We start from the raw sequence: 115,343 nt of genomic DNA on the forward strand, positions 1-115,343 counted from the left end.
CCGCGTCGTGCGCACGCCGTCCGGGCCGGAAACCGTAGCTGTGCTCGCTGAAGGTCGGGTCCAGAACGGGCTGCAACACCTGCAGTAGTGCCTGCTGGATCAGCCGGTCCGTTACCGTCGGGATGCCCAGCTCGCGCTCGCCTCCATCCGGTTTCGGAATCGTCACCCGCCTTACCGGACTGGGCCGGTACGTCCCCTTGAGTAGTTGTTCGCGGATCGCAGGCCACGCCGTCACCAGATGGCGCGACGTCTGGTCAATGTCCAGACCGTCCACGCCAGCGGCTCCCTTGTTAGCCCGTACCCGTCTGAACGCCTGCTTCAGGTTCTCTCTCGTCAGCGCCGCTTCCAGCAGCGCCGACCCTGTGTCCCCGGATTCATGCCGCGGGCAGCAGGCTTCGTCACTAGTAGGTGCACGCGCGGCTTCACCGCGCGCTACTCCCGCTCGCCCCGTTTGCACGGGCATCTGACGCATGGCCTGTCGCATCGACATGACGCTGGACACTCCTTCCCGTTTGGCCCTTCGTCACCAGCCTCTGCCTCACCGGCTTATCCTGTGACTACTTCGGCCTCTGCTGACTTCTCGCTCCGGCTCGACGCCGTTGCCCTTTCAGGCATGAGGCGAGATCTCCCCAGGTAAGAACGCACTCCGTCACTGCACAACCGCCGGATCTACATCGCCTGACCCTTGATCACGAGAGCTTCGCGGTTTCGTGCCCGCTCGCCCTGGTCGGCAACGCCTTCTATCCGGTTCTTGTCCATCGGCTCGCAGTTTCGCTCCACGCTTCCTCCCCACACTCGGTCACCCTCGTGCAGTTGCGCTTCGCTTCGCTCGCTGTGATCAACTCGCGGCGGGACTTGCACCCACAAGAGTGCGCCCATGCTGGGCGCACACGAAAAAAGGCGGAGTGAAATGCACTCCGCCTCTTACTTCGGTTACCGAATCAAATTCCGGATCGCGCTAGCGAGACGGTTTGCATTCCTGCTGGCACGCCCGGCGTTCAACTCCCTTGCAAGCGAATATCACGCGACGACGCGCCGACATAAACCGTCCCGCCCGGCACATACCGCCAGCCGTTGCGCGACGTGTCCCACACGCTCTGCATACGCGGCGTGACGGTGATGCGCACGTGGCGCGCTTCGCCAGGATTCATGCCGATCTTCTCCCAGCCGACCAGACGCCGCGGCGGTTCGCCGCTATAAGGCACGCCGAGATACACCTGCGGCACTTCCGCACCCGCGACGCGCCCGTCGTTACGCACGGTGAACGACACGTCGATCGAACCATCAGGGCGATGCGCAACCGAGAGGCCCGAGTACGAGAAGTGCGTGTACGACAGCCCGTAGCCGAACTCGAACATCGGCGTGATGTTCTTCGCGTCGTACCAGCGGTAGCCCATGTCCAGCTTCTCCGCGTAGACCGGATTGGGATCGAACGCGCCGTTCTGCCCCCACGTCGGCGTATCCTGATCGCGTACCGGGAAGGTGACGGGCAGCTTGCCGGACGGATTGACCTTGCCGAACAGCACGTTGGCGATCGCCTGGCCGCCGCCTTCGCCCGGATACCACGCTTCGACGATCGCGGCCACGCGGTCCTTCCACGGCATCAGCACCGGGTTGCCGCTTTCCACCACGACGATCGTGCGCGGATTGGCGCTCGCCACCGCCTCGACGAGCGCGTCCTGGTTCGACGGATTCGCGAGGCTCAGACTTTGCAGATCGCCGAAGTCCTCACCAGCGGGCTGCGCGACAACGACGATGGCGACATCGGAATGGCTCGCGAGCGCCGCCGCCTGGTCGATCTCCGTTTGCGTGTACATGCGGAACGGCGTCTGCTGATCGCTATTGCCGGCAAAACTCACCTGCGCCGACGGGGCGAGCGAGCGGATCGCCGCGACAATAGGCGTATTGAGCTTCAGCCACGGATTGGTCCACCAGCTGCAACCCGTCGATGTGCCGAACGTCAGCCCGCCGCAACCCGCAAACGCGCCGGTGACCGGATCGCGCGTATTGCCCGAGCCGCCGCCCGTCAGCACGGCCGCATCGGCGTGACCGCCGATCACTGCGATGCGGGTCAGCGACGCGGCGGAAAGCGGCAGCTGATTGTTGTCGTTCTTGAGCAGCACCATCGACTGCTCGGCGGTCGCCTGGACGAATGCGTTCGCGCGGCCAAAGTCGATGGTCGCGCCGCCCTTCGCCGGGTCGTCCATCACGCCGGTGCGGATCATCACGTACAGCTTGCGGCGCACCATGTCATCGAGGCGCGCGGTCGACACCGAGCCGTTCGCGATCGCCTGGCGAACCAGGTCCGGCGTCAGATAGACGGTCGAGCCGACATCCTCTTCCTCGTCGAGTCCGGCGTTGATCGCTTTTGCGGTGCTATGCGTCGCGCCCCAGTCCGACTGGACCTGCCCTTCGAAGTGCCAGTCGTTCTTCAGCACGTCGTTCAGCAGATGCGAGTTCTCGCATGCATAGTCGCCGTTGAGCCGGTTGTAGCTGCACATCACGCTGCCGGGTTGGGCGCGCCTTGCGGCGATTTCGAATGGCAGCAGATACAGCTCGCGCAGCGTGCGTTCGTCGATCTGGCTGTTGCCCCCGCCCCGGTTGTGCTCCTGCTCGTTGCCCGCATAGTGCTTGATGGTAGCGATGACCTTCTGACTCTGCGTGCCGTCGGTACGCTCGGCGAGCATCTCGCCGGCGAGCAACGGGTCTTCGCCGAGATACTCGAACAGCCGGCCGCCGCGCGGCTCGCGTGCGAGGTTGGTGCCGCCGCCGAGTCCCATGCCGAAGCCTTGCGCACGCAGTTCCACCGCGACCTGTTTGCCGAACTCGGACGACAGCCGGCGATCCCAGCTTGCCGCGAGCGCGATCGTCGCGGGGAAGGTCGTGCTTGCCTGCGACGTGCTGCCGGAGCCCGTCGCGGAGTCGACCATGTTCAGATCAGGAATGCCCAGACGCGGCACGCCTTGAATGTAGCCCGCGCCGCCGCCCGGCACGGCGGACATCGCGTACTGCGAGTGAATGAACTGCAGCTTTTCGTCGAGCGTCATTTTACCGACGAGGGAGTCGGCGCGCCGGTGCGCGACCGCCGATTCGAACGCACTGAGCACGGCCGAAGTCGGCGCGAAATCGAGTGGAAAATTGGGCACTTCCGCGCGGGCAGCGACGCACACGGTCGCCGCTAACGCGACGGCCGGCCATAGTTTCATCTGCATATCTGTGTCTCCGAAATTCTGCTTGGATGGGGCGATGTGACAGCGGAACGCGTCGAATGGGTTGACAGCGGACGCGAGGGCCGGCGATGCAGGGTGACTGCGAAGACGGGTGCCTGCCAGCAGGAGAATCGGGCCAGCCTGATTGGCTGTTAGCGATCCTCCGTGTGAGGTAATGTAAGAATGTAGTCTGACTACAGCATCGGTATTTTTACTAATAGCCTATGCTTTTATGCTGAATGGCGTCTGTTAATTAAAGCGAATGGCGGTTCAAAGCCTTTGACGCCATGCCGTCAATGCATTTAGTATTTTAATCACTGGAATCATCGCCAGATTTCATGACTTACGAATGCATTACCGCTGTTGCTTTTTATTACGAATATCACATTGATTTTTTGAATAATTCAGCGTAATTGCAATGCACTCGTTGAATGGATAATTTATTGATTCGGGATGCCCGTATTCGGGCTTCTTCATGCGCTGGCTTTCGTTGTCGGCGCGGCCCGGCCCGTGTGTTACAACCGGTAGCCCACGCCAGCGAGGATCACGTCCGTGTCGCGGCTATAACGCGTCATCACGCGATTCCACGTCAGACGCGCCGACCAGTGCTGCGTGACCCGATACGACGCCGACATCGACACGAGTCCCGACAGAATGCCGTCGCCCGAGCCGTTGTTGTCGTCCGCATTGCCGTGATGGATCGCCGCATAGGCGCCCGCGCCGATGCCCAGCGTCAGACGCTCGTCAGGAAAGCCCGCGTCAGCCAAAGCTGCGCAGTCGCGCCGTCGCGCCGTGCGGACAGGCCACTGCCTTCGTGCAGATAGCCGAGCGTCGCGTCGAGATAGTTCGTCAGCCCGCGCCGGTATTCGATCGCCTGCGCCGCCGCGCTCTGCGAATCGAGGCTGTTCAGGATCGTCGCACCGACCATCAACGTGATCTCGTTGTTCGTGACCTTGCTCGCGCGCGGCAGTGCGAAGTCGCGCGGACCGGGCGCGTCCGGTGCGTCGAGCTGATAGCCGACGCCTAGCGCGATGACGAAGCGCCGCTCGAACAGCGGCAGCCGCCCCACAACTGAACCGTCGGGCCATCGCGGTGATGATCGGGGATATGTCCTTCGTTGAGCCACGTGATGCTGCCCGCGAGGTAACGGCCGAATCCTTCGGTATAGTCGAGCGCCCATGCATAGGAATGGCTATGCTCCCCCCTCAACGGACCGGCGTACAGCGCAAGCTCCTGGGCGAACGTTCGGGCCGGTGCCGCGCACAATGCCGCGGCGGCCATGAGAGCGTGCAGGTAGTCTTCATCGTCACGTTGCAGGCCCGTGGTAACGGAAAACGCACTGCCTCACGACCCGCGACTCTGGTCGTAGCTCACTTGTATTCTGGCATGAGTTTTCGCCAATCCCCCTTCAAAAACAAAGCGGATCTGTCGTCATTCTGTTTGCGACGCAGGGTGTCTGCCAGCCTACGCTCAACGCGAACTTCCCTGCGCATGGCACTTCTTCGGCGGCATGTTTTAACCGGATTTATTCAGGCATGGCGAATCTGAATAGCTCATTTAGAATGGGGTTTTTCCCGGCGTATTGAATGTCCGGCAATAGGCGATTACATGCGGCTTACCAGATTTCCGACGCCCGTTATTCGATCCAATTTGCATAATTGACGGCCGTTTCGTTGGCCTTTATTACACCTGTACATGCATGTCCCATTGCAGCCCTATCCGGAATTTGCTCATTTACCGTGACATTAACGGCACCGTCGGTCAGAATTTGCGTGCATGCCGCGTTAAGGGCCATCACGTAATGGCCGAATCGCGCAATGCCGCCGCATGCGTTGCTGTCTCAAGCGCAGCGTGCGAACGGGGAGCGATCGTCGGGACAAGAGCCGCTCTGGACATTCCAGGTAGATTGCTGACTCCGGACAAATGAGTACAACCAGATTACCGCCCTGGGGCATTCGCAGACTGGGGTCGATCCGTCCGCTGCTAGCTCAGGCATTCGTCCCTGCCGCACGCAACCTGCAATACATGCATCGCAGGATGCGCCCCTTCGCCATCGTTGCGATCGTCGGCTTCCCGCTTTATTTCTTCATCTGGCACCAGCTCTTTCCGCAGCCTTACGAGAACTTGCCGCTGCGGCTCGTCGGCTCCGCGCTGTTCATCCCCATTCTGTTTTCCGAGCGCTGGCCGGCACGGGCCAAAAAGTTTTTGCCCTACTACTGGTATGCGACGATCTTCTATTCGTTGCCGTTCTTCTTCACATTCATGCTGCTGAAGAACAACGGCTCCAACGTATGGATCGAAAGCGCGTTGATCGCGGCCTTCGTGATGGTGCTGCTGCTGGACTGGTTCATGCTGCTGCTCAATTTCGTGATCGGCATCGGTGTGGCGTTCCTCGCATACTGGCTGACCACGGACCCCGTCGTCCTCCATGCGGCCTATTCCGCTCACCTGGCGATTTTCTCGTTCGCGGTCGCAATCGGCGTCGTGGCGAACTACGACATGGACCGCATCCGGATCGAACAGGAGCGCGCGATGCTCGCCACCGCCGGCAGCATCGCGCACGAACTGCGCACGCCGCTTCTTGCGATTCGTTCCGGCGCGTCGGGTCTTGGCCGCTATCTGCCGTCGCTGCTCGAAACGTACTCCATCGCGCAACAGGGCGAATTGCCGGTGCCGAAGATCCGCCTCGTGCATCTTCAGTCGATGGATGGCGTGCTCTCGCGTATCGAACAGGAGGCCATTCATTCGAACGCGATCATCGACATGCTGCTCGCGAACGCGCGCTTCACTGGCGGTTACTCGCATGGTGCCGCTACGTGCTCGATTGCGCAGTCGGTCAAAAGCGCGCTCGAACGCTACCCGTTTCGCGACGGCGAGCGCGAACGGGTGCTCACCGATCTCGCCACGGACTTCACCTTCCACGGTTCGGAAATGCTGATGGTCCACGTGCTGTTCAATCTGCTGAAAAACGCGTTGCGCGGGATTGCGAGCGTCGATAGCGCGCTGATCTCGATCCGACTCGTGAGCGGCCCGCGCACCAGCCAGCTGTTGTTCCGCGATACCGGCCCCGGCATCGCGCCCGATGTTCTGCCGCACATCTTCACCCGCTTCTATACGTCGTCGGCGGGTATCGACGACGCCTCGATCGGTACCGGCATCGGCCTCGCTTTCTGTCGCGACGTGATGCGCGCGGTGGGCGGCGCCATCGACTGCAGGTCTGTCGAAGGGATGTTTACCGAGTTTGCATTGACCTTTCCCCGGCCCTGACGATGCACACGATCAAACCATTCTATTTTCCGACCACGGTCACCTTCGTCGACGACAGCGCGACGTTCCTGTCGAATCTGTGCCTTCAGCTCGAACCGCAGCTCGCGTTCCGCCTGTTCAGTTCGCCGGGCGAAGCGCTCGAGTTCGTGAACAGCCGCCCGCGGCCGGGCCCCTCGGACGAGCCGCTGTTCGCACCGTTTCGTGACCGCACCGACGAGGATGTCGCGCATCAGGTGATCGCGCTGAGCGTGAACACCGTCCGCAAGCAGGTTCACAACGCGCAGCGGTTTCTGGCGACGTCGGTGGTGGTAGTCGACTACGACATGCCCGGCATGAACGGGCTGGAGTTCTGCCGGCGCATGACCGATCCGGCGGTGCGCAAGATCATGCTGACCGGCAAGGCGGACGAACACATCGCGGTGCAGAGTTTCAACGAGGGCATCATTCACCGCTTCATCCGCAAGCAGGATGCGTCGGCGGTCGCGACGCTCAATCGCGCGGTGCGCGACCTGCAGAATGCCTATTTCGACAATGTGTGCCAGTCGATCCTCGACACCCTCGCGGACTCGGAGTACGCGTTTCTGCGCGATGAGGCTCTGGCGGAACGGGTGGCCGAGCTGTCCAGTTCGCTGGGTATCGTCGAGCACTATCTGTCGTACTGCCCGAGCGGGCTGCTCATGCTCGACAGCGCGGGCAGCGCGTATCTGCTGATCGTCCATACGAACGAAACGTTGCGGGGTCTGCGCGAAATCGCCGTCGAACAAGGCGCGCCGGCAGGCTTTCTGAACGCGCTGGATAGCCGCCGGAGTCTGCCGTACTTCTGGCAAACCGACGGCCACTACCCCCCGGAGTGCGTCGCGTGGGAAAGCTACATGCATCCGGCGACGCAGTTCAGCGGCCACCAGGACTACGTGTACGCAATCGTGCCGAACCCGCCGGGGCTGGATCTGAGCCAGGTGCTCAGCTACGACAGGTACCTCGAACGGCTCGACGGCACCAAGTAAGGCGCAAGAAAAAGACATGGAGTCCGCGCAAGCGGACTCCATGTCAACCTGCCTATCAGGCGGTCACAGCAGTCCTCTCTTCATGGCTCTCGCGTTTGCGTCTGCGCGACGACAATTCGTCACCGAGACGCCGTGTGGACGCCCACTTGTCGAGTTCGACCTCATTGCGTATGTCGCGGCACACGCTCGCGATCTTTTCGACCTGGGCATCGGTCAGCGCCGCATGGATCGACAGGCGGATCAGCGCACGGTTGCGCGCCGTCGCGGGCGCACAGAATACCGAGCCGAAAATGCCGCGCGACTCCAGCGCGTCGCGCAACACGATCGTGCGCTGCTCGGTGCCCGCTTCGAGCGCGATGATCTGACTCTGGCTGCCGTTCAGGTTGTATCCCAGTTCCGTCAGCCGCTGCCTCAACCACGCGGCACTCGAAGCGAGTCTCGCGCGGCGTTCGTCAGCGCGTTCGATCACCGACAGGGTTGCGTCGAGTCCGCTGATTTCATGCGGCAAGAGCGTCGAGCTGAAGATCGCGGGATTCGACTCGAACTTGAAGTACTCCTGGAACTCCAGCGGGCAGGTGATGAAGCCTGCGCGCCCGGCGAACGCCTTCGCGAGACTGGCCGTGCGAAACGCGACGCGCGACTCCAGGCCGAGTTCGACCACGAGCCCAGCGCCGCGCGGACCGTGCGTGCCGAGCGAATGCGATTCGTCGACGACGAACACGCAGCGGTACCGCTCGCAGATATCGGCGATGTCCGCGAGCCGGCAAACGCCGCCGGTCGTGCTGTACACGGAGTCGACCAGCACCACGCCCTGCCCATACCGCCCGATCTGCTGCTCCAGATGCGCGACGTCGTTATGCCGGAACGCGACCGGCACCGCGCCCGCACTTCGAATGCCTTCCCACAACGACATGTGCGCCATCATGTCGACATAGACCGGCGTCTGCGCCGACGCGATCGACTGGATCAGCCCTGTGTTCGCGGCATAGCCGGACTGGCACAGGACGCCTGCCTCCGCGTGCATGAACGTGGCCAGCCGGTTTTCGAACTGCAACTGCGGGCAGTCGCCGTGCAGGAAGATGCCCGACATCAACAGGCCGTTGCCGCTTTCCAGCAACGTGTCAGCCATGCTGCCGATGATGTCCGGGTGCCGGGCGATCGCGAGATAGTCATTGCTCGACAGATGCAGCGCATCGGCCCCCGCCGTGCGGCCGCGCATGATATGCCCTCCGCCCCATGTCTCCTGCACGCGCTCACGGTAATAGCGTTCGACACGCGTCGCGACGAAAGCCGGCAACGCCGTCCGGTGATGCCCCTGTGCAGTCAGATCATGTACGTTTTTCATTTTTGGCTCCATATGGTTAGCTGCCGTAGCGGACAGCGGGTCCATAGTGAGCCCGTCATTTATGGCTTGTGTGGAATCTCAGGCAAGTTATGCGTTATGGGTCATTCGGTCGTTCCAATGCGACGTTGGGAAACCTGCGCGAGTGCACGTGTCGGGAATTCCAGCCGCGCGATGCGCTATTTCCTGGTCACCGTCCTCACTCGCACCGCAGTCTTTCTGCACTCGGCACACAGACCGAACACCACCAGTTGTCGTCCGGACACCTCGAACTCGAAGCTGTCCGCGACCGCCTGCTGACGCTTCTCGATCTCCGCGTCGAAAAACTCGCGGATCGCGCCGCACGCCGTGCACACCAGATGATCGTGCTGCTTGCCGTCGTTCAGTTCGTAGACCATGCGTCCGTCGCCGAAAGCTACGCCGTGCAGCAATTTCGCGTCCACCAGCAGACCAAGCGCCCGGTAGAGGGTGCCCAGACTCAAATTGCGCACGTCCTCGTTCAGACGTTTGTAGAGATGTTCGGCGGTGAAGTGCTCATGCGCGTGCTGCTGAAAGAATTCCAGCAGGAGGACGCGTGGAAACGTAGGCCGCAGACCGGCGTGCTCCAGAATTCGGTGAGTGTTCATGGACGTTATGGCAACGCAAAACAGACGGTCGGACGTACCAGGGCCGCCTGTCAATGCGAAGAAGTGTCGGGAAAGGTGTCGCCCCGCGTGGCGGGGCGATCTGCGAGTGGCAAAACTATGGGAGCGGCGTGCTTAAGAGAACCTTAAGCCAAAGGTCGAATCACAACGAATCAGTTCGAACAAGGGTTCCGAGCAAACCCTTGATTTTCCTAGGGATAAATGGTTCACGTGGGATCACGACGGATCAGTACATTAAGCCGCCAGATGGTAGCTAGACTGGTAGCTGGAGGGCTCACATAATCCGCGTGCCGACACTCCGGAATCAATCGAAATGGCACGCAAGCATCACGCTCTGGACGAACTCCAACTGCGCCGCTGGATCGCCGCCGGTGAACCTGTTGCCAAAGCCGATGGTGACGGACTTACCTTTACACTCTCGGACACGCGTGCAGCGACGTGGATATTGCGGTATAGCCGCGGCCGTCGCCGGCGTGAAATCACCCTTGGCAGCTATCCCGAACTGACGCTCTCCGAGGCGCGAAAGAAAACCCGCTTCTATCGCGCGCGCATCGACGCGGGCGAGGACCCCGCCACCGATCGCAAGGTCGAAAAGGCGCGTGTGCGTGCGGCAATGACGGTCAGCAAACTGTGCGACGATTTCGAGAAGAAGCGCTATTCCGACCTTTCCGTAGCAACCGTGGATCTGTACCGCTGGCTCATAGCAACCCTTCTGAAGCCGGCCATTGGCTCACTGGACGTTCCGGTCGTACGTGCTTCCGATGTCGTCTATATGGTCGAGAACTGCGGCCGGCCGTGGTCGGTGTGCCAGCAACTGCTGGGGATCACGCGCCAGATCTTCGCGCATGCAATCGGCAAGCGCCTTATTGACGCTAATCCTGTCATCGGCATCGACCTAACGGCGGTCAAAGGAAAGCAGCCGGCCAAACGTGTCCGCGTCATGCTAATGAAGAATGAACTGTCCGATGTATTGACTGGCCTCGATGACAAGCTCGGTCGACAGGATGCGTTGATGTTCCGCATCCTGTTGGCAACCTGTGTGCGCCAATCCGAACTCATAAGAACAAAAAAGGCGTGGATCGATCTGGTACGCGGCAGCTGGTATGTCGAGGCCGAAGCGATCAAGACGAGAGATGCCTTCCTCGTGCCGCTAGCTCCGCTCGTCGTCGAATGGATGCGGGAACTGATCGGCATGGCGGGCGATTCCGAATGGCTCTGTCCGGCCCGCAGTACTCGCAGCAAGACAGGTCACGTGGGACGTAGCGTTTTACAAACGGCCCTACGCGACGCGTTCAATCGCAACGACTTTGACGTGCGCCGCTTTACGCCGCACGACACGCGCAGCACGGCCAAAGGCCACCTACGCAATCTGGGATTCTCGCGCGACATCAGCGAGATCGCGCTTAATCACAAGCTGCCAGGCATCGAGGGTATTTACGACGTCCGCGAGGAAATCCCGGAGCGTCGCGCCGCAATGGAGGCATGGGCTCGCTTCATAGAGGATTGCTGCGAGAGCAAAGAACCTGATGCAGGCCATAGCGTAAGTGGCTCACGACGCTTGCAATTACCCACACCCATTAGCCTCCCTATTCGGCGCTAGCAGAATCATTGATCACGGCCAGCGTCAATTGTGAACACCAACAGTGCGCACCGAATTTCTGTGTCTGAATATACGATCTGACCGCCCGGCGCCGGCACCGGTGCTCGGCAATCCGCAACTCGCGGCTTCACGCGATCTTTTCGTGTTCGCGGCCGCCGACAGCCAAACGCTCGACCGCTGCATGCCGCTTCCCGAATGGCTCTGCCGGCGCGTCGTCGTGATCGGCGAGCGCGCCGAACAGGCCAATCGGTTCCAGCTCGTCACCGATCACCTTCCTGCAGGTGCCGCGTAGCCGGCACGCTTTCATGGTTTCCGGATCAGCAAGGCATCCTTTCGGGGAGGAGAAGAAATTTTTCAGCCTGATTTTCAAGAGTAGAGGGCATGATCTTATGGACACCTACGCATGGATGATCGTCAGGACCGGGATAACTTCCGTGTATCCGGCCGATGAGTTGGGGTTAAGTTCGGCCCAATGCAAAGCCTCTGCCTGCGTCTCGACATTGATCACCACAAAGCCGCCAAACAGTGCGTGCGCGTCCGGGGATGGGCCATCCTGGCCCTGGCGCTGGCCGTCCCGCACCCGCACCGTGCTGGCGTTACGCGGATCGAGTTGCCTGCCTGCCCGCATGACGCCGGCGGCCGCCAAGGCGCCCATGTACTGTTTCCACGCGAGCGAGACTTGCTGCCCTTTGAGCAGATCGGCGTAGGTTTCGTAGACGTTTGGTGGCTGTTGAAAAGCGAGAACGAATTCCATCGTTGTTTCCTTTTGAGAAGGATCAGGCGGGCGTGAACGCGGCCGCGTGGCGGCGAGCGAATTCGGCGGCGGAAATCGGCGCGCGGCCGACTAACTGGCCGGCTCTCATACGAGATACAGGCCTGTTTCAGGACGCCGGGCGGACCGGCTGAATTCCTACTTGCCCGATTGCGCCGTGCTGCTGGTATCGGCGCCGTAAGCAGTGTTGTTGCTGTTCTGTTGCGCGACGATGGCTTCAGCGCGCTGAATGTTTGCCGGGTAGTTCAGCCAGTCGTTCGGGTTGTAGCCAGCTTTTTCAAGCTGGGCGAGTTCTTCGCGGACTTGCGCGCGCGTCACGGGCTGGCTCGACTGCGCAAAGGAAGCGAGCGGAGCGGCGATGAGGGCGGCGATGGCAAAGGCCTTGATGATCGACTTCATGATGACCACCTGCAGAGATTATTTTGATATGAGTGGATCGGCGTAGATTTCATAGGCGTTCGGTGGCTGTTGAAAAGCGAGAACGAATTCCATCATTGTTTCCTTTTAATAGGGAGGATCAGGCGGGGGTGAACGCGGCCGCGTGGCGGCGAGCGAATTCGGCAGCGGAAATCGGCGCACGGCCGACCAACTGCTCGAAGCTGTTGGTCATGCGGTCGTAGCGGTTCTCGCGATGCAACTGGGCCATGACGACCAGGTGTGCGGTCAGATGCGCCGGCTGCTGGAGCTCCTGAAGCCTGGCTTCCCAGATCTGCGGCGGCACGTTGACGTATTGGATGGTGCGGCCCAGAGCGCCGCTAAACTCCTGTGCGAGCTCGGCCATCGTCAGAGACTGGGGACCAGTCAGTTCGTAGACCTTGCCAATATGGGGCTCTGGGTTGGTCAGCACAGCAGCGGCGGCAACCCCCACGTCGGCGGCGGCGATCGGCGACGTCTTGCCGTCGGCGAACGGCAGGCGGATGGCGTTGTCGTCGCGGATGCCCTTGGCCGCCGGCAGGAACAAGCCTTCGAAGAAGGCGGTTGGACGCAGGTAGACCACCGGCAGGCCGGACCAACGCAGCATCTGCTCTGCGAGCCAGTGCTGCTTCTGTTGCGGGCTGCCGGTGGTCTCTGTCTCGCTCATCTGCGACAGCGTCATCTGCGACAGATTGACGAAGGCCTTCACACCCAAGCTTTTGGCTGTGACCGCGACGGTGGCGGCTGCTTCCAGGTATTCGGGCGAAACCGACATCGTGAAATACACTACTGCGCAGCCTTGCATGGCTGCGCGCACTGCGACGATATCGAGCATGTCGGCGACTACGACTTCGGCGCCCAGGTCACGCAGCCTGTCGGCGCGGGCATCCAGTTTGCGCACCATCGCGCGTACGCGATGGCCTTGTTCCAGCAGCTTGGCGATGGCCGTGCGCGCGGTCGAACCGACGCTGCCGGCGGCGCCGGTGACGAGAATAGTTTCTTGGGACATGGCCTTCCTGATAACATTGAGTATGTAGGAAAATACATAGTGACACGTCGTTTAGACTATGTCAAAAAAAACATAGTCATTCCGTGTGCGCGTTGACGCAATCCAGGAGCAATGCGAGTGAGTGATCTGAAGGAAGCCGCGGCAGGCAAGGAAAAGCCGCTGAAATACGTTCTTCTTGCCGGTATCTACAACGAGCCGCGTTCCGGCTATGAACTGACCAAATGGCTGCAGATGGTGGGCCAGCATTGCTGGTCGGTTGAGCACAGCTCGGTTTACCCCGCTTTGCGCGAACTGGAAAAGGATGAACTCATCCAGTCGGAGCGCCTGCCGGGAACGCGCGGGCCGGACCGCTCGATCTACAGCATGACCGCTGCTGGGCTCGACAAGCTGAGGGCGTGGGTGGCTAACGGTTCGCCGCGCCCCGCCATCAAGGACGAACAGATACTGCGGGTGTTGTGCTTCGATTTGCTGCCGCGCGAGACAGCGTTGCAGCAAATCCGGGAGGTGCGTGCGGACCACCAGGTCCAACTTGAATTCTTTCTCGCAAGACAGGCCATGCTGACCGAGCGTCAGCTTGGACCGCTGCTGGTGGCGCGCCGCGGGGTGCTGGCGGAACAGGCCTATATCGCGTGGTGTGACGAGGTAGCGGACATGATTGCTCGCAGGCCAGCCTGATGCACGGCCAAATTCGGGCCGGGCGCGCGGCTTGAATTTATCCAATAGAGGTACCGAGCGGATTAGGCACCACAATCACCAACGCCGAGATGACTGCTGCGTAACCGGTCTGCAACTTCAAAGCGCCTCCGGCGTACCTATCTTCGGTTAGCTACCTTCGGTCATCTTGCGCAGTAAGACGCTCGACAGTCAACCAAAGGACTGATTGGTAGAGTCGAGATGTGGCGCGGTAGCGGTAGGTTCGATTTGTCTGTTGCCGCCCCGCTCGTCTGGCGGTGTCCGAGGAACCTCACCCTAACCCCGTTTCCACATCCCGCTCATCGGTAGGGTCGAGAACTGGCGCGCGCACCGGTAGGCGCCGGTGGTGATTCCACCGCTGTCGCGATGGCCCGCAATCCGGCAACCGTAGTCACGTTTCCAGCTCCCGCCACGTCGAACGCAGCGGGCCGATTTCCGGCACTACGCTCTCCTGTTTGCTTCATGCCAAGATTTATGCGACCTATCATGCTGGGCGCGCTTTCGGTGCGGCAGCACGACGAACACGATAGCCGTTGAACAGCTTCAGTTCCTCATACAGCCAGCGCCTACCCCACCGCTTCCAGCCGAAGCCCCGTCGATTCCGGGAGCGCCCCATATGGCGCCTGATCTTCTTCTCTACCCAGTCTTTGATGAAGCTGAAGCACTCGCTGGAATGTCCAACAGCGAAGTAATTCACCCAACCGCGTAACACCGGATTGATCAGCTCTACCACCCGATCTACCGGCTGCGACTGGTATCGCCGGAACACCTCTTTGAGCTTGCGCAATAACGCCGTGCGCTTTTTCAGCTTTGGCGTATAGTGCGCCCGCCGCACCTGCCTCTGTACGCTGCGGAGTCGACGGAAGTCGAATCCCAGGAAGCCGAAGCTCTCTGCGCGGTCCAGATTAACGGTGCGGCTCTTCTCTTCATTGACCTCGACCTGCAGTTTGGCAAACTCTTCCCGAAGTCGCCGGGTCACCGCCCCCAGCAACCAACCATGGCGCGGATGGGCATCGATCAGCACGACCAGATCGTCAGCGAATCGGACATACTCGACGTAGGTGTACTTCCCGTTGCGCGTGGCTTCTTTCGCCCGCTCCAGCATCCGGTCTACCTCGGTGAGATAGATGTTACTGAGCAGCCGGTCTGCAAATGCGCCGGTACTGGAGCAGTGCCTGTTCTCAATGCGCAATAAAGTCACAGTGCACGCCGAGCGTCCAACGACGAACAAGTCGGTGGGAACATGAGTCGGTGCTGGAAGCAGTCCAGCTTCGGCTCGACAGGGCATCGGACGCAATGACGATACGCAGACGGACCGTCGAACATGTCTTCGGAACGTTCAAGCATTGGATGGGCTACACGCATTTCCTGACACGGAGGCTGTCCAACCTGGGCACCGAAATGAGTCTTAACGTACTGGCCTACAATCTCACTCGAGTGCTGCGAATCCTGGGGTTCAAGAAAACAATGAAGGCGATGCGGCTGGTGGGTGCGTGAGCACCCCGTAGGTCCTAAAATAAAGCCTGTAAACCAGTCTGGAACGCGTCAGAGACGTTGACCTTCTCGTCGTCGCCGTGAAAACCGCAAAGGCAGTCAAACGCGCCGCTGGGGTCAAGGTCACGCGTCGCATTGCGATTCCATCGGGTTTCCACACGGCCTTGGTCGGCAAGCGCCGGTCACGAAAATCACAAACTGGACCCGTAACCTGATCGGCGGGAACTTCTCAAAACAGATTTGTGATCTGCTGGCGATCGGCAGGGAAGGCGCGCCGGTGAGCTTTCAGCGGGTATCCGCCAGAACTTCCTGGCGCAGATAAGGCGCGCCGTTCGCGGTGAACGGCCGTTTGCACAATATCGACATGCGGAAGGGGCCGTTTGTTGTTTTTGCAACAGGCGACGCCAAAAAATTATTTAACACACGCCTTCGCCGGATTTTGATAGCCTTAGTTGCGGCAGAGGAAGAGCATCCAACGACGGGAGGACTTGGCCATGCTGAGGTGGATCGCAAACTGGGCTGTGCACAATGCACTCACTCCGGAGAAGCAAGCCGAAAGAGCGTTGCGAGAACTGCGTCTGGAGCTTTTCCAGGCGGAGCAACGAATCCTCGATGCGCAGTTGCATGCGGATTACTACCGTGCACGTCTGGCTTTTTGCGAGGAGGTCATAAAAAACGGTATCGAGCAGGTTGCCGACCAGCGCAAAGGTCAACAAGAATCCTCACAGGTTTTGCGGCCGGGACTCAAGCTCACGGCGGCTCAATAGAGAGCCGGTCTGAGACATCTTGTTCCGTACACCGTTTGCTGGACGCGCAATCGGTCCCGCGTGGGAGGCTACGTTACCGCGATGTGCAGCACGCCTTCGCCGTGGCGACCGCGCAGAATACGCCACCGATACCCGTATTGTCACCGCGACGGCACGAACCGGGTAGAAGGCCACACGGGACGCAGACGTCGGCGCATCAAGCCACTTCAGGCCTTCGATGCCGCTGGCGTCGTCACCTGGCAGAATGCGGTCTTTGATGCCACCAGCCCTGTCTTCACCGAGCGCCCTGGTCAGCACCGAGCGGATGTAATCCTTCGAGTCAAGCAATAGCGTCGTGTGCGTTTCTGCTTCCTTGCTGAAGTCTTGCAATACAGTGTCAACGGCACCACGCGTGAGGTTTTCCAGCGCGGACATCGAGGTGCTGATCTTCTGCACCTCACGTGTGCCGAGGAACCGGAAGGCTTGCGCCGGATCGTTTTCGCCGAGTGACATCAGCAGCAACGCAGCCTTGTTGATTCCTTCCGCGTTCAATGAACGCTCCACGGTTTAATGGTTGCGACGACCTTCTGATCGTTGTTTGCCGGTATCGGTGCGCAGTTCCGTCCTTGTTCGGGCGTTTGGAGCGCTGCTCCATCCGTCCGTGATCTGTGTCTCGAAGAGGCTGGAACGCTGCGGACCTTGGGGTGGCCCGAGCGTGGCGACGATACCGGTCCGAGGCGTTGCGCGAGCTAAGCCGGTTCGAGCCCGGCCCAGTGCGCCGACATGATTAGCGGCTGACTCATGCGTCGGCGCCTCGCCGGCGGGGGGCGGTCAGGTTGACGCACTCGTATGCGTCGCGCCCGAGCCTGTCCACTTCACGCCATACCGCGAAGGGAATCTCCTGTCGGGCCGCGTGACGATCAACCAGACCCTGGCATACCTTTGTCATCTGTCGAAGCACCACAATCGGATGCGTTTCAGTTCTCGCTCCGTGGTGGTCGAGTGCCGTCTTCGCTTCTTGAGCCCGTTGAGCCATTGTCCGCCATTGGGCGTCGCGGATTTCCTGAGCGTTAGCGCCGCGCTGCGCGAGAGCGCTCGAGACTATGTAGAGGGCTTTGAGGGCCGTGATGACCTCTGGTGGCGGCACGACGCAACCGTCGCTGCAGTCTGATTGCGCGTGCGTCATCAGGATGCCCGGGACAGGTCCGCCAGAGGCGCGATCGCGGAGCCCGTTCTCGACGAAGTCATGCGACCCGCCGAGGAATGGGCGGAGAGGTAGCGGTTAGCAGAGCGGTGTAAATTTGACATCGGGGGCGGTGCTTGCGGGATGCCGGTCGAGTTGGCGCACATGCGGACGCGGCTACTGTCGTGAGTCAGGAATTCGTCGAATCGTTCAGGTCGGTTCCTGCCATTCGTACAGGTATGCCTGTCGGACAATAACGCAATCATCCGGTTGCTTCAGTGCTTGTGACCGAAGCATGCCTGGGCAGCTTCGGTGGGCGACAGGCCGGCGTTGAAATACCCCCGAACACGCATTATGGTCACAGGGTCGGGATGATAGTGGGGGCGGATAAATCCCGCTTCAACGGCTTCGCCGTACCAAGCACGCGTCCACTGGTCCAGGCCCTGTTCGTACATTAGCGATACGTATTTCGACTCGTTAAACATGGTGATTTCCGAAAGCTCAATAGACGCGTTCGCCGTACATGATCGCGCCGACACCGTAGGCAATTAGGCAACGCGACGACGCCTGGTGGCGCACAACGTTGTCCGCGAATTTTTGACGTGTGACGCCAGCAGCAATGGATGCAACCGCGGCAGGCGTGTTCAGGGAATCAGCGCGCTTGTCGTGACCGTACTCAAAGACTCTGCGGCGCCTGTCACTGCTGTAGTGAGACACTACATTCCGCGACGGGCGTGCCGAGCAGGTTGAGCAGCGCGCGTAGTCGTTGCCGGTCCTGCGCTGACAGCCCGGGGCGTGCCAGCAGGCACTCGATCTGCGATATCCAGTAGTCGCGACGGATAAGTCGTGGGCGACAAACCAGAGCATTCAGTGCCTTCTCCAGTTGTCCAATCTCGGTCTTCACCATGTTCACGTTCATCTCCTTCCGTCTGAAATCCGGAATGTCGCACCGGCCGTCGCGGACCGCAGCAGACACCTCATTCGCAAGAGATCAGTGGCTGTTTCCATCACCCTGCTTGACGTCGACGGCGCTCAGGCATGCGCGGGGACGCGACACACGCTACATGTGACACAACATCCGTCACAGGTAATTTAGCCATATCACCATCAGGAGGTAGGCGAGGGCGAAGAGCCAACTCAGAGTGCGATTAGGCCATGTCGACATCGGCTTTCTCCATCGATACCGGGTGGTGAGTACGCGCGCTCATTTCGCGCTTTCACACCGGCTCAGCAGCAGTTCGCCGCGTCCAGCCGCTTTGTCCGTCTGCGCCGGTGACGCGCAAGGCACGGGAGCCGTCGGTGAACGTCAGGCATTCAACGCGAAGACGCCGGTCTGCGTCAGTACCATGTGAGTGGACATCGCCGCCTTCATGCCTGAAATGCAGCTTGCCTTCCTGCAAGAGGTCCAGCGATGACTGATCTCCTGGGTATGCGCGTTCACGGTCCCACCGGTTCAGTAGCGTCGCGGCAATTTCGGCGTCGAGCATGTTGAACTTTCCCCAGCGGGCAGATAAGGATGTCAGCCCGAAGCATCTTGAAGTGTGTGTCTGGGCCGCCTTCAAACGCGCGATCGCGCCCGGGTATCGACGCTCTGTTCGTTCGATGCGCCTGGTGCAACAGCCATACGTCGAATCCCTTGATGGCGGTCAAACAGACGAGGTTTGAGAGCAATGGCAGCCACAGTTTTTGGGCAAACGTTTGCATTTTCATGTCCGACCCGCCGTCACGGCATCGTTCAGGTATGCATGTATTACGACGTCCCTTCCCGAAATTTTGATTGGGACGAACCCTGATAGACCCGCCGTCGATCGATTGACGACGGGGATCCAGTCCGGCGGGAAACGGAATCTGCAGTTTCTGGGCGAGCGCTTGCGCAGCCGTTCCAGCGACACGTAGCGGCGTATTGTCGAAATCGCGAGGCCCCATGCCATCTGACAGTAGCTGCCGCGCCAACTCCTTCCTGTACTGCAGTTCGTCCTACGTCACATTCTCCCGTGTAGCGGTTGCCATCAGGATGTCACGTCGTCACGGCGCCGAGAATTACCAGGGCGAAGGTCTGTGGCCCCTCAGGAACGTTCGAACCCACCACCTGTACCTTGTATTTGCCCACCTGCGCTTTCGGCACGATCACCATTTCCACGTTATTGGTGCTATCGAATGTCGCGGGTGCTCGTGAATTACCGACGTACGCCGATCCACCCGGCTCCCTGACGATCAGATTGAGATTATTGACGAGCTTCGGTCCGGGGTAATCCGAGTAGACGAGGACGATCTTGAGAATGGAGCCGGCTTTCCTGACGTTCACGGTGCGTTCGTCAAGGTCACCCGTATTGAGTCCGCGCCCTTCGATAAACACAACCTTCGTAGGTGCCGGCGGTTTCAGAATTGCATCGAGATTCAAACGGCCAAATCCTTCGTTGCAGTCCGGCACAGCGAGCCGCGGCCGGGTCGTCACCGCGCCGGCGATCAATGCGGCCTTGAGTAACGCCGCTGTCGGAGAAACAATTCGAACTGTCTTGCGCAAATATTCGCGTACCACACCGACCGCACCCGCCGTGAGCGGCGTCGCCATGCTCGTGCCGCTGTCGAACATGTAGAGCTTGCTGTTGCGATAGCGTCCGTAGCCGAAATTGTTCTCGGCAAGCATCCGAGAACGCGTCGACAGAATGTAAGTGCCCGGCGCGACGATGTCGGGCTTTATGCGCCCATCGCCTGTCGGTCCGCGACTGCTGAAGGCTGCGATGTCATTGGCATTGTTGGCGATCCGGTCGGATTTGAGCGGCTCCGCCGGATAATCCCTCGGCCAGCTTCCACCGTAAGTCATCGTCATGGTGGGGCGCAGGTTCTCGCTTGCGCCCACGGTAAAGCAGTTCTTAGCGGTGCCCGGCGGCGTGACGCTGCCTTGATCCACCAGGCCGTCGGCATTGGCATCCGTCCCATCGTTGCCGGCCGCAAACAGAATGCAGAAATCCTGCTTCGTCCAGATGAACCTGTCGACCTGTTCACACTGTTCGTCGTAGGCGCCGGCATCGCCACCGCCCCACGAATTGGAATGGATCCGCGCGCCTTTTTTGTACGCGTACGAGAACAACGTTTCGAGGTCGTCCGGCAGACCCGCCAGCACAAAGCGGCCGTAGCGGTTAGCGTCCTCAGGGTCATTCCATGCAACCTCCTGTTCGATCGCCTGGAGCACTAGCTTCGCCCGATACGACATGCCACGTATCGGGCCTGCAAGACCTTCAAGACCCGCGCTCGCAGTTCCGTCACCGAGCACCGATCCGCATACATGCGTGCCGTGACCACTTGAAAGATCTGCCGATCCGTCGTCGTGTCCGACATTACTGGCCACCTGGCTGAAAGCCGCTCCAACCGGATAGCTTTTTATCGCAGCCACCCTCCCCGCGAAATCAGGATGAATGGTCTTTGGGTCTCCGTTGTCGAGCCCGGTGTCGCACACGCCGATGATCTCTCCGGCACCGCTCAGGCCTAACCCAGGCGAGTTGCCGAACATTGCAGCCGTTGCCACGATTGCAACGGCCCGGTCGTTGGAGGTCCGTCGAATGGGACGGTTTGCAACGCGCCGTACTCCATGAATGCGCGCAAGCGCCTCCAGCGAGCGGTGCACCTCGTCGGGTTTCTTCTCGGACAGATGCACAATTATGGCCTGCGCCCCTTCCACGTATTCGACGATGTCGAAGCCAAGCCGTTTGACGGCACCACGCGCCTTTTCGGCGAGATCGCTTCGAAAGAATTGCACCGTATAGGTTCCAGGCAGCACACGCGTGCGAGGCGGCGCCGACTCTTTCGCAAGCTCCAGATCCCGCATTTGCTGACGGATGTGCTTCGAGAGTCGCGTGGCGTACGGAAGATGGTGGAGTGCTTTTAATACTGGCAGTTTGGCGACGGCCTTTACCGCGCGTGGCGACAGGCGCGCGATCACTGCGAAGCCCCCGTATGGAGCGACGACTTCGCCTCCTGCCTTGCGTACCATACTCAGCCAGCTCTGTTTTACCGGGCCGATAAACTGCAACACATAATGGTGCGGCCCAGGCTTCAGAACGGTATCCTGGAGCTGAGCAGCACCTTTGGTATCTGCGGCAATGCCCGTTGACCGACGTCGCGGCCCCCCCCCATCTGCCCCCGCCTCATTCAGATCGAGCTGGTATTGTTCGGTGATGTCCTCGGTCAGACCCTTTCGGGCCAGTTCACGCGCGGCGATATCGGTTGCTTCCACCAGCACGAAAGCCGGGTAACTCTCTACTACTCTCGCGCCTGGGATTTGAGCAACCTTTTCTGCATCTCCGTCGTACACCTTCAGCATGCGAGTCATGCTTGTCTCCGGTCGCCGACACACACGACTCACCTGTCGGCTCTAACGATTAGCCGTGATCGGACGCTACAAATATAGGCGAACCGATCCAGCATGGGCCCCGGCCGCATCGGGTTGCCGGACACTACTGGACGTCGTCTCCGGGGGCAACAATACGTCGAGTCCGACGCTGGTGCCTCACGAGCGATGCGCTATCTGAACGGATCGGTACGGGTGGGCGTGAACACCCGATTGGACCCGGCGGAATTGGTATGGAGAAGGTGCCGGGGTCGATGCAAAGTATAGGAAGGCGTAATCTTTCGCCAAGGTGCATTAATGTATTTTTATGTGCCTTTTCGCACAGACACAAAGGCGTCCCTAACTGCGCGGCCCTCTCGCGCCGCCTGAGTGACTCGCGAACCTCTCATTTTGTTCACACGCGGATCGACATCGAAAGACGGATGTTAAGTTGCTTAGTAAGAAACATCCGCCAGTGCGCGCTTATCAGCATCGATCAATGTTTGAGAATGACGCTCTCCTGTATGAGAGCCGGAGAGCGCGTCGAAAGATCTTTGGCAGGGTCGATACGACCTACGATCGTCGAGCGGCTGCTTACAAACTTCTTCGAAAGCATAGCTTTTAGCGCGCTGCTCTGACTCAGTGCCGCATCTACAGACCCAGACATAACTTTCGGGTACCCCGACGTGATGACACGCCGGCAAACCCACCTGGCCGGCTATTTTTGCCCCAATCCGATCAGCCGCGCGTGATACTTGGGGTGCCCAAGAAACGGACTTTTACGTACTACAAGGACAAGGGCTCCCCGAAATCGACACAATGAAACCGGCTCCCCCCTGTGGGCACCGTCGGCCGGATAACTCGGACATTGCGCGTCTCCGGTTGGAATGCAAGGCCGTACTCAAGGGTCGGGGGCGCGCGATGCGGTTAATCAGGCAAATGCTGGCGAGACTGGTGTGCGCGGATGTGGTCGACCGCGAGGGATTTTGCGGCTTCTTCCGCTTCTCCCTCCGTGGCGAACACGCCCTCCGTGAGGTGGACAGCATGCCACCCGGGCTCATCGTGCTGGTCACCGAAAATCCTGAACCTGGCGGTGAAGCCGTGCGGCGCCATCGGAACCACTTCAATGTCTACCGACACGCCCTCAATCTGATGCGTAATAAAACCGTCCATCACCGGCTCCTTCATGGCTTTTGGGCTCTTCCAGTATGCAACATCGAGTGACAACACGGAACTACCGATGCAGCTCGGTGCCAGTATCAGCAACCGCAGGCAATACAGGTACTGCCTATGGCGCGAGCGGGATCGGATACGTCCCACGATTGCGTTTCTGATGCTCAATCCGAGCACGGCCGATCATCTGACAAAACTGGGGCGAATCGCCACCATTTATTCAACAGTCCTACACCATCAGATGCCGTGGAGGGTTTGGGCCTTCACGAAGCGTCGCTGTTGCCGCACGGCAATGCGCCCGATCAACTGCCGGTGTTCGAAGAGACGATGCAGCAGTTGTCGGACACGGCGATGGCCTCCTATCGCGCGCTGGTCTACGAAACGCCAGCCTTCAAGGAATATTTCTTCGAGTCGACGCCGATCTCGGAGATCGCCGAGCTGAACCACGATGCCGTAGTCGACGGTTGGCGCGGCGTACATGCCGTTATCCTGGCGCTACCGAATCAGGGTTTACCTATATTCAAGAACAATCTCTTCCTGGCATCGGCCTTAATAAGACGCGCCTGCTTACCTAGAGTGTAGTTACTGGTTACGAACAGGGCCGTTCGTAGAAGGACAAAACAAAGTCTGAAGGTAAGTCATCGTGAAGTACCTCATCCAAGCAGTTGTTGTTGGACGCTTTTTCTTTCATTCATCAATGGTGGCTTCGTGGCGCGTTAAGTGGTCGTTGGTATCGACCGCGTATCGGCGCATCTGTAATCGGATTACAGATATGTGTGGTCGTCAGTGAAGACCGCATCTGCTGCGCGTTGAGTGCCGCCGGCGCGAATAAGGATGGTGAAGTGGGGCCGCTTCACCTATCTTGCGCGGTGCTTGCGCGCCGCGAAATCGACCAAGGCCGTAGGAACGACTGGGAGTCGGCGCGCGAATAGCCCATCGGGGTCCGTTGCCTCACAGAGGCGGAGTTGTACGAGACTGATGGTATGGACCCCGCCCCCTCCGGGGCGCACACTTCTGGAGCCACTTTCGGGAGATTCGAGATGCCTACGCTCACCATCGGTCTTGATATTGCGAAGCACGTGTTCCAGGTTCATGGCGTCGATCGTGGCGGCAGGCCAGTGATACAGCGGAAGCTGCGTCGAGCTGAGGTGTAGAACTTCTTTTCGAAATTGGATTCGAGCCTGATAGGTATCGAAGCATGTCAGGGTTCGCACTATTGGTCTCGTGAACTGATCTCACAAGGGCATACGGTGCGCGTGCTGCCAACGCAATACGTAAAGCCTTTTCTGGTCGGTGGGAAGAACGATGCGAATGATGCTTCGGCCATCTGCGCCGCAGTCTCACCACCTGGCATTCATCCCGTACCGATCAAAAGCGCTGAACAGCAATTATTGCAGTCGGTTCATCGTATGCGTGAGCGATTGGTTCACGAGCGAACCGCGGTGTCAAACCAGATACGGAGCATGTTCGCCGAGGAAGCATTCATCTTTCCAATAGGAATTATCCAGTTAAGGCAAGGTATCGTAGCGTTGGTTGCAGATGCCGACGCCCAGACTACAATTCTGCTTCGCCGGCTTGGTTCGATGTACCTCGAACAGCTGGCAGCCTTACAGCGATGGATCCACGAGCTTGCTTCTGAAATTGCCGGCATATTCAAACGCAACGAAGGCTGCCAGCGTCTCGCTACGGTACCCGGGATCGGACCGCTCGTGGCGACCGCATTGTTCAGCGGGGTCGGAGGTCCGCGGCAGTTCAAGAACGGGTGGCAGGTCGCAGCGTGGTTGGGCCTGACACCGAGGCAGCAATCAAGCGGCGGCAAGTCAAAGCTAGGTGGCATCACGAAACACGGCGATACCTATCTCCGCACTCTGCTGGTCCAGTGTGCGCGGGCGGTGATGCGCTTCGTCGGGCGTCGTGACGACCGGCACAGTCGCTGGATCAAAGCCTTGATGCAACGCCGCCACGTGAGCGTCGCTGCAATTGCTCTTGCGAACAAGACGGCGCGAATAGCGTGGGGCAGTGATGGCCAGTAACGACAGCTTCAAGTTGGCATCGTCATTCTTCGACGCACCTGGATTCCTTCACTCCAACCACGATTGCGCAAGAGGTGGCAAGCATGGCGAACCGGTCGGACCGGCGCTTGCAGATCCTGATATATCCGGCGGCTGCGTACGAAGCCAGGAGGCCGATGAGGGGCAAGCGCGCAAACTTCCATGATGGCTTGTGCTGATGGCAGGCACATCAAAAGCCGAATGTACGGACGCAGTCGAGACCTTCAAAATGCACACCGATCTTGCTCATAGGCGGGAGTCCACGTACGGATATACGTGAGCGATCGACACTGAGGCTTAACAGGCGACATGTTTGCAAACGAGGAGGAGTCCATATACGGTCTTGCTCGATGACAACGTCGATGGCCGCTTTTCGAAGCTTAATGGGCGCTAGCGTGACAATCGGCGTCGACATGGCAAGACTTGCCCGGATACGGCCCGGGCAGTCCTCGGGGATCCAACTCAGATGTCGGCGTAGTCGATCCCGGTCAGCACACCCAGATGAGCAACGGTGGTGAAATGCGACTCGTGCTTCGTATCGATGTTCAGCTCGCGCACGTTGCCGCCCAGATCGGTCACAAATGCGCGGCGCCCCCGTGAGTCCAGAGACACGCCAATCCCCTCTTTCAGCTCGCGGGCGAGCACCTGGCGATCAACCAGTCCGGACGCTGTGATTCTTGCGCGATTCAGTGTATTTCCGTCATGCGTGTCGTCGCCACGATCCGTCCAGTAGAGCATGGTGTCGCGGTGATCGATATCGAGATCGATCGGCTCCGGGAGATCGGCCAGCAAACATTCGACATCCGGGCGCCGATCGGGTGTCGCACCAGGCGGCAGCTCAATGCCCGCCCTGAAGATGCGGCCCTCTCCGGCATCCGGCGGTCCCTTTTGCGTCCAGTAGACACGCCCGTTTGCCTTATCCAATACGATGCCTACGCAATGGCGGGTCGCGTCGCCCGTATCCTCGGGGAAATTCCCGGTGCGGACGAGTTCCGTCACCTCCGTGCCGTCCAGCCGCGCGCGCATGACTCGCATGCCTTCGCGATCGCACCAATACAGGTGACCGCCCTCCTTGTCCAGCACGAGTTCCTTGGGCGTTCCGGCCATAGGTGCAGCTTTCATGGTTCGCGAATGTCGGCTTACGGCGAAGTCGACGAGGTGGGCCAAGGTCCCGTTACTGCCCTTCGGTGAGTTTCTCCGAATGTCCCAGCTTCGCAAAAAAGCGGCCGCTCCCCATCCCGACCGCGCATGCCCAGGGAGCCTGAACGACCCGTTGTATAACGTTCAGCTCTATCTCGAGGAGCGGTCGTGCCAGCGAACAGCCGATGAATCTCTACCTCGGTTTATCGAAACGTGCCGGCAACAAGCCGAGGCCAGATCGAAATGTCGGCATGCGTGTCGTTGCGCCAAAAACAGATGTATGTAGATGGGCGCCGTTATCTGTTATGTCAAGCATCAGGATGCCGGCTGTTGGGATGCCGGCTAACCCGATGCCGTCGCTTCAACGCAACGAAGATGCGTCCCCGATGCGTCCCGGATGGGATTGAAGTACAGCCCCACGCCTTTCTGGCAGGGATTTCAACAGAATAATTTCGATTTTGTGACGAATTAACTCAGTAAAACGTAACGGTGTAATCCAGCCCGGAAATGACAGTATGCGATTACCCGCCTTTTATACTCGCGCCGCTGTGTTCTGCCTGCATCCCAATCTGCTGGAGTTAATTCATGAAAAGAATCCCTGTAGCCCTCGCCGTATCCGCTGCACTTGCCGCATCGGCCGCCCATGCACAGAGTTCGGTCACGCTGTACGGCCTGATCGATGCCGGCCTGATGTATACCAACAACGTCAAGACCTCCGCCACTGCGCACGGCAGCCTTTTTCAGGCAACCAGCGGCACCATTAACGGCAGCCGGTTCGGTCTGCGCGGCGCCGAGGACCTCGGTGGTGGCCTGAAAGCCATTTTCGTGCTGGAAAACGGCTTCAACGTGCAAAACGGCAAGCTCGGCCAGAACAGCCGGTTGTTTGGTCGTCAGGCGTTTGTCGGCCTGAGCAGCAGCGATTTCGGTACGGTGACGCTGGGCCGCCAGTATGACTCGCTGGTGGACTTCGTGGCACCGCTGTCCGGTACAGCCGGTACGTTCGGCGACACGGGCTTCGCGCACCCGTTCGACAACGACAATCTGAACCACACGCTGCGGATGAGCAACGCGGTCAAGTACATGAGCAGCAACTATGCAGGCCTGAAATTCGGCGGCCTCTACGCGTTCTCGAACAACACTGACTTCACGCTGAATCGTGCTTACAGCGCGGGCGCAAGCTACGAGTTTGGCCCATTCAAGATGGCCGCCGGCTACCTGCAGATCAACGGCAACGGCGCGGTCCCCCAGGTGAACACCAGCGGCGCAGTTGACCTCGGCGAAGCGCCTGCCCAGACGGCTGGCTTCAGGTTCGGGGCGAACGTTCAGCGCACGATCGGCGCGGGTCTCAACTACACCTTCGGCCCGGCAGTGGTCGGCTTCGTGTATACGAACAGCTTTTATCAGGGTACCCAATCGTTCAACCTCAACAACGGTTCGCAGCGATTCAACAACTATGAACTGAACGCCAAGTACGCGCTGACACCGGCGATTACGCTGGGCATCACTGACACGTACACCGATGCCCATCTGTCAGGCGCGTTCAATGCCACCGGTACGCAGTACGGCACGGATCCGAAGTGGAATCAGGTCAACTTGCAAGCTGTCTACGCGTTCTCCAAACGCACGGATGTTTACGCCGAAGCCATGTATCAGCACGCAATCGGCCAAAACGTTGTCGCCTTCATCAATACGTCGGGTGGCGCGTCGTCGACGGCGAACCAGGTGGTCGGCACGGTCGGGTTGCGCACGCGCTTCTAGGGAAGCCTGAAACCGAACCGGGTTAGCCCTTTCCCAGGGCGCAACGGCAGTGTGCGCCGGCAAAAGATGTGTCGGGACTCTCGTCGCTGGTCCAGACCAAACGGCGGTCACGGCGCAGTGAATGCGGAGCGAGAGACCGTGGACACTTGCGCTGAAGCGACTTTCTCCGAGCAATATTTGGCCCTTCCATCTGGACGGGCCTTTTTTCGACCGGGCACAGGTGGCGCGCGCCATCGATCCCATACCTAGTTGTCCTGGCATTGCCTAAAGGCAGTTTGGCCCACGAAATCGGACCTTCACGAGCGAACGATAATGGACCGTTCCTGGCCGGCCGGCTGCGGGCGGGCCATTGAACGCAAGCATCCTGGACGCGCGCCCGCAGCGGGACGGTTGCGTCGTCGTGAATTTGAATATATCCGTCATGGCACACAGGCGCTGATTGCCGCGCGGCTGTGCTTCAGCATGAACGACAGCTCGCGTTCGCGGAAGATATGCATCAGCGGATTCAGCACCGCGCCGATCCGCGAGCACGCGAGATACGTCAGCGTGAACTGCCACCAGTTCGGCAATTGCAGGGACACCACGTCGTTGCACCTCACCCCGAGACGGCTGAGGCCGATGGCGATGCGCTCCGCCATCGTCGCCATTTCACGGTACGTGAAACGCGTGTGCGCCCCGTCTTCCACACGCACCGCACTGAGCGCGATCCGGTCCGGACACTCGGCGACACATGCGTCGAGTTCGTCCGTCGTTGATGGTGCGCTCGCGCCACCAACCGTTGGCGATGCTCGCCGCCCGGCGCGGCGCAATCGGAACGGCGTCGAACTCCATTCGCGTGTCTCCGGTGTTGTTATCGATGCGTGTGCGTGCCTGTGTTCATGCCGGGACCGCTTCGCGCCCCGCGCGTGTGCGGGCGATGATCGTCTTCATGATCTGGGCGGTTCCATCGCCGATCTGGAAACCCAACACGTCGCGCAGACGCTGTTCCATCGGACCTCGATCGTAGCCGCCATGACCGAACGACAACAGGCATTGATGCACCACGTCATAGGCCAGCTTCGGGCCCCACCACTTGCACATCGCTGCCTCGGCGGTATGCGGCAGTCCGCGGTCCTTCAGCCACAGCGTTTGCAAACACAACAGCCGCGCGGCTTCGACCTGGGTTTCGAAATCAGCCAGCGGATGCGACACGCCCTGAAACGCCGACAGTGGCTTGCCAAACGCCTCACGCTGGGCAACGTATTCCCACGTTTCTTCGAGACTGACTTTCGCCACTGCGAGCACCTGCAAGCCAATCAGCGCGCGCGAAAAATCGAAGCCCTGCATCACCTGCACGAAGCCTTGTCCTTCATTGCCGAGCAGATGGTCGACGGGCACGCGCACGTTCTCGAAGAACAACGAGCCACGGCCGATCGCGCGCTGGCCGTGGCAATCGAAGCGGTTGCGGGTAATGCCCGGCAGATCCATCGGCACCAGCAGCGCCGACACGCCGCGCGCGCCGGACTCCACCGAGCCGGATCGGGCGAACACCACCGCGGCATCGGCCTGGTCGGCTGCGGAGATCGAGGTCTTCTCGCCATTGAGCACATAGTGGCCGCCGACGCGCTCCATGCGCAGCCGCAGATTCGCGGCGTCCGATCCGCCGCGCGGCTCGGTCAGTGCGATGGCGAAGAGCGCCTCGCCTTGCGTGAGCTTCTCCAGCCAGGGCCGGGCGATTTCGGGCAACGCATGATGCGCGAGAATCTGCCCATTGAGCGACGCCAGCAGATTGATGTACGACAGGCTCAGGTCGGCGCGCGCGATCTCTTCATGAATCACACCGGCCGCGAGGCAGCCGAGTCCCTGGCCGCCGTATTGCTCGGGCAGCTCCGGCGCGATGAACCCCATCTGCCCCATCTCGGCCATGAGCTTGCGGTCGAGTGTGCGGGTCTTGTCGCGTTCAAGGAAGCCCGGTGCCACGCGTCCCTGCGCAAAACGCCTGGCGTGTCCGCCAAGCGCGACGAGATCTTCATCGAGGTAGGGGTTCATGACGTCTCCTGGATATGACGGCTCCGGCTCGCCATGACGGCGCGCCAAGGGTCTCTGCTGCTAGGCGGTTGAGCTACTTCGCGTACTTGCGGAACTCGGGCTTGCGCTTCTCCTGAAAGGCCTTCACGCCTTCACGCGACTCCTCGGTGTCGTAGTACAGCTTCAGCGCGTACATACCCATCCCCGCGATACCGGCCTGGTGTGCGGTGTCCATGTTGAACGAGCGCTTGGCGATCGCGATCGCCGTCGGGCTCATCTCCATGATCTCGTCGCACCACTTCTGCACTTCGGCGTCGAGTTGCTCGTGCGGCACGACCGCGTTGACCAGCCCCATCGCAAGCGCTTCGGAAGCCGGATAGCGGCGGCACAGATACCAGATCTCGCGCGCCTTCTTCTCGCCGACGACCCGCGCGAGAAAGGCCGTGCCGTACCCCGGATCGACCGAGCCGACCTTCGGCCCCGCCTGCGCGAACACGGCCTTTTCGGAAGCGATCGTGAAGTCGCAGATCGTGCACAGCACGTTGCCGCCGCCGACCGCGAAACCCTGCACGCGCGCGATCACCGGCTTGGGCACGTCGCGAATCGCGTTGTGCAGTTCTTCCATCGGCAAGCCGATGGTGCCTCGGCCGTCGTACTGCCCTTCGTGCGCGGACTGATCGCCGCCCGTGCAGAACGCGCGCTCGCCGGCGCCCGCCAGCACGATCACGCCCACCTCGCGTGAATAGCCGGCACGATTGATCGCGTGGATCAGTTCGTCACAGGTGCGGCCGCGAAACGCGTTCATCCGTTCTGGCCGGTTGATCGTGATCCATGCGGCGCCGTTGCGCACTTCGTAAAGAATGTCTTCGTAGTTCACGGTGATTTCCTCGCAGGTCGCAGATGAATGGGTTCAGCCGGCCATCGTCAGGCCGCCCGACACGCTCAACACCTGACCGGTGATGAAGCCCGCGTCGTCGCTGGCGAAGAACACGATCGCGCCAGGCAGGTCGTTAGGCTGGCCGATCCGGCCCAGTGGAATGGAGCGCTGGAACGCTTCCATCAGCTTCTCGGGATTGGCCGCGCCTTCCTTGTATTCGGCGAACAGCGCCGTATCGGTCGGCCCGGGACACACGACGTTCACCGTGATGCCGTGCCGCGCATGCTCGCGCGCGATGGTCTTGGAGAACGACACCAGTCCACCTTTGCAGGCCGCGTACACGGCTTCGCCCGACGAGCCGACCCGCGCCGCGTCCGACGCGATGTTGACGATGCGCCCCGCCTTGCGCTGCACCATGCCCGGCAGCACCGCGTGATGCATGTGCAAGGCGCCGGTCAGGTTGATCGCAATCAGACGCTCCCATTGAGCCGGCTCGGTCTTCGTGAACGGCCTGAACACATCCCAGCCCGCGTTGTTGACCAGTATGTCAACGGGGCCGAGCTTCGCCTCGGTTGCCGCAACGGCCGCGTCGACATCCGCGCGGCTGGTGATGTCGCAACGGATCGCCTGCGCCGTGCCGCCTGCCGCGCAAATCGCATCGGCTACGGTTGCGGCGGCGTCCGCCGACAGGTCCAGCACCGCAACGCGCGCGCCTTCAGCCGCAAAGCGCCGGCAGGTCGCCCCGCCGATGCCGCCGCCACCACCGGTCACGATGACCGTCTTGCCTTCGAGTCCTTGCACAATCGTCTCCTTCAGTTACCAGGGTTACCATTGGCGCTGGATAAACATCGTCTGCACCGCATATATACGTAAATATATTGACGTATACTAGGGCGGCACTATGATGAGCACAAGAACGGAAACACCAGGAGAATCCCTTGGTCAAAGCGCAAGAAAATGTCACATCCGCGAAACTGGAACTGGCTAACCGGTTGTTTTTCCGCCTATATCAATGTGCCAACATGTTGCATAAAACAGGCACTCGGGCCGTCGAGGCCGAAGGATTGACGACACAGCAGTGGGCCGTGCTCGGCGCGCTGTCGCGGCCGGAGGCGGAGAAGGGAATGAGCGTCGGAGACCTGGCGCGTTATCTGATGGTGAGCCGGCAGAATCTGTCCGGCCTGATTAGCCGGATGGAGCGTGACGGCCATCTGACCGGCACCGCGGACGGCCGGGATCGACGCTCGCGTCTGATCACCATGACCGCGTCAGGCCGCAAGCTGTGGCTGCATCAGGCCACGCCGAAGATTCACGGCTATTACGAGCAGGTGCTGGAGAACTTCTCGACCGATGACGTCACCCACACGCTGCATTACCTGCTCAAGCTGCTAGACAATATGAAGCGTCTCGACGATGCGTCGAGAGAAGCGCATGAAGGTGAGGAAGGGTGAAGCGACGCAGCATGCAGCTGCGCCTTTCTGAAGATGAAGACGAGCGCGTTGCGCGTCAGGCCGCGTTCAACAATGCGCGCAGGTTTTGCTGCGGATCGCGCCAGACATCGGCCGCAAGACGCGCCCGCTTGTCGACGAGCATTTTCGCGCTGCGCATCTCGCGCGCCTGGTTGACGGTAATCGCGGCCACCAGTTCGCCATCGTTCAAGCCGAACAACATGAAGCGCGACTCGTCCATCTGCCCGCGGACAATCCATTCCGGGGCCGCCATATCGCCGGCAAACTGGATGTTCATTCCGCACTGATCAGTCCAGAACCACGGCACGCCGGCTTCGGCCGGTTCGATTCCCATCATCGCCCGCGCAGCCGTGATCGCCTGGTTCTTCGCGTTCTCCCAGGTTTCCCGCCGGTAAAACCTGCGCGTGAGCCGGTCCCACTGGCTCGTGGCGTCGCCTGCGGCATAGATCGCCGGATGCGATGTGCGACAGTTTTCGTCGATCAGAATGCCGTTCTCGACGTCCAGACCGGCAGCGCTCGCGAGGCGTGTGTCCGGCTCGACGCCAATGCCGTAGATGACGGCGTCGCCCGTCACTTGCGCGCCGTCCGACAGCGTCAGGACGATCTCTCCATTTTCACGGCGCGCGTGCGTAAGCGCGGCGCCCAGGTGCAGCACGACGCCCCGCTCACGATGCACGTTGCACAGGTACTCGTTCAGCACGCCGGGCGAACAGCGGCCCATTACCATCGGCGCCTGTTCGATCACAGTGACGTGCGCACCGAGATCGATCGCACTCGAAGCGAGTTCGAGGCCGATGACGCCGCCGCCCACCAGCACCACGCGTCGTCCGGGCGTTAGAACGGGCCGGAGCTTGCGCGCGTCGTCGAGCGTGCGCAACGTGTAGACATCGTTGCCGAGTCGGTCCAGCAACGGCAGGCGCCGAACCCGCGCGCCGGTCGCGAGCAGCAGCTTGTCGAACGGCAGTGTCTCGCCGTCGGCCAGCGAAACATGTCTGGCCTCGACGTCGATCGCGCTCACGCGCGCGCCGAGCCGCAGCTCGATGTTCCGCTCTTCATAGAACCCGTCCGCAAACAGCTGGCAGCGCGCAGTCTCGGGCTGCAGCAACACGTCCTTCGAAAGCGGCGGCCGTTCGTAGGGCAAATGCGACTCGTCGCCGATCAGCACAACCCGGCCATCGAAGCCGCTCTGGCGCAACTCGGCCGCCGCCATCGCGCCGGCCTGGCCCGCGCCGACAATCACGATACTCGGCTTGTTCATGGTTCAGTCTCCTGTCCTGTCGCCGGGATCGCACGATAAGGCAACCCGGCGATTCATCTTTGATCGGCGCATGCCGCCGCCCGCGCAACCCTGACTAGAGTTGCAGCCCGCCAGCGGCATGGCGAATGCCGCGAATGCCGAGCCCGGCATCGGCATTGATCATCACGCCGCTGAGCGTGCGGTTGTTGGCCCGTGACGCGAGCAGCACGAAGGGCCCGGTGAAATCCGCGGTTTGCGGAAAGAACTGCAACGGCAAAATGCTGGCGATGCCTTCCGGCGTGCGCGAATCCATGATGCGCAAGCCGTCCTGGCCCAACGATGCCGGCCCCCGCAGATCGCTCGCCATGCCGCACGGGCCGACGCCGTTCACCCGTACCTTCGGCGCCAGTTCGTAAGCCAGTTCGCGGATCAGCCCGGTTGCGGCGTGCTTGCTGGCCGTATACAACGGGCCGCCGCCGCCCGGATAGAACGACGAATTGGACAGCGTAAAAATGATGCTGCCTTGCGAAGCGATCAGCGCCGGCGCGGCAGCCTTCGCACCCAGCAGATAACCTTTGACGTTGATCGAGAACAGCTCGTCGAAACCGTTGTCCAGTTGCTCAGGCGTCAGGTCCATCAAACTTGCGGCGTGGTCCCAGACCGCGGCGTTGCCGACGAAACAGTCGAGCTTGCCGAACCGTTCGACTGCCGCCGCCACGGCACGCGCATTGTCGTCATAGCGGCGCACGTCGCCTTGAACCGCGACCACGGCAGCGCCGAAGCGCGAGCGCAACGCGTCTACTTTCTCCGCTGACCGTTCGAGCACGGCGACCTGTGCGCCCTCTTCCAGAAAGCGTTCGACCAACGCCAGCCCCAGCCCCGAACCGGCGCCGGTAATCAGTGCGACTTCGTTTTCGAGCCAGTTCACAGCACGGCCTCCGGAAGATCCACATAGATCGCATCGCCATCCACGACGACGGGGTACGTGGCAAGCGGTTCGGTGGCCGGCTGGCACAGGGCCGTACCGGTCTTCAAACAGAAGCGCGCCGCGTGCAGCGGACATTCGACCGTGCCGTCATCCTCGATATATCCGTCGGACATCGAAGCATTGCCATGACTACACCGGTCGCTGACGGCATAGAGGCTGCCACCGGAGTTCACCACGGCGATGGCAAGCGACGCCTGCTCGAGCTTGATGGCTTCGCCTTCACCCAACGAGCCGTTCTGACATACAAAAATGCGAGCCATGATTAGAAAAACACACTGAGGTTATGGGAGGTCAGCACGACCTGATCGAGCACGATCTCGCGTCGGCAGAGTTGCCAGCCGCGGGCGTCGCCGCTCCGGCGCACGCGGTCGTGCCGTACGCCTGCGTAGAAGGTCTCGTCGCGTTCTTTCTGCGCGCGATACAGGATGTAGTTCAGGCGCACGTCGAACTCGTCGTCGCGTTCGCCTTGCAGCACCTGAACATTGGTCACGAGGTGACGGGTGCGTGAGGGCGGCTCTTCCGCCCATGCCATGCCTGTTTCGAGACGCGCCACGCGGCGTTCGAGTTGCTGCCAGGTATCGTTGAAGATCCATGTCGAGGGTGGCTGCACGCTGCGGCGACGGTCACGCGTTTGCGCGTTGGTCACGGTCCGCATGGTGTAGCTGATGTCTTCCGACAGCAGCGCCAGCCAGTCGCGAAAGCGCCAGTCGTCGAGCAAGGCCGCCTCGTGATACAGGAACTGCGTGATCTCGTGATGCAGCGCGAGCGGCACGTCGTCGCGACGGATATCGGTGTCGAGACTCACTTCATCACCTCCTGCTGAAACTGGCGCGTGCGTTGCTGCACCTCTTCCCACGTATCCGAAATCAGCAGGTCCGCCCAGCGCCGGTACATGCCGCGCGCCGCGGTCTCGGAGAAGATGTAGTTGGTGATGCCGGGAATACCGTCGTCGCGTATGCGCTCGTTGTTCAGCCCCATCTCCACGCACAGCGCGGTTTTGCGCGCGCGCTGGCCGCGCAGCACCTTCTGGATTTCCACCCAGTTCTCGGAGTCGTCCTGTTCGAGAAAGCCGGCTGGCCCGAACGCGCGAGTCGCGCTTCGTTCGAACGCCGCCTTCACTTCGTCCGATGCGTCCTTGTCCGCGATACAGAACGCCCACACCTCGACCTGGTTCGGCCCGCGCGGATGCCATACCCGCAGTGTCGCGGTACCGTTCAGCCAGGACAGCGTCGGAAACATGTTGTTGTGCCCCGCGAGACGCAGCGCGCGCACCTTGCCCAGACGCTGCTCGACTTCCGCATAGGTGTCGCGGAAGTATTGCGACACCTCGCCGTCGACCCAGACGTTCGCGTCGGGCTGCTCGGTGAAGAAGAAGCCGCTACCGTGTCCGTCCTGACCGTACTGGAGCGCATCTTTTGCGGTCTCCCACACCGGCCGCGCGGTCTGGCCGGCGCCGAGCGCCTTGCCTGCGTTATCGCCCTGCGCGCCCAGCACCTGGACTGCCGACGCATGCGAAAACAGCGCGTGATACTGGTCGCCGGCGAACTGCTCGGCGGGAAACTTCCAGTTGCAATCGATCACCCACTTGTGCACGCCACCGATGATCTCCGTGCCGCCCTCGCGGCGATCGAGCACGCCGTCCAGGTACCACGCGATATCGCCCATGTACTCTTCGAGGCTCGGCGCGGTGGTGTCCCAGTTGCCGAATATCAGCCCCTTGTAGATGGCTACGCGAGAGACTTCCTGGAGCCCGAATTTTTCCTTGCACAGACCGTGTGGATACGCGCGCGGCTCGAGCGGCACCTCGACCAGCGCACCGTCCACGCCATACGACCAGCCGTGATACGGGCACGTGAAGGCGCGCGTGTTGCCGGAGTCCGCGAAGCTGACCCGCATCGAACGATGGCGGCATTGATTGAGGAACGCCTTGATCGAGCCGTCCTTCTGCCGCACGACGACGATCGGGTCTTCACCCATGTACGTGTTGAAGAAGTCGCCGGCTTTCGGAATCTGGCTGACGTGCGCGAGAAACAGCCAGCAGCGGCCAAACACGCGCTCCAGTTCGAGTTCGTAGATGGCGGGGTCGGTATAGATCGACGGGCTGATGCGGCCGTTCTGCGCATCGACCAGAGCGTCGACATCCACTTTTGCGGTCATTTGTCTCATCTCCTCCAGAAGATCCGCCTCACGTAGAGGCGGCGGAGCAAATGATCACAGCCGCGAATCAGTCTGTACAATATTTAGTTTGTCTCATGCAAGTCGTTCGAACGATTATTCCCCGGCATGGAACTCCGACATCTGCGTTACTTCATCACGGTGGCCGACGAGTTGAATTTCACCCGTGCCGCCGCGCTGCTTCATACAGCGCAACCTTCGCTTAGCCAGCAGATCCGCGATCTCGAGAACGAAGTCGGCGTGCAATTGCTCGAGCGGTCGAACCGCAAGGTGGCTTTGACGGAAGCCGGCAAGGTATTTCTCGCCGAGGCGCGCGTGACGCTCGCGCAAGCCGACCGCGCGGTCGCGCGAGCGCGCCATGTCGCCCAGCAGCAGAACGAGACGGTGACGATAGGCTTCGTGCCCGCTGCAGAAGTTAGAGTATTTCCCACCATACTGCCGCGCCTGCGCATGCACTTCCCGGACGTGCGCGTCGAATTGCGCAGCCTGCCGACGATGACGCAGGAAGACGCGCTGCTCGCGAACGATATCGATGTCGCGTTCATGCGCGCGCCCGTGCATTCCGCGGAACTGGTCAGCGAGGTGGTCTTGACGGAGCCGTTGATCGCGCTGCTTCCGGCAACACATCCGCTCGCGCAGCTGGAACGCATTCCTCTACAGGCGCTCGACGGCGAAGCGTATATCAGTAGCGACCCGCAGTTTTCCGGGAAACTCTATGACGTGGTCGAGGACTACTACGCGAAGCACGGCTTGCGGCGCAACGTCGTGCAGGTTGCGTCGAATATTCTTCTCAATCTGAATCTGGTGGGCATGGGCCTCGGCTTTGCATTGTTGCCCGAGTATGTCGCCGCGCTGGCGGGCGAGTCGATCCGCTGCCGGCCGCTGGATGGCGATCCGCCGCGTATCGATCTTCTGATGGTATGGCGCGCCGATAACCATTCGCCCGCGCTAGCCAAGCTGCTTGAACTGGTGCGCGGGGTTGCCGGGCGCGGGTAACGGAAAGAACGCCGGACCTTGCGTACGTTGCTTGCTTCGCGGATACGGCGCGCGGTTCGCTCAGATCACGATGGTGCCGGTTATCAGACCGACGAGCGCGGCAAGGGCGCCGCACACCGCCACCGCAAAGATGATCCACTCGGCGCGGACAAAGACCGGCAAGCCGCGCTCGCGTCTGGCGAGGATGAACAGCACGGTGCCCGGCGCATAGAGCAGCGCCGACATCATCAGGAATTTGGCGCCGCCCGCGAATAGCAGGAACGCTGTATAGAGCGTCGCGAATGCCGCGATGAAGTAGTCGCGGCGCAATGCATTGCGCTGCGCCCCCCCCTCTTCGATGTCATGACGTGCCGCCTTGATGCCGTAGGCGGCGACAAGAAAATACGGAATCAGCGCCATCGAACTGGTCAGGTTGAGCATCAGCGCAAACGCGTCATTCGACCAATACGTGCTGATCACGAATAGCTGCACCACGCTGCTGGTCAGCCAGATCGCGGCGACTGCCAGCTTGCGCTCGTTTTGCTGGGCGAATATGCGCGGCATCGTGCCGGTGCGCGCGGCGGCGAACAGAACTTCGGCACAAATGAGCGACCACGCGAGGTACGCACCGAGGATCGAAACGATCAACCCCGCGCCGATGAATACCGAGCCCAACGGCCCAAGCAAAGCGCCGAGCACGGCCGCCATCGACGGCTGGCGCATCACCGCGATATCCGCGCGCGGCAACGCCGCGTAGGGCAGCAGCGTCACCAGAACCAGCAGACACAACACGGCGACGAATCCGGAGAGTGTGGCGGCGCCCACATCAGAGCGCCGCTTTGCATAGCGCGAATAGACGCTCGCGCCCTCGATGCCGACGAACACGAACACGGTGACCAGCATCGTGGACCGCACCTGCGAAAACAGGCCCGCATACAGCGCATCGCTGCCTTCCCACACGTTTGCGCGCAACATGTCGGCGCGAAACAGCACGATCAGGATGCCGATGAACAGCACGATCGGAATGACCTTGGCCACCGTGACGATGGTGTTGATCATCGTGGCTTGCTGCACGCCTCGCAGCATCACGAAATGAAACAGCCAGATGCCGACTGACGACACAGCGATCGCCGTCAGCGTATTGCCGTTGCCGAACGCCGGAATGAATGCGCCGAGCGTCGACTTGATCAGCACCCAGTAAGAGACGTTGCCGAAACAGCCCGCCATCCAGTAGCCGAACGCGGAGAGAAAGCCCGCATAGTCGCCGAAGCCCGCTCTCGCATACGCGAACACGCCCGCGTCGAGTTCAGGGCGCCGTTCGGCCAGCGCCTGGAAAACACGCGCCAATGCATACATGCCGATACCGGCCACACACCACGCGATGATCGCGCCGAGCGGCCCCGTCGCTCGCGCGAAGTTACGCGGCAGCGAGAAGATGCCCGCGCCCACCATTGATCCGACGACCATCGCGGTCAACGCGGGCAGCGACAGTTTTGTCTCGACCTGGGACGCCATTGCTCACCATTCAGAAAGGAGAGTTCTTCCGGTAAGAGACGAATGCGAAAGAGCACCGCGACTTGCCGCCGCGCTGGGCGATGGCGCGCCGCGCACGCGGCACGCTCCGATTCGCCCGTTACTGCGAAACCGGTGCGCCCGCCGTTGCGGGTCCCGCGGGAGGCTGCCGTGTACTCGCCGTCGGCTGGCCCGCCGTCCAACCGCCGCCCATTGCCCTGAACAGAGCAAACTGGGCTTGCAACTCGCCCACCTGCTCGCGCACTTGCGACGACTGGCTTTCGAGCAGCGACACACGCACCTGGTCGATATCCAGGCGACCCGTATCACCCACTTCGAAGCGACGCTGCACCTGAGTCAACTGGGTGCCCCGCTGTGTGACTTCCTCGTTGCGCGCGGCAAAGAGTTCGTCCTGCCGGTTCAAGCGTGCGAGCGCGCGCTCCACGTCGTACAGTGCGCCCAGTGCCGTCTTTTCATAATTGAGCATGGCCTGCTGCGCCTGGGCATCCATCGACTCCACCTGCGCGCGCCGGGCACCGAAATCAATCAGCGGCATCGCCATCGCTGCGCCGAACAGCCAGAAGGTGCTGGGGCCAAGACTCTGGCCGGCCAGTTCCCAGCCATTGCGCGCGAGCAGCCCGCTCAGCGAGATGGTCGGCCAATAGTTGAGGCGTGCGACATCCGTCTGCTTGACCGCGGCATTCACACGAGCCTGCGCCGCAATCAGATCGGGCCGCCGCATCAGCAGATCGACAGGCTGGCCTGGCGCGATCATGCCAAGTGCGGGCATCAGCGTATCGCTCTCGTCGAGGATTCCCGCGAAATCTTCCGGTTGCACGCCGCAAAGATTCTGCAAGTTCAGGCGAGCCTGGGCGATACCGTTCTGAACTTCCACCAGACGTGCGTCGACCTGTGCAAGGCCGGCGCGAGCCGCCTGAACGTCGGTGCTGAGCACCACCCCGGCCGTAAAACTTTTCTCAGCGATGCTGACGAAATCGGTGGCGATCGAATGGCTCTGTTGAAGCAGCGTGCGCTGGCGCAGCAGTCCGCGATAAGTCACGTAAAGATCGGCGACGCTCGACACCACGCTCAGGCGCACCGCTTCGGCGTCGCCGGCGGCCGCGCGCGCCTGTTCGCGCGTCGCCGAGAGGCGCGCGCGTCCCTGCCCGAACAGGTCGATTTCCCATTGGGCCTGTAGCCCGACTCGCCAGAAATTCGCGTCGGTGTTCTGGATACCCAGCACTTCCTGGAATTCGAGCTGTGTCTCACCGCCGCGGTATTTGGCGCCGCTGACTGAGGCGCCAATGGACGGAAGCAGCTGCGAGCGAGCCGCCCGAATTCCGGCTTGCGCCTGATCGACGCGGGCATACGCAATGGAGATATCGAAGTTGTGCGCGAGCGCAAGCTCCACCAGACGCGTCAGCGTGGGGTCGTTGTATTGGGTCCACCACGTCGCCAGTTCTTGCGGGGACATGGGTGCCGCCGCCGCGCTCTGCGTCTCCGAGTACTGCGCGGGGAGCGTGGCCGGCTTATCGAGTTGCAACGAGCCCGTGCATCCCGCCTCCAGTAGCAGGGCCGCGACCGCAAGAACGTAGTAGTGCCGCGCGCGCATCATGTCGCGTCCGGGCGTTGACCCGGCTCCCATTCCGTTTCCTTGATCGAAAACAGCAGCGCGTACAGTGCGGGCACGGCGACCATCGTAAGGATGGTGGCAAAGGCCAGGCCCGACATGATCGTGATCGCCATGTCCTTGAAGAACGGGTCCCACAGCAAAGGCACCATGCCGAGCGCCGTCGTCCCTGCCGAGAGCGCCACCGGCCGCAGCCGGCTCATCGAACCCAGCGTCACCGCCTGCATGCGAGGCACACCGCCGGCGATCTGCTCGTCGATCTCCTGCACCAGCACGACGCCGTTCTTGATGAGCATGCCGATCAGGCTAAGCAGCCCCAGCAAGGCCATGAAGCCGAACGCGCCGCGGAACAGCAACAGACCGAGGGTCACGCCGCAGATCGACATCGGCACCACGAGCAAAACGACGAGCGCGGGTTTGAGCCGCCCGAACATCATCAGAACCAGTAGCGCCATGCCGACGAAACCCAGCGGCAGCTGCCGGAACAGGCTTTCCTGCGCACGGGTCGACGATTCATGCTCACCGCCCCATTCGAAGCGATAACCGGAAGGCAGCTTGATGTTCTCGACCCCGGATCGTATGCGCCGGAACGCGTCGACACTGTTCTGGCCGTAGATCGGATTGGCGGAGACCGTCAGCGTACGGATGCGGTCTTCCCGCGCGATCGCGCCTTCCTCGGTGGCGATCTCGAAGCCATCGACCACGTCTCCCAGCGGCACATAGCGGCGCAAACCCGCGCTGAACACCTGCATGTCCTGCAGACCGGCAACGCCTTGCGCGAAATCGGGCGAGCGCAGCACGATCGGCAGCAACTGGTCGTTCTCGCGATAGATGCCGGCGGTCAGCCCTTCAGTCGCGTAGGCCAGCATGTCGCTGACCTGCCGCCGCGTAACGCCTGCCGAGCGCGCACGCGACTCGTCAAAGCGCGGCCGCACGACGCTGATCGGATTCTCCCAGTCGTCACGGATCGCGATGATGCGGCCATCGGCCTTCAGCACGTCCTTCGCCTCTTGCGACAAGCGGCGCAGCACCGCCGGGTCCGGACCGGAAAAACGCGCCTGAATCGCAGCGCCGCCGCCTGGACCGAAGTTCGGACGCGTGATGGTCCAGTGCTGTTCAGGGAAGCGCTTCTTCAGGTCCGCCTCGATCTCGGGGATCATGTCGTCGATGAGATTCGAGTCCGTCACGCCGACGATGAACTGCGCATACGACGTATCCCGCGTCTCCGGATCGTACACAAGGAAAAAACGCGTGGCCCCACCGCCTATATAGGTGCCGACCTGGGTGACGTCTTTATGCTTCAGCAGAATCTTTTCCACCTGCTGACTCTTCTCGGTCACCGCGCGAATATCCGCGCCGCGTTGCAAACGCATGTCGACATAGAAGATCGGCGTGGTCGACGCCGGGAAGAAGCTCTGCTCAACGAAACGAAACGCCCATCCCGCCAGCACGGTCAGCACGACGAGCACGACGATCACGCCCACTCGCCGTCTCGTGACCCATGAAAGCAGGCCGCCATAACGCTGGTACATCTTCCCCTTGAACGGGTCTTCCTGCGGGCCGCTTGCGGGCTTGAAAAGATAGGTGCCAAAGAGCGGCGTCAGGCCGATCGCGATCACCCAGCTAAACAGCAGCGAAATCGCCGCCACCGCGAACAGCGATGCGCAGAACTCGCCGACCGCATCCGGCGACAGGCCGATGCCCGAGAAAGCGAGAATCCCCACCACCGTGGACGCGAGCAGGATCCATTGGCTCTGCTTGAGCACCTCGGTTGCGGCATCGAGATGCGACATGCCTCGCTGCACGCGGACCAGCATGCCTTCGCAAACCACGATGGTGTTGTCGGTCAACATGCCCATCACGATGATCAGCGCACCGAGTGAGATGCGCTGCAACTCGATGCCCGCGGCGTACATCACTGCAAGCGTGCCGAGAATCGACAGGAACAGTTCCACACCGAGGATCACGCCTGCGCGCCAGCCGAGCCCGATTCCCAGCGCCACGCCGACAATCGCCACGGACAGCAGCACGTCGAAAATGAAGCCACGCACGCTTTCATCGACCACCTGAGGTTGATCGTAAAGCGAGTTCAGCTTCATGCCGATCGGACGATCGCGCTCCAGTTCGACCATCTTCGCCTTGATCTCCTCGCCGACTCTCACCACATTGACGTTTGCGCGCGCGCTGATGCCGATGGTCACGGCCGGTTGACCGTTGTAGTGAATCACGTGCGTGGGGATGGCCGCATAGCCGTGGCTCACGCGCGCGATGTCGCCGAGCAGCAGCGGCCCCGGCGCATTGCCGACCGGCAGCGAACGAATCGCCTGCAATGAATCGAGCGAACCGGTCGGCGCGATGCGCAGCGACAGATCGCCCACGCGCTCGCGGCCCGCAGGACGGATCTCGTTCTGCACGAACAGCGTTTGCGCGAGATCGTCGGTGGAAAGATTGTTGGAGATCAGTTGCGCCTGGTCGACTTCGACGGCGATCTGCTCCTGCTGCTCGCCGGCAATCACGATGTCGGACACATCGTCGAGCGTCAGCAACTGCTTACGCAACTCCCGCGCATACGCATACAGTTGCGCCTGGGTATAGCCTTCGCCGGTCAGCGCGTAGAACATCCCGTAGACGTCGCCGAAACGGTCCAGCACGATCGTCGGCGCGGCGCCGGGCGGCAGCCTGATTTGCGCGTCGGCGGCCGACTTGCGCAACTCGTCCCATACCTGAGGCAGTTGCGCCGACGTATAGGCGTCGCGAATCTGCACACGGATTTCCGAATAGCCCGGCAACGAGCGCGATTGCAGTGACTCGACCTGCGGCATCTGCTGGATCGTGCTCTCCATCCGGTCGGTGACTTCCTGCTCCACCTCGCGTGCGCTCGCACCCGGATACAGCGTCACGACGACCGCGGTCTTGATCGTGAACTTCGGGTCCTCCAGCCGGCCAATGTTGACATACGCGATCAGGCCACCCACCAGCGAAATGACGGTGATGACCCACGCAATGAGCGGCTTCTCGATCAGGGGGCGCGCGAGATTCATTGCGGGGCTTCCATGGGCCGGACCGCCATTCCCTCCTTCATGAACTGCGAGCCGCCTGCCACCACGCGGTCGCCGTCCGCCACTGCTCCCGACACCACCGCGTCATCGTTGCGGACTTCGCGGACGTTGACAGGTACAGCGTGCACACGGCCTGACGCGGCGTCGTAGCGCCACAAACTGCGCTGACCATCCGCGCCGATCGCCACGGCGGCCATCGGTATCGCGAAGTAGTTATTGTCACGCTGCACGACTTGGCGAGCGGTGTCCGAGATCTGCACGCGCACCGCCATCCCGGGGAACAGCATGGCCGCGGTGGTGCCTTGCACGGAGAACACGAGCCGGTAGCCGCTCGAGGTCGGCGTGGTCTGCGTGGTCCGTTCGCGGAACAGAAGCGGGAAGCGCGAGTCCGGGCGTTCAGGCAGCCACGCCTCGGCCCTGAGCGTTTTGTCGACCAGCAGCCGCTCCGCGATGCTTTGCGGAAGATCGACCCCGATATCGACGCGGCCGACGTTTTCAAAATTGAACGCCGGCATGCCCGCCTGCACGACTTGCTGGATCTCCACATTGCGACGCGAGAGCCGGCCGTCGAAGGGCGCGACGAGCCGCGTATTGCGCAGATCGCGGTTCGCCATGTCGCGTTGCGCGCGGGCGGCCTCCGTTGCCGCCGCCAACTGGTCGTAGCCGGCCTGCGAAAGGATGCCGTCTTTGCGCAGCACACCCTTGCGCTTCAGGTCGTCGCTGAGTTGCTGATATTGGGCGTTGGCGCGTTGCAGTTGCAGCTTGTACGGTTCTTCATCGATCCGCGCGATCAGTTGCCCGCGTTTCACCGACGCGCCTTCCAGCACCGCGATCTGCACGATCCGCCCCGCCACTTCGAACGCGAGCGGCGAAATGCTGGTCTGTTCGACACGGCCCGTGAAGATGCGGATGGCGGAGGCATCCGCCGGTGCGACCTTGGTGAGTTGCACGGCCGGCCTGTCATCGCCGCTCACCGTTTCAGCCCGTCTTTGACAGGCCGTGAGCGAGAGCGCAAGCACACAGCATGTCAATGCGACGCCGGCCCATCGAGGGGCACGCAGTGCATCGATTCGGTAAGCAATCATGGCGTTCTCGGCTGGCTTCTCACGCAACCCGTGTCGTTCACGAGGTGGCAATGCACCCCGAGCCTCGACGATATACGGGGCTTTATGTACCGATCAGAAATCCGCGGTGTTCCGTATCAGTAGACATGTCATACGGAATGTGCCGCACCGTCGACGGCCGCCTGCGGCCCCGGCAAGCGAAGCACCGCAGGGCATTCCTTTCGAAGTAGTGTGTTGGTGTGAGTTGTGCCTCCACCATCGAGGCCTGTTCCCGCGTGCGTGAATTCGTCCATGTTGACTCCCCACGCTCCAAGTTGATCCTGCCCGTCACTACACCGGAAAGTCAGTCGGCAAAGCGCCGACCAGGATGATCGAGCAGATCATCCATTTGGATCGAGAGACGATGACTGGCACACCATTGGCAAAAGCATCCTGACTCCGGGTTTCAGACATCTGGTCGAAATGCCAAACTGTAATACTGGTGCAAACTGAAGAAGATGAAGCGGGCTCGTCCAAGGCGTTGTATAAACGTCATTGCGCCAGAACTTCACAACGACAGCTTTTGCGTGTCGTCTGCTGCTGCGCGCGGCCGGCCGATTCCGTGCGACAAGCCTTCCTGAAAAAGTATTTAAGTTCCCAAACAAATCGTTGTCAAGAATTTCGCTGCTACCGTGCGGTTGAGGCGAGAGAAACCTTGATGCGGAGCACGTTCATCCAGATTGTTTTGCTTTTGTCAGTAAACATGTCAAAGATTACGACACACAGAAAACAGAAGTGCTTGTATCAGGCGGCACGCGAAGTTGTCATGAGCATGTCATCGTCTCCCGCGAAGTGCCTCGTTGTCGAAAGCGTGTTCAGACTGCGGGCTGCGCTGCATGCGCATTGGCATGATGGCTGATCGAAGCGGTCGCCGTCAATGACTTCCAGGCCGGCGTCGGGTGGTGTAGTTGTCTAGTGAAGACATTCTGCAAACCATGTAGGACAACGCAATGTGCGCCACCAAGGTTTCAATCATTCGAAGAAACCAGCGGCTAATGAGAATTCAATCTATGCCCGCATCCTCATATTCACTCAGTATTGCGCCCCTCCTCTGACGGCAGCTTGTTGCGTAAGCAATCTGCCAAGCGTACAGTACTCTGCGATGAATAATATGCGTGTGACTTTGCAAGTGCCGCGCATAAAACCGCATTTTATGAAACAAACCTGGTGCCGAATAAATGGCCCGAAGGGGCGATACCGCAGAGAGCTGATAGACCCTCCATCATTTTTCCGGTTTCCGTGGCCACGCATGCCATGGCCTGTGAACCCGGAAAGTCCCTGTCGGCAATGCGGCCATGGCAACAGTCCACTGCAAGACTACTGATTGCGCGGCACTACGGAAGGATGGCCCATGTTCACGTGGCCGCGTGGACCTTCCTGTTAGCGGATATGCGGAAGTCGGCCTGTTGGCAGTGCGGCCGCTGCGCCACTTGTCATCCTGGTGCGGCAGCCGATGACCCGGTGCGAAAGCTCCACTGCGGCGTCGGTCTTGCGTTCGGCGATCCGCGTGCCGAATCGTTCCCTTGAAGCAGAGCGTCAGCGGACTGAAGACACACGAACGCCTCGCATGGGCGCACGCATCGTCACGCACTGTTTCTCGGCATTGAAGTCGCGTTGGTCTACGTTCGCCCTGCTAGTCTGTCTTTTATCCGGCTGCGCGATGGTGCGCGTCAGTTCGCTCGGCCCGCAGCAGTACATCGCCATGCGCCGTGGCGATATTCTGTCGACCGGCCGACTCAGCGCGGCAACGCGAGACACACTGCGCGTCGCCGCGCTCGACGAGGTCCCTTGTCAAAGCACCCCGCAGGTCTGCATAGATACGATCACGACCGTACCGGGCATCAATGTCGACCGCCGCCTCGCCAGTCTGGCGGAGCTCTCGCTGCAAATGGCGATCGCCCAGACGCCCAACAACGGCCCCCCGTGGAGTGACGCGCAATTCGATTTGTGGCTGAGGACGGCCCGGTATGCGTACGCGTTTCTCTTTCTTGGTCAACGCACAGCGGGAGAACGAGCGTTCGAGGACCGGCAGACGCAAGTTCGCGACTACTACAACTACGCGGTCCAGGAACTTGCCGGCGCGCTGTTCCGGCGAGCCACGCTCGAAGCGAATTCCGGCAACGGTGATCCCGGGGTCCAGTCGATAGCGGGCTGGACCATTCATATCGACCTGAGCCGGCTTCGGCTGCCTGAAGGCGTGCGAGAGCTGCGCGAGGTCATTCCGGCCTCGAGGCTCTCGTTCGCGGGACTGCGCAGCATCTACCGACGCGACGGTTTGGGCGCGGAACTCGTCGCGGTTACCGGGGTGCCGGCTTCGGCTTCGGCTTCGGCGCAGGCTTCGGCTTCGGACGCAGCGGACGTGTCAGACGTATCAGATGTATCAGACGCAGTGGAAGCAACGAAAGGCAAGGCAGACACCAGCCGGAGTGCGACAAGCTGGTCGACACTACCGGCTCGTCCCTTCAGTGAAATGCCTTCCCCGAACGTCACCGTACTTCTTGCGTTCAACGCCGAGAACCTCGAGCAGTTGCGCAGCGCACATGACGTGGTCTTGACCGTCTACGATCCCTACCGCGAAAAGAGCGTTGAACGGCACGGCCAATCTGTGCCGCTGGCCGCCAATTTCAGCGCGGGCTACGGCATCTGGCTGGCCCGCTCCGGCTTTGCCGGACAATCTTTGCGCAACCTGTTTGGCCGGGCGCGTGCCATTGATAGTCCGCGCATCTATTTGATGCAGCCATTCGATCCCGACCGACGCATCATTCTGATGCTGCACGGCCTGGCCAGCAGCCCCGAAGCGTGGGTCAATGTCGCCAACGACATTCAGGGCGACGAGATTCTCCGGCAACACTTTCAGGTCTGGCAGGTCTACTACCCGACCAACGTGCCAATCCTCGTCAGCCTCGCGCGAATTCGCCGAGCGGCGCGCATCACGCTCGCGCATTTCGATCCGGCGGGCACGTTGCCGGCCTCTCAAGGGATGGTGTTGATCGGACATAGCATGGGCGGGGTGCTGGCGAGGCTGCTCGTCTCGACCTCAGACGAGGAGCTATGGACGACAGTCCAGGACAAGTACCTGCCCGACGGCACGGAGCTCGATCGCAACGACGAGCGGCTCAATCGTCTGCTGAGCTTCACGCCGATGCCCCAAGTCGAGCGGGCGATTTTCATCGCGGCACCGCACCGCGGCACACCGTTCGCCAGCAATCGCATTGCTCGCTGGGCGTCGAACCTGGTGCGCTTGCCCCTCGCGCTGCTGCATGAATTCGAAGACGTGATGCAGACGGCCACCAACAACGATGGTGGACAGAATGAAGGCCAAACTTTCCACGTTCCCAACAGCATCGAGCAGTTGCGCGAAACCGATCCGCTTATTCGCGCCACCGCGCAGTTGCCGATCAGCCCGGCCGTCTGTTTTCACTCGATCATCGCAAGACGCCGCCCGACTGGCCCTCTCGAGGATTCCGACGATGGCGTCGTCCCTTATCGCAGTGCCCATCTGGCGGGCGCGGTCTCTGAAAAGGTGATCGTCGCAGGACACAGCGTGCAGGAGACGCCTCAGGCCATTCTTGAAATCCGCCGCATCCTGCATGAGGATATCGAGCAAACAGCTCAAACAGGCGAGTCCGGATTTTTTGTGGGCTGCGAGCGCGCGTCGGCGATCCAATAGATGGTGATGGCGCTTCGACTTTTGGCTGCACACCCGCCGCGTGACTTGCACCGTCGAACCCGGTTCAGTTCCCCTTGCTCCCGGTGCTCGGAGTCCCTCGTACCGAGCTTCAATCATACGAGTTCAGAGTTCGGCGCTCCGCACCGCGATTTAGCAATTTTCTCTATCGATATCTGCGGTGGCTCGGTATAGATCTTCCGGACGGCGTGAACTTGAATGCATTGTCGATCGGATTGTTGACTATCTGCGAAACTTTGAGCGGGCCGAGTTGCAGGGAACTCGGAATTTCGGGCTCCATCACTTGCGTGGAGTTGGACCTTCTGCCGAATGGAACGCGCAGCGTGCGCTAGAACGATGCGCTCCAACGTGTCCGTCATCGATGCCCACTCCTCGTTAAGGCACATTTCATCCACGTCGATTTTCGAAAAGTCCATTGTGTCGTTGACGACCTGCAACAGGCCCGTAGCCGACACCTGCATGGCTACAACGCGCGCATACTGCGCCGGCGCCATTGGACCGGGCGCGATGAGTTCGATGCTCCCCGTGAATGAATCGAGAGGAGTGCGAATTTCGTGGGTCATGGGCATGGGCGATTCGAGCAGCAATCGCGCCGTGGTATGCACACTCTGCCGCTCGATCAATAGCTATTGAAACCGTCTTCCCAGATCTGGACCGCTTGCGATTCACCTGTAGCGAGGCGGCAAGGCGCAGCATATGCGCAACTACTGTTGCGCATATGACGGCGACAATCAGCAGCATGACGGCCATGGACGACACGTGGCACTCACGCTTCAGATGGCGCCCCAAAGCCATCAGCGTGCTAAGGAAAGTCCTTAGCGGACGGAGAATGTCGCTCCGTCTGGAAACGCCATTTAGCCAGCATGTTGTCCGGCGTCGACGCTTGCTTCAGGCGACGCAACGGGAACCGAAACTTGGGTTGGTCCATATCGTGGTTCGGCGCAATGCTGGCCGAATGAAAATCATGACGGCGCTGAATGCGGAAAAAGCAGGATAGCCGGTAGTCACGAGTGTGGTTGGCGGCCGTTCATAATCAAACGGACAGGGGGGCATGCTCACTTTATCCATCTGGTCAGATGTGGGCGGGGAAGAGAAGGCAAAAGCTGAAGTAACGAGGTCCCAAGCGTTGACTACGATAATCCCAAAGCAACAGCGAGCCCTACAAGATCTGCGGTTGTATCTGCGTGAAGTTTGCGCATGGTAGAACGCTTTTTTGCATAGCAATTGTCGGAACCGAATGGTTCAGACGTCGTGCAATGTTCGTCACCGAAAGCCCGAGCGCATACAGTCGCACGATCGCCAACTCTTTGAGCGACAGCGGCCGCGCCTGACGGAGAGGTTCGATTGTGGTTTCCTCTTGAGCCGACCGTGCCGCAACGCCTGCCGACAAACTCAATTCCTTCTTCGAGTCCGCGCGCAAGCAGGTCTGTACCTTTGCCGACGATGCCCGCAATACCCGTTTGTGTCATCCGATAAACAATGTCGCCATTAGTGAGCATCGTAAAGGCGACTTGATGCGACTCCGTATTCAGATGTTTGACCCCATTCTTCCGGAGTCCGTATTCGTCGGTCGGATTTTTGCTGCATGGCGAAGCCCTTAACGACGGAGGCGCGCGTCACTTCCTGGAGGACGGTAGGCAACTCGGTACCGGATTGAGCGGTTTCGACGACCCGGGATGGTGCCACCTCCTTCTCGAATGCATCCGGGACTGTAGTCCCGCCCCTACGTGCACAACAGCGGAGTCTGGGGCGAGGCGACGTAGTGCCGTTCGTATCCGCATGAGGGTAATGGTTCGAGGCGAGCGCAGTTTGTTCGTTGCTTGTTCGTTTTATCCGCTTAGGCACCGGAGTTAGGCAACGGGTTTTTTGGTAGCACTCGTAAGGCCGAAGGGAATATGTGCTGTGACGCAGCCGGGTCGCGTGGCGCGAGGGGCGTTCATAACTTGGCGCGAGCGAGTCGGTTCTGCGCTCTGCGGGGAATGATTGGACTTTTAGCGTCCCGATGCTCTAAAACACTAAGCGGGCAAGCTGTAAAAAGTGACGACGTTTTTTGTTTAGAAATGAAATACTGCAAACGGTGACATTATTCGCCCTCCCCTCTGTGAGCCAGCGAAGACCTTTATCTTCGGACCGGTCGGCTACTCGGCAAACGGCTGCAAAGTTGGCAGCCGATCGCAACACTACACATTACGTATCAACTGCTACATCCACTTGGTCTCGCCAATTAATTCCGAATATAGAGCGAAAAAACTGAGGATAGTCTCGGAGAGCAGCCTGAAATGTCGCCATTTCGTGAAACATATGCCGTCGTGCGATAAAAACCACATAGAAAACATTAAGTTACTGACCTGACGCGATTTTCTGAAATGTTTCACGGGGCGTTTTCTACAAGGTGGCCGATTAATGAAGAGGCGACGCGGTATTTAGCCTGCGTCAGGTTCGACTTCGAGCATCAGCGCTCTTCTCCCGATGGTTCATTTCTCGAAAGAGGAACATGCCTGGTAGTCTATCGCAGTTCACGAGCATTACTTCCTGCGAAACCGTATGATCGGGCCCCAATTATTGCTCTCAGTGACTAGCTAGTTTCGTACCCCATCGTACCGTACCGATCCAATCGGTAACCGGCCAACGGCTTTCTAACCCGTGCCGGTCAAGGCGCTTCTCTTTGTATATTGCGATTCGCAGCGATCGAATATCGTAAAGTTCGTGGTCCACTTCAAGGCTGTGGCGATGCGCAAGCTAACCCGGGCTTCCGTTGCAGCTGCGCACCGAATTCGCTTGTGAAAACGTTGCCTTGGTTTCTGCCAGGTTTGCGATATTCGTCGTCAGGCCGCAGCGTCCTGTTGACTGGAAATTTTTCGCAACCTCGAAAATGATCTGGGCATTGCGGGCACGAGCGTGGGCTATGAGTTCTGTCTACAGCATCGACATATGTCTGATGGCGGTCAAGCCGAGAGGTGCGAGCAGAGCCGCCCGCAACACCGCAAGTTACGCAGGCGGTAAGACATCCGAGTTGTTGTCCCAACCAGCACGGAATCGGGTCCGCAATGCTCGCATGGACCATAGCGGCGCTTGAGTGGCGCAACGCTTTGGCCAAGTTGCCCTGCCCCTAAGGTGGTCACTATCGCGTGACGGATATTTCTAGGTGGCGGTAGGCTGGCAAACGCCTCAACACACACAACGTGAAATAGTCTGGCACGCGGTTCACCTCAAGTCAGGGGGCCCCCGCGCGTAACCGATCACGCGAAGAGCGGCAACGCACAGACGCGCAAGATGCGGGCTCAGCTCTGAGAAGCATCCGGGCCCCCTCGCCAACTCTCTCGCAAATCTACGTGCCCCCTTCCGGACCGTAAGAGGGAGTCGGCACGCGCGAGTCACTTTCCACCACCTTTTAGGATTCATTAAACGACGTGCTTTGACATTCGCAGGCTTTGACTTTGTGTAAGAGCGGTAAGAGCGCCGGTTCCGCGCGATCTACTCCAATAGGACCTCAAAGGTTCAGCGTCACCGCTATGAACGAGCTGCGTCACCGATTACAGATACATGACTCGCAAAACCAAACTTTGTGGAGCGTGGACCCTGAGCATAAGAACAGCGACCATCGTATCTGCTCTCCTGCTGCCGAACGGCTCGGGATGTTCTCCCAATTACCTCTTAGGCTCACCGGGTATTTTTAGGGGCAGGCCGGAAGAGGAACGATTTTGGCGCATGAAGATTTTCTACGATGACCCTGCAGGCTTCCGTTCAACCGGCACTCATTCCCTTCCCGTGGTCAGGTGCCCCTCGACCAGAAGGCGAACTAGCTGTCTATCGGAGCGAGATAGGAAGCGCGGGTCGCCTCGAGAATCAGCACCTTGTTGCGGCAAGTCGAGGTCCGACGCGGCGTGCCGGACGTAGAGAGAATTGCTGCGGACCAGAAGTTGGGGCGAGTAGACCCGTTGGGGGTATCAGCGGCGTTGGTGAGCGCTCCACCCGCCAGCATTCCCATTGAGATAGCAAACGTGGGCAGGACAGCGTTCAGGAGACAAATCCTCCGGGGAGGGCCGTTGAAATACAGCTACGTTCTGCGGGGCCTAATTCCGTCAGTCACACGCCACAGAGAAAGATAGCGCAAGCCCGTGGACGGATTGAAGTCGACTCGTTCTAAACCTGCACTTACCGACAAAGGGCGTGCATTTGCTCATCATGCGAGCGATCACGACTTTCCGCTGTCGTCATTCGCATAGCGTCTTGGGACGAGATCTAAATCGTCGTTGGTTTTCAGACCGGCTATGTATTGCTACCTGACTCGGCTATCCGCCTAAAGAATTCGGATTGAATCGATCAACTGATTTGGTTATCGTTCGTGTCCAGATCGAACGCGCTCCGATTCAAATGCAAGTGGAAGCCTGGCTTTTCACTACTGCTGGAATTCAACGGCGTTTCTGCTTCACTCCATCTCCGCAGCTCCCCCTATCCAGTTTGGCGGCAGTGTCTAGACTCTAGACACTGCCGCCAAACGTCTGCCAGCGTCGCTCACGAAATAAAAAAGCCCGCAATAAGCGGGCTTTCTCTCCTGAGCCAGCGCTCGATCAGTTCCCCTTCGGTTGAGGCTGGAACATCCGACCGATCAGATCCCTTATCTGCGCCTCTTGCGCTTCCGTGATCACGCCGGTCTTGATTTTGACAGTGAAGTTGCTGATGTCCTTGGTGATACTCCCCGCATGTTCCTTGCCGGAGAAAAATTTGTCGATGCTGCGTCCGCTCGTCCCGGTCGAGGTGGTTTGACGAGTCGCTAGCGCGCTAATCGCCGCGGCCGCCTTGCCTTGGTCGATCTCGCCCTTCAGGACAAGCGGCCAAATTTCCATTGCGGCTTTCTGTCCGTCGTCACCATGTTTTTTGATAGCTGCGGCAATAGCCTGAGCAGCAGTCCCACCGAGCAGGCGAGGCTGGATATCGAGATCCTTCTTGATAAAGTCCGGCAAATTCTCAAATGCAAGAAACTGATAGAGGCCTGCACGCGACAGACCCATGGCTTCGGCCAGCCGCTTCCGGTTCGGAAATTCCGCTTCGGAGCGTCGAATCGCAACACCGATTTCATAGTCAGCCAGATCGTCGCGGCTGATGTTCTCGACCATGGCCAATACCGCCATGTCCGAATCGGAACAATCAGCGACGACGGCCTTGATCGTGTCGATTCCCAACATCTTGTGTGCGCGCCACCGGCGTTCACCCGCCACGATCTGATAATCGTTTTCCACGCGACGAACGACGATGGGCTGCATCAGCCCAACTTCACGAATCGACTCGGCGAGTTCCGTGAGCTTTGCTTCGTTGAACACCCGGCGCGGTTGCCAGGGATTCGGCAGGATTCCGGCAACCTGCAATTGCGACGCGACACCGGTCGCCTCCAACTCCTGTACCCTGAGCTGAGCAACCGCCAAAGCTCCCGCGAGCCCAGGCGCCGTCTGCGTCCGCGTGCTGCGCTTAACTTCGTCTTCGTTGATCGACGAAGTCTTCCGGATGCCAGACGTCTTGGCCAGCAGTTGTTCCCGCATGTTGCTCATTGCGCGTTCCTCCATTTTTCCGAATAGATTTCGTCGACCCATCGGCAGTAATCGACCAGAGGTTGACGTACACGTTGCAACGACTTGGACGCACTATGTGTACTGCTGATGTCGAAGACCGTCGAGAAAGCCAAGGCCCCCGTGCTCATCACGGAACTAGCCGGCACTTCGATCGAATGCAGCCAATTCTCATAGGCGCTTTGTGCCCATGCGCGCACGATCGGCGCAGACGAATTGCGGCCATAGTCCACCCTCGACAACATCAGTGAAACGAAATCGTATTTCTTGTCTTTCTCGTACTTGATAAAGCTCTTGGATACATCCGAAAAGAGCCGCCAAAACGATAGCGAACTAATGAAGTCCAGATTCTCCGGCACCATCGGCATGACCATCGCATCCGCTGCCATCAACGCATTCAAATTGAGATAGGACAGCGACGGCGAGGTGTCCATGAGAATGTAGTCATACTTCTTCCGCAGCGGCTCGAGGCCTTGACGAAGCACGGTCCAAAACCGGAAGCCCGGTCTCATTTTCTGCATCGCGGGCAGATGGAATTCGGCGCCGATCAGTTCGGTATGCGCGGGAATCACGTCGATCCCGTCCCAGTATGTTGACTGGACTCGCGCCTCGAGGCCGCCCTCGATCTCCTGATCGTAGACATACGGCAGCACCGTGTCTTCGGGCGTAACATCTTTCTCTGCGTAGAGTCCGCAGAGTTCCGAAAGGGACGCTTGCGGATCAAGGTCAATCACCAGCACTTTGCGCCCGCGCAGCGAAAGCCCTTGCGCGAGACACATCGTCGTGGTGGTTTTTGCAGAGCCGCCTTTGAGCTGCGCCGTGATGATGATTCTTCCGTCCGGTTCCTTTAGCCGCGTGACGAGCGGCGTCTGGTAAATGTCGGACACTTTCTGCACCCAGATACGTGCTTCTTCCAACGTGAACGTGCGCGTGCGGCCGCTGCCAGCCGCGGTGCCGGGTGGCAACTCACCGTCGCCTTTGGTCGCGAGGTATTGAACCTGAGAGTGGGAGATATTGCACATCTCGGCAATCTCCCCTGTTTTAAAAACAGGAGCCGTCTTGCGCGGACGGGGAGCCAGAATCGTGTCACGCAGTTCGTTCGTGAAAATCGTGACCTTTTCCGCAAACTGGCTGATCTGCTCAAAGTGAACGGTTCGGTCTACGGCAGGGAGTTGGCTCGTTCTGACCATTCTGAGGTTTTTCCATAAAAGTCTAGAAACCTCAGAATACAGGAAATGCTTGAAGTTAGCTTCTTAAATCGCTGTTTTAACGCAGATTTTATACAAAAATATGGAATACCGCCCCTTTTTTGGGATTGAAAATGGCCCAGATTGACTGCAAGCGCGCTACCAAGCTCTCGCCAGATCGCAGGGGCACCTGTCTCAAGAACTGTAATTGGCACAAATGACCTCACCTTCCTTCCGCGAAAGGCCTCTCCCGGCCCATCCGATGCTCGAAAATTCAGCGGAGGGTGAGGTCAATTGTGCATTTTTCTATTTCCGCGATCTCGGTGCAGACCATTCCGCACAACCAACCTCACCTTCCTCACCGCACCCACGCATTGGAAGCCCCTCGACAGAGCCTGTTCACAGGAACGCACAATCAACCTCACCTACATTCCCCTCACCAGCACGGCGGACTCGCCGCATTCCTCAGCGCGATCGCACGTCCGAGATGCTGATCGACACAATCAACCTCACCATCGAATGCGAGCTCGGACCGATACGACCATCTGCACAATCAACCTCACCATAATTTCCTACGCTGAATACTGTGGATCTGACTGCTGGTTTGTTTGTTTTTTTTAGAAAACACAACAAGCCAACAAACCAACAGCAATCTTCGATGCTGATTTAATTCAATCACTTAACATCGAAAAGGTGAGAAGCATTGTGTCAAAGGTGAGGTTAGATGTGCACGTAGGTGCTGTCTGTTGTGCAGCAAGGTGACACTGCTTCCACACCAAGGTGAGGTTTGATGTGCTCGAAGGAATACGGCAATCCAGAAGGTGAGGTAGGTTGTGTACACACCAGCCGGATCTGTCACCAGCGCCGTGGGATAAGGCTTTCGGGGAAAATACGGCGCCGCAGTGGTGAGGTTCGTTGTGCGGATGGTGAGGTTCTATGTGCGCAACAGGACGAGCCAGGCGAACAATCGCCGCCGCCTCCAATGATGGTGAGGTTCTGTGTGTTGACAGCTCACCACCGTGTGCTTACAGTCCCGGGAGCGAAAAAGAGCGGACGAAAAAATGGCGGCGGACAATCCGGAAGAGGGTAAGTCGAAGGCGACGTCGCGCCAGATGGCACTCGCCTTGTTCGAGGACATGTTCGACCTCGGATTGCGGATCAACGAAGCCAATCGTGAGATTGGCTATCAGCGCAATGACTTCTTCACGGAAATCGTCAACATGGGGTTGCCGGCGCGCCGGTTCCTCGATGCGGCGTATTTCATCGTTGCCCAGGAGCCCGAACAGCGGGACCAGTACGATGTCGAGCTGAACTACTTCAAGTGGTTGATGCGCTACGACAGCCGCAACCTCAAACACTTGCGTACCATCGCGGACGAAGCGCAGAACGCGAAAGTCCGTGTCACCAATACGCCGATGGACCGCGACCCCAACGAGAACGACCTCTGGGTCCAGGTCCAGTTGATCGGGATGGTGGGCTTCCATCGCGGGCGGATGCGTTTCGACGTCCATCCGCGCCTCGTTCCTCACATTCGCGACCCCCAAAAATCGCACTGGCTGAGTCTGCGCATTTCCACCGCGTTCACGCGCAGCCTCGCGCGCGCGATTTACGACAAAGTCCTGCCGCACGTCCCGGCCGGCCGAACGGACTGGATCCAGCTCGACGAGATGCGCAACTGGCCTGGCAGAATGGGTGCCAACGCAGCCATTTTCAAATACTTCAAGCGAGACTGGCTCGAGCCGGCCGTGCGTGAAATCAACGACGTGTCGGACATCGAGCTGTCGTACGAGACCAGGACCGCGTCCACCTCGTCGAAGAAAATCGACCGCATCAGGTTCCTGCTCAAACGCAAGGACACTGCGGACGCCGTGCTGGCCAGTCTCGCGGACGCCAGTCACCTTTACAAGATTCTCACGGACGAATTCGCGCTGTCGACCAAGCAGTTCAGCGAGATTTCCGAGAACCGCGATGTGTGGACCGACGAGCGCATTCAGCAAGCGGTCGAATACACGCGCTTCAGGATCCAACGCGGGCAGGTCAAGAAGAGCCCCGCCGGCTATCTGATGCGAGCGTTGCGCGACAACTGGAAGATGTCCGATGCCGAGCGCACGATGGTCGACGTTCAGGCCAAGCTGATCGCCGACGAAACGCAGGAACAGGTGGCCAAATCCGAGACGAGAAATTCGGTGGCGCGCAGCGTTGCGTCGCGTGAAGAGGAAGTCCGCGCGCGCATGAACGAGGATTCGCGCAAGGGCCGCGACCACTTCACCGCGGCCGATGCGAAAACGCGCAAAGACCTGATGCACGCATGGACGACCTCGCGGGAAGGCAAGCTGATGCTGCGACGAATGAAGCTCGAGCCGTCGACGGTAACGGAGGACCTTATCCTCGCGAACACGGAGTTGGTCTGGTATCTGGGCCAGTTTGTGTTTGGGCGAATGAATTCGTCACGCGTGCCAGCCTGAAGCGATCTGGCTTCAGGCGAGCATCACTACCACCGCCACTGGCGGCAGACACGCATGCGAGCCGAGCGCTACGCGCTGCCGCTCCTCACTGCAATCTAAAACGACCCGACGATCGACCCCAGCACGATCACGACCACCAGCGCCAGCAACGCGCCGAGAATGCCGACGATCACAATATCCCGGTAGCTCTCCCGATGCGTCGAACCACACACCGCCAGCAACGTCACGACCGCGCCATTGTGCGGCAGGCTATCGAGCGTGCCCGATGAAATCACTGCGACCCGATGCAGCAACGCAGGGTCGATGCCATGTTGCGCGGCCAGTTGCAGATAGGTACTGCCGAGCGCATCGAGCGCGATGGTCAGGCCGCCGGACGCGGAGCCGGTGAGCGCCGCGAGCAGATTCGTCGCAACCGCGAGCGACACGAGCGGGCCGCCGCCCACGCTGAGCACCCATTCGCGCACCAGCGCGAATGCAGGCAACGCGGCGATCACCGCGCCATAGCCGACCAGACTGCCGACGCTCAACACCGGCAGCACCGACGCGTTCGCGCCGGCATCGATCGTGTCGCGCAGAGCAGGGAGGCGCCGGCGGTTCAGCACGATGAGCGCGACGATCGCGACCGCCAGCGCCACGCACACCCCCCACACGCCACCAACCGCCGACAGCGAAGTCTCGCCCCAACGCACGTCCGCGAGGTAGTCGGCGTCGATGCGCGGCAGCACGATCACGCTCATCACGAAGTTCACGCACACCACCAGCACGAGCGGCGTCATCGCGACACCGAACGACGGCAGAACGCTGCTGATATGGCCGTGCTCGATTTCCTCCGGGTCGAAACTCTGCGAGACGGTCGCGCGTTCACGCACGAGGTTCGCATTGACCGCGGGTTTCGATGCGGGCACAGCGGCCGCGGCGCCGGCGACCGCACTCAGGCCTTCGAAACCTTCGTTCGCCGCCTTCGCGCGCGACTGTTGCAGCGACAGCCACCATAGTCCGAAGGCCACCATCACGATGCTCGCAATCACGCCGAGCCCCGGGGCGGCGAACGGTGTCGTGCCGAAGAACGGCATCGGAATCGCATTCTGGATCGCGGGCGTGCCGGGCAGCGCGGACATCGTGAAGGTCGACGTGCCAAGCGCAATCGCAGCCGGCATCAAGCGGCGCGGAATGTTGGCGGCCTGGAACAGTGCGGTCGCCATCGGCGCGATCACGAAGAATGCGACGAAGAGGCTGACGCCGCCATATGTTACCAACGCGCCACCGATCACGACGGCAAGAATCGCCCGATGCGCACCGAGCTTTTCAGTCATGAAGCTGGCAATCGCCTTCACTGATCCGCTGTCTTCCATCAGCTTGCCGAACATCGCGCCCAGCAGGAACAGCGGAAAGAACTGCGCGAGAAAGCGCGCGGCGCTGTTCATGAAGGTTTGGGTCCAATGCGCGAGAACCGGTTCGCCGGAAATCGCGGCGGCGAGCATCGCGGCAAACGGTGCGAGCAGCAACACGCTCCAGCCCCGATACGCGAAGCCGATCAGCAGCGCAAGGCTCGCGAGCATGCCGAACAACCCCAAGCCGAGCGCGAGCGGGGACAGGATAGTGACGTCCATGGTCAAACTCCGTCGAGCAACACGTCCAGGTCGAGCGAAGAGCGCACGCCGATGGAGTCGGCGTGTTCGGTGAGAAATGCTTCGGTGGCTCGCCGGCCTTCGTCGCGCAGCATCGTCAGAAATGCCCATTCGGCATTCAGCTTGGACGAGTAGCCGAGCTTCGTCATCTCTTCGCTCGCGATCCGGTGAATGCGCATCTCGGCCCAGTGACGCCCTTCGTCGCTGCCGGCGTCCGCCGCGCGACGCAGCAGCGCGATCATCCGCAGTTCTTTCAACAGTGGCGCGTTGAACGCGACTTCATTGAGTCGGCTGATGATGTCGCGCGCGGAGCGCGGCGTTTCATCCCGCACGACCGGATTGACCTGGACCAGCAGCGTATCGCTCGACGTGCATTCGCGAACCAGCGGCGTGATGGTCGGATTGCCCGCGTAGCCGCCGTCCCAGTAGTCTTCGCCATCGATCTCGACGGCCTGGAACAGCGTCGGCAGACAGCCCGACGCGAGCAATACGTCGGGCGACAGATCGGCGTTGCGGAACACGCGCGCCTGGCCGGTGCGCACGCGGGTCGCGGTGATGAAGAGCTTGATCGGCGCGTCGCGCAAATGGGCGAAGTCGATCGATTCATGCAGGATCTTTTGCAGCGGGTTGACGCCGCGCGGATTCATGTCGTAAGGCGAGAACATGCGCGCTGCGAGATCCATCGCGATGAACAACGGCGAATGATCGAGTGTCCAGCGTCCCATCAGCGCGTCGAAGGGGCTGCGCCGGAACGGACTGAACACCGCGGCGTCGGAGACGCGTCGCCAGAAAGCTTCGAGCGCGGCTCGCGCGCCGGCCGGCCCATCTATCTGATAGCCGCTCACGAGCACGGCTGCGTTCATTGCACCCGCGGATGTGCCCGAGATGCCCTCGATCTGCAGCCACGGCTCTTCCAGAATCCGGTCGAGGACGCCCCATGTAAAGGCGCCATGGGAGCCGCCGCCTTGCAAGGCGAGGTCGATGCGAGCGGGCGCGTGACGCACTGGTTGATCTTTCGAAGCAGCCAAGACATCTCCTTTGTGAGGAGTGCTCCATGTGGCGAGCTGAAGCCGAAATGCACGGCGGACAAAGAAAACCGGTGGGACAGAAACGACAGCAACAAAGCCGGAAGCGGCGGACGGCTATTCGATACAAGCGGCGAAAGAACGAACCCCGCTGTTAAGAACGTATGAAATTCTGAATGGACGTGCGGAATGTTTTAAAAGGCGAAACGCGATCCCGCATGATTCGTATTGAAAGGGGCTGCTGCTTAAAAGTCAAGGGTAATCGCCAGGGCGCGCCCGCATCGCATGTCGCCTGTGTGACGCGAGATTTGTACACTTGCGACAGTAGCACTGATGCTCAGTGACGTGGGACGGCGTGAGCGGTCATGCACGAGCCCGGTCACGGGGCGGTCAAAAAACAGGTGTAGGGAATTCGTGTGGAACGAGGCGCGGCCTACCTATTCATTGAGAGTGTCATGTGTCTTCGTAATGAGATCGTGACATGAAAAGCACACGGCTAAGGCGCGCGAGTCGACAGACTCGTGAAGCCGTAACGGTTGTCTGTCGTTCGTCGCTGATTCACTATCGCGCGTGGCATCGACGTGCCTACAACCACGCATGACGATCACGGATCGTCTCCGATTCAGATCGTCCCGAACAGCGCACGCGGACGGTCCTTGAGCGTCCCTGTCAACAACCGCAACGCACTGACCAGCTGATCACGGCTCGTCGCGCACGCAAGATTGATCCGCACGCCGTGCTCGATCTCCGAGCGGTCCACCGCAAACGCCGACGATGGCATGACCACCACGCCACGCGCCTTCGCATTCGCTGCGAAATCATCGGCACGCCACGGCGGCGGCAGCTTGAGCCATACAAACATGCAGGCCGGATCCGTCTGCAGCAGCTCCGGCGGCAGCAGCTCCCGCGCAAGATCCTGCCGCGCGCGGATTTCGGCGAGTTGCGCGTCCATGATGTGGCGCGCGGTGCCGTCCTCGATCCAGATCGACGCAATCAGCATCGACATCGGCGCGGGCATCCACGCGGTGGTGCGCACGGCTTCGGCGCACAGCGCCGAACTCTCCCGCGGACTCAACAGATAGCCGAGCCGCAGCCCGGGCGCAAGGATCTTCGAGGTCGCCGCGATATGGAACGTCAATTCGGGACACAGGCTCGCGATCGTCGGCAGGCGCTGCGAGACGAGCGGACCATAGACATCGTCCTCGATGATCGCCACCCGGTGCCGCCGTGCAATGTCGACGAGCGCCATGCGCCGTTCGAGGCTCATGGTGATGACGGTCGGGTTCTGCAGATTGGGCACCGTAAAGATCGCCTTCACCGGCCGGCGTCGGCACACGGCTTCAACCTCGTCGGTCAGCAGGCCGTCGCGATCGCTAGGAATGCCAACGATTTCGAACTGGAAGACCGGCGCGAGCGCCTTGAGGCCGTAGTAGGTGAGTTGATCGGCGAGGATCACGCCGTCGGTGCCGATCAAACTGTTGAGCACCGCATATAGACCGTGCTGCGCGCCGCTCGTCACGACCACGTGATCGGCCGACGGCGTGAAACCTGGCGCAGTTATCCAGCGCGCGCCGGCGGCACGCGCCCACAACGGCCCTTGCGGCGGCTGGTACTCCTGCAATTGCGGATAACGCGGATCGCGCGGCAAGTCGGCGAGCGTGCGCGCGAGACAGGTGAGGAATTCGCCGGTCGCCGGCCGGTTCACGGTCAGGTCGATCGCCGCATTGGTCGCCGGCCGCACGGGTTCGACGCTCGGCATCGCCCCGCCGGTGACCAGCGAGCCGCGCCGTTTGCTGCCGATCACGAGGCCGCGCAACTGCAATTCCTTGTATGCACGCGACACCGTCGAGACATTGATGCCCAGTTCAGTCGCCAACTGCCGCTGCGGCGGCAGCCGACTGCCTGGCGGATAGACGCCGCTGCGGATTTCGCCCTCGATCGAACTGGACACCTCGATATACGTGGAACGCTTCGCCTGCTCCGGCGCGCCTTTGGCGATGCGGGCGGCGTCTTTTGCAGAAGCCATATTTTCGCGTGTCTCCATACAAAACCAGCTTTGTCCGCAATTGTGCGGAGGTTTGCCGATTCTATACCACACCTGCCCAAGTGCAAGCCCTGCACAGCGCCGCGCAGCGTCCACGACGGTTGACAAGAAACGCACCCGGGCGCGCCAGGGAAAATGCCAGGGCCACACAATAAGCGTTTTAATTGCACACAAAAAAATATTGTGTGATTCTAGGTATCAGAGTTTGTCTGGTGGCGTGGCTCGACACGGCGCTGCCGGCAATGCCCAGCCATCCATCAGCAGGAGTTCTTTGATGAGCGTTCCGCAGTTCTCTTCCTCCGAACCCACACCAAAACTCGGCGCGGCGCTGCGTCAGCGCCACGTCACGATGATTGCGCTGGGCGGCATCATCGGCGCGGGGCTTTTTGTCGGCAGCAGCGCGACGCTGGCTACCGTCGGGCCCGCCGCATGCGTGTCATATCTCGTGGCCGGCATTGTCGTGCTGATGGTGATGCGCATGCTCGGCGAAATGGCGCTCGCCGTGCCGGGCGTCGGCTCGTTCACCGAATATGCGCGCATCGGCCTCGGCAACTGGGCCGGTTTTACCAATGGCTGGCTCTACTGGTATTTCTGGGTGATCGTCGTCGCGGTCGAGGCGGTGGCCGGCGCGGCGATCCTGCAACGCTGGATTCCCGCGCCGGTCTGGATGATCGGCCTCGTCCTGCTGTCGCTGATGACGCTGATCAACCTGCTGTCAGTCAAGTCATACGGCGAATTCGAGTTCTGGTTCGCGTCCATCAAGGTCGCGGCGATCATCGTCTTCATCGCGATCGGCGCCGCGTATCTGTTCGGCTTCAGCCCGACCGGCAGCGCGGCGGCGAACCTGATCGACCATCATGGTTTCATGCCGTTCGGCGCGATGTCGATCTTCGCGGCGGTGCCGACTGTGATCTTCGCGGTGGGCGGTGCGGAAATCGCGACGATCGCTGCGGCGGAATCGGACGATCCGGCCAAAAGCGTCGCGGCGATGACGCGTTCGGTGATCCTTCGGGTCATCACGTTCTACGTCGGTTCGATGTTCCTGATCGCGTGCATCGTGCCGTGGAGCAGCATCGTCACCGGACACTCGCCGTTCGTCGCCGCACTGGAAACGATGCGGATTCCCGGCGCCGCTGACATCATGAACGCGATCGTCCTCGTCGCCGTGCTCTCCGCGCTGAACTCCGGTTTGTATGTGTCGTCGCGGATTCTCTTTCGACTGGCCGAGCGCGGCGATGCGCCGAAGTCGTTGCTGAAGCTGACGCAGAACAAAGTGCCGCGGCTCGCGGTGTTGCTGAGCAGTGTGGTCGGGTATGTGGCGATCGTCGCGGCGATCGTGTCGCCGCAGGGTGTGTTTCTGTTTCTCGTGAACGCGTCCGGCGCGGTAATGCTGTTCGTTTATCTGGTGACCGCGCTGGCGCAAATCCGCATCCGCCGGCGCATCGAGGCGAGCGATCCGCAAAAACTGACGCTCAGGATGTGGATGTTCCCATGGCTGTCGTACGCGGTCGTTGCGGCCATTGTTGGCGTGCTCGCCGCAATGGGTGCCGATCCCGCGCTGCGTCCGCAATTGATGGCGAGCGCGGCGAGCCTCGCGCTCGCATCGATCGCGTATCTGCTGACGGCCAAACGGCAGGCGCTGCCGCAGACGGGCTACAGCAGCGCCACCGGTTATCTGTCGCCGATCGGGCAACAGGCCGTTGAAGGACGCAAGTGATGCCGGACATCGCCATCGTCGGAGCGGGATTCATCGGCCTCGCGAGCGCGGCGGCGCTGATGCGCGACGGTCATCGTGTCACGCTGTTCGACCCGTCCGGCGTCGGGCAAGGCGCATCATTCGGCAATGCTGGAACGTTCGCGCACTACGCGTGTATCCCGGTGAACAATCCATCGGTGTTCCGCGATCTGCCGCGTTTCCTCTTGTCGAACGACAGCCCGTTCAGGCTGCGTTGGCGCTATCTGCCGCAGCTCGCGCCGTGGCTCGCGCGCTTCCTGATGAGTTCGCTGCCGCGCCGTTACGAAGCGAGCGCCGGCGCGCTCGCCGCGTTGCTAGGACGCGCGCAGGACGGCTACGCGCCGCTGCTCGCGAACGAGGAACTGGGCCGCTTCGTCCGGCCGCGCGAGTGCCTCTATCTGTATTCGAACGCAGCCTCGTTCGACGCCGCGCGTCCCGCGCTCGATTTGCGCCGCAAGCACGGTGTCGCCTTCGATTTGCTTGCCGGCGACGACATCCGTGCGCTGGAACCGTCGCTTGCGCCGATTTTCGAGCGAGGCGTGCTGTTTAGCGACAGCTGGCATTTCTCCAACCCACTGGGCTTCCTGGAGACGCTGTACGAGCAGCTCGCGGCGCAAGGCCTGAAGCTGGAGCGAGCGACCGTCAGCGCAGTGCAGCCTTACGCTGACGGCGCGAGCGTGACGGCCGACGGCAGCGAGCGGCGATTTAGTCACGTGGTGATCGCCACTGGCGCGCGCTCCGCGCAATTCGCCAGACAATGCGGCGACACCGTGCCGCTCGATACCGAACGCGGCTATCACGTGCGCTATCCAGGCGCGCAGCAACTGATTTCCCGGCCAGTCGGCTGGGCCGAGCGCGGCTTTTACATGACGCCGATGAGCGACGGCATTCGCGTTGCGGGCACCGTCGAACTGGGCGGCTTTAGCGATACGCGCAATCGCTCGCTGATCGATTTGCTGACGTTTTCGTCGAAGCGCGCGCTGCCCGCACTCGGTACGCCCGACAACGACTGGTTAGGATTTCGCCCGACCTTGCCCGATGGCGTCCCGGTACTCGGCCGCTCACGCGCAAGCGAGCGCGTGATCTATGCATTCGGCCATCAGCATCTCGGCTTGACGCTGGCCGGCGTGAGCGGACGCATCGTCGCCGATCTGATCGCGCGGCGCGCACCGCCGCTCGATCTGGCGCCTTACGCGGCCACGCGCTTCTAGCATCGTGCGGCGGCCGCAGCAGTGGACAGTTTTTTGCAGCAGGTATCTCAGGACAATCTCGACGCGTCGCGCATCGGATCGGTCGACCCACAACGCGCGACGCGACATCTCGCAAGGAGTACATCATGAATCGCCGCTATTGGCTTTTGAGTCTGGCCGTTTGCGCCTTCGGCGCGCATGTGCCACTGTCCTGGGCCGCCGATCCGCAAACCGTCAAGATTGGCTTTGTCGGACCATTGACCGGGCCTGTGGCGCGCGTCGGCAAAGATCTGCAGTACGGCGCGCAACTGGCGCTCGATGAGGAAAACGCCCGGCATCCGATGGTGGGCGGCAAACCGGTCAAGTTCGTGCTCGACGTGCAGGACGATCAGGCAGACCCGCGCGTGGCGATTCAGGTCGCCCAGAAGCTGGTCGACGATGGCGTGGTCGGCGTGATCGGCCACTACAACTCGGGCTGCAGCATTCCCGCGTCAACGGTCTACCATCAGGCGAATGTCGCGATGATTACGCCCGGATCGACCAATCCGCAACTGACCAAACAGGGCTACAAGAACGTGTTTCGCACCATGGGGCATGACGGCATCGGCGGCGTGGTCGCCGGGCACTTCGTGGTCGATCAGATGAAGGCCAAACGGATCGGCATTATCGACGACCGCACGGCATTCGGGCAGGGGCTCGCGGACGCTTTCGAAAAGGGCGTGAAAGAAGCGAACGGCAATATCGTCGATCGCGAATTCACCAATGACAAGGCCGTCGATTTCCGCGCCATTTTGACGACGCTCAAGAGCAAGAACGTCGACCTGATCTTCTTCGGTGGGCTGGATGAGCAGGGTGCGATGCTGATCAAACAGATGCGCTCGCTTGGCATGCCCGCGCAACTGTTCGGTGCGGGCGCGCTGAAGAGCAATGCGTTTCTGCAGATTGCCGGCGCGGCCGGTAACGGCACGCAGGACCTGGAGCCCGGTCCGGCGCTCGACACACTTCCCGCCGCGCAGGATTTCGGCAAGCGTTACAAGGCGCGCTTCAATCAGGACGTTGAACTGTACGCGCCGTTCGCCTACGACGCCGCGCTAGCGCTGATCAAGGCGATTCACGACGCCGATTCGCTCGATCGCGCGAAGATCGTCGACAGTCTTGGGAAAGTCTCCGTCAACGGTGTGACCGGCAAGATTACGTTCGATCCGTATGGTGATCTGATCAAGCCGCCTTACACGCTGTTCCAGGTCCAGCAGGGACAGTGGAAGAGCGTGAAGACGGTCGGCGGCGCCTGATGACGCCTATTAATCGCCATGCATTCAAACGTGGGACACCCGCCGCGAAGAATTGCCCAGCACTTTCGACGGTAGCCGCTATGCACTGTTGAAGCTGCTTTCGTCGCGCTGAGAACCGGCATCCCTTTGCCGCGGATTGCGATTCCTCAACGGCTGGCTATTCACAGAATCCAGTAGCGACAGCGGCTGCAATCCCATTGCGCGGATTGCATGCCGCAGTCGCTGCTTCCGTCGAAAATCGCATTCCGCCGCCTTTCGCGTGAAGCCCGAAAGGGCAGCCGAATCGCATCCAGAACATCGTCTATTGCAATGTTGTGTATCGGTTCGGGCAGCAGATACATTGCGACACAATCGGCGTCGCAAACCAGGCTATAAAGCAGTCGTTGCCAATCACGGAGAGCACCATGAGCGCCGACTTGCTACAAGGGTCCTGCCATTGCGGGGCCGTCAAATTCGAGGTTCGTACCGCGATCGTTCCCGCCGGTCGTTGCAATTGCAGTCTGTGCCGTCGCAAGGGAGCACTGATGACGCCGCTGTTCCCCGCGAGCCAACTGAAGATGCTGAGCGGCGAGGATGCGCTGACGCTCTATCAGTTCAACACGAAGGTCGCCAAACACTACTTCTGCAAGCATTGCGGCATCTATCCGTTTCATCAGACGCGCAAGGACCCGCTGCAGTGGCGCGTCAATATCGGTTGTCTCGAAGGCGTCGATCCGTATGCGCTGGAAGCCGGCGTCGCCGATGGCGCCAGCCTCTCCGTACTGGAGGACGCATGAAGCGGCTACTGGCGATTGTCGTCTTCCTGACCGGCGGACTCGCGGCCGAGCTGGCGCATCCGCTGCAATGCTCCCTGATCCAGGCGAGCGGGGCGCAGCTGAAACGACGCAAGCGATAGGGCCGCGATCGTCCTGATGTTGAGCCGCGCGCGTGAGCGATCAGCGCTGTTGCGATCGCGCGCGCGAACCGCATTCCCGTTTGTGCTCGGGCGCGGCCATTGATAGTGCGAAGCTTGCAATCCTATTGGCAGAACCCGGAACATTGCGCATTTGCGAACCGCGCTGCGAGCGCAGCAAGATTCGGAAATTGGCACTCCTTCTGCATCAACCCGAAACCGCACGCCACGCGTTGTAGCCATTTTTCATTTCAGGCAGAAATGGCGCGGATGCCTCATCAATGGCATAGCGATTGCTGCGGATCTGGAACGCCTCGTCGAACGACGGCAATTGATAATTTGCGTCACCGAATAAAAACAGTAAGACTTCGGTAAAGTCGTTCTGCATAAAGATGATTAATCGAAATCAACAGCACATTGCCCGCTGCCTGGGACAGCTTTGATGAACGATATATTATTGCACCGCGTCACAATTAAATAGCCGCCGTTCGGGATCACCCGCTGGATTTGAAAGTTCCAGTTGCTCGCGGCTTGCTACTTTCCACCTTTGGTTGATTGCAACCGAATCGAACTGGTCAATTCAGCTAACAATCTGCTCAGCCAGATTTTTAGGACTGGCAAAAAATGACCAATCACGGCTGCTGACCTGCATTCGCCGATGCCGGGGCAGACACCGGGCAAGGTGATGTCACTCCCCGAGGTGGTTATTTATCAGCTGCCGATTATTTGACAAAACCCTACGGACGTACCATTCTTTTTCAGGCGTGTTGAAGAGTTATACGACCCGGCCGGTCGCGATGAGCTGTGAGGAAACGTTACGTTCGTTCTAAATTCGACCCTAGTTAAAAAGGTAACTAAAAAGGAATCCGAATGGCGTCCCCAGCACAAAAAATGTCGAAGATGCAGCTCACCGGGATGGTGGTGGGCGGGATGGTCGGAGCGGGGATTTTTTCCTTGCCTCGAACTTTTGCAAACGCCACCGGGCCTTTCGGCGCCGTGATTGCATGGCTGATTGCCGGCACCGGGATGTATATGCTCGCGCGTGTCTTCCAGTCTCTCGCCGAACGCAAACCGGAACTGGACGCAGGTGTGTTTGCGTACGCCAAGGCGGGCTTCGGCGACTACCCCGGTTTTCTCTCCGCCTTCGGCTACTGGATTGGCAGCTGCATCGGCAACGTTTCTTACTGGGTGCTGATCAAGTCGACGCTCGGCGCATTTTTCCCTGTATTTGGCGACGGCAACACGGTCGTGGCGATCGTGGTCGCGTCGATCGGCATATGGCTATTTCACTTCATGATTCTCAAGGGCGTGCAGCAGGCGGCCTTCATTAATAGCATCGTCACGGTGGCCAAGGTCATCCCGATCCTGGTGTTCATCGTCATCCTGATCTTCGGCTTCAAAATGGATCTGTTCCACGCCAACTTCTACGGCGGAGGGCTCGAAGGCAATCTCTTCGAGCAGGTGCGTGCGACCATGCTGGTCACTGTATTCGTGTTTATCGGCATCGAGGGGGCGAGTGTCTATTCGCGCTATGCCAAGGAGCGTACCGACGTCGGTAAGGCGACGATCATGGGCTTCATCATCGTGACTTCGCTGATGGTTCTCGTGACGATGCTGCCCTATGCGGTGCTGCAACGCGCGGATGTAGCTGCCATGCGCCAGCCGTCGATGGCGGCGGTGCTCGAAGCCGTGGTCGGTCACTGGGGCGCGATCTTCGTCAGCGTGGGTCTGCTCATTTCGGTGCTGGGCGCTTATCTGGCCTGGTCGCTGATCTGCGCCGAAGTGCTATTTACCGCCGCGAAGACCGAAGACATGCCTGGAGTCTTCGCGCGGGAAAACGCCAACAAGGTGCCCGCCAACGCGCTCTGGCTGACCAACATCGTCGTGCAGCTCCTCGTCATCAGCACCTACTTCTCGCGAGACGCGTTCGCGCTGATGCTCAATCTCACGAGCGCGATGTCGTTGATTCCGTATCTGTTCGTGGCGGCTTACGGATTCATGCTTTCAAAACGCGGTGAAAGCTACGAGATACGCCCGAACGAACGCGGGCGCGACCTGACCATGACCAGCATCGCCGTGATTTATACGGTCTTCATGATCTTTGCGGGGGGCCTGAAATTCATTCTGCTTTCCGCCGTGCTGTATGCGCCGGGAACTGCGCTTTATATCTGGGCGCGGCGCGAACGCAGCAAGACTGTCTTCATTGCGTCGGACTGGATCATCTTTATCGTTACCGTCATTGGCGCGCTCGTCGGCATCTATGGACTCGCGACAGGAATGATCGCGCTCTAATGACACCGGGTTGAACAGAGCCGGCAAGCGCCGGCATTCAGGAGATCATCATGGCGAGTACAGATGCGAAAGCGGACGCGTTTGGCGTCTATTCCGAGGTCGGGCAGCTGCGCAAAGTGATGGTGTGCGCGCCAGGGCTGGCGCATTCGCGGCTGACCCCGAGCAATTGCGATGAACTGCTGTTCGACGACGTGCTATGGGTCGAGAACGCCAAGCGCGATCACTTCGACTTCGTCACGAAGATGCGCGACCGTGGCGTGGAAGTGCTGGAAATGCACAATTTGCTGGCGGAAACCGTGGCGGTGCCCGAAGGCAAGAAATGGATTCTCGATAACCAGGTGGTGCCCAATCAGGTCGGGCTGGGCTTTATCGACGAACTGAGGAGCTATCTGGAAGGACTGGAGAATCGCAAGCTGGCCGAGACGCTGCTCGGCGGACTGTCCACTCACGATTTTCCGGAAGCGCATGGCGGCAAGGCACTGGAGATCGCGCGGGAAGCTGCGGGGACTACCGAGTACCTGCTGCCGCCGCTGCCGAACACGCTCTACACGCGTGACACGACGTGCTGGATCTACGGCGGTGTGACGCTGAACCCGCTGTACTGGCCGGCGCGGCATGAAGAGACGATTCTCACCACGGCGATCTACAAGTTCCACCCGGACTTTGCGGGCAAGGTCAACGTGTGGTGGGGCGATCCGACCCAGGATCACGGCATGGCGACGCTCGAAGGCGGCGACGTGATGCCGATCGGCAAAGGCGTGGTGCTGATCGGTATGAGCGAACGGACCTCGCGCCAGGCGATCAGCCAACTGGCGGCGACGCTGTTCAGGAAGGGCGCCGCCGAGCGTGTGATCGTGGCGGCCATGCCGAAGATCCGCGCGGCGATGCACCTCGACACGGTGTTTACTTTCGCCGACCGCGACTGCGTATTGCTCGCACCGGACTTCATGAACAAGACGCGCACCTTCTCGTACCGGCCGAGCAGCCATCCGAGCGGCGTCGAACTGCACCGGGAGGACAAGCCGTTCGTCGACGTGGTGGCCGATGCGCTGGGGCTGAAGAAACTGCGCGTCGTCGAAGCGGGCGGCAGCGATTACCAGCGCGAGCGCACGCAGTGGGACAGCGGCGCGAACCTGGTGTGTGCGGCGCCGGGCGTGGTTTATGCATACGACCGCAACACCTATACGAATACGCTGCTGCGCAAGGAAGGCATCGAGGTGATTACGATCGTCGGCGCGGAGCTCGGTCGTGGGCGCGGCGGCGGTCACTGCATGACGTGTCCGATCATGCGCGATCCCGTGGATTACTGATCCGGCGAGCGACTCGCGCGCGTTGCGTGTCCGCCGGAAACACCGCGAACCCGCAACGCGTTTGCAAAGCCGAACTTCGCCGAAGCGGTAGCGGACGAGTTGCGGGCGGTGCCGTAACGGGGACAAGCTCAAATGAAGAGACCCGACTCACCTCAACCGGTCACGTTGACCGAGGCGATCATCCCTGTTGCCAGCCTGGTCGTGCTGGTGGGTCTTTCGTACTATCTGTTTGGTGATGGCGGCGCCGAGGGCCCGAACCAGGTGGGCCTCGTCGTCGCCACGATGATCGCGGTATTCGTCGGCTGGCGCCGCGGGCATTCGCTGGCGTCGCTCGGCGAAGCCGCGGTCGCGAGTGTCAGTACGGGCATCGGCGCGATTTTCATTCTGTTTGCCGTCGGTGCGCTCATCGGTACATGGGCGCTCAGCGGCACGCTCGTTGCGATGGTCTATTACGGCCTCAAGCTTCTCAGCCCCAATTACTTTTATGTGACGGCCGCCGCCATTTGCGCCGTCGTGTCGATCAGTATCGGTAGCTCGTGGACGGTGGCCGGCACGATCGGCATCGGCCTCATGGGTATCGCGCAGGGCATGGGTCTGAATCCGGCCATCGCGGCCGGCGCGATCATCTCGGGCGCGTATTTCGGCGACAAGTCTTCGCCGCTCTCCGACTCCGCCAATCTCGCCGCCGCGGCGTCCGGCGCCTCACTGTACCCGCACCTGCGGGAAACGTTTCTGACGTCGGCTGTGTCGATAGTGATCACGCTCGGTGTGTTCTTCGCGCTCGGCCGGCCGGGCGATTTCGACGCCACCGCTGAGCTGTACGCCATGCGTGGCGCGTTTCATATCTCGTTGTGGCTGTTTCTGCCGCTCGTCCTCGTCATTCTGCTGGCGGCCTTCAAGATACCGCCGTTCACCGCGATCTTTCTCGGCGCGCTGGCGGGCGGCGCGCTCGCCGTTTGCGTGGCCCCCGAGCGCGTGATCGCGTTTGCTTCGGCGAAGCAGGGCGTGCCCGACTGGCTTGCGGCTTTCAAAGGCGTCTGGCTCGCATTGGCGAGCGGCTACAAAGCGTCGACCGGTAACGCCACGCTCGACATACTCGTGACGCGCGGCGGCATGGATAGCATGTTGAACACGATCTGGCTCGTCATCACGGCGCTGGCGTTCGGCGGTGTGGTCGAAAAGTGCGGGGTGCTGGAGCGCCTGATCGCGCCGGTGATCGAAAGGGCAAAGACGGCGGGCGCGCTGGTCGCTTCGCTCGTCGCGTCGATCGTCGCGACCAATATCGTCACCGCCGACCAGTACATTGCGGTCGTCCTGCCTGCGCGAATGTTCAAGTCCGCGTTTGCGAAGCGCGGATTCGAGCCGGTAGTGCTGTCGCGAGCCGTTGGCGATGCGGCCACGCCGACCGGCGCGTTGATTCCGTGGAATAGTTGCGGCGCTTATATGGCGGCGACGCTGGGTGTGGCCACGCTGAGGTATGCGCCGTTTGCCGTTTTCTGTTTCGTGAGTCCGCTTCTGACCATTGCCGTCGCGTATGCGGGCATCCGTATGCTACGGCTTCCGGCCGCGCAGGCACATGCCGCGACCGAGCCCGTTTCGCCACTTCGGGACGAGTGAGCGTGTGCCGTGATTAGCGCTTGGGATTGGCGACTTCATCCGGATGAGCTTTTGCCCAACATTGGTGAACCGCTGGCAATTGCGGATTTTGTCGCATGTATGCCGCTAGCGCGGAGCCGGCTTGAAGTCGAACGTTCATTTACTATAATCTGAACGTCATCAGGTACCACCCTGAAACTATTATTCCTTCCGCACTGCTTTAGAAATTGCATTCGGTCCATCTACCGCCGGGTGCAATGAACATCGAGTCAATCCAGTTGCCGATTTTTGGCATTGCGAATCATGTAGCCGATCCACTGCATGAATGTGGGTGTCGCAACGACGCATGGCCATTCTCATATGAGCCACCTAGGTCGTGCGGACGAGTTGTCATCGTATTGTCAAAAAGACATTGCGCGCCGTGACACCGTGAGCTTTCTTTCACCGTAGGGAGGTTTGATCATGAACAAGCAGATTATCGTGCAGCTTGTTGCTCTTTCCTTTTCCGGCGTCTCTCTGATTGCAATCGCGGCAGGTCCGCCGCCGGATCAGGGCGACGCGCCCATGGCGGGCTCGATGGGCCGCCAGCAGGTCATGCCGTCGATTCCACATCGTGACTGGCACAAGGGCCAACGCGTTCCCGCTGAATATCGTAACTACAACTTCATGATGGATGACTGGCGCGGCCATGGACTCAAAGCGCCGCCGCGGGGACAAAAATGGTTAGGGGTCAACGGAGACTACGTGCTGGTATCCACCAACAACTGGACGATCTCCAACATCGTCGCTGGAACAGAGTGACTCCATTCAGACGGCGAATGCGGACAACGTAACTGTTCCATTCGCCGTAGCCGGCGTTTCAAAGTCCGGCGGCGCGCGCCACGATCCTTACGTCGATTGCGCGAGCTTGGTGTTCAGCCGACGCATGCCGCCAAAGACCGCATCGGCCACATCCATCGGAAAACCCTCGGGCAATTGCGCCGACACTGCTTCGATCACCGCATCGGTTCGCGCGGTCAACTCGTCGATCATTGTCTCCACACTCGCAGCGGACAATCCCACTCGTTGCCCTTCGGCAATCCAGTGCCGCCTTTGGATCTGATTGAGCAGATAGTGGACGTTTTTGCTACGAACCGCCATCGCCAGTTTGACCTTTTGCGCAGGTAAGCGGCCGGCGCCCGCGCCGATGATCGGATGCGCCGAAAGCACATCGTAAAGCGGAGTGGATTCGTAGCGGTTGCCCGGCAAGTGCGCGATGCTGAAGTTCTTCGCATGACCGTCGGTCGCGGCGAGCAGCCAGAAGATCATCTGCGTCGTGAAGAAGTTGCGCCGGTCTGTCGCCGCGCGCGCGGAGCCGGACAGCACTTCCATGATCGTCTCGATGCCTGGCCCACCGTCGGATTCATACTTGTGAAGCGCCGAGGTGGCCGTCGCCTGGCACATGTCCTCCTGAGGAAGCCGCACGATCCATGTTGCGTCGCTGGACGGCCGGCGGTCGAATCGCTCGACGATCAACACCTTCTGATCTTCGAATCCCGCGATTTCGCAACGCGCGACAGGTAGCCCATAAGCCGCGACGATCTGCGAGCAGAGCCATTCGTTTTCCACCGACGTGCGCATGTCCGCACGCATGTTGCCGACCAGTCCGAGCGGCAACTTGAAGATATGCGTGGTCGGCGTGCTGCCTTCGGGCAGCAGCCAGCGGCCTCGATGGCGGAGCAGGGCTGTCTTTTCCTGCGCGCCCGCGATCGACAGGCGCAGATCTTCCAGCGGATCGTGCTGTCCGAGCGGGGACGTCGATGTCGTGCCGCGCAGCAGGCCCGCGATCTCGCGGTCGCGTAGTTCGCGCCCGCTGATGGTCGTGAGGTCGGCAGGCGTCTCGTCCGGCGGCAGCATCTGCAGCGCGCCGACGCAGTCGCGACCGAGCGCGGCAAGCAGTGCGAATGGCGCGGTGCTGCCGGTCCTGTGGCGCGTGGCGATACGGCGGCGGATCGGTTCGCTGTCGGGCAGCAGGTTGTCGAAATAGTCCGCGACGACCTGGCCGCGATACGGCTGGTTGCCCGGCGTGAAAGGAAGCGATAGCGACAGCGGGCGCCCCTGCGGATCGTCGATCCAGTCGTCGCGATACACGAGGCGTTCGCCGTGGCGGGTCGTTTCCCAATGGCCGACTGGCAAGCCGTTCATCCAAAGATTCAGGCGGGTGGGTTGCGTGCTGCGCGCCATGCTTACCAGTCCTCCCGTTTCTTGCCGGCGCTGCGGGATTTCGCGGCGCCGCGAGGGGCTTTAGAGGCGGTGGCGCCGCGGGCTTTGCGCGTGGTTTTGCTGGCGGTTTGTTTCGCGGGGCGTGCGGCGCGCGCCTGCGTTGCGGAGGAAGCTTCCTGCTTGCGCGACGCCGGCGTTTTGCGCTTGACGTTGCCGGCCGCTGCCGTCGACGCGTTTTTCGCGGGACGGCCGGCCGCCGCTGTGTCCGCCGGTTGCGGGGCGCCTGGGGACGATGTGACATTTCTCCCGACGACGCTGCTTGCCGCTGACCCGTCTGCGGTTTGGGTCAGCTTCAGATCGACCTGTAGCACCCGCAAGACCTTGAGGAGCCGCTCCACGCTGACTGTGGCCGGATTGGCCTCGAGTTGCGCGTAAGTCTGCTGCGCCACGCCGAGATGGCTGGCCATCGCAGCCTGGGTGAGCCCGGCGGCCTTCCTGAAGCCCTGCAGAATCGGCTTCAACTGGCTCAGTGTCTTGATGGGGTAGTCCACGGTTCATCTCCGGCAGGTGCTTCGGCACCTTGACAGGTTAAAGCCTGTAAATTTCATATACAGTCTATACGCTGTATTTTGCAAATACAAGCCAAAGACTGTTAATGCCGAATGCGCGGCAAGCGGGCATCCGCGCGGGCAATACCGGGTCCAAAGCGTCTGTGCGCAAGTTGGACGCGGCGTCGCGGGCATGAGGTGTGGCTGGAGCCGGTGACTATAATGCAACTAACGGTCAAGCCCGCTTACGCCCGCCCAGCTGCTCCGCAGCCAGTCATGCGTCATCAGCAGGAAGTGGCCGCGATCGAGCCTATGGCATGTCCCGCCATAGCGGTGCAAGCCGCTCGATGAGGTTCCCGTCGATTGTCATGCTTCATTGCAATCGACACATGGCCGCATTGAGAAAGGCACGAACACATCTCACAATTCCACGCGCTGATGAACACCGACTCGGTGGAGCGCCGAGGGTTTCGACATCGAGATCAGGACGTGGCAGGAAATGTCGAGTTGTTACACCCAGGTGAACGGCCTGTTCGACATGATCTTCTCGTTCATGGCGAGCATCGTGCTAGTCATCTCCGCGATGAGTGCGTCACGCTCGTCGCCGCGTGCGCGATCAACGCATTCGGGATCGGATAAACGCCGCCCACTCGTCCTGTCGTGTGCTGCTGCAGGTCGATCTTGACTGGCTACGCATGGGCGCGATCGCGCTCGCGGCAAGTTTATTCGCCGTGCTGTGTGCGTCTTATCCCGCTTATCGCGCGACCCGTATCGAAGTCGTCGACGCATTGAGCATCGTGTGATGCGTGCGTCATATAAAGACCGTTGTTCTGCTGGCTTCATTGCATCTGGAAACAGCTACCTTTGTTTGCATTCGGACAATGGAATGTCGGCAACCCCCAATCGGCGTTCTTACAGTCTTATCGGCTTTCTGTCATCAGCGGTTTGCACTACTACTGGAACTGAATCCAACGCGGTATGAGTGAGACTTTCTTCTACTCCCGATCGACCAGCGCCGTTTCCATTCGGGTTCAAACTGCTTTGCATTGTGCTGCGAGGCAAACGCGCTCTTCTGTGGATTGCGCGGAATTGAGCTTGGAAATTATAGAAAACGCCCTAGACTCTATATCGTGCCGCATCGTCGATGCCGGACCGGCCGCGCCGCTCGACGCGTCGTATCCGCAATCAATTCCAGTTCTTCATGTTGACTCCGCCATTCAGTGCGACGGCGGAATAACAGAACAGTCCGGTACGGCAGGCGGCTGCAGGTCGCTATTCCCGGCGAGGCCGGAGCGGATGACTTCACTGCGTCAGTTGAGACCGAGAAAAGGAGGCCCGATCAGACACAGAGACCATTCCTCTACATAACACGACCGACGCCACCGGATGCGGTCGGCGCAGGCTGCTGGAGAACATAACTTCCATGGAGTACGTGATGGCAACCAGACCACAATGGCGAACGCTGTTATCTCTGACTTTCCTGACGTTCGCAATGATGAGCAATGTCGCCCGCGCAGAAAGCATTCCGATTGTCACGGGCGAGCAATGGATCCACTCGTCGGATGAAGCCAAGAAGGCGTATCTCGTCGGCGTCGCCAATGTGCTTGAAATCGAGCGGGCGTATTACGCGGGCAATAAATCCGCCGACAAGGATATCGCGCCGCGCTTCGCGAAAGGCATGCAAGGTCAAACCCTCGACAGCGTGCGCCAGGGGCTCGACAGTTGGTACGCCGCCAATCCCACGAGAATCCAGCACCCGGTGATCGAGACCTTGTGGTTCGAAATGGTCGTGCCAGGCCTGAAGAAGAACCCATAAAGGAGACGATCATGAAACGACTTGGATGGATCGCGGGCATTGGCGCTTTTGTGGTCGTGGTCGGCTGCACCGACATGAGCGCGCGGCAGCAGGGCACGATGAGCGGCGCGGCGATCGGCGCGGCGGGCGGCGCAGGCATTGCGGCGATCTCGGGGGGCGACGCGTGGACCGGTGCGCTCATCGGCGGTGCTGCCGGTGGTGTGGCGGGCAATATCAGGGGTGGTCGGCAGTAGGTATGCCGGCCGGAGCGTCGGGGCTATGCAACACGCCCCGCGTTCCGGTCTGGGTCGCAGGGTTCCTCAGAAGCGCGCTGCGCCGAGCCTCGCCCCGCAGCGGCGTCGTCCGTTGTCGCTCGCATGACTGGCTGTCGGACGATGCTGCGCGCCGCAAGGACCTTGCGGCGAGTGGATGCCACTCAACACGTTCTCTTTGCCACCTTCACGCCGCATCTCGCGTCAAACAGTGAAACGCGGCAATCAGCCGCTTCTCCGCTCGACCGCACCTTACGGCCGGCATACTGCCCGGCAACTCAGGCATGCATACGTTCAACCCCGCAGCCCAACTCATCAAACAGCGTGGGATTGCAAGCAAGCATCAAGACTCCGGCGCATACAACGCAGCCATTCATCGAATTGCAGCAGAGTTTGAACGGACGGATAAAAGACCTTAGGATATCCAGGCGGGATCTTTCAAACGACGCATGCGATGACAACGGCCGAACGGGAAAGCGATCATCATATGGGTCGATTGCGTCGGCCAACGGCACGATGTATCGGTCCGAGCGACGCTCATGCCGGCACCGAGAGCGCCGATGCCTGCCTTCATGTTGCAGACGCCGACGCGGCGTAGCGGCGTAGACTGATCCTGCTGTGTTCCGGATGTGGCGCATCATCGTCTTGCAGGTCGTTGCAACCCTCACCAAGAGGCACGAATGCTACGCACGTCGCTGAAGGTAATAAAGATAAGTGCATTGATTCTGGTCCTGCTGATGGTAGCCGCGCTGGGGTTGCGCGCGTGGTACTCGCAGCGCGCTCCGGAACTCGCGGTCTGGCACACCTATGTGCCGCGCGAAATGACGATCGAGGAAATGGACGCGGGCGACTGGAACGCCTACCTCAAGTCGGAGTCGCGGATTTTCGACGACGTGCGCACCAACGTCGTCGAAAAATTGCGCCCCGCCGAGCGCGTGCCCGCGAACCGCTACTACGAAGGCTCGCCTATCTTTCCGGCGCACTTCGCGCAAGACTGGAACCGCTCGTACATACTCGAACCGTCGGGACCACCCGTGGGCGCCGTGGTGTTGCTGCATGGTCTGACGGATTCGCCGTTCAGTTTGCGGCACATCGCGCGCCGCTACCGGGACCGGGGCTTTGTCGCGATCGGCATCCGTCTGCCGGGGCACGGCACGGTGCCCGCTGGTCTTACGCGTGTCGAATGGCGTGAATGGGCCGCCGCAACGCGGCTCGCGGTGCGCGAGGCGCGCCGGCGCATCGGTCCCGACAAGCCGCTGGAACTGGTCGGCTTCTCGAACGGCGGCGCGCTCGCGCTGCAATACGCGCTGGATTCCATCGAGAACCCCGCGCTTTCGCGCCCGACCCGCGTCATCCTTGTCTCGCCGATGATCGGCGTGACCCGTTATGCCCGCTTTGCCGGTCTCGCCGGACTGCCGGCGGTGCTCCCGGCGTTCGAACGGGCCGCGTGGCTCGGCATCGTGCCCGAGTTCAATCCGTTCAAATACAACTCGTTTCCGGTCAACGGCGCGCGCCAGTCGCACCTGCTCACGAGTACGATCCAGGAGCAGATCATCAGGCTGCATCGTGAGAACCGGCTGGTTGCATTGCCGCCCGTGCTGACGTTCCAGTCCGTGACCGATTTCACCGTCAGCACGCCGGCGGTAATGTCGTCGCTATACGACCAGCTTCCGCAGAATGGCAGTGAAGTCGTGCTGTTCGACGTGAATCGCAGCGTGCGATTCCGAACCTTTCTGCGCGTGGCGTCGTACACCGCGCTCTCGCGGCTGCTGCGCACGGGTCCGCAGAACTTTCGCACCACGGTCATCGCCAACGCGTCGCCGGACTCGAGCCAGACCGTTGAGCGCAACGTCGATGCGGGCCAGGTCGAAACGCGCGTCAAGCCGTTGGGCATCGAATATCCGCAAGATATTTTCTCGTTATCGCACGTGGCTATTCCGTTCCCGGTGACGGACGCGCTCTATGGCATCGCACCGAGCGACGAGGAGAATTTCAACGAGAACCTAGGCACGCTCGCGCCGCGCGGCGAACGCGGCACGTTGATTCTCACGCTCGACTCGATGTTCCGCATCGCGTCGAATCCGTTTTTCCCGTATGTCCTGCAGCGCATCGACGAGGGCATCGGCAAAATGCCGCCGCCGGTCGTGCAGTCGCCCGAGCGTTCTCATGAAACCGCCGCCGGGCAGCCGGACCAGGCGGCGGACGAGTTGCCGGAACTCAACGAGGTTGGCACTGATGAGCCGTGAGATAGCGATGCGTCACGGCTGGTAAGACGGGTCGACGATCGTCCAGAAGGCCTCTTTGGGTTGCAGGTTGGCTTCGAACAGCAGCGGCAGATTCGTGCGCGGCACCGGCGTCGAGGTCAGCCATGTGTGCTTGTCCGAGTAACCCCAGAACGTGACGGCCTTGATGCTCGGCTCGTGCTCGAACAGATCGAACACGGCGCGATAGCGCTGTGCCTGGGCGCGCATCACGTCGTTCGGCACCGCGTGGCCGAGGTCGGGCAGGCACGCATGCGGGTTACTCCAGCATGCGCCGGAATCGGTGTAGAGACTCATGTCGAGTTCCGTCACCTGATTCTCGAGTCCGAGCGCGGCGACATCGTCGAAAGCCTGTTTGATGTTCGGCAGTGGCGGCCAGTTCACGCTGATGTGCATCTGATGTCCCACGCCGTCGATCGGCACGCCCCCGGCGCGCAACTCGCGGACCACGGAGAGCAGCTTCGCGCGCTTGCCTGCATCGTCTGTGTTGTAGTCGTTGATATAGAGCTTCACGTTCGGATCAGCCGCACGCGCCGCACGGAATGCGATCGCAATGTAGTCCTTGCCGAGCGCGCGATACCACGGGCTGTCCTCGCGATAGACCTGATGCGGATCATCGCTGATGACTTCGTTGACCACGTCCCACGCATAGACCTTGCCGCGAAAGTGTGTGACAACGTCGGTTACATATCGCTGCAGGCGCGCTGCCACGATGTCGTGATAGTGAGGATCTTTGGGATCGCCGGCAAAGAACCAGGCGGGCGCTTCCGACCAGTCGCCGCTTTTGAAATGCCACACCAGCGTGTGGCCACGCACCGCGATCCCGTGCGCCTGGGCGAACGCGACAATTTCGTCGGCAGGCGCGAAGTTGTATTTGCCCTCGGCGACGCCGATCGTGCCCGGCTTCATCTTGTTCTCGGCGGTCAGGCTGGAAAACTGGGCGGCGAGCAATGCGGCGTCGGCAGGGCTTTCGATCGAGTCTGGCTCGATCGCCGCGCCGACCTTGAAATGCGCGGCCATGACGTTTCGCAACTGAGGCGGCGTCTCTTTAGGTGTCGCTGCAAGCGGCGGCCCGTCGTGCGCGGCTGTCGCCTGGGTGTTCGCGCAGCCACCGGCCCAGACAACCGAGCACAGCGCCGTGGCAAGGGTGAGAAGGCGTATCGAAGTCCGTCGGGCGCGCATTCACTGTCTCCTGGTAGTGTGATTTCTCATTCGAGGTTTTTCTAACTCTTCTTAACGTTACCGGTAACAGCGGCGATCTTAAGCAGCGACTGCAAGCCTCGCTATGCGGGGTTAACCTGACTGAACCGGCGAGGCGATGCACTTCGCGGCAAGACGGCGATGATTTGTCGGGATGTCGAAATGCCGGCGCATAGAAGCTTGGCCGAACCGACAAACTCATACAGCAACAGCCCGCCAGTTTGATAAGCTTGGCCGGATTACGTCCTTGGCCAGACCAGCGCATGGGTATCCGACAACTCGCGAGCGAACTCAATCTTTCCGTTTCGACCATTTCCCGTGCACTGAACGACAGCGACGAGGTCAGCGCCGAAACCCGCGAACGCGTGCGCGCTGCCGCGCTTCGGCATGGCTACGCGCCGAGCAAGTCGGCCGAGAGCTTGCGCAAGGGTCGGCTCGACATCATCGGGCTGATGCTGCCGATGCGGCGCGAAGAGGAGAAGTACACGCTCGGTGTGTTCATGACGCTGGCCGACGGGCTGCAATCTGTGCTGACGCAGCATGGCATGGACCTCGTGATGTATGCGAGCGAGTCATGGGACGACGAGTTTGCCCGCTTGCGGCGCATTGTCGAGCGGCGCCAAGCCTGCCGCTGTACGTGCGGCCCAATACGCTACTGGCGCTTGGCACCGAGGATCAGCGTCCCGATTACGACTATGCGAAACGCAGCGAACTGCACCTATTCGAACTGGGCGATGGCGAGACGGCCGCTGTGACGCTGCGTGATCTGGGCGGCGCCGAGGTGACGCATGTAAGCGTGGCTCGCCACGGCGACCTGTTGCGGATTCGGCGTGACGGCGTGCAAAGTCCGTTGCCGCTGGTGCTGCGCCAGTGGCATAGCTTGCGGGATGCGGCTGGCTTGCCGATGCGGGTTGGTGAGTCTGGGGTAAGCGTCACTTTGCCGGCGGGCGAGGGGCAGGTGACGTTACGCGTTTGACGGCTGTGCTGTGCTGTGTTGTGCTGTGCCGAGCCTGGTGTTGCGCACCAGGAACTGATGTAGTCGCTGACATGACCTCGCTGTTGTTCAAACGTTCAAGCGCAGGCCCATTCCCCAGACGATCAAAGCTGCCGAGGCAGACCGATGTTTAGCGCGCGGACGGTTTGACTGTCGTCCGCGCAGCGGTGTCGTTTGATTTCAACGTCAATTCAACCTTCCCCCCGACCGCGAGAGCAGGTTGTTCACCGAGGTGACGCCGTCCACCGTGTGGGCGGTCTGTTCAGCCAGCGCGACCTGCGTGCGCTCGGGCACCCATCCGATCAGCGTGACCTCTCCCGATCGCGCAAAGACGAATACGTGCGACAGGCTGACGCCGCTATGCGCGAAGCTGACACGGACGTTATGGGCGAGTTGCCGGTCGGCGGCCGACGAATCGCTGTCGGCATGGACCGCGGGTGCGATGGCGCTGGAAATCAACAATGCGAGAGTGGAAGCAATAGCTATTTTCACGATACCTCCTTGCAGATAAGCAGGTGTGCCGGCGAACTCCGGCAGCAAGTCTTCCGGTCCGACTCCAGGAGGGGCCGCGGAAGTGGATGACAAAAGCCCTGTGCAATGCGCAGTGCCATCGATGTCGATGGGAGCGCGCAGGGTTTTGTCTGTCGGGACGTTTGGCGGATTTGTTGTCGCCCGGCGAAAAGCTTGCGCGTTCATCGTCGGAACGCGGCGTTGGATTGACTGCGTGGCGCGGACCGTTCAAGCGGATCAAGGCAAGGCCTGAACGGTGAATTCCGCGAAAAGCGAATAAGTCTCGTGAATGCGCTTGCAGACTCGCACTCAATCTTCTCTGTCGAGCTGGGCACGGCTCGTTGACCGGCGTTGTCGGCGTCCTATCTGTTGATCATAGTCCCGAATGCCAACGCTTGCTGGAAGGCGGCGAGATGCGCTGTGGGGATGTCCATCGGACACTTGCTCGTCGTTGAATTCGACAGAGGCGCAAGCTCAGGCCGGAAAAATCCGGCCAACACGCACGTCAATCCCCAATGCGGTTCACAGTTCGTCGTTGCATTCGCACAACATCAAAATCGGCTTGCGCGCGCGTTCGAACGACTCGAAGCCCCCTGCGAGCCCGCGCGACGCCAAAACGCGGGCTTCGCGCGATTTTTCAGTGTACGGATTCAAACGGATTTGCCAGGCAGATGACCACGACGTGATGGTCACGAAGAGCGTGCTACTTCTTCATTGGATCATGCGCAACAGCTATATACGACAGCGTTTTCCCTGACACGGAAGATTGATACGCAGCGCAATTGGCGTCCCTATAATCGCCTCGAAATGTGAAGCGGACATTTCAGCAAAGCGGGGAGTGTACCCACTGAGGACACATCCTGAGCGGCTTGGAGACGCCAAAATGTATATAGGATATCTAATGAAAAAAGAGGTTCTTGCTTTGTCCATGATGGCAGCTGCGACGGTGGCCCACGCGCAGAGCAGCGTCACACTATATGGACGTATCGACAACGGCATCCAGTACGAAACCGGTATTCCGGGCGGCCACGCGTGGGCTGCCCAGAGCGGCGACTGGGGTTGCTCGTGGTTCGGCCTGGAAGGTGCGGAAGATCTGGGCGGCGGCACGAAGGCGGTCTTCCAGTTGGAAGGGCAGCTGAATACGATGACCGGCGCTTCGGCGGGCAATCTGTTCGGCCGCCACGCCACGGTCGGCTTCACCAATGACCATTTCGGTCTGTTCAAGATGGGTAATCTCGGCGCCGGCGAACTGTCGCAGGACAGCTGGGGCACCGACCCGCAGCTGATGCAGCGTTACGCAATCTCGACCCTGGTGCGCGGCCGCAACTGGGCGAGCACCAGCAACGGCGCAGAGTACAACTCGCCCGTGCTGCTCGGCGGCCTGGTCCTGAAGGGTCAATATTCGCTGACCAACAATACGAGCTGGAACTCGGCGCCGGTCAACGCCCAAGGCGTTCCGACGGGCCAGGGCCGTACCAATGCGGTCGAAGGTATCTACACGTTCGGCAGCGGCGACTTCCGCGTGATTTACGACGAAGTCCGCGGCGCGAACGGTTCGTTCAACAACGTCTACTCGGCTTCGCGTTCGATTCTCGCCGGCGGCACGTATGTGATCGGTCCCGTGAAGCTGTACGCCGGCTACCAGCACCTGAGTGCGCCGGATGCGACCAACGCGAGCGTGGGCGTGACCGACGCATCGCAGCCGATCGGCGTGAGCGCGCCGACCGGGGTGAACCACGAATGGTTCGGCGCGGCATGGCAGGTGACCAACGCCACGGCGCTGACCGGCGCGGTGTTCCATGCGAACGCGAACAACGGCAACGGCAATGCGACGCTGTTCACGCTGGCTGCGACGTACGCGCTGTCCAAGCGCACCTTCGTCTACACGGAAGCCGGCTACGTCCACAACAGCTCGACGTCGAACCTGAACCTCGGCAACGGCCCGTACGGCAACAACAACTTCAATCCGGCAACCGGCACGTCGTCCAACAGCAACCCGGACTACGGCCACAGCCAGACGGGTGTGTTCGCCGGCATCATGACGACGTTCTAAGTAGGGCTTGCCTTGACCGGCAATCGTAGTGATCTCTGAGTTTCAGGTACTGCTTATTTCTCTTTCGTAGAGAGGCCGGTGCGACGCTTCCTCCACCCTCGTCGCACTGGCTGTTTTTTGCTGACAGCCTTGCATTTCACGCGCAACCAGACTAGGGTTTACTCACGTTTGAAAGCGCTTTCAAAAATCGTATTCTGTTGCTCATGATCGACGACGACGCCACCCCACCCAATGTGACACTCGAGGAAATCGCGCGGGCAGCCGGCGTTTCTCCGAGCACCGTGTCGCGCATCCTGAACGGCACGGCGCGTGTGCTGCCGGCCAAGCAGAAAGCGGTGGAGCAGGCTATCGCGCGGTTCAACTATCGGCCAAACGTGTTGGCGCGCGGCCTCGCAAGCGGCAAGACCGACACCATCGGCGTACTCACACAAACCGTGTCCAGCCCGTTCTACGCGGAGTGGCTGCGCGGTATCGAAGACGGTCTGTCGGAGACGGGCTACACCGCGCTCTTCGTCAGCAGCCGCTGGAGCATCAAGGACGAGATGGCGCGCCTCGAACAGTTCATCGCGCGCCGTGTCGACGGCATGATTCTGTTGCATGCCCAACTCGACGAGGCGTCCCTGATCGATTACTCGCGGCACGCGCCCTTGCTCGTGCTTGGACGTTCCGTGCAAAACAGCGCGTCCCTCGCGAGCTTGCCGCTCGACAACCTGCAAGGGGCTCGCGACGCGACCCGGCATCTGATCGACCAGGGTCACCGCAGGATCGCGTTCATCGCCGGGCCGCCCAATCATGAGGATGCCATCGAGCGCCTCGACGGTTACCGGATGGCGCTCGAAGAAGCGGGTATCGCGTTCGACGCCGAACTGGTCGAGCAGGGCGACTATCTGGAGACCGGCGGCGTGGCGGCGATGGAGCGGCTGTTCGCGCGCGGCTCGTCGTTTAGCGCCGTGTTCTGCTCGAACGATCAGAGCGCTTATGGCGCGCGTCTGACGATTTTCCACCGTGGCTTGCGGGTGCCGGAAGACATCTCGCTGGTCGGCTTCGACGATTTGCCGACCTCGTCGTATATGACTCCGCCGCTGACCACGGTCCGCCAGCCCACCTACGAAATCGGGCGGCTCGCGGCGCAGGGGATCGTGCAGATGATCCGCAAGCAACCCATCGCACTGAAAACGATTCCGCTCACGCTGGTGATTCGCGAAACGACGCGCCGATGGGCGCCGGCGTCCACCGCAAAGGCTCGCCGAACTAGCCGTTGAGCGGCTCTGAGCACTGCAAAACCCCTCGGGGCGTTTTTTTTGTGAGGTCTTGAAAGCGCTTTCAAACGCCAGGAAAGTTTAAGAGAGTCGTAAGCACGTCGCAAGAAAGCACAAGAAGCAACTGGAAATAACCGAACGCAATCTACAAACGGTTCAACAGGAGACAAGTAATGAACTTTCGCATTTCGGGTGCTGCCGCCGCAGTCCTGCTCAGCCTGGCAGCAGCCGGCGCGCAAGCCAACACCACGCTGACGGTGGCGGTCTTTCCGAAGCTGGATCAGGAAATCAAGGATGCGCTGCCCGCGTGGAAGAAGCTGCATCCCGATGTCGACATCAAGGTGTCGTCGCTCGCGATCGCCGATCACCACAACGCGATGACCACCGCGCTCGCAACCAGCTCCGATCTGCCCGACGTGATGGCGGTCGAAGTTGGCTTCATCGGCCGGTTCGCTTCGGGCGGCGGCCTGGAGGACTTGTCGAAGGCGCCGTACAACGCGGGCCAGTACAAGAGCCAGTTCATTCGCTATACGTTCGCGCAGGCCACCACCCAGGACGGCGTGATCGTCGGCATGCCGGCGGACATCGGCCCGGGCACGCTGTTCTACCGCAAGGACATCCTCGACAAGGCGGGCGTCACCGAAGCCGACCTGAACAAGTCGTGGGATTCGTATCTCGCCGCGGGCCAGAAGATCAAGAAGGCCACCGGTGCTTATCTGATGGCTTCGTCGCGCGATATTGAGGATATCTACATTCGTGCCGACCTGAAGGAAGGCGACGGCGTGTACTTCGACAAGGCCGGCAACCCGGTGGTCACGTCGGCGCGCTTCGTCAACGCATTCAAGCTCGCGAAGAAGGCGCGCGACCTCGGCCTCGACGCGAAAATCACGCCGTGGTCGAACGAATGGGCCGAGAGCTTCAAGCGCGGCACCGTCTCCACCCAGATGATGGGCGCGTGGCTCGGCGGCCATCTGTCGTCGTGGATTGCGCCGGACACGAAGGGCCTGTGGCGCGCGGCCAATTTGCCGAACAACGCGTACGCCTCGTTCGGCGGCACGTTCTACGCGATTCCGGCGAAGGCGACCCAGAAGCCGATGTCGTGGGAATTCATCAAGTTCCTGACGACGCGCCAGGACACGCAACTCGCGTCGTTCCGCTCGATTGATGCGTTCCCCGCGCTGGTCGCAGCCCAGAACGATTCGTTCTTTGCCGAGCCGGTTTCGTTCCTTGGCGATGAGAAGGCCCGTCTGATCTGGCGCGACGCCGCGGCTCACATTCCGTCGATCCAGCGCAGCAAGTACGACCAGGTGGCCGAGGAAGCGGTCCACTCGGCGCTCGACAAGGTGGTCGACGACAACGTGGACATCCAGACGGCACTGCAGGAAGCGCAGGACCAGATCGCGCATCGCGTCCGCCGTTGAGGAAACAGCGCGGCGCCGTGTGCGCCGTGTTGAAGTTTTGCAATAGCGCGGCCGGCTCCGTTCGCCGGCCGCGCCAGACTGGACGGAACCCCTGATGAGCCTTTCGCTGCCCACCCCCGAACCGGCCGCCCATGACGGGCGCCTCGGCGACATGCACGCGCCGCTGACGGCGCCGCGCAGGAAGTCGCTGGTCAACCCGGTGAAGATCGCGCCTTACCTGTTTGTTGCTCCGTTTTTTCTGTTGTTCGGTTTGTTCATTGCCTTTCCGCTGCTGTTCTCGCTGTACCTGTCGTTCCAGAGCTGGGATGCGACTGCGGGACTCGCCAGCATGAAGTGGGTGGGCCTGTCGAACTTCATCTTCACGCTCACCGACCCGTGGTACTGGAAATCCCTCTACAACACGGCGTCGATGGCGATCATGTCCGGCCTGCCGCAACACCTGATTGCGCTGCCGCTCGCGTTTTTCCTGCAGACCGCGTTTCGCCGCTGGCGCAATTTCGTCGTCGGTCTGTACTTCCTGCCGTTCATCACGTCGAGCGTGGCGATCGCGTTGATCTTTTCGTCGCTGTATTCGACCGACTTCGGCATGATCAATCTCGCCATTGCGGCGATCGGCAAGTTGCCGGGCCTGCACTGGATCGTCCCCGCTCATCCGATCGAATGGCTGTACAGCCCGCCCAGCGTCAAGCCGGCGGTGTCGCTGGTGATCTTCTGGCGTTATGTCGGCTGGAATACGGTGCTTTATCTCTCCGCGCTGCAAACCATTCCGAAGGATCTGTACGAGGCGGCGAAGATCGACGGCGCTAACGGCTGGCAGCAGTTCACGCGCATCACGATTCCGCTCATCAAGCCGATGATCTTCTTCGCGGTGACGCTGTCCATCATCGGCGGTCTGCAACTGTTCGAAGAGCCGTTCATCCTGCTGCCGAACGAGGGCATGGGCACGAGCCAGTCGGGCCTGACCACGGCGGTCTACATGTACCGCACGGCGTTCCACGACGGCGATTTCGGTACCGCGAGTTCGATCGCGTGGCTGCTGTTCATCACGATTGCCGCGCTGATGTGGCTGAACACACGCATCTTTCACCGCAGCGGCATGAACGAGGAGAACCAGCGATGACACTGTCGAACAACAAGGCCCGCTATACCGGCTATGCGATCGTGATGGCGGGCGCGCTGCTGATGTTCTCGCCGTTCTACTTCATGTTCGTGTTCGCGACGCACACCAGCTCCGAGATTTTCTCGATGCCGCCGCCGCTGTGGTGCGGCAGCGCGTTTCTGGACAACATGGCGTCGCTGATGCGGCACATTCCGTTCTGGCGCAACCTCGGCTGGAGCTTCTACACGGCGACGCTCCAGACATTGCTGACGCTGCTGGTCACGTCGATGGCGGGCTACGCGTTCGCAATGTACGAGTTCCGCTTCAAGAAGACACTGTTCGCGGTCGCGTTGACCGCGATGCTGGTGCCGCCGTTCCTCGGCATGATCCCGACCTTCATGACGATGAACCTGCTGGGCTGGATCAACCAGCCGCGTGCTCTGTACGTGCCCGGCGCGGCCGCCGCGCTCGGCGTGTTCCTGATGCGCCAGTACGTTGCGTCGGCGATACCGTCGGATCTCATCGAGGCGGCGCGCATCGACGGTTGCGGCGAATTCCGCATTTACTGGAGTGTGGTGCTGCCGCTGCTGGGACCGGCGCTGGGCACGCTCGGGCTCATCAGCTTCATCCAGGCGTGGAACAACTTTCTGTCGGCGCTCGTCGTGCTGCGCTCGCCGTCCATGTACACGCTGCCGCTTGCGCTGCGCATCTTGCAGAGCCCGACCAATTCGGATTGGGGGGCGGTGATGGCGGGCTCGGCGGTCGCAGTGCTGCCGCTGCTCGTGCTGTTCGCGTTCACCTCACGCCGGCTGATCGACGGTCTGACGACCGGCGCGGTCAAGGCCTGAAGCTGTTGCAAACGACTTACTTCGAGCCCTCACGGGCATGACAATCAGGACAACATCATTCATGTCGACATATCGTTTCAAAGAAGACTTCGTATGGGGCGTCGCCACCAGCTCCTATCAGATTGAAGGCGCAGCGCATGAAGACGGCCGCGGCCCTTCGATCTGGGACGCGTTCTGCAAAGTGCCGGGCAAGGTCGTGAACGGCGAGAACGGAGATGTCGCCTGCGATCACTACCATCGTCTCGAACAGGACCTCGACATGATGGCCGACCTGGGCGTTCAGGCCTACCGCTTCTCGATCGCATGGCCCCGCGTTCAACCCGACGGCCGCGGCGCGTTCAACGAAAAAGGCCTGGCGTTCTACGAACGTCTCATCGACGGGCTGCTCAAGCGCGGCATCCAGCCGTTCGCGACGCTGTATCACTGGGACTTGCCGCTCGCGTTGCAGGAGACGCAAAACGGCTGGGAAAACCGCGACACCGCTTATCGTTTCGCGGACTACGCGCGCAAGATTGGCAGCGTGCTCGGCGACCGTGTGGCGTCGATCGCCACGCATAACGAGCCGTGGTGCACCGCGTGGCTAGGCAATGCGACCGGCTACTTCGCGCCGGGCAACGCGAGCCTGAAGCAGGCCGCGCACGTGTCGCACCATCTGCTGCTGTCGCATGGTCTTGCGTTGCAGGCTCTGCGCGCCGATGGCGTGAAGGCGCCGCTGGGCGTCGTGCTCAACCAGTCGCCCGCGCATGGCGCGACCGATTCACCCGAAGACCAGGCTGCCGCGTCGCTCGAATATGCGAAGTTCGTGAGCTGGTACATGGACCCGCTCTTCAAGGGCGAATATCCGGCCGAGGCGTTGCAGTGGTACGGCGCGAACGGCCCGCAAGAGGTGATTCGCGAGGGTGACTTCGGCATCATCGGCACGCCGATGGACTTCCTCGGCGTCAACTACTACACGCGGATTTTCGCCAGCGCATCCGGTGACAAACGGCCGCCGGGCGTGCTCGGCTTCACGGACATGGACTGGGAAGTTTATCCGCAAGGCCTGACCGAATTGCTGACGCAACTGAACGCGAATTACAAGCTGCCGCCCATCTACATCACCGAGAACGGCTGTGCGGCGAAGGACGTGCTGGAGAACGGCCGCGTGCGTGACATCGAACGCGTCCGCTTTTACGACCTGCATCTCGCCGCGTTGTCGGATGCGGCGCAAAAGGGCGTCGACGTCGCCGGGTATTTCGCATGGAGCCTGATGGACAACTTCGAATGGGCGTCCGGCTACGACAAGCGCTTCGGCATGGTGTACGTCGATTACGCGAGTCAGCAGCGCACGCCGAAAGACAGCGCGCACTGGTATCGGGACGTGATTGCGCAACACGCCGGCGTGGCCACGCCGCGCTAGAGCGAAGTCACCCGCATCGCAAACGCGCGACGTGCCTGAGGGCCGTGTCGCGCGGGAGCGCAAGCATAAGGATTCAGGAGAAGCTAACAATGGGCGAACTCGTACTGCGCAACGTCGCCAAGACGTATGGTGAAGGGCCCCAGGTCATTCAAGGCATCGATCTGCACATTCCGGACGGCCAGTTCACGGTCTTCGTCGGACCGTCCGGGTGCGGAAAGTCGACCATGCTGCGCATGATCGCCGGACTCGAATCGGTGAGCGGCGGCGACATTCTGATCGACGGCGTGCGGGTCAACGACCTGCAGCCCGCCGATCGCGGCATTTCGATGGTATTCCAGAGCTACGCGCTCTATCCGCATATGACGGTCGCGGAAAACATGGGCTTCTCGCTGAAGCTGTCGGGCAAGTCCAGGCAGGAAGTGCGTGAAGCGGTCGGACGTGCCGCAGAGATTTTGCAGATCAATCACCTGCTCGAACGCAAGCCCAAGGCGCTCTCGGGCGGCCAGCGGCAACGCGTAGCGATCGGGCGGGCGATCGTGCGCAAGCCGCGCGTGTTCCTGTTCGACGAACCGCTATCGAATCTCGACGCGGCGCTGCGCGTGCAGATGCGAATCGAACTCGCGAAGCTGCACCGCGAACTCGGCACGACGATGATCTACGTGACGCACGATCAGGTCGAGGCTATGACGCTGGGCGAGAAAATCGTCGTCTTCAACAAGGGGCATATCGAGCAGATCGGCGCGCCGCTCGACCTGTACGACCGGCCGGCGAATCGCTTCGTCGGCGGCTTTATCGGTTCGCCGCAGATGAACATGCTGCCCGCCGCGCTCGTATCGCACAGCGACACGCAAACCGTCATCACGCTCGGCGGGAGCGGCGACCAGATCGTGTTGCCGGGCCGCCCGGGCCGCTCGCTCACCGGCAAGCTGACGCTCGGGGTGCGCGCCGAGCATCTCGGCATCGGCGCACCGGGCGAAGGGCTTTCCGCGCGTGTCGAACTGGTCGAGCATCTGGGCGACGTATCGCTTTTGCACGCTCACCTCGATGGTGCGGGTCAGGCGATTTCGCTGAAGCTCGACAAGAAGGATGCGCAACACGCGGTCGGCGCGCGGATCGGCATCAAGCTGGAGGCTTCGGCGGCCACGCTGTTCGATGCGAACGGCGCGGCGGTCGCGTTCGAACGCAGTGAAGTGGGAGGACATCTTCAGGCAGTGGTTTGACGAGATTGATGATGAAGATCCGGCCGTGACCTGTAGCCGGTTCGGCTCGATTCCAAATAAATAGCCGTATGGATTGTCTGGGTGGAGAGCGCAATGGAAAAGAGAGTATCGAAAACCATTTTCAAGTCCAGGGCATGCGAACTGTTCAGGCAGGTCGAGATGTTGGGTGAAACCGTGGTTGTCACGGACCGCGGCCAACCCACCATCGAGATCCGGCCGTACTGCAGCAAGGAGTCGAATCCACTCGAACTGTTGCGCGCGTCGATCGTGCATTTCGATGCCAGGCAGGCCTCCCAGCCGGATTGGGCGGAACGGGAGGAGTCGTGAGTGCGCCCGCCAGGCTTGCCGGATACGGAGGCTTATCTCATGGTGTTCGACATGCATTTAACGTTAGCGCTACCATAGGATTTACGGTGCGATATTACTCGAACCTTGCAACTTGCTTTCTTCCTGCCAAGCCCCGCTGCGCGCCCCTTGGCGGCGCGTTGAGACGGATTCGGCAGACTAGGTAAACTCCGCATGGCGGCGCCTTGAGCGCGCGACTAACATGTTCTAACGTTATGGATAACGTTAGAAGTTTTCTTCTAATTCGCCTCACGAGGGCGGATATCGGTCAGGGCCATCCGATCACCATCGAGCTGACGCTCGGGCCGCATGAGGGCGCACAGCATCTCCTCATCAATTGCAATGTTCGAGCCGAACGATGTCGCGCTGGCGTTTGAAGGTATGGAAGCGGGAGAGGGCTTCCCGGCAGTAGTTGAAGGTTGATAACGAATATCTGGCCGCGAACCGCAAAGCGTTTCGGCCCGATCCAAAAAATAGCGGTATGAATTGTCTGGGTGGAGAGCGCAATGGAAAAGAGAGTATCGAAGGCCATCTTCAAGTCCAGGGCATGTGAATTGTTCCGGCAGGTGGAGATGCTGGGGGAGACGGTTGTCGTCACCGACCGTGGGCAACCCACAATCGAGATCAGGCCTTATCGCAACAAGCAGGAGAATCCGCTTGAGCTGTTGCGGGCTTCGATCGTGCATTTCAATATGAAGCACTCACCCGTGCCGGCCGTGTCGGAGCCGGAAGAGCGATGATTACGCTCGACACGCTTGCGCTGGTGTGCTGGCTGGGCAGGCAGAAAGCGTTGAGCCAGGCCGCGCACGATGCGATAGATCGGGAACTGGATGGCGGCGAGATCCTGATTTCGGCGATCAGCGCGCTCGAAATCGCGGAGTTCGTCAAGGACGGCCGGCTCGGACTGTCAATGGACGCGCGCAGCTGGCTGTCCACTTTCGTGTCGATGGAAGGGGTGCGCATGGTCCCGGTGGACACCGAAATCGCCTTGCGCGCGGCGACGCTCTCGCCTGCGCTGACTTCGCACCAGCGGTTGATCGTCGCCACCGCCCGCACGTTCGGCGGCGCGCTCGTCACCTCGGACGCGAAGGTGCGCGCGTCGACTTACGTGGAGACGATCTGGTGACGCGCGCGGCGGCGCTGTTTGGTGCGAACCGGTCCGGTGGAGTCGCGCACCACCAGCTCCGCCGGCAGCGTGATGCGCTGCGAGGCCGCGCCGATGCCGGCGATCTGCGCGAGCAACGTATTGACCGCCGAGCGCGCCATTTGCTGGAACGGTTGGCGGATCGTCGTGAGCGCCGGGTGAAATTGCTCCGACATCGGAATGTCGTCGAAGCCGATCACCGAGATGTCGTCCGGCACGCGCAAGCCCGCTTCCCTGATCGCGGCGATCACACCGAATGCGCTTTGATCGTTCGCCGTGAAAATGGCGGTGGGCGGCTCCGCGAGATCGAGCAGGTCGAAGGTCACGTCGAACGCCATCATCTGCGAGAGATCGCCGGCCGCGACCAGCGAATCTTCGCGCGGCAGCCCGAGGCGGGCCAGCGTGTCGCGATAACCACGCTGCCTGTCGCGTACGCCTTCGATCGTTTCGTCACCCGCGAGGAACGCGATCCGCTTGTGACCGAGTTGCGCCAGATGCTCGACCGCGAGGCACGCGCCTCCGTAGTTGTCGACCGATACCGACGGAAAACCGGTCAGCGTGCCGCGCTGATCGACGACGACGACCGGCACCTTGGCGGTTGCGAGCGCTTCGAGACACAGCGACTCGCGCGGGAGAATCGCCAGGATGCCATCCGAGAATTGCTGGATCAGACCTAGCAGATCGTGATGTGTATGGCGGTCCTCGTCGAATACGGTGTAGACCAGCATCTCGCAGCCCGCGCCGCGCGCGGCGCGGCCAGCGCCGAGGATCAGCTCGCTGGAGAACTGCGTGTCGAGCGTGGGCGTGATGATGCCGATGATGCCGTTGCGGCCGCCCGAGAGCTTCTGCGCGGTACGGTTCACCACGTAGCCGATATCCGACGCGATTCTGAGCACTTCGTCGCGGGTCTCCCGCGACACGCCCGGACGGCCATTGAGCGCGCGCGAAGCGGTCATTTGCGACACGCCGGCGAGCTTGGCGACGTGCTCGAGCGTAGGGGTCTGCTTTGCCATGCGTGACGAGGGAGTGCGAGAGGTCATGTCGAAATCGACTCGTTGCTAACGTTAGCGATACCGTTTATATACAATCCATTCTACCAGAACCCGTTTCGGTTGCAGCCCGTGAAAGCCCGAGCAGCCACTTAACCTTTTGCAGTATGCAAGACCCGTAGCAAAAACACCAGGTAAAATCCCGCATAGCGACAGTTCACGCAGAAGCCTAACATTCGCTAACGTTAAGGCTAACGTTAAACGTTTGGGTTGGTATTCCAATATTCACGAGAGGGGACACAAACATGGCGTACCCGGCTTTTTTTAAAGCGCGGTCAGTTGTCGGCGCCACGGCGCTCGTATGCTCGTTGTCGGCAGTCGTATCGACAAGCGCGTTCGCACAGTCTGGCAAGACAATTACCGAGTGGGACCAGCAGACCAACGTCACGTCGAGCAAGGTGCTCCGGGATGCGGCAGACCGCTTCGAGCATCAGAACCCCGGCTACAAGGTCGAGGACTCGCACGTCCTTAACGAAGCATACAAGACCAAGCTGAAAGTCGCGTTCGGCGCGGGCGAGCCGCCTTGCGTGTTCGAGTCGTGGGGCGGTGGTCCGCTGCACGAATATGTGAAGGCCGGCCAGGTGGTCGACCTGACGCCGTATCTGCAGAAAGACCCGGCTTATCGTGACCGCTTCCTGTCCACTTCGTGGCACGCGGTGACGTACGACAACAAGGCGTATGGCGTGGCGGCGGAAAATGCGTCCGCGGCAGTGATCTTCTACAACAAGGAACTGTTCAAGCAATACAACCTGACGCCGCCGCAAACCTGGGATCAGCTGATGCACGTCGTGCAGGTGCTGACTTCGCATGGCATCGCGCCGTTTGCGCTGAGCAACAAGAACAAGTGGACCGGCTCGATGTACTACATGTACCTCGTCGACCGGCTCGGCGGCCCTGAAGTGTTCCGCAAGGCAGTGGACCGCGCGCCGGGCGGCAGCTTCGCTGACCCGGTTTTCGTCGAAGCAGGCAAGTACATCCAGCAGTTGGTGAAGGCCGGCGCGTTCGCGCAGGGCTACAACGGGCTTGACTATGACGTGGGCGCATCGCGTCGTTTGCTGTATTCGGGCCGCGCCGCGATGGAATTGATGGGCGGCTGGGAAGCGTCGACGATCCAGAACGAAAATCCGGCATTTTCCAGCAAGGTCGATTTCTTCCCGTTCCCGAGCATGCCGGGCGGCAAGGGCGATCCGCGCGATGTGATCGGCACCGTCGGCGACGGCTTCATGAGCATCTCGACGGAATGCAAGGACCCGCAGGCGGCGTTCAAGCTGATTCAGACGATGACCGACGACACGTCGATGCAGGGCCGCGTGGTCGACAAGAAGATTCCGCCGGTCAAGAACATCAGCATTTCCGATCCGTTCCTGAAGCGCCTGCAAGAGTTGATCGCGAACGCGCCGAACGTGCAGCTGTGGTACGACCAGGAGTTGCCGCCGAAACTGGGCGAGCTGCACAAGGATACGTCGCAGGCGTTGTTCGGCCTGTCGGTGACGCCTGAAGCCGCTGCACAGCAAATGGAAGCCGCCGCGAAGGCGGGAAGCTAACCCGTAGTCTGAAGAGGAGCCCGGCCCGCGTCGTTCGATGCGGGCCGGGACACACGATCTGTGAATATTGCAATTTCCGCTGCGCCCGCCGAGCGGGCGCGTATGTCGTCGCAGTGGCTGGTGATCACGGTCTTTCTCGCACCCGCCGTGCTGCTGCTGGCGATCTTTCTGCTGTACCCACTGGTGTCGAGCCTGCGGCTATCGCTCGTCGACTGGACCGGTCTCGGTACGCATTCACGTTTCGTCGGACTCGCCAATTGGACGCATCTCGCACAGGACACGGTGTTCTGGCGCTCTCTGTGGAATAACGTGCTTCTCGCGATCACGTCGATCGTGATCGAGCTGCCCATCTCGCTCGCGCTGGCCGTGCTGCTGGAAAAGGCGGGACGCGGCTCGCGCATTCTCAAGATTCTTTATTTCCTGCCGCTGCTGATGTCGAGCGTCGCGATCGGCGTGCTGTTCAAGAACGTCTACGACCCGAACTTCGGACCGCTCAACGTCGCGCTGCACGCCATCGGCCTCGATTCGTTCGCGCAGGACTGGCTCGGCGACACGCGCTTTTCGCTCGCCTCGACGATCGCGGTGATCTGCTGGCAGAACGTGCCGTTCTACATGATCCTGTTTCTCGCAGGACTCTCGTCGATGCCCGCTGAACTGAACGAAGCGGCGCGCCTCGATGGCGCCTCCGAGTGGACCATCTTCTGGCGCATCAAGCTGCCGCATCTGCAAGGCGCGATCCGCACCGCGGTGCTGCTGTCGGTGCTGGGTTCGCTGCGCTATTTCGATCTGATCTACGTGATGACGGGCGGTGGCCCGGAAGGCTCGTCGGAGCTGATGGCGACTTATATGTACCGGACCGTGTTCAGTTCTTTCCAGCTGGGCTACGGCAGCACGATCGGTTCCGCGATGTTCATCATCGTGTCGCTGGTTGCCGCGATCGCATTGCGCATGACACGTCGTTACGAAACGGAAGTTTGAGCATGGCCACTGAAACAAATCGCCTCCATTTTCCCAGGATCCGCATCGGCGTGCCGCTGCTGGGTTTGATCTGGCTCGCCGTCACGACGTTGCCGTTCATCTTCGTCGTGGTGACGAGTCTGAAGACGCAGGAAGAAACTTTCTCCGAACCGGTCTGGGCGCTGCCGACTCATGTTTATTTCGGCAACTACTGGGCGGTGCTGAACGGCCCGTACCTGACGTACTTCAGCAATAGCGTCTTTGTCGTCGGAGTGTCGGTTCTGCTGATCGTGTTGCTGAGTGCAATGGCGGCCTACGTGTTTGCGCGTTTGCGCTTCCGTTTGAACAAGCTGCTGTTCGGCCTGATGATCGCAGGGATGATCGTGCCGCTGCACTCGACGCTCGTGCCGATCTATCTGCTGACTCGCAACCTCGGTCTCTACGACACGCAGTTCGCGCTGATCGGGCCGTATGTGGCGCTGAGTCTGCCGATCTCGATCTTCATCCTGACCGAGTTCATGCGCCAGATTCCGCATGAACTCGAGGAAGCCGCGCAACTCGACGGCTGTGGTCCGTTCAAGATTTTCTGGCGCATCTTCTTTCCGCTCTCCACGCCGGGGCTGGCGACGGTCGCGATCTATAACGGCATCGCGCTGTGGAACGAGTTCATCTTCGCGTACATGCTGACCTCCACGCCCCCGCATCGCACGCTGCCGCTGGCCGTATGGGACTTCCAGGGGCATTACTCGTCGAACATTCCGGCGATGCTGGCGGTCGTCACGATGACGTCGCTGCCGCTGATCGCGGCCTACGCATTCGGCCAGGAGCGTTTGATCAAGGGCATGATGGCCGGCTCCCTGAAGGGCTGACGAACTGACGAAGAACCGGGGCCAGCCGGGCCGCATGGCCGGCTGAACCAGTCGGGCTGAAGCGAGCGCCCGATCATTTAACCGCGAACACAACGAGCTATGGCAAGCATTACCCTGACTAAAGTACAGAAGGCGTACGAAGGCAATTCGCCGATTATTCGCAACGTTCACCTCGAAGTCGGCGAGAACGAGTTCTGCGTGTTTCTCGGGCCGTCGGGATGCGGGAAGTCGACATTGCTGCGCATGGTCGCCGGACTCGAATCGATCACCGAGGGCGAGCTGCGCATCGACGGTCAGTTGATGAACAACGTACGGCCCGCCGAACGCCGGGTCGCAATGGTGTTCCAGAACTACGCGCTGTATCCGCACATGAGCGTCTACGAGAACATGGCGTTCGGTTTGCGTCAGGCGAAGATCGACAAGGCGACGATCGACAGCAAAGTGCGCCGCACGGCTGCCGCGCTGCAACTCGACGGGCTGCTCGAACGACGTCCCGCTGCGCTGTCCGGTGGACAGCGTCAGCGCGTGGCGATCGGCCGGGCGATCGTGCGCGAGCCGGGCGTGTTCCTGTTCGACGAACCGCTGTCGAATCTCGACGCGGCGCTGCGAGTGCAGACCCGCATCGAGATCGCACGCCTGCACCGCGAATTCCGTCAGGCGAGCGCGATTTACGTCACGCACGACCAGATCGAAGCGATGGCGCTCGCCGACAAGATCGTGCTGCTGCACGCCGGCGCGGAAATGGAGAAGCACGGCAGCATCGCGCAGATCGGCGCGCCGCTGGATCTGTACCACCGCCCGAAGAGCCGCTTCGTGGCGGGCTTCATCGGCTCGCCGAAGATGAACTTCCTGCCGGGCGTCGTCACTGCGATCGACGCCAACGGTCTCGAAGTCGAACTGACGAGCGGCGAGCGCGTGCGCGCCCAAGTCGACGGCCGCAACCTGCGCGTCGGCGCACACGTTACCTTGGGCATCCGGCCCGAACACCTCGGTCTGCCGTCCGGTCAACCGGGTGTCCAGACGATCCGCTGCGCGGTGCGTCTCGTCGAGCGGATGGGCGAACACAGCTACGTGCATATCGACGGCGGCAGCCGCGAAGGCAGCACGCTGATCGCCAAATTGCCGGGCGACGGCGGCGTGACGCGCGACGAACGGATCGAGCTGACCCTCGCGCCGGACGCATGCCACGTGTTCGACGACCGGGACTTCGCGCTGCCGCGTCTGCACTGATCTTGCGCTCCCGCTGACGAGGCCGCCTCGTCACGCGAGCGACGCAACGAATTTGAAGCAACGAATTTCGAGTCCAGCTGGTGTTGAATCAATTTAAAGGACTGCGAAATTCTGAAAGAAATATGAAATGCAGGGCGACGATGCGAGCCACGCATCACGAAGCCTTGCGTTCGCGACCAAAAACGGATTTGTCGGCGCGATACGCGCTCAGTAGATCAGGATCATTTAAAGGAGTTCTCGATGTTGCTTCGCCCAAGTGAAGTACCGCTCTACCGCAACCCCGCGGCTGCCGTCGAAGAGCGCGTTTCCGATTTGCTGGCGCGCATGACTCTGGACGAAAAAATTGCCCAGCTTCACGCCGCGTGGCTGAAGCTGTCGTCCGACGGCAACCACGAAGCGCGGACGGTGGATTTCGCGCACGGCGACGCGGGCGTGACGGTCGAAACGATCCTTCAACATGGGTTGGGTCAGATCACGCGCCCGCTCGGCACGCACACCGTCGATCCGCAGGAAGGCGTGCGCGCGCTCAACGCATTGCAGCGGCAAATGGTGGAGGACACGCGCCTCGGCATTCCGGTGATGTCCCACGAAGAGTGTCTGGTCGGTCTGATGATCAAGGACGCCACGCTGTTCCCGTCGCCGTTGAACTATGCGGCGACGTGGAATCCGCGTCTGATCGGCGAGGTCGGCGAAATCATCGGCGAGCAGGCGCGCTCGATCGGTTGCCATCAAGGGCTCGCGCCAGTGCTGGACGTATCGCGCGATCCGCGCTGGGGCCGCACCGAGGAAACGCTCGGCGAGGACCCGTATCTGGTCGGCGTGCTCGCGTGTCATTACGTCAAGGGCCTGCAGGGCGAACGCCGCGATGTGCTCGCGACGCTCAAGCATTTCGTCGGCCATTCGGCGAGCGAGGGCGCCCGCAATCACGCGCCCGTGCATGTCGGGCCGCGCGAACTGAACGACGTGTTCTTGCTGCCATTTGAAATGGCGGTCAAGCTGGCGGACGCCGGTTCGATCATGCCCGCGTACCACGACATCGACGGCGTGCCCTGCCATGCGGACCGCACGTTGCTGACGGATACGTTGCGCGACAAGTGGGGCTTCGATGGCCTGGTCGTGGCGGACTATGCCGCTGTCGATCTGCTCTTCAGCCACCATGCGGTTGCACGCGACAGCGCGGCCGCCGCGGCGCTCGCGTTCAATGCCGGACTCGACGTCGAGCTTCCCGGCCACGAGTGCGCGCTGCATCTGAAGGAAGCGCTGGCGCGCGGTGAGATCAGCGAAGAGACGATCGACACCGCCGTTACCCGAGTGCTGCGCACGAAGTTCCGTCTCGGCCTGTTCGAAAATCCGTATGCGGACCCGGAACGCGTGGACGTGAAGAGCGAATCGGCCGGCGACACCGCCTACCAGGTTGCGCTCGAATCAGCGGTGCTGCTGCGCAACGAAGGCGGCGTGTTGCCGCTCGACGTGAAGGGCGCTGCAAAGATCGCGGTGATCGGCCCGACCGCCGACGATCCGCTGGCGCTGCTGGCAGGCTACAGTTTCCCGGTGCATCTGATCAACGCCGGCGAGCAGTCGGTCGCATCGATCGGCACGCCGTTGCAGGCGCTGCGCGCGCTGCTCGGCGACGAGCGCGTGATTCACGCGCGCGGCTGCGACATCATCACGGAGCGCCGTGCGGGCGCACCGGTGTTCCCCGGCGACGTGTCACTGGACACCATGAGCGACACGAACCGCGACGAGCTGATCAGCCGGGACACCGGGCACATCGCAGCGGCGGTCGACGCAGCGCGGCAGACCGGCGTGGCGATCGTGTTCGTCGGCGATCTCGCTGGGCTGTTCCAGTCCGGCACGGTGGGCGAAGGGTCCGACACGGACAGCCTCGATCTGCCCGGCGTCCAGCAGGCGCTGCTGAGCGCCGTGGTCGACAGCGGCACGCCGACGGTCGTGGTGATGACGGGCGGCCGTCCGTACAACCTCGGCGGTCTCGAGGATCGGATCGCGGCGCAGATCATGGCGTTCGCGCCGGGCGAGCGGGGCGGCGAGGCGCTTGCCGATCTGCTGGCGGGCCGTGCGAATTTCAGCGGACGCCTGCCGTTGTCCGTGCCGAAAAGCGCCGGGGCGGTGCCGTACACCTATAACCACCGGCTCAAGAGCGCCGGTACACCGGTTGCCTATCATTTCGGTTGCCGCTACCCGTTCGGCTTCGGTCTCAGCTATACGCAGTTCCGTTACGGTAGTCTCGCGGTGGCGCAACGCGAAGTGCCGATCGGCGACGGAACGATCGAACTCAGCTTCACGGTCGAGAACCTCGGCCCGCGTGAAGGCACTGAAGTCGTGCAGATCTATGCGCGCGACCGCCTCGCATCGTCGGCGCGGCCGGTGCGCGAATTGAAGGCGTTCGCACGCGTACCGCTGGCGGCAGGCGACTCGGCGCAGGTCCGTGTGCGCATCCCTGTCGATATGCTCAACTTCACCGATGGGCGCGGAGAGCGTATCGTCGAACCAGGCGACTTCGATTTGATGGTGGGAAGCTCGAGCCGCGATATTCATCTGAGCGACACGGTAAGAGTCACCGGTCAAGCGGTGCGAACGCTCGAACGCGACTGGCGCATGGTGAGCGAAGTCGAGGTCCTGTCGTAACAGGCAGGCCGGGGACGTGTCCAGCCGGGGGCGGCTGGGCACCCTGCATGGGTAGTCATTCTCGGAACAGTGGAATATCAGATGTCGTACGCAATCTATCCCAGCCTCTCAGGCAAAACGGTAGTCATTACCGGTGGCGGCAGCGGCATCGGCGCCGCGATGGTCGAAGCATTCGCACGGCAGGGCTCGCGCGTTTTCTTCCTCGACGTGGCGCAAGAAGATTCGCTCGCGCTGCAGGAGTCGCTGCGCGACGCCCCGCACCCGCCGTTGTTCCGCCGTTGCGATTTGCGCAACGTCGACGCGATTCAAAGCACGTTCGCGGAGATCGCCGATATCGCCGGACCGATCGAGGTGCTCGTGAACAACGCCGGCAATGACGACCGGCACGAAATCGACGCGGTCACGCCGACCTATTGGGACGAGCGCATGGCCGTGAACCTGCGGCACCAGTTCTTCTGCGCGCAGGCCGCGGCGGCTGGCATGCGCAAGATCGGGCGCGGTGTGATCCTGAATCTCGGTTCGGTGTCGTGGCACCTCGCCTTGCCGAACCTGGCGATCTACATGAGCGCCAAGGCCGCTATCGAAGGGTTGACCCGCGGCCTCGCGCGCGATCTCGGCGACGCTGGCATCCGCGTGAACTGCATCATTCCGGGTGCGGTGCGAACGCCGCGTCAGATGCAGTTGTGGCAGTCGCCCGAGAGCGAAGCGAAGGTCGTTGCGAGCCAATGTCTGCGCTTGCGCATCGAGCCTGAACATGTCGCCCGTATGGCGTTGTTCCTCGCTTCCGATGACGCGTCGCGTTGCTCCGGCCGTGACTATTTCGTCGATGCCGGGTGGTACGGAGAATGAAAGTCCGTCTTCCTGTCTGCATCTGGCCGGTCAATGCGGAACTCGGCGAAGGCCCGGTGTGGCAGGCCGCGGAGAACGCGGTCTATTTCGTCGACATCAAGGGCCGCCATATCCATCGTCTGTCGGTCGCTACGGGACAAACGCAAACGTGGAACGCGCCGGATCAGCCGGGTTTCGTCGCGCCGCTCGCGGAGCACGGCTTCGTCTGCGGGCTGCCGGGCGGCCTGTATCGCTTCGATACCGGTAGCGGGCAATTCAGCAAGCTCAAGGATATCGAGCCACATCTGCCGGGAAATCGTCTGAACGACGGCTTCGTCGATGCGAGCGGGCACCTGTGGTTCGGCTCGATGGACGACGCCGAAGAGCAGCCCACCGGCACGCTGTATCGCGTGAACGATGCGGGCGAAGTGGTGGCGCAGGACGACGACTACGTGATCACCAACGGACCCGCAATGAGTCCGGATGGACGCACGCTCTATCACAACGACACGATGCGGCGCATCGTGTACGCGTTCGACGTGAGCGAAGACGGCAGCTTGTCGCGCAAACGCATCTTTGCCGCCATTTCCGGCGACGGCTACCCCGACGGAATGGCCGTCGATGCCGACGGATATCTGTGGGTCGCGTTGTTCGGCGGCTGGCGTATCGAGCGGTTCTCGCCCGACGGCAAGGTGGTCGAGCAGGTGCCGTTTCCGTGCGCCAACATAACGAAGCTCGCATTCGGCGGCGACGATTTGCAGACGGTGTATGCGTCGACGGCGTGGAAGGGCTTGTCGCCCGTCGAGCGTCAGCAGCAGCCGCAGGCCGGCGGCCTGTTTTCGTTTCGTTCGCCTGTGCCGGGCCAGCCGCAGGCGGGGTGCCGATGGGGCTTCTCCCAATGAGCGGGAAAAAAAGCGGAGCAGCGCAACGCGCTTGAAACCCGACCCTATACCAGGTGTCGCCAGGTATCATGTGCGTTCCGTGACTTCCACGCATTTGCAGTGACCAAGACCATGACGTCCAGGCCGCCCGTTCCGCCCCGCATGTCCGACGTCGCCGAACGCGCCGGCGTTTCGAAGATGACCGTATCGCGCGTGCTGGCCGGACGCAGCGTCTCGCAGGCTACCCGCGAAAAAGTGCAGAAGGTCATCGACGAACTGGGATACGTCGCCGATGCGGCAGCGGGCGCATTGTCATCGGGGCGCTCGGAGTTCGTCGCGGTGCTGGTGCCGTCGCTGTCCAGCTCCAACTTCTCCGACACGGTGCGCGGCCTGAATGCGGCGTTGAGCCCGCACGGTCTGCAACTCCTGCTTGGCGACACTGACTATCGTCTCGAACAGGAAGAGCTGCTGGTGCGCTCGATGCTGCGCCATCAGCCGCGCTGCGTCGCGCTGACCGGCAGCCGGCACACCGAAGCGACTCGCACGCTGCTGCAGCGCGCCGGTATCCCGGTCGTCGAAATGTGGGACCTGCCGGCTGATCCGATCGAAACGGCGGTGGGCTTCTCGAACGCGACCGCCGCGCGCGCGATGGTTCGGCACCTGCACGCGAGCGGCTATCGGCGCATCGGTTTTATCGCCGGGGCGAGTGAGCGCGATCGTCGCGGTCTCGACCGGGCGCGCGGCTATATCGCGGAAATGAAAGCGCTGGGGCTCGGCGAGCCGCGCGTGATCCGGCTCGGCGAATCGCCTATCACGATGAGTCATGGCGCGCCCGCGATCGGCGCATTGCTCGACGCATGGCCCGATACCGAGGCCGTGATGTGCGTGAGCGACATGTCGGCATTCGGCGCGATCATGGAGTGTCACCGGCGCGGACTGTCGGTGCCGGGCGACATCGCGATTGCCGGCTTCGGCAACTTCGAGGTGTCGTGGTGCTGTCAGCCGACCATCACTACCGTGTCGGTGGACGCGTATGGGATCGGTTTGCGCGCCGGCGAAACGCTGCTCGCTGCGCTGACGGCGCGCGAGACCGGACAGCCGCAGCGTGCGAAGGCGGTCAAGATCGACTTCACGGTGATTGCGCGGGAAAGCGCCTGAGCCGGCGGCCTGCCGGTTCAGCACGACATCAGCAGACCGTTTCCCGCGGTCGTCTCCACCTCAGGGATATCCCTTGGTTGTTCGGATGGTTAGCCAAGCGTAACATCCAGACCCAGAAATGTTACCGGTAACTTTTCCGGGGGCGACGCATCGGTTCGCATGGCACGCGAGCCACGGCGCTCAGGCGTTTCGTACAAAAATACGCTGATGGAGATTCGAATGACCACTGTGCCGTCCGCTGTCGCCGCGCCTGCCGCGCCGATCAGCGAGTTTGAGGAAAGGACCTATCGCAAGGTCGTGCGCCGCCTGTTGCCGGTGCTATTGCTGTGCTACGTCGTGGCTTACCTGGACCGCGTCAACGTCGGCTTCGCGAAGCTGCAAATGCTCGACGATCTAGGCCTGTCCGACACCATGTACGCAATCGGCGCCAGCGTCTTCTTCTGGGGCTATTTCATCTTCGAAATCCCGAGCAATGTGTTCCTGCATCGCTACGGCGCACGCTTCTGGATCGCGCGGATCATGTTCACGTGGGGCCTCGTGTCGATGGCGCTCGCCTTCGTCGAGCCGCTCGCGCGTCTCGCGCACGTCGAGACCGCGACGATGTTCTACACGCTGCGCTTTTTGCTCGGTATCTGCGAGGCCGGCTTCTTTCCCGGCGTGATTCTTTACCTGAACTACTGGTTTCCGGCGCAGCGTCAGAGCCGCGTGATGTCGGGCTTTCTGATCGCGATGCCGGTCAGTCTGATGCTCGGCGGCGTCGTGTCGGGCTGGTTGATGGACCACACCGCGGGTCTGTTCGGCTATCAGGGCTGGCAGTGGATGCTGCTTATCGAAGGCGTGCCGTCGCTGTTGACCGCGTTCGTCGTGTATTTCTCGCTCGACGACGGCATCGAGCGCGCTAGCTGGTTGACGCCGCAGGAAAAGAACCTGCTCGCGGCGAATCTGCAGCGCGAGGGCGCGCAGAAGACCGCGCGTTTCGGCTCGGCGGTGCGCGATCCGCGCGTGTGGCTGCTGGTCGCGATTCTGCTGACCTTCAACACCGGCTTCTACGGACTGGCGTTCTGGCTGCCGTCGATCATCAAGGCGACCGGCGTGCAGGACCCGTTGCATATCGGCTTGCTGACGGCGATCCCTTACGGCGTGGCGATCATCGCCACGCTCGCTAACGCGGCCCATTCGAAGAAAACCGGCGAGCGGCGTCTGCACGCGGCGATCCCGGCGCTGATCGGCGGCCTCGGTCTGATTCTGAGCGCGGCGTTTGCGCATCAAATCGTGCTGGCGATCACGTTCCTCACGATCGCCACCGCCGGCATTCTCGCGCTGATGCCGATCTACTGGACGTTCCCCGGCCAACTGCTGTCGGGCGCGGCCGCCGCGGCCGGCATCGCGATGATCAACGCGATCGGCAACCTGTCGGGCTTCACCGGTTCGATGATCACCGCCGTCGCCAAGAACCTGACCGGCGACATCAACAACGGCACGTATGCGCTCGGCGCGTGTCTGCTGGTTAGTTGTATGCTGATCCTGCTCGTGCCGCGCAGCATGCTGACACGGGCAGCGCCGGCCGAAGCCAGCAAGCCCAGCCGCCAGACGGCGCACGCGGCGCAGCGCGCCAGCGATTCAACCCTCCCCATGACCGAGAGATAAGCAACATGTCAGCATTTACACCGCGCCGGCTGAGAAGCCAGGAATGGTTCGACGACCCATCGCATGCGGACATGACGGCGCTCTACGTCGAGCGCTTCATGAACTACGGTTTGACGCGCGAAGAGCTTCAGTCGGGCCGGCCGATCATCGGCATCGCGCAAACGGGCAGCGACCTCGCGCCGTGCAACCGCCATCACATCGAACTCGCCGCGCGCACCAAAGCAGGCATTCGCGACGCGGGCGGCATTCCGATGGAATTTCCGGTTCACCCGCTCGCCGAGCAGAGCCGCCGGCCGACCGCCGCGCTCGACCGCAATCTCGCGTATCTCGGGCTGGTGGAAATTCTGCACGGCTTTCCGCTCGACGGCGTCGTGCTGACCACCGGCTGTGACAAGACCACGCCCGCCTGTCTGATGGCGGCGGCGACCGTCGACATGCCCGCCATCGTGCTGTCGGGCGGCCCGATGCTCGACGGTTGGCACGAAGGCAAGCGCGTCGGTTCAGGCACGGTCATCTGGCATGCGCGCAATCTGCTCGCCACCGGCGAAATCGACTACGAGGGCTTCATGCAACTGACCACGGCGTCGTCGCCGTCGATCGGACACTGCAATACGATGGGCACCGCACTGTCGATGAACAGTCTCGCCGAGGCGCTCGGCATGTCCTTGCCTGGCTGCGCGAGCATTCCCGCCGCGTATCGCGAACGCGGGCAGATGGCTTACGCGACCGGCAAACGCATCGTCGATCTGGTGCGCGAGGACGTGCGTCCGTCGCACATCATGACCAAGGCGGCGTTCGAAAACGCGATCGTGGTGGCGTCGGCGCTGGGTGCGTCGAGCAACTGCCCGCCGCATCTGATCGCGATTGCGCGGCACATGGGCGTCGAGCTGAGTCTCGACGACTGGCAGCGCGTGGGCGAGCAGGTGCCGTTGATCGTGAACTGCATGCCCGCAGGCGAATATCTGGGCGAGAGCTTTCACCGCGCGGGCGGCGTGCCCGCCGTATTGCGCGAGCTTGCCAACGCGCAACTCGTGCATGGCGAATGCCTGACCGTGTCGGGTCGCACCATCGGCGAAATTGCGGCGGATGCGCCCGTGGCGGATCGCGACGTGATCAGGACAGCGGCAGAGCCGCTCAAACACGGCGCGGGGTTCATCGTGCTGTCGGGCAACTTCTTCGACAGCGCGATCATGAAGATGTCGGTGGTCGGCGATGCGTTTCGGCAGACCTATCTGAGCGAGCCCGGCAAGGAAAACAGCTTCGAAGCGCGGGCCATCGTGTTCGACGGTCCCGAGGACTATCACGCGCGCATCAACGACCCGTCGCTCGAAATCGACCAGCACTGCATTCTGGTGATTCGCGGCGCCGGGACCGTCGGCTATCCGGGGAGCGCCGAGGTGGTGAACATGGCGCCGCCGGCCGCGCTCGTGCGCGAGGGCATCACGTCGTTGCCGACGCTCGGCGACGGGCGTCAAAGCGGCACGTCCGCGAGCCCGTCGATTCTGAACATGTCGCCCGAAGCGGCAGTGGGCGGCGGACTGTCGCTGTTGCGCACGAACGACCGCATTCGCGTGGATCTGAATTCGCGCAGCGTGAACGTGCTGGTCGACGAAGGCGAACTCGCGCGGCGCCGTGAGACGGCTAGCTTCGCGATTCCGCCGGCGCAGACGCCGTGGCAGGAACTGTACCGCCAGACGGTGGGCCAGCTTTCGACCGGCGGCTGTCTCGAACCTGCGACGCTGTATCTGAAAGTGATTGCCGAGCGTGGCAATCCGAGGCATTCGCACTGACGTGCAGGTTGCAGGGCCGGGCTCCGGTTTGACATCGGGCCCGGCCGTTCTGCTTTCCCAACTTTCCTGAAGAAACCACTCCCATGTCCGCAACTTCCCAATCCAGTTTCCTCCCCGACGACCTCGACCAGGCGCTGCTCGTGGGGCGCGTATGGCGCAAGACCGACGCGCATGAAGGCCCGTGCGTGGTCGTCGTGCGCGGCGGCGAGGTGTTCGACATCACCGCGACGGTGCCGACCACGGCTGACCTGTTCGAGCGTGAGAACGCCGCGCAGGTCGCGCGCACGGCGCCTGGCGTGTCGCTCGGCGGCGCGGCGCAACTGATCGCCGCCAACCTGCCCGGCGCCGCCGCGCCGGCCGTGCGGCTGCTCGCGCCGTGCGACATCCAGGCCATCAAGGCGTGCGGCGTCACGTTCGCGGTGAGTCTGATCGAACGCGTGATCGAAGAGCAGGCGGGCGGCGATCCGGCGAAGGCGAAGGAAGTCCGCGAGACCATCGCATCGACGATCGGCACGGACCTGTCGAAGATCAAACCGGGCTCGGACGCCGCGATGAAGCTGAAGGCCGAACTCGAACGGCGCGGTGCGTGGTCGCAATACATGGAAGTGGGCATCGGCCCGGACGCGGAAGTGTTCTCGAAGTCGCAGCCGATGTCGGCGGTGGGCTTCGGCGCCGACGTGGGCCTGCTGGCCGCTTCGACCTGGAATAACCCGGAGCCGGAGATCGTGCTGGCGGTGAATGGCCGCGGCCAGATCGTCGGCGCGACGCTCGGCAACGACGTCAACCTGCGCGATATCGAAGGCCGCTCGGCGCTGCTGCTCGGCAAGTGCAAGGACAACAACGGCTCGTGCGCGATCGGCCCGTTCATTCGTCTGTTCGACGAGCGCTTCTCGCTCGACTCGGTGCGCTCGGCGAGTGTCGCGCTGCGCGTGGAAGGCGCCGACGACGACTTCGTGCTCGAAGGCGTGAGCCACATGAGCGAAATCAGCCGCGATCCGGCGGACCTGGTCGCGCAGACGTGGGGTCGGCATCACCAGTACCCGGACGGCTTCATGCTGTTCCTCGGCACGATGTTCTCGCCGATCAAGGACCGTGACGCCGCCGGTGGCGGATTCACGCACCACCTGGGCGACCTCGTGACGATTTCGACGCCGCAACTCGGCGCGCTGACCAACACGGTCCGGTTGAGCACCGAAATCGAACCGTGGACGTTCGGCGTGCGCGCGCTTTATCGGAATCTGGCGGCTCGCGGGTTGCTCGGCGCGGCCTGATCGGCCCGCGTGTATTTGCGCGTATCGTGAGCCTACGGCGCGGCGATCGTGCCGCGCATAGCGCCAGGTATTTCCAGTTACCGCCGTTCCGGCCTGACGATCAGGTCTCGCCGGCGGAGCCTTCAATCCGTATCGACCGGAGAGAGACAGCATGAGCCAGTTTGCAAACTATATCGATGGACAGTGGGTAGAAGGCGCGAGCGTGTCGCGCAACGTCAATCCGTCCAACCTCGACGACGTGATCGGCGAGTTCGCGCAGGCCGACGCCGAGCAGACGCAACGCGCGATCAGCGCCGCGCGCAAGGCGTTCGCGCAGTGGTCACTGTCCACGCCGCAGCAGCGCTTCGACATCCTCGATCAGGCGGGCAGCGTGATCCTCGCGCGCAAGGCCGAGCTTGGCCGGCTGCTCGCGCGTGAAGAAGGCAAGACGCTGCCCGAGGCGATCGGCGAAGTGGGCCGCGCAGGGCAGATCTTCAAGTTCTTTGCGGGCGAAGCGCTGCGTCTGGGCGGCGAAACCGTGCCGTCCGTGCGTCCTGGCATGACCGTCGAAGTGACGCGCGAGCCGCTCGGCGTGATCGGCCTCATCACGCCGTGGAATTTCCCGATCGCGATTCCCGCGTGGAAGATTGCGCCGGCGCTTGCGTATGGGAACAGCGTCGTCGTCAAACCGGCCGACCTCGTGCCGGCCAGCACGTGGGAGCTGGTCAAGATCATCGCCGAGGCGGGCGCGCCGGCGGGCGTCATCAATCTCGTGATGGGACGCGGCTCGGTGGTCGGTGAAGCGTTGGTTTCTGCGCCGGAAGTGGATGCGGTGAGCTTCACCGGATCGGTCGCGACCGGCCGGGCAATCGGCGCGAAATGCTTTGCGTCCGGCAAGAAGTTTCAACTGGAGATGGGCGGCAAGAACCCGATGGTCGTGCTCGACGACGCCGACCTCGATGTCGCGATCGAAGCGTGCATCAACGGCGCGTTTTATTCGACGGGGCAGCGTTGCACCGCGTCGAGCCGGTTGATCGTGACCGAAGGTATTTATGAGCGCTTCATCGACGGCATGAAAGCGCGCATGCGCGCGTTGAAGGTGGGCGATGCGCTGGCCGACGGCACGCAGATCGGCCCGGTCGTCGACGACAAGCAGTTCCAGCAGGACGAACGCTATCTAGCGATCGCCCGCGAAGAGGGCGGCGCGGTGTTCGGCGGGGAGCGGGTGGAGCGAGACACGCGCGGCTACTTCCTCGCGCCGGCGCTGGTCACCGACACGACGTCGCAGATGCGCATCAACCGGGAAGAAGTGTTCGGCCCGGTGGCCTCGGTCATCAAGGTCAAGGACTACAACGAGGCGCTCGCGGTCGCCAACGACACGGAGTTCGGGCTCTCAGCAGGCATCTGCACGACCTCGCTGAAGTACTCGAGCCACTTCCGCCGTCATATGCAGGCCGGCATGGTGATGGTGAACACGGCAACCGCCGGGGTGGATTATCACGTGCCGTTTGGCGGCCGCAAGGGTTCGAGCTACGGTCCGCGCGAGCAAGGCAGTTATGCCCGCGAGTTTTATACGACGGTCAAGACCGCGTATGTGAATGCGGGCGTCGTTTGAGGGGCGCGGATTAGCGTAGTTGCGCACGCAGCGGCGGCAACGGGAGACAAAGCGCCCAGCCGCTGACGGCTGGGCGAAGCCACCGGGAATCCGGGGCGGAGGTTCTGATGTGAAACGGGCCCGCGATCGAAATCACGATCGCAGGCCCGTAGAGTGAAGCAGCCGGGTGCAGGTGCATGCGCTCCGGTGAAGCGACGGCCGGTAGGCCGGAAGGCTCACTCCGCTACTGCGTGGCCTTGTTGCGACGAACCGCTGGCGACACCGCCCACTGCGCTGTTCTGCGCGGCAATGCGCGCTTCCGCAGCCTGAATGTTCGCGGGGTATTCGTTCGGGTTCGAACGGGCCGGGTTATAGCCAGCCTTTTCGACCTGAATCAGTTCTTCGCGCACTTGCGCGCGGGTCAACGGCTGGTTCGATTGAGCGAAAACAGCGACCGGAGCAGCAAGGGTAGCGGCGATAACAACGGCTTGAACGAGCGATTTCATGGTGACTACCTCCAGAGATTTGTCTTGTTTGGGCTACGAACTTGTTTGTCTGCAGCAGTGGTGACAGTCTAGGAGGGCGTGAAACTAGGGTAAATACCTAATTTCCGAAATCACTGTTTCGTAAATTAAAACAATGTGGCGGCAAATTCGTGGAGAGGCGCGGCCCGGATGCATTTGTTGCAAATATTGGGATGTTTGCGCTGTATCTGCGCAGGTGTGTCACGGCCGGCGGCGCGTAGGGCGTGGCAATCAGGCCATTGCACTACGATCCGAGCTTTTCCATCAGAAAGTCGACGAAGCTGCGCACACGCGACGAGAGATGTCGCGCATGCGGATAGAGCAGCACGAACGGCCGCGAACATCCGCCATAGGGCTTCAGCAATTCCTTGAGCGTGCCGTCGGCAATGTCTTTGTCGACGATAAACCGATAGGTCTGAAAAATGCCCGCGTCATGGCGTGCCAAAGTCACCCCGGAAAGCACGTCGCCAGAAGCCGCATAGCCGCCGCGCGTCATCATTTCGGCTTCTTCGCCATTCTGCTTGAACAACCATGGCAAGTTGCGTCCGCTGCTCGGCAGCGCGTACTGGATGCAGTCGTGATGGACCAGATCGTCCGGCGTCTTTAGTTTGGCGGCTCCGCGCAGGTACGCGGGCGACGCGATCACCACCAGTTCCGCATCCTCGATCTTGCGCGCGATCAGGCCAGAGTCGCCCGGCGCGCGTCCGCGAATGGCCAGGTCGAAGCCCTCTTCCGCAAAGTCGATGTTGCGGTTGCTCAGGTGCGTTTCGACGGTGACACTGGGATAACGCGCACGAAACTCCGCGAGCAGCGGCAGCACCCGGTAGTGGCCATATGGCGTCGGCATGCTGATCCGCAACACGCCGGCCGGGGTGGTCTGCTGGCCGGTTGCCTCGCGTTCGGCGTCCGCAAGCTGATGCAGCGCTTGCCGGCATTGTTCGAAATAGCGCCTTCCCGCATCCGTTAGCCGGATCTGTCGCGTGGTGCGCACGAACAGGCGCACACCCAGGCGCGTTTCCAGACGCGCAACGGAGCGACTGACCGCAGCCGGCGTGACGCTCGCAGCATTCGCGGCGAGGGTGAAGCTCTCCAGTTCGGCGGCGAGACAGAACAGTTCGATACTGCCTAGAAGGACGTCTTCAAATTGACGCTGCATGGTTTTCGATGACCTGTCTCATCGCGTTGTTGTGGCCGGGCAGAAGTCCCCTGCGGCGGCCGTAAAGTGACGGCAACGGGCGGCGCGCTCGCCTTCGGTGCGCAATCACGGGCTGAGCACACTATCTCAGGACTATAGTGTAGTGAGCATCGACTGGGGGATAGACATGATCGAACAGAAAGGCAATCGCGCGTTGCTGCATTTGCTGGGTATCGACAAGCCAATTGTTCAGGCGCCGATGGCCGGTGTCAGCACGCCGGCATTGGCGGCGGCCGTCTCGAATGCGGGCGGCCTCGGCTCGCTGGGCGTCGGAGCGATGAACGCCGAAGGAGCGCGCAAGGTCATCAGAGAGACACGCGCTTTGACGGCCAAACCATTCAACATCAACGTTTTCTGTCATCAACCGGCGCAGGCTGACGAGGCTGTCGCGCGCCAATGGTTGAACTGGCTTGCGCCATATTTCAAAGAATACGGCGCAAGCCCGCCGGCGTCGCTGTCGGAGATCTACACGAGCTTCGTGGCGGACCCGGCCATGCTGCAAGTTTTTATCGAGGAAAAGCCGGCGATCGTGAGTTTCCATTTCGGCTTGCCCTCCGCCGATGTGATCGCCGAACTGAAGAAAGCAGGCATCAGGCTGCTCGCGAGCGCAACCAACCTTGATGAGGCTGCGCAGGTTGCAGCGGCGGGAGTCGATGCGATCGTCGCGCAAGGTATCGAGGCCGGCGGGCATCGCGGCGTTTTCGATCCGGATGCAGTCGATGACGGCTTGGGCGTATTTGCGCTGACGCGTCTGCTGGTCAGAGAATTCGACCTGCCGGTGATCGCGGCCGGCGGCATCATGGACGGTGCCGGGATCGCGGCGGCGCTCGCGCTGGGTGCTCAAGCGGCTCAGTTGGGCACCGCTTTTGTCGTGTGCCCGGAGACGTCGATCGACGACGGTTATCGTCGGGCGATGCTTGCGGACGCGGCTCGCCGGACGACTTTTACGGCAGCGATTTCGGGGCGGGTTGCGAGAAGCATGGTGAACCGGTTTACCGAACTCGGCAGCGACGCGCGATCTCCAAAGCCGCCCGCCTATCCGATTGCATACGATGCGGGCAAGGCGCTTCATGCGGCCGCGAAAGCCACGGGCGAGTTCGGTTATGGCGCACAGTGGGCGGGGCAGGCGGCCGCGCTGGCGAGGCCGTTGCCTGCCGCCGAGCTGGTTGCCGAGTTGGACCGCGAACTGAAGGAGAGCATCAGGCAATTGCAGCAGTTTGCGGGCTAGCGGCCGTTGTCGTTATGAGGGCGCAAGAAGGAGAGTCAGGTTTCCTTGAGATTGCGCCCTCGTTCATTCGACAACGATCGTTCTGAATCATCGCGCAAGTGCTGGCGGCTAGTCCAGCTTCAGGCCGCGTTGTTTGCGATAGGCTTCGACCGGCAATCCGCCCCAGCCCCAGTTCTCGGTCTCCACTTCCTGAATGACGACGAAAGTCGAGTCGAGCGGCTTGTTCAGCACGTCGAGCAGCAACTGACTGACGCCGCCGATTAGCGCGGCTTTTTCGTCTGCAGTGACGGAGTCGTTGCCGGGCTTGCTGCCTTCGCGGGTTACCTGAATGGTGACGATGGGCATGTGAATCTCAATTGACGTGGGTTGTCTTGCAGGGCGCCAATTTGCGGCGCCCAGTTCCGATCAGTGGCCGGCGCTTTGGCCGCCGTCGACGTGCAGGATTTCGCCGGTCACGAACGGCGCGGAATCCAGGTACAGCACAGCGCCGACGACATCGCTCATCTCACCCATGTGACCAATGGGATGCAGTGTGTCGAGCGCCGCGTGGGTTTCTTTCGGGTGCATCGGCGATTTGATGACACCTGGCGAAACGGCATTGGCGCGAATGCCCCTCTGCGCGTATTCGATCGCCAGGGACTTCGTGGCCGTGTTCAGACCGCCCTTGGTCAGCGAAGCCAGTACCGAGGGTACGCCATCGATGGCGTGATCGGTGAGGCTGGTCGTGATGTTGACCACGTGACCGCTCGCATTCTTTTCCATCTCGGCGATCGCGAGCTGGGTATTGTGGAAGACGCTCGAGAGGTTCACGGCGGTGATGGCCGCGTAGTCTTTCGCGGTGTATCGGGTGAAGGGCTTGGCGACGAAGATGCCGGCGTTGTTGACCAGCGTGCCGATGCGGCCGAAGCGGTCGACGGCTGCGGAGATCACGCGCTGGGCGGTCGCCGGATCGGCGATATCGCCGGCCACGGTCATGATGTTGGGATCGTCCGACGGTTTGATCGATCGCGCGGTTGCGACGACGCGATAGTCGAGCTTCCCGCGATGGACAAACAGAGTCGTGCGTGCCAGGTACAAATGCATTGGATGGCAATGGCGCCTGGGGGGCGGTTCACGTTTTGCGATGCTCGTTGCCGTCCGGGCGGAGCGTGGGTCACTCCGGAGTTTTATTGAGCGGGGCACTTCACTGTGCATCGGCAAAACGCGGAAACAATATCCGTGCTCGTGGCGCGGAGCGTTAGAAAGTCCTTGTCGATTCGAAGCAGACGTGCGTAGTTGCGCGGACCTGCTCGATACTTCCGCGACGACTGCAAGCGACGGAAGAACTTCATCGTCGCTTTGCCGATGCTCGATCGAGACGGCGAAAAAATATTTCGCAAATTGGGTTGACCGATGGAATTCCGGTCTGCATAATTCGCCTCCCGTTTGATGACGGACGCGAAGAAAGCAGAGCTTCTGAGCGAGTGATCTTTAAAAACTAACAGCCGATAAGTGTGGGCGCTTGATGCGAGATGCGGGGCGGGTTCTTTGAATCTGTCATAAAGCAAAAGTATCAAGTCTCACACAGTAATGAAAGGAAGGTTTGGCCGTTGAAAGATGGTTGAACACTTCGTCAGT

General features: G+C 61.3%; 91 protein-coding genes and 9 pseudogenes. 52 read left to right on the forward strand and 48 right to left on the reverse strand.

What is annotated here, in order from left to right:
* From FVF58_RS35545 to FVF58_RS54920, 4 genes and pseudogenes are all read right to left on the reverse strand, one after another.
* Positions 1 to 490, reverse strand: a pseudogene (locus tag FVF58_RS35545) (reverse transcriptase domain-containing protein); the annotation flags it as partial.
* 508 nt (positions 491 to 998) lie between these two features.
* Positions 999 to 3,212 (reverse strand): beta-glucosidase, encoded by a 2,214-nt coding sequence (locus tag FVF58_RS35555; RefSeq protein ID WP_149674406.1) that lies wholly within the window; start codon positions 3,210 to 3,212, stop codon positions 999 to 1,001.
* Positions 3,213 to 3,724: 512 nt separating this feature from the next.
* Positions 3,725 to 3,976, reverse strand: a complete 252-nt coding sequence (locus tag FVF58_RS54915) for a hypothetical protein (RefSeq protein ID WP_425469000.1) — start codon at positions 3,974 to 3,976, stop codon at positions 3,725 to 3,727.
* Between the two features lie 263 nt (positions 3,977 to 4,239).
* Positions 4,240 to 4,490 (reverse strand): annotated as a pseudogene (locus FVF58_RS54920) (hypothetical protein); the annotation flags it as partial.
* A gap of 642 nt (positions 4,491 to 5,132) precedes the next feature.
* Here FVF58_RS54920 and FVF58_RS35565 point away from each other — a divergent pair.
* On the forward strand, positions 5,133 to 6,476 hold the full coding sequence (locus FVF58_RS35565; protein WP_246217317.1) for a sensor histidine kinase: 1,344 nt from the start codon (positions 5,133 to 5,135) through the stop codon (positions 6,474 to 6,476).
* Between the two features lie 2 nt (positions 6,477 to 6,478).
* Positions 6,479 to 7,480 carry a response regulator gene (locus tag FVF58_RS35570; protein ID WP_149674407.1) on the forward strand — a complete coding sequence of 334 codons (1,002 nt, stop codon included), beginning with the start codon at positions 6,479 to 6,481 and terminating at the stop codon, positions 7,478 to 7,480.
* 55 nt (positions 7,481 to 7,535) lie between these two features.
* On the opposite strand, the gene cqsA is transcribed toward FVF58_RS35570, so the two are convergent.
* Positions 7,536 to 8,825, reverse strand: a complete 1,290-nt coding sequence (cqsA, locus tag FVF58_RS35575) for an alpha-hydroxyketone-type quorum-sensing autoinducer synthase (RefSeq protein ID WP_149674408.1) — start codon at positions 8,823 to 8,825, stop codon at positions 7,536 to 7,538.
* Between the two features lie 176 nt (positions 8,826 to 9,001).
* Positions 9,002 to 9,448: a Fur family transcriptional regulator gene (locus tag FVF58_RS35580; RefSeq protein WP_149674409.1), complete on the reverse strand. Its 447-nt coding sequence runs from the start codon at positions 9,446 to 9,448 to the stop codon at positions 9,002 to 9,004.
* A 331-nt stretch (positions 9,449 to 9,779) separates the two neighbouring features.
* Between FVF58_RS35580 and FVF58_RS35585 the strand changes: the two genes are divergently transcribed.
* Positions 9,780 to 11,066 (forward strand): tyrosine-type recombinase/integrase, encoded by a 1,287-nt coding sequence (locus FVF58_RS35585; RefSeq protein ID WP_149674410.1) that lies wholly within the window; start codon positions 9,780 to 9,782, stop codon positions 11,064 to 11,066.
* 127 nt (positions 11,067 to 11,193) lie between these two features.
* Here the strand turns inward: FVF58_RS35585 and FVF58_RS35590 are convergent, their stop codons facing one another.
* The 4 genes from FVF58_RS35590 to FVF58_RS35605 all read right to left on the reverse strand — a co-directional run bounded on the left by FVF58_RS35590 (position 11,194) and on the right by FVF58_RS35605 (position 13,261).
* Positions 11,194 to 11,436: a hypothetical protein gene (locus tag FVF58_RS35590; protein ID WP_149674411.1), complete on the reverse strand. Its 243-nt coding sequence runs from the start codon at positions 11,434 to 11,436 to the stop codon at positions 11,194 to 11,196.
* 27 nt (positions 11,437 to 11,463) lie between these two features.
* Positions 11,464 to 11,820 (reverse strand): YciI family protein, encoded by a 357-nt coding sequence (locus tag FVF58_RS35595; RefSeq protein WP_149674412.1) that lies wholly within the window; start codon positions 11,818 to 11,820, stop codon positions 11,464 to 11,466.
* A 156-nt stretch (positions 11,821 to 11,976) separates the two neighbouring features.
* The gene (locus FVF58_RS35600; RefSeq protein ID WP_149674413.1) at positions 11,977 to 12,237 is read right to left on the reverse strand and encodes a DUF4148 domain-containing protein; all 261 of its coding nucleotides are present in this window, start codon (positions 12,235 to 12,237) and stop codon (positions 11,977 to 11,979) included.
* A 118-nt stretch (positions 12,238 to 12,355) separates the two neighbouring features.
* The gene (locus FVF58_RS35605) at positions 12,356 to 13,261 is read right to left on the reverse strand and encodes an NmrA family NAD(P)-binding protein (protein WP_149674414.1); all 906 of its coding nucleotides are present in this window, start codon (positions 13,259 to 13,261) and stop codon (positions 12,356 to 12,358) included.
* Between the two features lie 111 nt (positions 13,262 to 13,372).
* Between FVF58_RS35605 and FVF58_RS35610 the strand changes: the two genes are divergently transcribed.
* Positions 13,373 to 13,936 (forward strand): PadR family transcriptional regulator, encoded by a 564-nt coding sequence (locus tag FVF58_RS35610; protein ID WP_149674415.1) that lies wholly within the window; start codon positions 13,373 to 13,375, stop codon positions 13,934 to 13,936.
* A gap of 502 nt (positions 13,937 to 14,438) precedes the next feature.
* On the opposite strand, the gene FVF58_RS35615 is transcribed toward FVF58_RS35610, so the two are convergent.
* On the reverse strand, positions 14,439 to 15,059 hold the full coding sequence (locus FVF58_RS35615; protein WP_246217326.1) for a group II intron maturase-specific domain-containing protein: 621 nt from the start codon (positions 15,057 to 15,059) through the stop codon (positions 14,439 to 14,441).
* A 38-nt stretch (positions 15,060 to 15,097) separates the two neighbouring features.
* Here FVF58_RS35615 and FVF58_RS35620 point away from each other — a divergent pair.
* Together FVF58_RS35620 and FVF58_RS35625 are read left to right on the forward strand one after the other, a co-directional pair.
* Positions 15,098 to 15,451 (forward strand): annotated as a pseudogene (locus FVF58_RS35620) (transposase); the annotation flags it as partial.
* Positions 15,452 to 15,942: 491 nt separating this feature from the next.
* Positions 15,943 to 16,215, forward strand: coding sequence for a hypothetical protein (locus tag FVF58_RS35625; RefSeq protein WP_149674416.1), 273 nt, complete (start codon positions 15,943 to 15,945; stop codon positions 16,213 to 16,215).
* Between the two features lie 171 nt (positions 16,216 to 16,386).
* Here the strand turns inward: FVF58_RS35625 and fliG are convergent.
* The 4 genes and pseudogenes from fliG to FVF58_RS35645 all read right to left on the reverse strand — a co-directional run.
* Positions 16,387 to 16,746, reverse strand: a pseudogene (gene fliG, locus FVF58_RS53255) (flagellar motor switch protein FliG); the annotation flags it as partial.
* Positions 16,747 to 17,652: 906 nt separating this feature from the next.
* Positions 17,653 to 17,862 carry a hypothetical protein gene (locus FVF58_RS35635; RefSeq protein ID WP_246217318.1) on the reverse strand — a complete coding sequence of 70 codons (210 nt, stop codon included), beginning with the start codon at positions 17,860 to 17,862 and terminating at the stop codon, positions 17,653 to 17,655.
* A 212-nt stretch (positions 17,863 to 18,074) separates the two neighbouring features.
* Entirely contained in the window at positions 18,075 to 18,296 is a 222-nt protein-coding gene (locus FVF58_RS35640; RefSeq protein WP_149674418.1) for a hypothetical protein, read from the reverse strand.
* Positions 18,297 to 18,594: 298 nt separating this feature from the next.
* Positions 18,595 to 18,864, reverse strand: a complete 270-nt coding sequence (locus FVF58_RS35645) for a hypothetical protein (protein ID WP_149674419.1) — start codon at positions 18,862 to 18,864, stop codon at positions 18,595 to 18,597.
* Here FVF58_RS35645 and FVF58_RS51730 point away from each other — a divergent pair.
* Positions 18,863 to 19,042 carry a hypothetical protein gene (locus tag FVF58_RS51730; protein ID WP_188131022.1) on the forward strand — a complete coding sequence of 60 codons (180 nt, stop codon included), beginning with the start codon at positions 18,863 to 18,865 and terminating at the stop codon, positions 19,040 to 19,042. The genes FVF58_RS35645 and FVF58_RS51730 overlap by 2 nt on opposite strands.
* Positions 19,043 to 19,394: 352 nt before the next feature.
* Here the strand turns inward: FVF58_RS51730 and FVF58_RS35655 are convergent, their stop codons facing one another.
* Both FVF58_RS35655 and FVF58_RS35660 read right to left on the reverse strand, forming a co-directional pair.
* Positions 19,395 to 21,707 (reverse strand): S8 family serine peptidase, encoded by a 2,313-nt coding sequence (locus FVF58_RS35655; RefSeq protein ID WP_223191188.1) that lies wholly within the window; start codon positions 21,705 to 21,707, stop codon positions 19,395 to 19,397.
* 924 nt (positions 21,708 to 22,631) lie between these two features.
* Positions 22,632 to 22,892 (reverse strand): hypothetical protein, encoded by a 261-nt coding sequence (locus FVF58_RS35660; RefSeq protein WP_246217319.1) that lies wholly within the window; start codon positions 22,890 to 22,892, stop codon positions 22,632 to 22,634.
* A gap of 52 nt (positions 22,893 to 22,944) precedes the next feature.
* Here FVF58_RS35660 and FVF58_RS35665 point away from each other — a divergent pair.
* From FVF58_RS35665 to FVF58_RS35675, 3 pseudogenes are all read left to right on the forward strand, one after another.
* A pseudogene (locus FVF58_RS35665) lies at positions 22,945 to 23,058 on the forward strand (DUF1643 domain-containing protein); the annotation flags it as partial.
* A gap of 86 nt (positions 23,059 to 23,144) precedes the next feature.
* Positions 23,145 to 23,321, forward strand: a pseudogene (locus FVF58_RS35670) (phosphoenolpyruvate carboxylase); the annotation flags it as partial.
* A 596-nt stretch (positions 23,322 to 23,917) separates the two neighbouring features.
* A pseudogene (locus tag FVF58_RS35675) lies at positions 23,918 to 24,929 on the forward strand (IS110 family RNA-guided transposase); the annotation flags it as partial.
* Positions 24,930 to 25,390: 461 nt separating this feature from the next.
* Here the strand turns inward: FVF58_RS35675 and FVF58_RS35680 are convergent.
* Positions 25,391 to 26,035 (reverse strand): YncE family protein, encoded by a 645-nt coding sequence (locus FVF58_RS35680; RefSeq protein WP_246217320.1) that lies wholly within the window; start codon positions 26,033 to 26,035, stop codon positions 25,391 to 25,393.
* 618 nt (positions 26,036 to 26,653) lie between these two features.
* Here FVF58_RS35680 and FVF58_RS35685 point away from each other — a divergent pair.
* The gene (locus FVF58_RS35685; RefSeq protein ID WP_149674421.1) at positions 26,654 to 27,826 is read left to right on the forward strand and encodes a porin; all 1,173 of its coding nucleotides are present in this window, start codon (positions 26,654 to 26,656) and stop codon (positions 27,824 to 27,826) included.
* Positions 27,827 to 28,263: 437 nt separating this feature from the next.
* On the opposite strand, the pseudogene FVF58_RS35695 reads toward FVF58_RS35685, so the two are convergent.
* The 4 genes and pseudogenes from FVF58_RS35695 to badH all read right to left on the reverse strand — a co-directional run.
* Positions 28,264 to 28,657: pseudogene (locus FVF58_RS35695) on the reverse strand (AMP-binding protein); the annotation flags it as partial.
* A gap of 45 nt (positions 28,658 to 28,702) precedes the next feature.
* Complete coding sequence (aliB, locus tag FVF58_RS35700; RefSeq protein ID WP_149674422.1) at positions 28,703 to 29,854, reverse strand: cyclohexanecarboxyl-CoA dehydrogenase; 1,152 nt, start codon at positions 29,852 to 29,854, stop codon at positions 28,703 to 28,705.
* Positions 29,855 to 29,927: 73 nt separating this feature from the next.
* Positions 29,928 to 30,710 carry a 2-ketocyclohexanecarboxyl-CoA hydrolase gene (gene badI, locus FVF58_RS35705; protein WP_149674423.1) on the reverse strand — a complete coding sequence of 261 codons (783 nt, stop codon included), beginning with the start codon at positions 30,708 to 30,710 and terminating at the stop codon, positions 29,928 to 29,930.
* Positions 30,711 to 30,743: 33 nt separating this feature from the next.
* The gene (gene badH / locus FVF58_RS35710) at positions 30,744 to 31,511 is read right to left on the reverse strand and encodes a 2-hydroxycyclohexanecarboxyl-CoA dehydrogenase (protein WP_149674424.1); all 768 of its coding nucleotides are present in this window, start codon (positions 31,509 to 31,511) and stop codon (positions 30,744 to 30,746) included.
* A 221-nt stretch (positions 31,512 to 31,732) separates the two neighbouring features.
* On the opposite strand from badH, the gene FVF58_RS35715 reads away from it, so the two are divergent.
* A complete protein-coding gene (locus FVF58_RS35715; RefSeq protein WP_149674425.1) occupies positions 31,733 to 32,161 on the forward strand; it encodes a MarR family transcriptional regulator in 429 nt (142 codons plus the stop codon).
* A gap of 55 nt (positions 32,162 to 32,216) precedes the next feature.
* Here the strand turns inward: FVF58_RS35715 and hcaD are convergent, their stop codons facing one another.
* From hcaD to hcaE, 5 genes are all read right to left on the reverse strand, one after another.
* Positions 32,217 to 33,437 carry a 3-phenylpropionate/cinnamic acid dioxygenase ferredoxin--NAD(+) reductase subunit gene (gene hcaD, locus FVF58_RS35720; protein WP_149674426.1) on the reverse strand — a complete coding sequence of 407 codons (1,221 nt, stop codon included), beginning with the start codon at positions 33,435 to 33,437 and terminating at the stop codon, positions 32,217 to 32,219.
* A gap of 94 nt (positions 33,438 to 33,531) precedes the next feature.
* Positions 33,532 to 34,344 (reverse strand): 3-phenylpropionate-dihydrodiol/cinnamic acid-dihydrodiol dehydrogenase, encoded by an 813-nt coding sequence (hcaB, locus tag FVF58_RS35725; RefSeq protein WP_149674427.1) that lies wholly within the window; start codon positions 34,342 to 34,344, stop codon positions 33,532 to 33,534.
* On the reverse strand, positions 34,341 to 34,664 hold the full coding sequence (gene hcaC, locus FVF58_RS35730) for a 3-phenylpropionate/cinnamic acid dioxygenase ferredoxin subunit (RefSeq protein ID WP_149674428.1): 324 nt from the start codon (positions 34,662 to 34,664) through the stop codon (positions 34,341 to 34,343). The genes hcaB and hcaC overlap by 4 nt, the downstream gene beginning before the upstream one ends.
* 2 nt (positions 34,665 to 34,666) lie before the next feature.
* Positions 34,667 to 35,209 (reverse strand): 3-phenylpropionate/cinnamic acid dioxygenase subunit beta, encoded by a 543-nt coding sequence (gene hcaF, locus FVF58_RS35735; protein WP_223191189.1) that lies wholly within the window; start codon positions 35,207 to 35,209, stop codon positions 34,667 to 34,669.
* Positions 35,206 to 36,561: a 3-phenylpropionate/cinnamic acid dioxygenase subunit alpha gene (hcaE, locus tag FVF58_RS35740; RefSeq protein ID WP_149674429.1), complete on the reverse strand. Its 1,356-nt coding sequence runs from the start codon at positions 36,559 to 36,561 to the stop codon at positions 35,206 to 35,208. Before hcaE ends, hcaF begins: the two co-directional genes overlap by 4 nt.
* Positions 36,562 to 36,687: 126 nt before the next feature.
* Here hcaE and hcaR point away from each other — a divergent pair, with 126 nt between their 5' ends.
* On the forward strand, positions 36,688 to 37,575 hold the full coding sequence (gene hcaR, locus FVF58_RS35745) for a DNA-binding transcriptional regulator HcaR (RefSeq protein WP_149674430.1): 888 nt from the start codon (positions 36,688 to 36,690) through the stop codon (positions 37,573 to 37,575).
* Between the two features lie 60 nt (positions 37,576 to 37,635).
* Here the strand turns inward: hcaR and FVF58_RS35750 are convergent, their stop codons facing one another.
* The 5 genes from FVF58_RS35750 to FVF58_RS53260 form a co-directional block, all read right to left on the reverse strand.
* Positions 37,636 to 39,069 (reverse strand): basic amino acid/polyamine antiporter, encoded by a 1,434-nt coding sequence (locus FVF58_RS35750; RefSeq protein WP_149674431.1) that lies wholly within the window; start codon positions 39,067 to 39,069, stop codon positions 37,636 to 37,638.
* A 118-nt stretch (positions 39,070 to 39,187) separates the two neighbouring features.
* Positions 39,188 to 40,711 (reverse strand): efflux transporter outer membrane subunit, encoded by a 1,524-nt coding sequence (locus FVF58_RS35755; RefSeq protein ID WP_246217321.1) that lies wholly within the window; start codon positions 40,709 to 40,711, stop codon positions 39,188 to 39,190.
* Complete coding sequence (locus FVF58_RS35760) at positions 40,678 to 43,737, reverse strand: efflux RND transporter permease subunit (RefSeq protein ID WP_149674432.1); 3,060 nt, start codon at positions 43,735 to 43,737, stop codon at positions 40,678 to 40,680. Before FVF58_RS35760 ends, FVF58_RS35755 begins: the two co-directional genes overlap by 34 nt.
* Positions 43,734 to 44,705 carry an efflux RND transporter periplasmic adaptor subunit gene (locus tag FVF58_RS35765; RefSeq protein ID WP_149674433.1) on the reverse strand — a complete coding sequence of 324 codons (972 nt, stop codon included), beginning with the start codon at positions 44,703 to 44,705 and terminating at the stop codon, positions 43,734 to 43,736. Before FVF58_RS35765 ends, FVF58_RS35760 begins: the two co-directional genes overlap by 4 nt.
* Before the next feature lie 1,798 nt (positions 44,706 to 46,503).
* Positions 46,504 to 47,022, reverse strand: coding sequence for a hypothetical protein (locus FVF58_RS53260; RefSeq protein ID WP_149674434.1), 519 nt, complete (start codon positions 47,020 to 47,022; stop codon positions 46,504 to 46,506).
* 225 nt (positions 47,023 to 47,247) lie between these two features.
* Here FVF58_RS53260 and FVF58_RS53265 point away from each other — a divergent pair, with 225 nt between their 5' ends.
* A complete protein-coding gene (locus FVF58_RS53265) occupies positions 47,248 to 48,528 on the forward strand; it encodes an esterase/lipase family protein (RefSeq protein ID WP_149674435.1) in 1,281 nt (426 codons plus the stop codon).
* 113 nt (positions 48,529 to 48,641) lie between these two features.
* Here the strand turns inward: FVF58_RS53265 and FVF58_RS35780 are convergent, their stop codons facing one another.
* The 3 genes from FVF58_RS35780 to FVF58_RS35790 all read right to left on the reverse strand — a co-directional run bounded on the left by FVF58_RS35780 (position 48,642) and on the right by FVF58_RS35790 (position 55,300).
* A complete protein-coding gene (locus FVF58_RS35780) occupies positions 48,642 to 49,115 on the reverse strand; it encodes a histidine kinase dimerization/phospho-acceptor domain-containing protein (RefSeq protein WP_149674436.1) in 474 nt (157 codons plus the stop codon).
* A 4,002-nt stretch (positions 49,116 to 53,117) separates the two neighbouring features.
* Positions 53,118 to 54,092 carry a ParB/RepB/Spo0J family partition protein gene (locus tag FVF58_RS35785; protein WP_149674437.1) on the reverse strand — a complete coding sequence of 325 codons (975 nt, stop codon included), beginning with the start codon at positions 54,090 to 54,092 and terminating at the stop codon, positions 53,118 to 53,120.
* Positions 54,089 to 55,300, reverse strand: coding sequence for a ParA family protein (locus FVF58_RS35790; protein WP_188131024.1), 1,212 nt, complete (start codon positions 55,298 to 55,300; stop codon positions 54,089 to 54,091). The genes FVF58_RS35785 and FVF58_RS35790 overlap by 4 nt, the downstream gene beginning before the upstream one ends.
* A 1,058-nt stretch (positions 55,301 to 56,358) precedes the next feature.
* Here FVF58_RS35790 and FVF58_RS35795 point away from each other — a divergent pair.
* Complete coding sequence (locus FVF58_RS35795; RefSeq protein ID WP_149674438.1) at positions 56,359 to 57,762, forward strand: replication initiation protein; 1,404 nt, start codon at positions 56,359 to 56,361, stop codon at positions 57,760 to 57,762.
* 95 nt (positions 57,763 to 57,857) lie between these two features.
* On the opposite strand, the gene FVF58_RS35800 is transcribed toward FVF58_RS35795, so the two are convergent.
* From FVF58_RS35800 to FVF58_RS35810, 3 genes are all read right to left on the reverse strand, one after another.
* Positions 57,858 to 59,372, reverse strand: a complete 1,515-nt coding sequence (locus FVF58_RS35800) for a GntP family permease (protein WP_149674439.1) — start codon at positions 59,370 to 59,372, stop codon at positions 57,858 to 57,860.
* Between the two features lie 2 nt (positions 59,373 to 59,374).
* Entirely contained in the window at positions 59,375 to 60,418 is a 1,044-nt protein-coding gene (locus FVF58_RS35805; protein WP_188131025.1) for a patatin-like phospholipase family protein, read from the reverse strand.
* Between the two features lie 619 nt (positions 60,419 to 61,037).
* On the reverse strand, positions 61,038 to 62,441 hold the full coding sequence (locus FVF58_RS35810; RefSeq protein ID WP_149674440.1) for an aminotransferase-like domain-containing protein: 1,404 nt from the start codon (positions 62,439 to 62,441) through the stop codon (positions 61,038 to 61,040).
* Between the two features lie 292 nt (positions 62,442 to 62,733).
* Between FVF58_RS35810 and FVF58_RS35815 the strand changes: the two genes are divergently transcribed.
* The 5 genes from FVF58_RS35815 (at position 62,734) to FVF58_RS54300 (ending at position 67,571) form a co-directional block, all read left to right on the forward strand.
* Complete coding sequence (locus FVF58_RS35815) at positions 62,734 to 64,176, forward strand: amino acid permease (RefSeq protein WP_149674441.1); 1,443 nt, start codon at positions 62,734 to 62,736, stop codon at positions 64,174 to 64,176.
* Entirely contained in the window at positions 64,176 to 65,405 is a 1,230-nt protein-coding gene (locus tag FVF58_RS35820; RefSeq protein ID WP_149674442.1) for an NAD(P)/FAD-dependent oxidoreductase, read from the forward strand. Before FVF58_RS35815 ends, FVF58_RS35820 begins: the two co-directional genes overlap by 1 nt.
* Before the next feature lie 125 nt (positions 65,406 to 65,530).
* Positions 65,531 to 66,676: a branched-chain amino acid ABC transporter substrate-binding protein gene (locus FVF58_RS35825; protein ID WP_149674443.1), complete on the forward strand. Its 1,146-nt coding sequence runs from the start codon at positions 65,531 to 65,533 to the stop codon at positions 66,674 to 66,676.
* A gap of 404 nt (positions 66,677 to 67,080) precedes the next feature.
* The gene (locus tag FVF58_RS35830; RefSeq protein ID WP_149674444.1) at positions 67,081 to 67,452 is read left to right on the forward strand and encodes a GFA family protein; all 372 of its coding nucleotides are present in this window, start codon (positions 67,081 to 67,083) and stop codon (positions 67,450 to 67,452) included.
* Complete coding sequence (locus tag FVF58_RS54300; RefSeq protein ID WP_281291325.1) at positions 67,449 to 67,571, forward strand: hypothetical protein; 123 nt, start codon at positions 67,449 to 67,451, stop codon at positions 67,569 to 67,571. Before FVF58_RS35830 ends, FVF58_RS54300 begins: the two co-directional genes overlap by 4 nt.
* Positions 67,572 to 67,776: 205 nt before the next feature.
* On the opposite strand, the gene FVF58_RS35835 is transcribed toward FVF58_RS54300, so the two are convergent.
* Positions 67,777 to 67,956 carry a hypothetical protein gene (locus FVF58_RS35835; protein WP_149674445.1) on the reverse strand — a complete coding sequence of 60 codons (180 nt, stop codon included), beginning with the start codon at positions 67,954 to 67,956 and terminating at the stop codon, positions 67,777 to 67,779.
* A gap of 482 nt (positions 67,957 to 68,438) precedes the next feature.
* On the opposite strand from FVF58_RS35835, the gene FVF58_RS35840 reads away from it, so the two are divergent.
* The 4 genes from FVF58_RS35840 (at position 68,439) to FVF58_RS35855 (ending at position 73,567) form a co-directional block, all read left to right on the forward strand.
* Entirely contained in the window at positions 68,439 to 69,860 is a 1,422-nt protein-coding gene (locus FVF58_RS35840; RefSeq protein ID WP_149674446.1) for a basic amino acid/polyamine antiporter, read from the forward strand.
* Between the two features lie 50 nt (positions 69,861 to 69,910).
* Positions 69,911 to 71,170, forward strand: a complete 1,260-nt coding sequence (gene arcA / locus FVF58_RS35845; protein WP_149674447.1) for an arginine deiminase — start codon at positions 69,911 to 69,913, stop codon at positions 71,168 to 71,170.
* Between the two features lie 132 nt (positions 71,171 to 71,302).
* Complete coding sequence (gene nhaC, locus FVF58_RS35850) at positions 71,303 to 72,787, forward strand: Na+/H+ antiporter NhaC (protein ID WP_149674448.1); 1,485 nt, start codon at positions 71,303 to 71,305, stop codon at positions 72,785 to 72,787.
* Positions 72,788 to 73,228: 441 nt separating this feature from the next.
* Positions 73,229 to 73,567: an RcnB family protein gene (locus FVF58_RS35855; protein ID WP_149674449.1), complete on the forward strand. Its 339-nt coding sequence runs from the start codon at positions 73,229 to 73,231 to the stop codon at positions 73,565 to 73,567.
* A gap of 87 nt (positions 73,568 to 73,654) precedes the next feature.
* On the opposite strand, the gene FVF58_RS35860 is transcribed toward FVF58_RS35855, so the two are convergent.
* A complete protein-coding gene (locus tag FVF58_RS35860; RefSeq protein WP_149674450.1) occupies positions 73,655 to 74,989 on the reverse strand; it encodes a type II toxin-antitoxin system HipA family toxin in 1,335 nt (444 codons plus the stop codon).
* 2 nt (positions 74,990 to 74,991) lie between these two features.
* The gene (locus FVF58_RS35865) at positions 74,992 to 75,519 is read right to left on the reverse strand and encodes a helix-turn-helix transcriptional regulator (RefSeq protein ID WP_149674451.1); all 528 of its coding nucleotides are present in this window, start codon (positions 75,517 to 75,519) and stop codon (positions 74,992 to 74,994) included.
* Between the two features lie 659 nt (positions 75,520 to 76,178).
* Between FVF58_RS35865 and FVF58_RS51740 the strand changes: the two genes are divergently transcribed.
* The 4 genes from FVF58_RS51740 (at position 76,179) to FVF58_RS35880 (ending at position 79,829) form a co-directional block, all read left to right on the forward strand.
* Complete coding sequence (locus FVF58_RS51740) at positions 76,179 to 76,319, forward strand: hypothetical protein (RefSeq protein WP_188131026.1); 141 nt, start codon at positions 76,179 to 76,181, stop codon at positions 76,317 to 76,319.
* A gap of 632 nt (positions 76,320 to 76,951) precedes the next feature.
* On the forward strand, positions 76,952 to 77,332 hold the full coding sequence (locus tag FVF58_RS35870) for a hypothetical protein (RefSeq protein ID WP_149674452.1): 381 nt from the start codon (positions 76,952 to 76,954) through the stop codon (positions 77,330 to 77,332).
* Between the two features lie 11 nt (positions 77,333 to 77,343).
* Positions 77,344 to 77,565, forward strand: a complete 222-nt coding sequence (locus FVF58_RS35875) for a YMGG-like glycine zipper-containing protein (protein ID WP_149674453.1) — start codon at positions 77,344 to 77,346, stop codon at positions 77,563 to 77,565.
* Between the two features lie 698 nt (positions 77,566 to 78,263).
* Positions 78,264 to 79,829, forward strand: coding sequence for an alpha/beta hydrolase (locus tag FVF58_RS35880; RefSeq protein ID WP_149674454.1), 1,566 nt, complete (start codon positions 78,264 to 78,266; stop codon positions 79,827 to 79,829).
* A gap of 12 nt (positions 79,830 to 79,841) precedes the next feature.
* Here the strand turns inward: FVF58_RS35880 and FVF58_RS35885 are convergent, their stop codons facing one another.
* Complete coding sequence (locus tag FVF58_RS35885; protein WP_246217322.1) at positions 79,842 to 81,026, reverse strand: endo-1,4-beta-xylanase; 1,185 nt, start codon at positions 81,024 to 81,026, stop codon at positions 79,842 to 79,844.
* 281 nt (positions 81,027 to 81,307) lie between these two features.
* Here FVF58_RS35885 and FVF58_RS35890 point away from each other — a divergent pair, with 281 nt between their 5' ends.
* Positions 81,308 to 81,799, forward strand: a complete 492-nt coding sequence (locus FVF58_RS35890; protein WP_149674455.1) for a LacI family DNA-binding transcriptional regulator — start codon at positions 81,308 to 81,310, stop codon at positions 81,797 to 81,799.
* Positions 81,800 to 82,224: 425 nt separating this feature from the next.
* On the opposite strand, the gene FVF58_RS53270 is transcribed toward FVF58_RS35890, so the two are convergent.
* Positions 82,225 to 82,734: a BON domain-containing protein gene (locus FVF58_RS53270; RefSeq protein WP_246217323.1), complete on the reverse strand. Its 510-nt coding sequence runs from the start codon at positions 82,732 to 82,734 to the stop codon at positions 82,225 to 82,227.
* A gap of 715 nt (positions 82,735 to 83,449) precedes the next feature.
* On the opposite strand from FVF58_RS53270, the gene FVF58_RS35900 reads away from it, so the two are divergent.
* The 10 genes from FVF58_RS35900 (at position 83,450) to FVF58_RS35945 (ending at position 93,318) form a co-directional block, all read left to right on the forward strand.
* Positions 83,450 to 84,601 carry a porin gene (locus FVF58_RS35900; protein ID WP_149674456.1) on the forward strand — a complete coding sequence of 384 codons (1,152 nt, stop codon included), beginning with the start codon at positions 83,450 to 83,452 and terminating at the stop codon, positions 84,599 to 84,601.
* Between the two features lie 203 nt (positions 84,602 to 84,804).
* Positions 84,805 to 85,863, forward strand: a complete 1,059-nt coding sequence (locus FVF58_RS35905) for a LacI family DNA-binding transcriptional regulator (RefSeq protein ID WP_149674457.1) — start codon at positions 84,805 to 84,807, stop codon at positions 85,861 to 85,863.
* A gap of 170 nt (positions 85,864 to 86,033) precedes the next feature.
* Positions 86,034 to 87,281 (forward strand): ABC transporter substrate-binding protein, encoded by a 1,248-nt coding sequence (locus FVF58_RS35910; RefSeq protein ID WP_149674458.1) that lies wholly within the window; start codon positions 86,034 to 86,036, stop codon positions 87,279 to 87,281.
* A gap of 94 nt (positions 87,282 to 87,375) precedes the next feature.
* Entirely contained in the window at positions 87,376 to 88,401 is a 1,026-nt protein-coding gene (locus FVF58_RS35915; protein ID WP_149674459.1) for a carbohydrate ABC transporter permease, read from the forward strand.
* The gene (locus FVF58_RS35920; protein ID WP_149674460.1) at positions 88,398 to 89,228 is read left to right on the forward strand and encodes a carbohydrate ABC transporter permease; all 831 of its coding nucleotides are present in this window, start codon (positions 88,398 to 88,400) and stop codon (positions 89,226 to 89,228) included. Before FVF58_RS35915 ends, FVF58_RS35920 begins: the two co-directional genes overlap by 4 nt.
* A gap of 61 nt (positions 89,229 to 89,289) precedes the next feature.
* Complete coding sequence (locus FVF58_RS35925) at positions 89,290 to 90,627, forward strand: GH1 family beta-glucosidase (protein ID WP_149674461.1); 1,338 nt, start codon at positions 89,290 to 89,292, stop codon at positions 90,625 to 90,627.
* A gap of 89 nt (positions 90,628 to 90,716) precedes the next feature.
* The gene (locus FVF58_RS35930) at positions 90,717 to 91,847 is read left to right on the forward strand and encodes an ABC transporter ATP-binding protein (protein ID WP_149674462.1); all 1,131 of its coding nucleotides are present in this window, start codon (positions 90,717 to 90,719) and stop codon (positions 91,845 to 91,847) included.
* Positions 91,848 to 91,940: 93 nt separating this feature from the next.
* Positions 91,941 to 92,174: a type II toxin-antitoxin system Phd/YefM family antitoxin gene (locus tag FVF58_RS35935; RefSeq protein ID WP_149674463.1), complete on the forward strand. Its 234-nt coding sequence runs from the start codon at positions 91,941 to 91,943 to the stop codon at positions 92,172 to 92,174.
* Between the two features lie 524 nt (positions 92,175 to 92,698).
* Positions 92,699 to 92,932, forward strand: a complete 234-nt coding sequence (locus FVF58_RS35940) for a type II toxin-antitoxin system Phd/YefM family antitoxin (protein ID WP_149674464.1) — start codon at positions 92,699 to 92,701, stop codon at positions 92,930 to 92,932.
* Positions 92,929 to 93,318: a type II toxin-antitoxin system VapC family toxin gene (locus FVF58_RS35945; RefSeq protein WP_149674465.1), complete on the forward strand. Its 390-nt coding sequence runs from the start codon at positions 92,929 to 92,931 to the stop codon at positions 93,316 to 93,318. The genes FVF58_RS35940 and FVF58_RS35945 overlap by 4 nt, the downstream gene beginning before the upstream one ends.
* Here the strand turns inward: FVF58_RS35945 and FVF58_RS35950 are convergent.
* Positions 93,297 to 94,376 carry a LacI family DNA-binding transcriptional regulator gene (locus tag FVF58_RS35950; protein ID WP_246217324.1) on the reverse strand — a complete coding sequence of 360 codons (1,080 nt, stop codon included), beginning with the start codon at positions 94,374 to 94,376 and terminating at the stop codon, positions 93,297 to 93,299. The genes FVF58_RS35945 and FVF58_RS35950 overlap by 22 nt on opposite strands.
* A 254-nt stretch (positions 94,377 to 94,630) precedes the next feature.
* On the opposite strand from FVF58_RS35950, the gene FVF58_RS35955 reads away from it, so the two are divergent.
* The 12 genes from FVF58_RS35955 to FVF58_RS36010 all read left to right on the forward strand — a co-directional run bounded on the left by FVF58_RS35955 (position 94,631) and on the right by FVF58_RS36010 (position 110,800).
* Positions 94,631 to 95,929 carry an extracellular solute-binding protein gene (locus FVF58_RS35955; RefSeq protein ID WP_149674466.1) on the forward strand — a complete coding sequence of 433 codons (1,299 nt, stop codon included), beginning with the start codon at positions 94,631 to 94,633 and terminating at the stop codon, positions 95,927 to 95,929.
* Between the two features lie 60 nt (positions 95,930 to 95,989).
* Positions 95,990 to 96,907, forward strand: coding sequence for a carbohydrate ABC transporter permease (locus FVF58_RS35960; protein ID WP_246217325.1), 918 nt, complete (start codon positions 95,990 to 95,992; stop codon positions 96,905 to 96,907).
* Between the two features lie 2 nt (positions 96,908 to 96,909).
* Positions 96,910 to 97,755, forward strand: coding sequence for a carbohydrate ABC transporter permease (locus FVF58_RS35965; RefSeq protein ID WP_149674467.1), 846 nt, complete (start codon positions 96,910 to 96,912; stop codon positions 97,753 to 97,755).
* 99 nt (positions 97,756 to 97,854) lie between these two features.
* Entirely contained in the window at positions 97,855 to 98,985 is a 1,131-nt protein-coding gene (locus FVF58_RS35970) for an ABC transporter ATP-binding protein (protein WP_149674468.1), read from the forward strand.
* Between the two features lie 240 nt (positions 98,986 to 99,225).
* On the forward strand, positions 99,226 to 101,631 hold the full coding sequence (locus tag FVF58_RS35975; protein WP_149674469.1) for a glycoside hydrolase family 3 N-terminal domain-containing protein: 2,406 nt from the start codon (positions 99,226 to 99,228) through the stop codon (positions 101,629 to 101,631).
* 81 nt (positions 101,632 to 101,712) lie between these two features.
* Positions 101,713 to 102,480 carry a D-xylose 1-dehydrogenase gene (gene xylB / locus FVF58_RS35980; RefSeq protein ID WP_149674470.1) on the forward strand — a complete coding sequence of 256 codons (768 nt, stop codon included), beginning with the start codon at positions 101,713 to 101,715 and terminating at the stop codon, positions 102,478 to 102,480.
* Positions 102,477 to 103,361, forward strand: a complete 885-nt coding sequence (locus FVF58_RS35985) for an SMP-30/gluconolactonase/LRE family protein (RefSeq protein WP_149674471.1) — start codon at positions 102,477 to 102,479, stop codon at positions 103,359 to 103,361. The genes xylB and FVF58_RS35985 overlap by 4 nt, the downstream gene beginning before the upstream one ends.
* A gap of 141 nt (positions 103,362 to 103,502) precedes the next feature.
* Entirely contained in the window at positions 103,503 to 104,498 is a 996-nt protein-coding gene (locus FVF58_RS35990) for a LacI family DNA-binding transcriptional regulator (RefSeq protein WP_149674472.1), read from the forward strand.
* A 219-nt stretch (positions 104,499 to 104,717) separates the two neighbouring features.
* Positions 104,718 to 106,145: an MFS transporter gene (locus FVF58_RS35995; protein ID WP_149674473.1), complete on the forward strand. Its 1,428-nt coding sequence runs from the start codon at positions 104,718 to 104,720 to the stop codon at positions 106,143 to 106,145.
* A gap of 5 nt (positions 106,146 to 106,150) precedes the next feature.
* Entirely contained in the window at positions 106,151 to 107,935 is a 1,785-nt protein-coding gene (locus tag FVF58_RS36000; protein ID WP_149674474.1) for an IlvD/Edd family dehydratase, read from the forward strand.
* Positions 107,936 to 108,018: 83 nt separating this feature from the next.
* On the forward strand, positions 108,019 to 109,206 hold the full coding sequence (locus tag FVF58_RS36005) for a fumarylacetoacetate hydrolase family protein (protein ID WP_149674475.1): 1,188 nt from the start codon (positions 108,019 to 108,021) through the stop codon (positions 109,204 to 109,206).
* Between the two features lie 151 nt (positions 109,207 to 109,357).
* Complete coding sequence (locus FVF58_RS36010; RefSeq protein ID WP_149674476.1) at positions 109,358 to 110,800, forward strand: aldehyde dehydrogenase family protein; 1,443 nt, start codon at positions 109,358 to 109,360, stop codon at positions 110,798 to 110,800.
* A gap of 215 nt (positions 110,801 to 111,015) precedes the next feature.
* Here FVF58_RS36010 and FVF58_RS36015 read toward each other — a convergent pair whose 3' ends face one another.
* Complete coding sequence (locus FVF58_RS36015) at positions 111,016 to 111,285, reverse strand: DUF4148 domain-containing protein (protein ID WP_149674477.1); 270 nt, start codon at positions 111,283 to 111,285, stop codon at positions 111,016 to 111,018.
* Between the two features lie 262 nt (positions 111,286 to 111,547).
* The gene (locus FVF58_RS36020; protein ID WP_149674478.1) at positions 111,548 to 112,459 is read right to left on the reverse strand and encodes a LysR family transcriptional regulator; all 912 of its coding nucleotides are present in this window, start codon (positions 112,457 to 112,459) and stop codon (positions 111,548 to 111,550) included.
* A gap of 166 nt (positions 112,460 to 112,625) precedes the next feature.
* Here FVF58_RS36020 and FVF58_RS36025 point away from each other — a divergent pair, with 166 nt between their 5' ends.
* On the forward strand, positions 112,626 to 113,726 hold the full coding sequence (locus FVF58_RS36025; protein WP_149674492.1) for an NAD(P)H-dependent flavin oxidoreductase: 1,101 nt from the start codon (positions 112,626 to 112,628) through the stop codon (positions 113,724 to 113,726).
* Between the two features lie 108 nt (positions 113,727 to 113,834).
* Here the strand turns inward: FVF58_RS36025 and FVF58_RS36030 are convergent, their stop codons facing one another.
* Complete coding sequence (locus FVF58_RS36030; RefSeq protein ID WP_149674479.1) at positions 113,835 to 114,071, reverse strand: tautomerase family protein; 237 nt, start codon at positions 114,069 to 114,071, stop codon at positions 113,835 to 113,837.
* Between the two features lie 60 nt (positions 114,072 to 114,131).
* A pseudogene (locus tag FVF58_RS36035) lies at positions 114,132 to 114,755 on the reverse strand (SDR family NAD(P)-dependent oxidoreductase); the annotation flags it as partial.
* Positions 114,756 to 115,343 lie beyond the last annotated feature (588 nt).

The organism is Paraburkholderia panacisoli (assembly GCF_008369935.1).
GTDB lineage: Bacteria > Pseudomonadota > Gammaproteobacteria > Burkholderiales > Burkholderiaceae > Paraburkholderia > Paraburkholderia panacisoli.

What these genes read in the sequence shown, in the direction of transcription:
- FVF58_RS35555 (WP_149674406.1), bottom strand. Translation starts at nt 3,212, where the DNA reads ATGCAGATGAAACTATGGCCGGCCGTCGCGTTAGCGGCGACCGTGTGC.
- FVF58_RS35565 (WP_246217317.1), top strand. Translation starts at nt 5,133, where the DNA reads ATGAGTACAACCAGATTACCGCCCTGGGGCATTCGCAGACTGGGGTCG.
- FVF58_RS35570 (WP_149674407.1), top strand. Translation starts at nt 6,479, where the DNA reads ATGCACACGATCAAACCATTCTATTTTCCGACCACGGTCACCTTCGTC.
- cqsA (WP_149674408.1), bottom strand. Translation starts at nt 8,825, where the DNA reads ATGAAAAACGTACATGATCTGACTGCACAGGGGCATCACCGGACGGCG.
- FVF58_RS35580 (WP_149674409.1), bottom strand. Translation starts at nt 9,448, where the DNA reads ATGAACACTCACCGAATTCTGGAGCACGCCGGTCTGCGGCCTACGTTT.
- FVF58_RS35585 (WP_149674410.1), top strand. Translation starts at nt 9,780, where the DNA reads ATGGCACGCAAGCATCACGCTCTGGACGAACTCCAACTGCGCCGCTGG.
- FVF58_RS35595 (WP_149674412.1), bottom strand. Translation starts at nt 11,820, where the DNA reads ATGGAATTCGTTCTCGCTTTTCAACAGCCACCAAACGTCTACGAAACC.
- FVF58_RS35600 (WP_149674413.1), bottom strand. Translation starts at nt 12,237, where the DNA reads ATGAAGTCGATCATCAAGGCCTTTGCCATCGCCGCCCTCATCGCCGCT.
- FVF58_RS35605 (WP_149674414.1), bottom strand. Translation starts at nt 13,261, where the DNA reads ATGTCCCAAGAAACTATTCTCGTCACCGGCGCCGCCGGCAGCGTCGGT.
- FVF58_RS35610 (WP_149674415.1), top strand. Translation starts at nt 13,373, where the DNA reads ATGCGAGTGAGTGATCTGAAGGAAGCCGCGGCAGGCAAGGAAAAGCCG.
- FVF58_RS35615 (WP_246217326.1), bottom strand. Translation starts at nt 15,059, where the DNA reads ATGCTGGAGCGGGCGAAAGAAGCCACGCGCAACGGGAAGTACACCTAC.
- FVF58_RS35625 (WP_149674416.1), top strand. Translation starts at nt 15,943, where the DNA reads ATGCTGAGGTGGATCGCAAACTGGGCTGTGCACAATGCACTCACTCCG.
- FVF58_RS35635 (WP_246217318.1), bottom strand. Translation starts at nt 17,862, where the DNA reads ATGTTTAACGAGTCGAAATACGTATCGCTAATGTACGAACAGGGCCTG.
- FVF58_RS35640 (WP_149674418.1), bottom strand. Translation starts at nt 18,296, where the DNA reads ATGAACGTGAACATGGTGAAGACCGAGATTGGACAACTGGAGAAGGCA.
- FVF58_RS51730 (WP_188131022.1), top strand. Translation starts at nt 18,863, where the DNA reads ATGTTGAACTTTCCCCAGCGGGCAGATAAGGATGTCAGCCCGAAGCAT.
- FVF58_RS35645 (WP_149674419.1), bottom strand. Translation starts at nt 18,864, where the DNA reads ATGCTCGACGCCGAAATTGCCGCGACGCTACTGAACCGGTGGGACCGT.
- FVF58_RS35655 (WP_223191188.1), bottom strand. Translation starts at nt 21,707, where the DNA reads ATGACTCGCATGCTGAAGGTGTACGACGGAGATGCAGAAAAGGTTGCT.
- FVF58_RS35660 (WP_246217319.1), bottom strand. Translation starts at nt 22,892, where the DNA reads ATGAAGGAGCCGGTGATGGACGGTTTTATTACGCATCAGATTGAGGGC.
- FVF58_RS35680 (WP_246217320.1), bottom strand. Translation starts at nt 26,035, where the DNA reads ATGGCCGGAACGCCCAAGGAACTCGTGCTGGACAAGGAGGGCGGTCAC.
- FVF58_RS35685 (WP_149674421.1), top strand. Translation starts at nt 26,654, where the DNA reads ATGAAAAGAATCCCTGTAGCCCTCGCCGTATCCGCTGCACTTGCCGCA.
- aliB (WP_149674422.1), bottom strand. Translation starts at nt 29,854, where the DNA reads ATGAACCCCTACCTCGATGAAGATCTCGTCGCGCTTGGCGGACACGCC.
- FVF58_RS35715 (WP_149674425.1), top strand. Translation starts at nt 31,733, where the DNA reads ATGTTGCATAAAACAGGCACTCGGGCCGTCGAGGCCGAAGGATTGACG.
- hcaD (WP_149674426.1), bottom strand. Translation starts at nt 33,437, where the DNA reads ATGAACAAGCCGAGTATCGTGATTGTCGGCGCGGGCCAGGCCGGCGCG.
- hcaC (WP_149674428.1), bottom strand. Translation starts at nt 34,664, where the DNA reads ATGGCTCGCATTTTTGTATGTCAGAACGGCTCGTTGGGTGAAGGCGAA.
- hcaE (WP_149674429.1), bottom strand. Translation starts at nt 36,561, where the DNA reads ATGACCGCAAAAGTGGATGTCGACGCTCTGGTCGATGCGCAGAACGGC.
- hcaR (WP_149674430.1), top strand. Translation starts at nt 36,688, where the DNA reads ATGGAACTCCGACATCTGCGTTACTTCATCACGGTGGCCGACGAGTTG.
- FVF58_RS35750 (WP_149674431.1), bottom strand. Translation starts at nt 39,069, where the DNA reads ATGGCGTCCCAGGTCGAGACAAAACTGTCGCTGCCCGCGTTGACCGCG.
- FVF58_RS35755 (WP_246217321.1), bottom strand. Translation starts at nt 40,711, where the DNA reads ATGGGAGCCGGGTCAACGCCCGGACGCGACATGATGCGCGCGCGGCAC.
- FVF58_RS35760 (WP_149674432.1), bottom strand. Translation starts at nt 43,737, where the DNA reads ATGAATCTCGCGCGCCCCCTGATCGAGAAGCCGCTCATTGCGTGGGTC.
- FVF58_RS53260 (WP_149674434.1), bottom strand. Translation starts at nt 47,022, where the DNA reads ATGAATGGTCCAGCCCGCTATCGACTGGACCCCGGGATCACCGTTGCC.
- FVF58_RS35780 (WP_149674436.1), bottom strand. Translation starts at nt 49,115, where the DNA reads ATGCCCATGACCCACGAAATTCGCACTCCTCTCGATTCATTCACGGGG.
- FVF58_RS35785 (WP_149674437.1), bottom strand. Translation starts at nt 54,092, where the DNA reads ATGAGCAACATGCGGGAACAACTGCTGGCCAAGACGTCTGGCATCCGG.
- FVF58_RS35790 (WP_188131024.1), bottom strand. Translation starts at nt 55,300, where the DNA reads ATGGTCAGAACGAGCCAACTCCCTGCCGTAGACCGAACCGTTCACTTT.
- FVF58_RS35795 (WP_149674438.1), top strand. Translation starts at nt 56,359, where the DNA reads ATGGCGGCGGACAATCCGGAAGAGGGTAAGTCGAAGGCGACGTCGCGC.
- FVF58_RS35800 (WP_149674439.1), bottom strand. Translation starts at nt 59,372, where the DNA reads ATGGACGTCACTATCCTGTCCCCGCTCGCGCTCGGCTTGGGGTTGTTC.
- FVF58_RS35810 (WP_149674440.1), bottom strand. Translation starts at nt 62,441, where the DNA reads ATGGCTTCTGCAAAAGACGCCGCCCGCATCGCCAAAGGCGCGCCGGAG.
- FVF58_RS35815 (WP_149674441.1), top strand. Translation starts at nt 62,734, where the DNA reads ATGAGCGTTCCGCAGTTCTCTTCCTCCGAACCCACACCAAAACTCGGC.
- FVF58_RS35820 (WP_149674442.1), top strand. Translation starts at nt 64,176, where the DNA reads ATGCCGGACATCGCCATCGTCGGAGCGGGATTCATCGGCCTCGCGAGC.
- FVF58_RS35825 (WP_149674443.1), top strand. Translation starts at nt 65,531, where the DNA reads ATGAATCGCCGCTATTGGCTTTTGAGTCTGGCCGTTTGCGCCTTCGGC.
- FVF58_RS35830 (WP_149674444.1), top strand. Translation starts at nt 67,081, where the DNA reads ATGAGCGCCGACTTGCTACAAGGGTCCTGCCATTGCGGGGCCGTCAAA.
- FVF58_RS54300 (WP_281291325.1), top strand. Translation starts at nt 67,449, where the DNA reads ATGAAGCGGCTACTGGCGATTGTCGTCTTCCTGACCGGCGGACTCGCG.
- FVF58_RS35835 (WP_149674445.1), bottom strand. Translation starts at nt 67,956, where the DNA reads ATGCAGAACGACTTTACCGAAGTCTTACTGTTTTTATTCGGTGACGCA.
- FVF58_RS35840 (WP_149674446.1), top strand. Translation starts at nt 68,439, where the DNA reads ATGGCGTCCCCAGCACAAAAAATGTCGAAGATGCAGCTCACCGGGATG.
- arcA (WP_149674447.1), top strand. Translation starts at nt 69,911, where the DNA reads ATGGCGAGTACAGATGCGAAAGCGGACGCGTTTGGCGTCTATTCCGAG.
- nhaC (WP_149674448.1), top strand. Translation starts at nt 71,303, where the DNA reads ATGAAGAGACCCGACTCACCTCAACCGGTCACGTTGACCGAGGCGATC.
- FVF58_RS35855 (WP_149674449.1), top strand. Translation starts at nt 73,229, where the DNA reads ATGAACAAGCAGATTATCGTGCAGCTTGTTGCTCTTTCCTTTTCCGGC.
- FVF58_RS35860 (WP_149674450.1), bottom strand. Translation starts at nt 74,989, where the DNA reads ATGGCGCGCAGCACGCAACCCACCCGCCTGAATCTTTGGATGAACGGC.
- FVF58_RS35870 (WP_149674452.1), top strand. Translation starts at nt 76,952, where the DNA reads ATGGCAACCAGACCACAATGGCGAACGCTGTTATCTCTGACTTTCCTG.
- FVF58_RS35875 (WP_149674453.1), top strand. Translation starts at nt 77,344, where the DNA reads ATGAAACGACTTGGATGGATCGCGGGCATTGGCGCTTTTGTGGTCGTG.
- FVF58_RS35880 (WP_149674454.1), top strand. Translation starts at nt 78,264, where the DNA reads ATGCTACGCACGTCGCTGAAGGTAATAAAGATAAGTGCATTGATTCTG.
- FVF58_RS35885 (WP_246217322.1), bottom strand. Translation starts at nt 81,026, where the DNA reads ATGCGCGCCCGACGGACTTCGATACGCCTTCTCACCCTTGCCACGGCG.
- FVF58_RS35890 (WP_149674455.1), top strand. Translation starts at nt 81,308, where the DNA reads ATGGGTATCCGACAACTCGCGAGCGAACTCAATCTTTCCGTTTCGACC.
- FVF58_RS53270 (WP_246217323.1), bottom strand. Translation starts at nt 82,734, where the DNA reads ATGAACGCGCAAGCTTTTCGCCGGGCGACAACAAATCCGCCAAACGTC.
- FVF58_RS35900 (WP_149674456.1), top strand. Translation starts at nt 83,450, where the DNA reads ATGAAAAAAGAGGTTCTTGCTTTGTCCATGATGGCAGCTGCGACGGTG.
- FVF58_RS35905 (WP_149674457.1), top strand. Translation starts at nt 84,805, where the DNA reads ATGATCGACGACGACGCCACCCCACCCAATGTGACACTCGAGGAAATC.
- FVF58_RS35910 (WP_149674458.1), top strand. Translation starts at nt 86,034, where the DNA reads ATGAACTTTCGCATTTCGGGTGCTGCCGCCGCAGTCCTGCTCAGCCTG.
- FVF58_RS35915 (WP_149674459.1), top strand. Translation starts at nt 87,376, where the DNA reads ATGAGCCTTTCGCTGCCCACCCCCGAACCGGCCGCCCATGACGGGCGC.
- FVF58_RS35920 (WP_149674460.1), top strand. Translation starts at nt 88,398, where the DNA reads ATGACACTGTCGAACAACAAGGCCCGCTATACCGGCTATGCGATCGTG.
- FVF58_RS35925 (WP_149674461.1), top strand. Translation starts at nt 89,290, where the DNA reads ATGTCGACATATCGTTTCAAAGAAGACTTCGTATGGGGCGTCGCCACC.
- FVF58_RS35930 (WP_149674462.1), top strand. Translation starts at nt 90,717, where the DNA reads ATGGGCGAACTCGTACTGCGCAACGTCGCCAAGACGTATGGTGAAGGG.
- FVF58_RS35935 (WP_149674463.1), top strand. Translation starts at nt 91,941, where the DNA reads ATGGAAAAGAGAGTATCGAAAACCATTTTCAAGTCCAGGGCATGCGAA.
- FVF58_RS35940 (WP_149674464.1), top strand. Translation starts at nt 92,699, where the DNA reads ATGGAAAAGAGAGTATCGAAGGCCATCTTCAAGTCCAGGGCATGTGAA.
- FVF58_RS35945 (WP_149674465.1), top strand. Translation starts at nt 92,929, where the DNA reads ATGATTACGCTCGACACGCTTGCGCTGGTGTGCTGGCTGGGCAGGCAG.
- FVF58_RS35950 (WP_246217324.1), bottom strand. Translation starts at nt 94,376, where the DNA reads ATGACCTCTCGCACTCCCTCGTCACGCATGGCAAAGCAGACCCCTACG.
- FVF58_RS35955 (WP_149674466.1), top strand. Translation starts at nt 94,631, where the DNA reads ATGGCGTACCCGGCTTTTTTTAAAGCGCGGTCAGTTGTCGGCGCCACG.
- FVF58_RS35965 (WP_149674467.1), top strand. Translation starts at nt 96,910, where the DNA reads ATGGCCACTGAAACAAATCGCCTCCATTTTCCCAGGATCCGCATCGGC.
- FVF58_RS35970 (WP_149674468.1), top strand. Translation starts at nt 97,855, where the DNA reads ATGGCAAGCATTACCCTGACTAAAGTACAGAAGGCGTACGAAGGCAAT.
- FVF58_RS35975 (WP_149674469.1), top strand. Translation starts at nt 99,226, where the DNA reads ATGTTGCTTCGCCCAAGTGAAGTACCGCTCTACCGCAACCCCGCGGCT.
- xylB (WP_149674470.1), top strand. Translation starts at nt 101,713, where the DNA reads ATGTCGTACGCAATCTATCCCAGCCTCTCAGGCAAAACGGTAGTCATT.
- FVF58_RS35985 (WP_149674471.1), top strand. Translation starts at nt 102,477, where the DNA reads ATGAAAGTCCGTCTTCCTGTCTGCATCTGGCCGGTCAATGCGGAACTC.
- FVF58_RS35990 (WP_149674472.1), top strand. Translation starts at nt 103,503, where the DNA reads ATGTCCGACGTCGCCGAACGCGCCGGCGTTTCGAAGATGACCGTATCG.
- FVF58_RS35995 (WP_149674473.1), top strand. Translation starts at nt 104,718, where the DNA reads ATGACCACTGTGCCGTCCGCTGTCGCCGCGCCTGCCGCGCCGATCAGC.
- FVF58_RS36000 (WP_149674474.1), top strand. Translation starts at nt 106,151, where the DNA reads ATGTCAGCATTTACACCGCGCCGGCTGAGAAGCCAGGAATGGTTCGAC.
- FVF58_RS36005 (WP_149674475.1), top strand. Translation starts at nt 108,019, where the DNA reads ATGTCCGCAACTTCCCAATCCAGTTTCCTCCCCGACGACCTCGACCAG.
- FVF58_RS36010 (WP_149674476.1), top strand. Translation starts at nt 109,358, where the DNA reads ATGAGCCAGTTTGCAAACTATATCGATGGACAGTGGGTAGAAGGCGCG.
- FVF58_RS36015 (WP_149674477.1), bottom strand. Translation starts at nt 111,285, where the DNA reads ATGAAATCGCTCGTTCAAGCCGTTGTTATCGCCGCTACCCTTGCTGCT.
- FVF58_RS36020 (WP_149674478.1), bottom strand. Translation starts at nt 112,459, where the DNA reads ATGCAGCGTCAATTTGAAGACGTCCTTCTAGGCAGTATCGAACTGTTC.
- FVF58_RS36025 (WP_149674492.1), top strand. Translation starts at nt 112,626, where the DNA reads ATGATCGAACAGAAAGGCAATCGCGCGTTGCTGCATTTGCTGGGTATC.
- FVF58_RS36030 (WP_149674479.1), bottom strand. Translation starts at nt 114,071, where the DNA reads ATGCCCATCGTCACCATTCAGGTAACCCGCGAAGGCAGCAAGCCCGGC.